This is a genomic window from Nitrospira japonica (assembly GCF_900169565.1).
Classification (GTDB): Bacteria; Nitrospirota; Nitrospiria; order Nitrospirales; family Nitrospiraceae; genus Nitrospira_C; species Nitrospira_C japonica_A.
Window position 1 is genome coordinate 230,686 of the sequence record NZ_LT828648.1, and the last position, 115,343, is coordinate 346,028.

Annotated in this window: 100 protein-coding genes, 1 tRNA gene and 1 pseudogene (2 of these 102 only partly in view); 23 read left to right on the forward strand and 79 right to left on the reverse strand. The window is 58.8% G+C overall.

Annotated features, from left to right (window positions below; translation table 11 throughout):
- The 33 genes and pseudogenes from NSJP_RS01075 to NSJP_RS01235 all read right to left on the reverse strand — a co-directional run.
- Positions 1-317: the 5' end (the start) of an MraY family glycosyltransferase gene (locus tag NSJP_RS01075; protein WP_080885097.1), read on the reverse strand. It extends 727 nt beyond the left edge of the window; the window shows 317 of its 1,044 coding nt (coding positions 1-317); the start codon lies at positions 315-317; the stop codon falls past the left edge of the window.
- Between the two features lie 36 nt (positions 318-353).
- Positions 354-1,469 (reverse strand): glycosyltransferase, encoded by a 1,116-nt coding sequence (locus NSJP_RS01080; protein ID WP_080885098.1) that lies wholly within the window; start codon positions 1,467-1,469, stop codon positions 354-356.
- Positions 1,459-2,826 (reverse strand): glycosyltransferase, encoded by a 1,368-nt coding sequence (locus tag NSJP_RS01085; protein ID WP_080885099.1) that lies wholly within the window; start codon positions 2,824-2,826, stop codon positions 1,459-1,461. The genes NSJP_RS01080 and NSJP_RS01085 overlap by 11 nt, the downstream gene beginning before the upstream one ends.
- Positions 2,827-2,844: 18 nt before the next feature.
- Positions 2,845-3,756, reverse strand: a complete 912-nt coding sequence (locus tag NSJP_RS01090; RefSeq protein WP_172834069.1) for a glycosyltransferase family 2 protein — start codon at positions 3,754-3,756, stop codon at positions 2,845-2,847.
- A 4-nt stretch (positions 3,757-3,760) separates the two neighbouring features.
- A complete protein-coding gene (locus NSJP_RS01095) occupies positions 3,761-4,588 on the reverse strand; it encodes an FkbM family methyltransferase (protein WP_172834070.1) in 828 nt (275 codons plus the stop codon).
- Positions 4,589-4,599: 11 nt separating this feature from the next.
- Positions 4,600-5,487 (reverse strand): class I SAM-dependent methyltransferase, encoded by an 888-nt coding sequence (locus NSJP_RS01100; RefSeq protein WP_080885102.1) that lies wholly within the window; start codon positions 5,485-5,487, stop codon positions 4,600-4,602.
- Between the two features lie 18 nt (positions 5,488-5,505).
- A complete protein-coding gene (locus NSJP_RS01105) occupies positions 5,506-6,186 on the reverse strand; it encodes a methyltransferase domain-containing protein (RefSeq protein WP_080885103.1) in 681 nt (226 codons plus the stop codon).
- 1 nt (position 6,187) lies between these two features.
- Entirely contained in the window at positions 6,188-7,156 is a 969-nt protein-coding gene (locus NSJP_RS01110; protein WP_080885104.1) for a glycosyltransferase, read from the reverse strand.
- Positions 7,157-7,213: 57 nt separating this feature from the next.
- Complete coding sequence (locus tag NSJP_RS01115) at positions 7,214-7,912, reverse strand: class I SAM-dependent methyltransferase (protein WP_080885105.1); 699 nt, start codon at positions 7,910-7,912, stop codon at positions 7,214-7,216.
- Positions 7,913-7,968: 56 nt separating this feature from the next.
- Positions 7,969-9,945: an asparagine synthase (glutamine-hydrolyzing) gene (gene asnB / locus NSJP_RS01120; protein ID WP_080885106.1), complete on the reverse strand. Its 1,977-nt coding sequence runs from the start codon at positions 9,943-9,945 to the stop codon at positions 7,969-7,971.
- Between the two features lie 22 nt (positions 9,946-9,967).
- Positions 9,968-10,912: a glycosyltransferase family 2 protein gene (locus tag NSJP_RS01125; protein ID WP_080885107.1), complete on the reverse strand. Its 945-nt coding sequence runs from the start codon at positions 10,910-10,912 to the stop codon at positions 9,968-9,970.
- Positions 10,913-11,105: 193 nt separating this feature from the next.
- Positions 11,106-12,065, reverse strand: coding sequence for a glycosyltransferase family 2 protein (locus NSJP_RS01130; RefSeq protein ID WP_080885108.1), 960 nt, complete (start codon positions 12,063-12,065; stop codon positions 11,106-11,108).
- Positions 12,062-13,147 (reverse strand): glycosyltransferase family 2 protein, encoded by a 1,086-nt coding sequence (locus NSJP_RS01135; protein WP_080885109.1) that lies wholly within the window; start codon positions 13,145-13,147, stop codon positions 12,062-12,064. The genes NSJP_RS01130 and NSJP_RS01135 overlap by 4 nt, the downstream gene beginning before the upstream one ends.
- Positions 13,137-13,895 carry a class I SAM-dependent methyltransferase gene (locus tag NSJP_RS01140; protein ID WP_080885110.1) on the reverse strand — a complete coding sequence of 253 codons (759 nt, stop codon included), beginning with the start codon at positions 13,893-13,895 and terminating at the stop codon, positions 13,137-13,139. Before NSJP_RS01140 ends, NSJP_RS01135 begins: the two co-directional genes overlap by 11 nt.
- Before the next feature lie 25 nt (positions 13,896-13,920).
- Complete coding sequence (locus NSJP_RS01145; RefSeq protein ID WP_172834071.1) at positions 13,921-15,054, reverse strand: glycosyltransferase family 4 protein; 1,134 nt, start codon at positions 15,052-15,054, stop codon at positions 13,921-13,923.
- 1 nt (position 15,055) lies between these two features.
- Positions 15,056-15,742, reverse strand: coding sequence for a methyltransferase domain-containing protein (locus NSJP_RS01150; protein WP_080885112.1), 687 nt, complete (start codon positions 15,740-15,742; stop codon positions 15,056-15,058).
- Complete coding sequence (locus NSJP_RS01155; protein WP_080885113.1) at positions 15,739-16,557, reverse strand: class I SAM-dependent methyltransferase; 819 nt, start codon at positions 16,555-16,557, stop codon at positions 15,739-15,741. The genes NSJP_RS01150 and NSJP_RS01155 overlap by 4 nt, the downstream gene beginning before the upstream one ends.
- Before the next feature lie 48 nt (positions 16,558-16,605).
- Positions 16,606-18,627 (reverse strand): glycosyltransferase, encoded by a 2,022-nt coding sequence (locus tag NSJP_RS01160; RefSeq protein ID WP_172834072.1) that lies wholly within the window; start codon positions 18,625-18,627, stop codon positions 16,606-16,608.
- Positions 18,624-19,385 (reverse strand): class I SAM-dependent methyltransferase, encoded by a 762-nt coding sequence (locus tag NSJP_RS01165; RefSeq protein ID WP_155969743.1) that lies wholly within the window; start codon positions 19,383-19,385, stop codon positions 18,624-18,626. Before NSJP_RS01165 ends, NSJP_RS01160 begins: the two co-directional genes overlap by 4 nt.
- Positions 19,386-19,467: 82 nt before the next feature.
- A complete protein-coding gene (locus tag NSJP_RS01170; RefSeq protein WP_231989459.1) occupies positions 19,468-20,190 on the reverse strand; it encodes a TylF/MycF/NovP-related O-methyltransferase in 723 nt (240 codons plus the stop codon).
- A gap of 115 nt (positions 20,191-20,305) precedes the next feature.
- Entirely contained in the window at positions 20,306-21,583 is a 1,278-nt protein-coding gene (locus tag NSJP_RS01175) for an ABC transporter ATP-binding protein (protein ID WP_172834075.1), read from the reverse strand.
- On the reverse strand, positions 21,583-22,395 hold the full coding sequence (locus NSJP_RS01180) for an ABC transporter permease (RefSeq protein WP_080885118.1): 813 nt from the start codon (positions 22,393-22,395) through the stop codon (positions 21,583-21,585). The genes NSJP_RS01175 and NSJP_RS01180 overlap by 1 nt, the downstream gene beginning before the upstream one ends.
- A gap of 122 nt (positions 22,396-22,517) precedes the next feature.
- Complete coding sequence (locus tag NSJP_RS01185; protein WP_080885119.1) at positions 22,518-23,678, reverse strand: glycosyltransferase family protein; 1,161 nt, start codon at positions 23,676-23,678, stop codon at positions 22,518-22,520.
- A 32-nt stretch (positions 23,679-23,710) separates the two neighbouring features.
- Positions 23,711-24,475: an ABC transporter permease gene (locus NSJP_RS01190; protein WP_080885120.1), complete on the reverse strand. Its 765-nt coding sequence runs from the start codon at positions 24,473-24,475 to the stop codon at positions 23,711-23,713.
- Between the two features lies 1 nt (position 24,476).
- Complete coding sequence (locus NSJP_RS01195; RefSeq protein WP_080885121.1) at positions 24,477-25,409, reverse strand: ABC transporter ATP-binding protein; 933 nt, start codon at positions 25,407-25,409, stop codon at positions 24,477-24,479.
- 99 nt (positions 25,410-25,508) lie between these two features.
- A complete protein-coding gene (locus NSJP_RS01200) occupies positions 25,509-26,393 on the reverse strand; it encodes a hypothetical protein (protein ID WP_080885122.1) in 885 nt (294 codons plus the stop codon).
- A gap of 7 nt (positions 26,394-26,400) precedes the next feature.
- Positions 26,401-28,461, reverse strand: a complete 2,061-nt coding sequence (locus NSJP_RS01205) for an O-antigen ligase family protein (protein WP_080885123.1) — start codon at positions 28,459-28,461, stop codon at positions 26,401-26,403.
- A gap of 563 nt (positions 28,462-29,024) precedes the next feature.
- Positions 29,025-29,175 (reverse strand): annotated as a pseudogene (locus NSJP_RS19955) (type IV pilin protein); the annotation flags it as partial.
- A gap of 430 nt (positions 29,176-29,605) precedes the next feature.
- Entirely contained in the window at positions 29,606-31,240 is a 1,635-nt protein-coding gene (locus NSJP_RS01215) for a tetratricopeptide repeat protein (protein ID WP_172834076.1), read from the reverse strand.
- Positions 31,241-31,517: 277 nt separating this feature from the next.
- The gene (dnaB, locus tag NSJP_RS01220) at positions 31,518-32,873 is read right to left on the reverse strand and encodes a replicative DNA helicase (protein ID WP_080885125.1); all 1,356 of its coding nucleotides are present in this window, start codon (positions 32,871-32,873) and stop codon (positions 31,518-31,520) included.
- Positions 32,870-34,198, reverse strand: coding sequence for an ATP phosphoribosyltransferase regulatory subunit (hisZ, locus tag NSJP_RS01225; RefSeq protein ID WP_172834077.1), 1,329 nt, complete (start codon positions 34,196-34,198; stop codon positions 32,870-32,872). The genes dnaB and hisZ overlap by 4 nt, the downstream gene beginning before the upstream one ends.
- Before the next feature lie 105 nt (positions 34,199-34,303).
- Entirely contained in the window at positions 34,304-35,887 is a 1,584-nt protein-coding gene (gene serA, locus NSJP_RS01230) for a phosphoglycerate dehydrogenase (RefSeq protein WP_080885127.1), read from the reverse strand.
- 9 nt (positions 35,888-35,896) lie between these two features.
- Positions 35,897-37,039 (reverse strand): pyridoxal-phosphate-dependent aminotransferase family protein, encoded by a 1,143-nt coding sequence (locus tag NSJP_RS01235; RefSeq protein ID WP_080885128.1) that lies wholly within the window; start codon positions 37,037-37,039, stop codon positions 35,897-35,899.
- 318 nt (positions 37,040-37,357) lie between these two features.
- Between NSJP_RS01235 and NSJP_RS01240 the strand changes: the two genes are divergently transcribed.
- Complete coding sequence (locus tag NSJP_RS01240; protein ID WP_080885129.1) at positions 37,358-38,707, forward strand: lytic transglycosylase domain-containing protein; 1,350 nt, start codon at positions 37,358-37,360, stop codon at positions 38,705-38,707.
- Between the two features lie 86 nt (positions 38,708-38,793).
- Here NSJP_RS01240 and NSJP_RS01245 read toward each other — a convergent pair whose 3' ends face one another.
- A complete protein-coding gene (locus tag NSJP_RS01245) occupies positions 38,794-39,600 on the reverse strand; it encodes a tetratricopeptide repeat protein (protein ID WP_080885130.1) in 807 nt (268 codons plus the stop codon).
- Positions 39,601-39,750: 150 nt separating this feature from the next.
- Here NSJP_RS01245 and bioF point away from each other — a divergent pair, with 150 nt between their 5' ends.
- The 3 genes from bioF to NSJP_RS01260 all read left to right on the forward strand — a co-directional run bounded on the left by bioF (position 39,751) and on the right by NSJP_RS01260 (position 43,306).
- Positions 39,751-40,911 carry an 8-amino-7-oxononanoate synthase gene (gene bioF, locus NSJP_RS01250; protein WP_080888475.1) on the forward strand — a complete coding sequence of 387 codons (1,161 nt, stop codon included), beginning with the start codon at positions 39,751-39,753 and terminating at the stop codon, positions 40,909-40,911.
- A 126-nt stretch (positions 40,912-41,037) separates the two neighbouring features.
- Positions 41,038-42,096, forward strand: a complete 1,059-nt coding sequence (locus NSJP_RS01255; RefSeq protein ID WP_080885131.1) for a type IV pilus twitching motility protein PilT — start codon at positions 41,038-41,040, stop codon at positions 42,094-42,096.
- A gap of 31 nt (positions 42,097-42,127) precedes the next feature.
- Positions 42,128-43,306 (forward strand): PilT/PilU family type 4a pilus ATPase, encoded by a 1,179-nt coding sequence (locus NSJP_RS01260; RefSeq protein WP_080885132.1) that lies wholly within the window; start codon positions 42,128-42,130, stop codon positions 43,304-43,306.
- 19 nt (positions 43,307-43,325) lie between these two features.
- On the opposite strand, the gene NSJP_RS01265 is transcribed toward NSJP_RS01260, so the two are convergent.
- Together NSJP_RS01265 and NSJP_RS01270 are read right to left on the reverse strand one after the other, a co-directional pair.
- Positions 43,326-43,817 carry a c-type cytochrome gene (locus NSJP_RS01265; protein WP_080885133.1) on the reverse strand — a complete coding sequence of 164 codons (492 nt, stop codon included), beginning with the start codon at positions 43,815-43,817 and terminating at the stop codon, positions 43,326-43,328.
- Between the two features lie 108 nt (positions 43,818-43,925).
- Positions 43,926-44,780: a formylglycine-generating enzyme family protein gene (locus NSJP_RS01270; protein ID WP_080885134.1), complete on the reverse strand. Its 855-nt coding sequence runs from the start codon at positions 44,778-44,780 to the stop codon at positions 43,926-43,928.
- A gap of 459 nt (positions 44,781-45,239) precedes the next feature.
- Between NSJP_RS01270 and NSJP_RS01275 the strand changes: the two genes are divergently transcribed.
- The 3 genes from NSJP_RS01275 (at position 45,240) to NSJP_RS01285 (ending at position 47,152) form a co-directional block, all read left to right on the forward strand.
- On the forward strand, positions 45,240-46,157 hold the full coding sequence (locus NSJP_RS01275; RefSeq protein ID WP_080885135.1) for a hypothetical protein: 918 nt from the start codon (positions 45,240-45,242) through the stop codon (positions 46,155-46,157).
- Between the two features lie 383 nt (positions 46,158-46,540).
- Positions 46,541-46,813, forward strand: a complete 273-nt coding sequence (locus NSJP_RS01280; protein ID WP_080885136.1) for a hypothetical protein — start codon at positions 46,541-46,543, stop codon at positions 46,811-46,813.
- 63 nt (positions 46,814-46,876) lie between these two features.
- A complete protein-coding gene (locus tag NSJP_RS01285; protein WP_155969747.1) occupies positions 46,877-47,152 on the forward strand; it encodes a hypothetical protein in 276 nt (91 codons plus the stop codon).
- A gap of 1,113 nt (positions 47,153-48,265) precedes the next feature.
- Here NSJP_RS01285 and NSJP_RS01295 read toward each other — a convergent pair.
- The 7 genes from NSJP_RS01295 to NSJP_RS01330 all read right to left on the reverse strand — a co-directional run bounded on the left by NSJP_RS01295 (position 48,266) and on the right by NSJP_RS01330 (position 55,940).
- Complete coding sequence (locus NSJP_RS01295; RefSeq protein WP_080885139.1) at positions 48,266-48,595, reverse strand: hypothetical protein; 330 nt, start codon at positions 48,593-48,595, stop codon at positions 48,266-48,268.
- Between the two features lie 380 nt (positions 48,596-48,975).
- The gene (locus NSJP_RS01300; RefSeq protein WP_080885140.1) at positions 48,976-49,308 is read right to left on the reverse strand and encodes a hypothetical protein; all 333 of its coding nucleotides are present in this window, start codon (positions 49,306-49,308) and stop codon (positions 48,976-48,978) included.
- 94 nt (positions 49,309-49,402) lie between these two features.
- Positions 49,403-49,978 carry a lipid-binding SYLF domain-containing protein gene (locus tag NSJP_RS01305; RefSeq protein ID WP_197685455.1) on the reverse strand — a complete coding sequence of 192 codons (576 nt, stop codon included), beginning with the start codon at positions 49,976-49,978 and terminating at the stop codon, positions 49,403-49,405.
- Between the two features lie 167 nt (positions 49,979-50,145).
- Complete coding sequence (locus NSJP_RS01310; RefSeq protein WP_080885141.1) at positions 50,146-51,270, reverse strand: ABC transporter permease; 1,125 nt, start codon at positions 51,268-51,270, stop codon at positions 50,146-50,148.
- Positions 51,271-51,272: 2 nt separating this feature from the next.
- Positions 51,273-54,053, reverse strand: coding sequence for a ribosome-associated ATPase/putative transporter RbbA (gene rbbA / locus NSJP_RS01315; RefSeq protein WP_080885142.1), 2,781 nt, complete (start codon positions 54,051-54,053; stop codon positions 51,273-51,275).
- Between the two features lie 7 nt (positions 54,054-54,060).
- Entirely contained in the window at positions 54,061-55,116 is a 1,056-nt protein-coding gene (locus NSJP_RS01320) for an HlyD family secretion protein (RefSeq protein ID WP_080885143.1), read from the reverse strand.
- 452 nt (positions 55,117-55,568) lie between these two features.
- Positions 55,569-55,940, reverse strand: coding sequence for a hypothetical protein (locus NSJP_RS01330; RefSeq protein WP_080885145.1), 372 nt, complete (start codon positions 55,938-55,940; stop codon positions 55,569-55,571).
- An 806-nt stretch (positions 55,941-56,746) separates the two neighbouring features.
- Between NSJP_RS01330 and NSJP_RS19095 the strand changes: the two genes are divergently transcribed.
- Complete coding sequence (locus tag NSJP_RS19095) at positions 56,747-56,989, forward strand: hypothetical protein (RefSeq protein WP_155969751.1); 243 nt, start codon at positions 56,747-56,749, stop codon at positions 56,987-56,989.
- A gap of 300 nt (positions 56,990-57,289) precedes the next feature.
- On the opposite strand, the gene NSJP_RS01340 is transcribed toward NSJP_RS19095, so the two are convergent.
- Positions 57,290-58,852 (reverse strand): DUF1254 domain-containing protein, encoded by a 1,563-nt coding sequence (locus NSJP_RS01340; protein WP_407938663.1) that lies wholly within the window; start codon positions 58,850-58,852, stop codon positions 57,290-57,292.
- A 165-nt stretch (positions 58,853-59,017) separates the two neighbouring features.
- On the reverse strand, positions 59,018-59,560 hold the full coding sequence (locus NSJP_RS01345; RefSeq protein WP_080885148.1) for a hypothetical protein: 543 nt from the start codon (positions 59,558-59,560) through the stop codon (positions 59,018-59,020).
- A 137-nt stretch (positions 59,561-59,697) separates the two neighbouring features.
- Between NSJP_RS01345 and NSJP_RS01350 the strand changes: the two genes are divergently transcribed.
- Positions 59,698-60,741 (forward strand): AraC family transcriptional regulator, encoded by a 1,044-nt coding sequence (locus NSJP_RS01350; RefSeq protein ID WP_080885149.1) that lies wholly within the window; start codon positions 59,698-59,700, stop codon positions 60,739-60,741.
- Positions 60,742-61,114: 373 nt separating this feature from the next.
- On the opposite strand, the gene NSJP_RS01355 is transcribed toward NSJP_RS01350, so the two are convergent.
- The 6 genes from NSJP_RS01355 to NSJP_RS19960 all read right to left on the reverse strand — a co-directional run bounded on the left by NSJP_RS01355 (position 61,115) and on the right by NSJP_RS19960 (position 68,426).
- A complete protein-coding gene (locus tag NSJP_RS01355) occupies positions 61,115-63,157 on the reverse strand; it encodes a c-type cytochrome (RefSeq protein WP_155969753.1) in 2,043 nt (680 codons plus the stop codon).
- 613 nt (positions 63,158-63,770) lie between these two features.
- Positions 63,771-63,926: a hypothetical protein gene (locus NSJP_RS19445; protein WP_172834079.1), complete on the reverse strand. Its 156-nt coding sequence runs from the start codon at positions 63,924-63,926 to the stop codon at positions 63,771-63,773.
- Positions 63,927-63,957: 31 nt separating this feature from the next.
- Positions 63,958-64,461, reverse strand: coding sequence for a DUF6538 domain-containing protein (locus NSJP_RS01365; RefSeq protein WP_080885151.1), 504 nt, complete (start codon positions 64,459-64,461; stop codon positions 63,958-63,960).
- Between the two features lie 343 nt (positions 64,462-64,804).
- On the reverse strand, positions 64,805-67,594 hold the full coding sequence (locus NSJP_RS01370; RefSeq protein ID WP_080885152.1) for a DUF7948 domain-containing protein: 2,790 nt from the start codon (positions 67,592-67,594) through the stop codon (positions 64,805-64,807).
- A gap of 151 nt (positions 67,595-67,745) precedes the next feature.
- The gene (locus tag NSJP_RS01375) at positions 67,746-67,937 is read right to left on the reverse strand and encodes a hypothetical protein (RefSeq protein ID WP_155969755.1); all 192 of its coding nucleotides are present in this window, start codon (positions 67,935-67,937) and stop codon (positions 67,746-67,748) included.
- Positions 67,938-68,219: 282 nt separating this feature from the next.
- Positions 68,220-68,426: a response regulator transcription factor gene (locus tag NSJP_RS19960; protein WP_080885154.1), complete on the reverse strand. Its 207-nt coding sequence runs from the start codon at positions 68,424-68,426 to the stop codon at positions 68,220-68,222.
- 447 nt (positions 68,427-68,873) lie between these two features.
- On the opposite strand from NSJP_RS19960, the gene NSJP_RS01385 reads away from it, so the two are divergent.
- A complete protein-coding gene (locus tag NSJP_RS01385) occupies positions 68,874-69,719 on the forward strand; it encodes a response regulator transcription factor (protein ID WP_172834081.1) in 846 nt (281 codons plus the stop codon).
- A 204-nt stretch (positions 69,720-69,923) separates the two neighbouring features.
- On the opposite strand, the gene NSJP_RS01390 is transcribed toward NSJP_RS01385, so the two are convergent.
- Positions 69,924-70,001, reverse strand: a tRNA-Glu gene (locus NSJP_RS01390).
- A gap of 142 nt (positions 70,002-70,143) precedes the next feature.
- Between NSJP_RS01390 and NSJP_RS01395 the strand changes: the two genes are divergently transcribed.
- Positions 70,144-70,635 carry a hypothetical protein gene (locus NSJP_RS01395; protein WP_080885156.1) on the forward strand — a complete coding sequence of 164 codons (492 nt, stop codon included), beginning with the start codon at positions 70,144-70,146 and terminating at the stop codon, positions 70,633-70,635.
- Positions 70,632-71,195, forward strand: a complete 564-nt coding sequence (locus NSJP_RS01400; protein ID WP_080885157.1) for a hypothetical protein — start codon at positions 70,632-70,634, stop codon at positions 71,193-71,195. The genes NSJP_RS01395 and NSJP_RS01400 overlap by 4 nt, the downstream gene beginning before the upstream one ends.
- Before the next feature lie 22 nt (positions 71,196-71,217).
- Here NSJP_RS01400 and NSJP_RS01405 read toward each other — a convergent pair whose 3' ends face one another.
- The 7 genes from NSJP_RS01405 to NSJP_RS01435 all read right to left on the reverse strand — a co-directional run bounded on the left by NSJP_RS01405 (position 71,218) and on the right by NSJP_RS01435 (position 76,308).
- The gene (locus tag NSJP_RS01405) at positions 71,218-71,442 is read right to left on the reverse strand and encodes a hypothetical protein (RefSeq protein WP_080885158.1); all 225 of its coding nucleotides are present in this window, start codon (positions 71,440-71,442) and stop codon (positions 71,218-71,220) included.
- A 34-nt stretch (positions 71,443-71,476) separates the two neighbouring features.
- Positions 71,477-72,184, reverse strand: a complete 708-nt coding sequence (locus tag NSJP_RS01410; RefSeq protein WP_080885159.1) for a MarR family winged helix-turn-helix transcriptional regulator — start codon at positions 72,182-72,184, stop codon at positions 71,477-71,479.
- 103 nt (positions 72,185-72,287) lie between these two features.
- Positions 72,288-72,680, reverse strand: a complete 393-nt coding sequence (locus NSJP_RS01415; protein WP_080885160.1) for a hypothetical protein — start codon at positions 72,678-72,680, stop codon at positions 72,288-72,290.
- 24 nt (positions 72,681-72,704) lie between these two features.
- Positions 72,705-73,349 (reverse strand): ABC-type transport auxiliary lipoprotein family protein, encoded by a 645-nt coding sequence (locus NSJP_RS01420; protein ID WP_080885161.1) that lies wholly within the window; start codon positions 73,347-73,349, stop codon positions 72,705-72,707.
- Positions 73,346-74,359: an MlaD family protein gene (locus NSJP_RS01425; RefSeq protein ID WP_080885162.1), complete on the reverse strand. Its 1,014-nt coding sequence runs from the start codon at positions 74,357-74,359 to the stop codon at positions 73,346-73,348. Before NSJP_RS01425 ends, NSJP_RS01420 begins: the two co-directional genes overlap by 4 nt.
- A 35-nt stretch (positions 74,360-74,394) precedes the next feature.
- Positions 74,395-75,153: an ABC transporter ATP-binding protein gene (locus tag NSJP_RS01430; RefSeq protein ID WP_080885163.1), complete on the reverse strand. Its 759-nt coding sequence runs from the start codon at positions 75,151-75,153 to the stop codon at positions 74,395-74,397.
- 15 nt (positions 75,154-75,168) lie between these two features.
- Positions 75,169-76,308, reverse strand: coding sequence for an ABC transporter permease (locus NSJP_RS01435; RefSeq protein ID WP_407938642.1), 1,140 nt, complete (start codon positions 76,306-76,308; stop codon positions 75,169-75,171).
- Positions 76,309-76,557: 249 nt separating this feature from the next.
- Between NSJP_RS01435 and NSJP_RS01440 the strand changes: the two genes are divergently transcribed.
- Both NSJP_RS01440 and NSJP_RS01445 read left to right on the forward strand, forming a co-directional pair.
- Positions 76,558-78,948 carry a mechanosensitive ion channel domain-containing protein gene (locus tag NSJP_RS01440; RefSeq protein WP_080885165.1) on the forward strand — a complete coding sequence of 797 codons (2,391 nt, stop codon included), beginning with the start codon at positions 76,558-76,560 and terminating at the stop codon, positions 78,946-78,948.
- A 33-nt stretch (positions 78,949-78,981) separates the two neighbouring features.
- Complete coding sequence (locus NSJP_RS01445; protein WP_172834082.1) at positions 78,982-80,001, forward strand: hypothetical protein; 1,020 nt, start codon at positions 78,982-78,984, stop codon at positions 79,999-80,001.
- 160 nt (positions 80,002-80,161) lie between these two features.
- Here NSJP_RS01445 and NSJP_RS01450 read toward each other — a convergent pair whose 3' ends face one another.
- The 11 genes from NSJP_RS01450 to NSJP_RS01500 all read right to left on the reverse strand — a co-directional run bounded on the left by NSJP_RS01450 (position 80,162) and on the right by NSJP_RS01500 (position 92,959).
- Complete coding sequence (locus tag NSJP_RS01450; protein ID WP_080885167.1) at positions 80,162-80,932, reverse strand: molybdopterin-dependent oxidoreductase; 771 nt, start codon at positions 80,930-80,932, stop codon at positions 80,162-80,164.
- Positions 80,922-81,764 (reverse strand): cytochrome b/b6 domain-containing protein, encoded by an 843-nt coding sequence (locus NSJP_RS01455; RefSeq protein ID WP_080885168.1) that lies wholly within the window; start codon positions 81,762-81,764, stop codon positions 80,922-80,924. Before NSJP_RS01455 ends, NSJP_RS01450 begins: the two co-directional genes overlap by 11 nt.
- A gap of 325 nt (positions 81,765-82,089) precedes the next feature.
- Positions 82,090-82,638, reverse strand: coding sequence for a Slp family lipoprotein (locus tag NSJP_RS01460; protein WP_080885169.1), 549 nt, complete (start codon positions 82,636-82,638; stop codon positions 82,090-82,092).
- 59 nt (positions 82,639-82,697) lie between these two features.
- On the reverse strand, positions 82,698-83,246 hold the full coding sequence (locus NSJP_RS01465; RefSeq protein WP_172834083.1) for a hypothetical protein: 549 nt from the start codon (positions 83,244-83,246) through the stop codon (positions 82,698-82,700).
- A gap of 121 nt (positions 83,247-83,367) precedes the next feature.
- On the reverse strand, positions 83,368-86,472 hold the full coding sequence (locus NSJP_RS01470) for a multidrug efflux RND transporter permease subunit (protein WP_080885171.1): 3,105 nt from the start codon (positions 86,470-86,472) through the stop codon (positions 83,368-83,370).
- Positions 86,469-89,585, reverse strand: coding sequence for a multidrug efflux RND transporter permease subunit (locus NSJP_RS01475; protein WP_080885172.1), 3,117 nt, complete (start codon positions 89,583-89,585; stop codon positions 86,469-86,471). Before NSJP_RS01475 ends, NSJP_RS01470 begins: the two co-directional genes overlap by 4 nt.
- A 2-nt stretch (positions 89,586-89,587) precedes the next feature.
- A complete protein-coding gene (locus tag NSJP_RS01480; RefSeq protein WP_080885173.1) occupies positions 89,588-90,805 on the reverse strand; it encodes an MdtA/MuxA family multidrug efflux RND transporter periplasmic adaptor subunit in 1,218 nt (405 codons plus the stop codon).
- A gap of 44 nt (positions 90,806-90,849) precedes the next feature.
- Complete coding sequence (locus tag NSJP_RS01485) at positions 90,850-91,269, reverse strand: hypothetical protein (protein ID WP_080885174.1); 420 nt, start codon at positions 91,267-91,269, stop codon at positions 90,850-90,852.
- 84 nt (positions 91,270-91,353) lie between these two features.
- On the reverse strand, positions 91,354-91,659 hold the full coding sequence (locus NSJP_RS01490; RefSeq protein ID WP_080885175.1) for a hypothetical protein: 306 nt from the start codon (positions 91,657-91,659) through the stop codon (positions 91,354-91,356).
- Positions 91,659-92,327, reverse strand: a complete 669-nt coding sequence (locus tag NSJP_RS01495) for an RNA polymerase sigma factor (RefSeq protein WP_197685457.1) — start codon at positions 92,325-92,327, stop codon at positions 91,659-91,661. The genes NSJP_RS01490 and NSJP_RS01495 overlap by 1 nt, the downstream gene beginning before the upstream one ends.
- Before the next feature lie 32 nt (positions 92,328-92,359).
- Complete coding sequence (locus NSJP_RS01500; protein WP_155969757.1) at positions 92,360-92,959, reverse strand: Spy/CpxP family protein refolding chaperone; 600 nt, start codon at positions 92,957-92,959, stop codon at positions 92,360-92,362.
- 225 nt (positions 92,960-93,184) lie between these two features.
- Here NSJP_RS01500 and NSJP_RS01505 point away from each other — a divergent pair, with 225 nt between their 5' ends.
- From NSJP_RS01505 to NSJP_RS01525, 5 genes are all read left to right on the forward strand, one after another.
- Positions 93,185-94,621 carry an alpha/beta fold hydrolase gene (locus tag NSJP_RS01505; RefSeq protein WP_080885177.1) on the forward strand — a complete coding sequence of 479 codons (1,437 nt, stop codon included), beginning with the start codon at positions 93,185-93,187 and terminating at the stop codon, positions 94,619-94,621.
- 521 nt (positions 94,622-95,142) lie between these two features.
- Positions 95,143-97,068, forward strand: a complete 1,926-nt coding sequence (locus NSJP_RS01510; RefSeq protein WP_080885178.1) for an FAD-dependent oxidoreductase — start codon at positions 95,143-95,145, stop codon at positions 97,066-97,068.
- Between the two features lie 28 nt (positions 97,069-97,096).
- Positions 97,097-97,837 (forward strand): intradiol ring-cleavage dioxygenase, encoded by a 741-nt coding sequence (locus NSJP_RS01515; protein ID WP_080885179.1) that lies wholly within the window; start codon positions 97,097-97,099, stop codon positions 97,835-97,837.
- A gap of 154 nt (positions 97,838-97,991) precedes the next feature.
- A complete protein-coding gene (uraH, locus tag NSJP_RS01520; protein WP_080885180.1) occupies positions 97,992-98,336 on the forward strand; it encodes a hydroxyisourate hydrolase in 345 nt (114 codons plus the stop codon).
- Positions 98,337-98,341: 5 nt separating this feature from the next.
- Positions 98,342-99,622: an NAD(P)/FAD-dependent oxidoreductase gene (locus tag NSJP_RS01525; protein WP_080885181.1), complete on the forward strand. Its 1,281-nt coding sequence runs from the start codon at positions 98,342-98,344 to the stop codon at positions 99,620-99,622.
- Positions 99,623-99,671: 49 nt separating this feature from the next.
- Here the strand turns inward: NSJP_RS01525 and NSJP_RS01530 are convergent, their stop codons facing one another.
- Positions 99,672-100,418: a hypothetical protein gene (locus NSJP_RS01530; protein ID WP_080885182.1), complete on the reverse strand. Its 747-nt coding sequence runs from the start codon at positions 100,416-100,418 to the stop codon at positions 99,672-99,674.
- A 659-nt stretch (positions 100,419-101,077) separates the two neighbouring features.
- Between NSJP_RS01530 and NSJP_RS01535 the strand changes: the two genes are divergently transcribed.
- Both NSJP_RS01535 and NSJP_RS01540 read left to right on the forward strand, forming a co-directional pair.
- Positions 101,078-101,308, forward strand: coding sequence for a hypothetical protein (locus NSJP_RS01535; protein ID WP_080885183.1), 231 nt, complete (start codon positions 101,078-101,080; stop codon positions 101,306-101,308).
- A gap of 255 nt (positions 101,309-101,563) precedes the next feature.
- Positions 101,564-102,055, forward strand: coding sequence for a hypothetical protein (locus NSJP_RS01540; protein ID WP_080885184.1), 492 nt, complete (start codon positions 101,564-101,566; stop codon positions 102,053-102,055).
- Between the two features lie 131 nt (positions 102,056-102,186).
- Here the strand turns inward: NSJP_RS01540 and NSJP_RS01545 are convergent, their stop codons facing one another.
- From NSJP_RS01545 to NSJP_RS01555, 3 genes are all read right to left on the reverse strand, one after another.
- Positions 102,187-104,421: a glycosyltransferase family 2 protein gene (locus NSJP_RS01545; RefSeq protein WP_172834084.1), complete on the reverse strand. Its 2,235-nt coding sequence runs from the start codon at positions 104,419-104,421 to the stop codon at positions 102,187-102,189.
- Between the two features lie 263 nt (positions 104,422-104,684).
- Positions 104,685-105,890: a HEAT repeat domain-containing protein gene (locus tag NSJP_RS01550; RefSeq protein ID WP_080885186.1), complete on the reverse strand. Its 1,206-nt coding sequence runs from the start codon at positions 105,888-105,890 to the stop codon at positions 104,685-104,687.
- 39 nt (positions 105,891-105,929) lie between these two features.
- A complete protein-coding gene (locus tag NSJP_RS01555) occupies positions 105,930-106,700 on the reverse strand; it encodes a hypothetical protein (RefSeq protein WP_080885187.1) in 771 nt (256 codons plus the stop codon).
- A gap of 56 nt (positions 106,701-106,756) precedes the next feature.
- Here NSJP_RS01555 and NSJP_RS01560 point away from each other — a divergent pair, with 56 nt between their 5' ends.
- Positions 106,757-108,166 carry a tetratricopeptide repeat protein gene (locus NSJP_RS01560; protein WP_172834085.1) on the forward strand — a complete coding sequence of 470 codons (1,410 nt, stop codon included), beginning with the start codon at positions 106,757-106,759 and terminating at the stop codon, positions 108,164-108,166.
- A 10-nt stretch (positions 108,167-108,176) separates the two neighbouring features.
- Here NSJP_RS01560 and NSJP_RS01565 read toward each other — a convergent pair whose 3' ends face one another.
- The 5 genes from NSJP_RS01565 to NSJP_RS01585 all read right to left on the reverse strand — a co-directional run bounded on the left by NSJP_RS01565 (position 108,177) and on the right by NSJP_RS01585 (position 114,365).
- A complete protein-coding gene (locus tag NSJP_RS01565) occupies positions 108,177-109,025 on the reverse strand; it encodes a D-alanyl-D-alanine carboxypeptidase family protein (RefSeq protein WP_197685458.1) in 849 nt (282 codons plus the stop codon).
- A gap of 12 nt (positions 109,026-109,037) precedes the next feature.
- A complete protein-coding gene (locus tag NSJP_RS01570; RefSeq protein ID WP_155969761.1) occupies positions 109,038-109,835 on the reverse strand; it encodes a hypothetical protein in 798 nt (265 codons plus the stop codon).
- 173 nt (positions 109,836-110,008) lie between these two features.
- A complete protein-coding gene (locus NSJP_RS01575; protein WP_080885190.1) occupies positions 110,009-112,687 on the reverse strand; it encodes an MGH1-like glycoside hydrolase domain-containing protein in 2,679 nt (892 codons plus the stop codon).
- A gap of 172 nt (positions 112,688-112,859) precedes the next feature.
- On the reverse strand, positions 112,860-113,936 hold the full coding sequence (locus tag NSJP_RS01580) for a cytochrome-c peroxidase (RefSeq protein ID WP_080885191.1): 1,077 nt from the start codon (positions 113,934-113,936) through the stop codon (positions 112,860-112,862).
- A 63-nt stretch (positions 113,937-113,999) separates the two neighbouring features.
- Complete coding sequence (locus NSJP_RS01585; RefSeq protein WP_080885192.1) at positions 114,000-114,365, reverse strand: hypothetical protein; 366 nt, start codon at positions 114,363-114,365, stop codon at positions 114,000-114,002.
- Between the two features lie 140 nt (positions 114,366-114,505).
- On the opposite strand from NSJP_RS01585, the gene NSJP_RS01590 reads away from it, so the two are divergent.
- Positions 114,506-115,343, forward strand: partial view of a LysR substrate-binding domain-containing protein gene (locus NSJP_RS01590; protein WP_080885193.1) — the 5' portion only. Its footprint extends 80 nt past the window's final position; only the first 838 of its 918 coding nucleotides appear in the window; its start codon is at positions 114,506-114,508; its stop codon lies off the right edge, out of view.

The following is a 115,343-nucleotide window of genomic DNA, read 5'->3' on the forward strand; positions in this document are numbered from 1 at the left end:
AGCAGCTGTCCGGCGAGTTTTGTCCAGGGGGTGAGCACGCCGAAATCGTCGATGAGCCCGAGCATCACGACGATGGTTCCACCGAGGATGATCCCCAATACGTCATGCCGAAACTCGAAGGTGAATGCCAGGCTCATCAGAAACGCCAGGTAGATGGCAAGCCCGCCGAAATAGGGCACCGGCTCCCGCTGGTGTTTCAGACGGCCGTCCGGCGCGTCGACGATCCCGTATTTCAGCGCCGCAGTCCTCGCGATCGGCACGCCATAGGACGCGAGCAGAAATCCGAGGATCAATGTCAGGATGGACAAGTACGTCACGGCACTCTCATCAATCAGCGGTCGTGTATTTTCAGATCACGCATGGGCCAGGCACGCGTCATACACTTGTTCATGCCGGCGAACGACGGTCGCAATGCCAAAATTGTCCCTGACAAAATCGCGCCCCCGGCTGCCCATGCGACGGGCCGATTCCTGATCCCGCAGCAACGTCGTCATGGCCTCGGCCAATGCGAGGGGAGATCCCGGTTCGACGAGCAATCCTGTCTCGCCCTGCTTCACGAACTCGGGAATGCCGCCGACGGCGGTGGCGATGACCGCCTTTCCTGAAGCCATGGCTTCGAGAATCGCGATGCCGAACCCCTCATAGAGGGACGGCATGACGAAACCATGCAGGAGCGGTAACACTCTGGGAATGTCCCTCCGGCAGCCGGCAAAAACGACCCTCGAAGCGATCCCCAAATGCTCGCTCATGGTTTGCAGCATGTCCCGGGCGGGGCCGTCTCCGACGATCAGGATCTGGCAGAGCGGAGAACCTTCGCGGCGACGCATCTCGGCCAGGGCTTGCAGCAGGATGGACAACCCCTTTTTCGGTTCGACGAGCCGGCAGACGGTTCCCAGAACGGGCAAGTCCTGGCTGAGTCCCAGTTCTTGCCTCGTGGCGGCGTCGCTCGGATTGAACTGCTGGGGATCGAGCCCGAACGGAATGATCGTATAGCGGGCGGGCCTCGCACAGACCTGTGACGATACGGAGCGTCGAACCGCTTCGCTGCAACAGACAATGGTATGGGACCACCCGAATGTGAGGCGATCCAACGCCCGGATCAACCATCCCTCGCTCACCACTTCATCGTGATAGGACGAGATGACGGGAACCGCCTTCATGGCACGGCCGAGCAGCCTCGCCGCCATATTTGCCCAAAAAAGAAAGGCCTGAATCACGTCGGGCCGTTCCCTCCTGACAAGTTTCCAGAGTCGAAACAAAACCAGCGCGTCGAGTTTTCCCGTTCCATTGAGCGACACCACCCGCACTCCCCTGGCGCGCAATTCGTCCGCCAGGCATCCGGCGGTCTTGAGGCAACAGACCGTCACGTCGTAGCGAGACCGATCGATCCTCGACGCCAATTCCAGAATATGGGTTTCCGTGCCTCCGACTCCCAGGCCGATCGCCAGAAGCATCAACCTAGCAGGCATGGGCCAATTCCTTCTTTGTCTGATTGCGGGCCGCCATCTCCCCGTACCACCCGAGATATGCGTCGACCTGCCTGTCCAATCCGAAGAGGCGCGAGGCCCGTTCCGCGGCTGCTCTCCCGATGGCCGCGCGCAGCGACTCCGTCGAGAGCAGGCGGTACACGTGCGCCGCCATCGAGTCGGCGTCGCCTGCGGGCACGAGAAAGCCGGAACGTCCTTCCTCGACCTGTTCAGGAATGCCGTCGACCGCCGTGGCCACGACCGGAATCCCGCAACTCAAGGCTTCCAGGATCGTATTGGGGAAGGTGTCCGACTTTGCCGCGTGCACATAGACATCCGCAGCTTGATAGAAACGGGCGGTGACGGCTCGCTGGGTCTGAAACGGCACACACCGGATTTCTCCGTTGTCGAAGACGTGCGTCTCATCCGCTTCTCCCAATACCAGCAGCAAGACCTTCCGGGTCCGGAATCGGGCAGCGACCCGGATCGCACAGGCCTCCACCGTCTTGTAATCCTTGAAGATGTTCTGCTTGGCGGCATTGGCGACGAACAACAGAATGGCCGCATCTTGAGGCAATCCCAGCGACGCTCTCGCCTCGTCCTTCCGGCCGGGACAAAACACGGCGGAATCGACCCCGTTCGGAATGACCCGGCCCTCGATGACGGCCGGAGCCAGCATGGACTGTTCCACCTGACGCATCAGCCACCGGGACGGCGTCGCGATGTAAAGACGGGAGTCGTCGTAAATGGACTGCTTCATCCGCCAGTTGTGCGCCGTCCCGTCTCGGGCCAGCGCGGGATAAATGGAAAGATCCGGACATCGCCCACATCCCGTTTTCCAACGGTCACAGCCCAGCGTATAGGCGCAATGGCCGCTGAGCAGCCACGTGTCGTGCAACGTCAACATCGTCGGCACCCGACGGCTCAGCCATGGAAGCATCCGCAAATCGAAATATCCTCCCCGTGTCAGCCATCCCCCGTGAAGATTGTGACAGTGGACGACGTCAGGTTGGTTCTCCATCTGTTGAAAGAGCCGCCAGGTTTCGGGAAAATTGAAGTTCTCTCTCCCCAATCGTGACTGAACCCAGGCGGGAGGATAGGCTGCGTACAATTCCAACCATCGACGCAGCCGCCAGGCACCACGGATCCGTCCCTCGTACGGGGCCAATCGTCGGCTCAAGCGCACCGGCCACCGCCGTTCATCCAGGGGGAACGTCGTGACATCGGAATCACCAGTCCGTTTGTCTCCGACCGCCATCCGGGAGAGATGGCCGCGGCGCCGATACGCCGAAAACAGCTCCCAGGCGACGGCTTCGGCTCCGCCCCCCTTGTCATACGTACTTATCTGGAGAATTTTCATCGAGTCAGAATAGCATGCTCATATGACAAAGCCCGAGATGATTCGCCATTCTGAAACGCCGTCCCATGTGATGACGTTGGTGGGAAATGTAAGCTTTACGCGATGCGACGCCGCCAGCATCATGTCCGGAATCGGCAGGAGCGCGCCATGACGCGCGACTTTCCAGAGCATGCCGCGCACAAGCGCTTCGATTCCCCCGCAAGGCTTCCCTCCGTACTGGCGAAGGACCTGTTCGGCTTCCGCCAGATACTGCTCGGCCTGGAGGACGGACTTCTGATTACCATGGGCACGAAATCCTCCCAGCGGCGCCAGCACACCGTACAGGTCGGCATGCGTATAGAACCTTGCCCAGAGTTCGAAGTCGGACGCCAAGCCCAGCGAGGTTTCGATCCGCCCTCCTGCCCGCTCCCAGAGCGATCTCCTCCAGAACGTCGATTCTTGCTGAATCCATCGCCGCCCATAGGACCCCTTGCTGGGGCAATTACCGCCTCTGAGGAACGACCCGCGATTGAATCCTCCGGTGAAACTCACGGCTACGGCCTGCCCTCGGTCGTTCCAACTCAAGGGCTGCAGGGTGCTGATCCATTCCACTTCCGGGTAGCGCAGAAAAATGTCCCTCACAATGGAGAAAGACCAGGGAGTGAACTTGTCGTCGCTGTTGAGCCACGCCATGATCTCGCCTGTGGTTCTGGCGAATCCTTTATTGATGGCGTCATATTGCCCCTTGTCGGGCTCGCTCACCCAATACGCCAGGCGGTCCTGATACCGGCGGATGATGTCTGGGCTGCCGTCCGATGATCCGCCGTCGATGATGACGTATTCGAGGTTGCCGTCATCCTGAGTCAGGACGGACCGGACCGCGTCTTCCAGAAACGGCGCCTGATTGTAGGACGGCGTGACGATGGAGATGGTCAACGGACAAGGATTCACGGCATCACTCGACCGACAAGAGCCGTATGAGGTGCGATCGGAATCGAACGTTCTGGTCGTGCCGTTGGTCCGGCGTCGCATAATAGTGATGCCGCCGAAACGCTCCGTTCTCCTTCACGAACGAGATATCGACCTGGGAGAGGGCGTGGTCCAGTGGTCGATACTGGAGGTTGAGAATGTCGTATGGGACAAATCCCCTGGTCTTCATGAATTCGACGATGTCGCAGAACACCGGTCCCCGCTCAAAAAACTGAAAGAGCGAAACCTCCAGCAGCACCAGATCGGTTCTCTGAAGAACGCGCTCGGCTCCCGCCAACACATCGAGTTCCGCTCCCTGGACGTCGATCTTGAGCACGTACGGGGGTTCGGCGTGGCGTTCCCGGACCAATGCATCGACGGTCACCGAGGGAACCTTACGAGGGATACCGTTGACTTCACTGCCTTCTTCTGTTTCCCGATAGAGGGAGGAACCCACGAGATCGGGATGGATGTTGACCATTACCCCGTCCCGATGATCGGTCGCGGCCGCAAGCTCATAGGTCGCCCCGGGGATGTCTTTGACCACCTTGTCCAGGGATGGGAGATACTCTTCGAGCGGCTCGACCAGCAGGTATCGGGCATCGGGAAATACGCCCCGGCAAGTCCGTGTAAATGATCCGACCGCTGCCCCGACGTCGATCACGGTCTTCGGATCCAGGCCGGCTTCTCGGGCCTGTGTCAGACTTCCTTCGAGGGAAGGACGTTCGCTGCCGGGTTCACCCGCCGCAACCGGTTGGATCCGGCGGATCTCAATTCCAAATGCTCTAGCGGTACGTTGAATGAGTTTCTTCACACCCGCTCTCATTAGGATCTCACCGCTTCCATGAATAGTGAATCCGGCTTTCGAACGCGCCCGTCCAGCACGTCAAGACCAAAGGTTGCGAAGGCCGGAATACGGCTTTCGAAAGCGGTGCGCGTATGAATCTGTTGAAACCCGGCCTGTTCGAGCAACCGCCGAAGCGAAAATCGGTCGTACATCCACCGATGAATTTCTCCGGACTGACGGAAAAGACCTTCCTGCATCGCTTGCCTTCCCCGCGCGCCGGCCAAGGCTCCGCACCACTGGGCAGCCACATCCTGGAAGCTGTGCCCTGTACGCTGGAAGATTCGCTTCAGCGGGGCGACCGCCGCGCACAATGCACGCTGCAATCCGGCATGAGGGGGACCGGCTACATTCCGATCGTCCGATGGACGAGGATTATCCACGGTCTTGGACTGGCACAGGTATTCTTTCGCTCCGGGACCGATTCTGGACAACACATAGTCCGCATTGCCTCCCGCTTGTGATCTCAGGTATCGTTCCATTTCACCGCCCGATTCCGTGCGAACCAGTTGATCCAGCATCTCCAACGTGATCCATTCATAGCGCCGGGCCGCTGTTTCATCTCCGCTCGCCGCCTGGGTCAACAGGCTGAGATATTCCTTGGTCATGGCTTCGAGATCGGGAACCGCCAGTCGGATGATTCCACCGGGCTTGAGCACCCGTCCGGCTTCTACCATAAGGGCGCGAGCCTGCGTCCGTGACAGGTGTTCCAGAAAATGGGACGAGTAACAGGCGTCCACTTCGGCGTCGGCGAATGGGAGGCCGAGTAACGCGTCCCATCGCTTGACCTGTCCATGCGACGGACGGACGTCCAGATTGATCCAGGCCGGGTGCCAGGTTGAACCGCAGCCGATGTTGACCAGCACCATGACGCGCGTTCGCTTGAATTAGGGATTTCGCAGTACGATTATCGGGTCGCGGCCGAGAAGTCCCACGTCGCCCTGAAGCACTTCCCACCCCGCTTCCCCGGCTATGCGGCACATGGTCGCCTGATCATTCCTCGGCCACCAGATTTCCCGATCGGGTTTGTTTCGAAACTCAGTCGGCACTCCGCCCCTCTCCCACCCGAAGTGGTCGAGTTTGGACCAATCCCCATATTGATGCGCCGCGATGCCTCCGGTTTTCATCTTTGCTCGGGCGGATCGCAGGATGTCACCGATGGATTCGATTTCATTATGGCAGAGCACGCCAAAGGACCAAAAAAAATCGAAATATCGGTCAGGAAGGCCGGCAAACGTATTGTCCTGTACGCGATGGCACACCAGGCGGCCAGCCGATAGATCGGGATGCAGCCATGGGCTGACGTCCTGGAAATCAACGGTATGGAGCTCGCCGTTTGGAATGTGTCGTAAGATTGCCCTGGACCATGATCCCCGGCCCGGCCCCAATTCGAGCACTTTGGAGTCGGCAAACAGGCGCGGCCGCACCACCCGGGTGAACACCCTGCGATAGGACCCTCCGCACTTCCGCTCCTCGCCCCACCGACGGCGTCCGGGAATCCAGGATAAAACGTCTCCGCTGTCGTACCCGTAATGAAACTCTGCTCTGAGCCAATCAAGGGTGGGCATGCTACACAACCTCCCGCCGGCCAATGGACCGGGAAACCCGTTCGGCCAACGAACGACAAGTATGGACCATGCGCCTCATCCATGGAGTCGCCCGTTGTGCAGCGGCGGCGTTTCCGTTTCTCATCGTCCGAAAGAACTTCGATATCATCTCGATCGCTTCACCGGACTCGCCGACCGGCTCGCGAAAAGCCCAGCGATCCTTGTCGCTCAGGCGCACGTCAAATGTCGTCGAGGGATGACAGTGCATGCCGCTACCGTCCATCCCGATGTTCTGCACCAGCGACTCGGTCGGATACAGGCAGAGCCCTCCCTGGAGAAACATACTGGCGTACCAACGTACCCCCCACACGTCGAGTTTGCCTGCCGCATGCTGCTGCAACATTGCATAGTAGGGATAGCTGTCCTCCACATCGAACTGCCGGCGTCGCTCGCTGGAGGCGAGCCGTTCCAACAGCGCAGCCGGATCCGAGCAGAAGCAGTTCCACGCCCGCTCCCAGGTCGCCCAGCCCCAGCTGCTGGCGACTCGGCAGAAAAACGTCTCGCCCAGGCACGAAACGTTCGGCATCGGCAGCACGTATCCCGAAACCTGCATGACGGTGCGGTCATTTTCATACCGTTCCAGCGCCTGATTCATGTAACTGATAAATCCACGGGCCACGACGAGATCGTCCTCCAGAATGATCACTCGACCGTGGGCACGGCATAGCTCGGTGACACCGGTGATGATCGAGCGCGCCAAACCAAAATTCTGCGTCCGGTTCACGATCCTGACGTCGGCAAAACCGACGGCGGCTTGCACGATCTCTCGAACCCGTCTCACCGCGCCTGCGTCGCCGGCCGTTTTGGGACCATCGCTGTAGACAATCAGAGTGCTCCGATCGGCCCAGTCGCAGCGAGACAGGGCTGCCAGCGTGCGCTGAAGATGCTCGGACCGGTTGTAGGCGAATACTGCAATGGGAGCGAGTTGCATCCCCCCTCCGCGGCGCCGCGAACTCGCGGCCTATGAATCGCTGAGCCGGTTCTGTCGCTATTTCGGATGCCGTGCGGAAAAGTACGCGGTGCGGCGCACGCCCGCCTTCAATTCGGGATACACGGTCACTTCCACATGAACATCGAAAAAGTATCGTCCGATTAGAGATTTCACTTCATCCGCCGTCTCAAACTCGTGCTGATGCTCCCAATTGTTCTTTCCCGCTTGATCCTTGGCGACCAGCGGCGTGGAGCCCACGAGCGTTCCCTGCTCCCCGACGGCGGCCTTCAGTCGATTCAGCAACAGAGTGCATTCCTCTTCGCTGAGATGCTCGATTCCCTCGAACCAAGCGACCACATCATAGGACGCTCCCGGCAGCCCGTCCTTGACGGCATCCTTTTGCCAATAGGTGATCTTGGGGTGCGCATGAATCGCGCGCGCATGGGCAATGGCTCGAGATTCCTTGTCGACGGCGTCGATTCGTCCGGCGATCGTGGCATAGAGATTCCGCGCATAGAATCCATCCCCGCAAAAGAGGTCGAGCACCGTACAGCCTTCGAACATATACCGACGAGCGAAGAAGCCCCGCTCGAGCCAAAACAAATTGTTCGGCCACTGATAGTACAAATCGATTCGATGATCGAACCAGGATGGGATGGAAGTACCCCGCAAGTAGGAAGACTCGAGCCGCTGCTTGTAATGCCATCGGTTGAGCGATAGCCCGAAGTCGGCAAGCCATGAGGGAATCGTGATCATGTTCGACCATCCATTTCGCGCTTACATTCTTGGTATGAGCCGGCCGTCGAAGACATTCAGGTTGTCGCGGAGGCGAATCTCTCGTAGGAAACCGCCCGGCCCGTATCGGCAAGGCACGACATCTGTCTGCACCAGGTTTCGAGTACCAGGGCTTTGAACGACAAGGGAGTTCCGGCTTCGGCCGGAAACGGACCCAGGGCCAGCGACTTGGCCGCTGGAGGAGTCAGAATACCTTCCTTGACGAGGTATCCATCGTTCAGCCAGTCGCCATAGACGGCAAAAATGGCCTGATGCCACTGCCGCCTGGGAGGCTCGAATCCCCGCTTCGGCCTATCGAGCACCCACGGGGGTATGAATCCCTTCACGGCCTCTCTGAGCCATGCTTTGGGTGCTAACGCTGAATCGGGACAGTTCTTTCGCAAACCGATGACGGTTTCCACCAGCTGATGATCCATCAAGGGCAATCGGAGTTCGACTGAGGAGGCCATACTCAATCGATCACCCTGAGTGATGCCGTTTCCCAAGAGATATGTTTCGCAGGCGAGACGAGTCATGAGAACGTCCAACTGCGGCCAGGGCTGCGAACACGTAAACGGAGAATAGGGAGAGGAAGGTTCCAGCCGGTCCATAAAGTCCTGCCCGTAGACGTGCGGAAGGTCCGTCCGTGCCGACTGAAAATCAGGCGTCAGATCGTAAAACACGAGATGCTCGGCCGGACTCATCCGATCGCGCTTGTAGTTTTTCCATCCCCTGCCGCAGCGATTCGCGAGAGTTCGGAGCCACCAGGCAACGGCGCGAGGCGTCAGTCTCGGCCATTCGAACGTGTCATCCCAATAGTGAAGCACCCCGACCGAGCCATCCAGCCGCAACGCGGCCTTACGCTGCGAATGCTTCACGGCGTTGCGAAGCCATGGGTAGCCCCAAAACAGTTCATCTCCGCCCTGCCCTTGCAACATTACTTTGATTCCGTGGTCGGCCGCACATCGCATGACCGCGTAATACCCATAGCCGGAGATGTCGGCGATCGGTTCGTCGCGCCAATAGTTCAGTTTGTCGAACGACTCCACCATGGCATCCTGATGAATCTCGATATCGTAGAACGGAATACCCAGATGGTCCGCAAAGGCCTTCGCATCGGTCCGTTCGTCGTGGGGCGGACGGCCCGGATATCCCACGCTGAAGGCGTGCACTACACCGGAATAGTATTTGGCCGCCAACGACGCCACGAGACTTGAATCCAGACCACCGCTCAACGCGATGCCGACCGGCACATCGGAGCGCGTCATCACCCCGCCGAGGTCTTCCAATGCGTTCCGGATGACGTCCGGAGGATTTCCAGCCAGCGCGGGCGCCTCTTCCATTCTCCAGTACCCGGTTTCCTCCACCCTCCAGGGATGATGCGAGACTTCAAGCGTATGCCCCGCAGGCAGCCGGCGAACGCCACGGACCACAGTCAAGGGATCAGGCACGTATTGATAATGAAAAAACAGGTCGACCGATCCAGGGTCCAGCTCGAACGGAACCATGCCAGAACGAAGGAGCGCTTTCAGCTCCGACGCGAAGACCAATCCTTCCGGGGCTTCGAACAGGTATAGCGGCTTTTCTCCCATACGGTCCCGGCCGAGCAGGAGACGGCCCGTTTTTCTGTCCCACAAGGCAAATGCGAACATTCCTCGAAGATAATCCACGCAGCGTCGCCCATGTTCCTCATACAAATGGAGGATCGTTTCGCAGTCGCTTCCCGAACGGAACCGATGGCCACGCCTCTCGAGAGACGACCGCAATTCGATGAAATTGTAGATCTCGCCGTTTGCGACCAGAACCAAGGACCGGTCTTCGTTGTACAGAGGCTGCCAGCCGCCCCCGACATCGATCACGCTCAACCGCCGCATGGCTAGTGCCGTAGAGCCGTCGTGAAACAGGCCTTCCCCGTCCGGTCCCCGGTGCGTGAGTTCCTCGTTCATCCGCTTCACACAGGATACGGTTTCGGGCGTGAGCGGTTCTCTTCCGATGATTCCGGCAATCCCGCACATGGAAGCCTCGTTTAGACTCCGTTCAACTGCTTCTTCGTCGCAAACCCTGGGCACACCATAAGAACGGAAACGCCACCCATTCCATCCACGTCTTAAGGACAATCATGCGCAGTTGCCGCAGGACCAGCAGCCTCTTAGCACGCGACCGCCATTGGACCGGAGCGCAGTGATGGATAAATCTCCAATGGTTCCTGATGTTTTCGGCTGATCGTTCAGAGAACAGCAACTCCCAGGCCTCTCGGACCTTCAAGCGAGACGACTTCAGAACAATCCCGGTTTCGGCGACCTTGGCCAAGACCACCGCCTCGTAACTGACCCCAAGGCGGAATCCGTGCCGCCGAAGTCGGCAGAAAAATTCGCAGTCGGCGATATAGTGGGGAAATACTTCTGCATTAACGTTCCCCGCTTGGAGAATCATCGTCATCGGCACCAGGGTACCACGGCCCGATAGAAGGTCAATTTGATCGTAGAAAACCTCCCCGGCGCCTACCGTCGTTTTAACAGGAAACGTATAGCTCTCCCAATCAATTGATTCGCCGGCGTCGACGATCCGTGATGGTTCCTCACTGTCGACGATAAGTCCTCCGACTGCCGCCTTGTGCTCCCGTGACACTCTGACCAGCGTTTCCACATAATACGAATCGATCAGCGTATCGTTGTTCATCATGAGCACTACGTCTTCATCCGACGTTCGGTGTTCCAACGCATACTCGATCCCGACGCGCATCGCCCCCGTCCACCACAGCTCCCTGTCTCCTCGTATCAGGACAACGGAGGGATATTCCCGCTTGATGGCGTCCTCTGTTCCATCGCTTGAGCCTCCGTCCGCGACGATGATGACCAGCCTGGAGTAGGATTGTGCCTGCAAGCACCGCAGGCAGTCTCGGGTCAGCGCCAGGCGATTGAATACGGGAATGACCGCGAACACGGTGGGGCGGCTTGATTTCTTCGTAGCAGTCTCGCTCATATCAGGCCAGACGGAAGTTCCCGGCGTTCATGATCGGAGCCGAATTGCATGGTCGACGCTCGGAGACATCGCCTCAGCGGGTTCACGCAGCTGATTCACACAGCTGAGCACATGATGCGTCGCCATGGACTCACCGGGTATCGAGACAGCACTCGTCCACACATGAATGGCATTCGTCCGACAGCCTGTCGCATCACGCTCGACCGCGTCGTGCGGCCATCAGCCCGATGAACTGCTCATGCAGTTGGCCCAATCGATGCACACTGACGAAGCTATGTTCGTAAAGATAATTCTGCAGGAAGCGATATCGACTGCGGTCCCGTCTCAGGACACCACGAACCACGTCGAGACAGAGGGCTCTGATCGTCCGAACGGCTTCCTTGAGCACGTCCGTCACAGTCGCAAGGTCACGCACCCCTTCGTGGATGAGCCGATGCCAAGCGTGCCCCATGACGAACATCTGATGCAGCTTCCACCGAAGCGTCATCTTTTTCCTTGATACGAGGTGGTGCACATACAACTCAGGCTCATAGCGAATGGCCAGCCCCGCACGATGTTCACGGGCATGTCGCTGAAATCGCACTTCCTCGCCGTAGCCCAAATCATTCCCCGCCATGCCGAAGCGAGGGTTGAAACCGCCAAGTCCCTGAAGCAACCGGCGGTTGATGAACATATTGGCCCCGTCCAAATACTCTTGATCCGTAAGTGCACGGCTGACATCGCCTTGGACATGACTTCCATACTCGTCTCGAAACCACTTCGGCTTTTCCGTGTCATAAAAGGCGAAGTACGGCCCGCCGAAGATGAGAGCCTTTTCCTTTTCAATCACTCGGACGGCCGTTGCAAGCCAGCCAGCCGTGACTTTGCAGTCGTCGTCCAGATAGGCGACGTACTCGCCGCGAGCCTCCTCATATCCGCGATTTCTCGCGAACGAAAGTCCTTGCTTCGACTCGAACACATAGCGCACCGTCGCCGGCCCATGCTGCCACTGCCCCACCACCTGTGCAGTGTCATCGGTCGAATTATTGTCGACGACCAGGATCTCATAGCGACTGCCTTCAAGCGTTTGGGCGCAGACCGTTTGCAACGCGCCGGCCAATAATCCCGCTCGGTTGTATGTGCAAATGACGACGGTAATGAGAGGATCGGTCATAGGCGGCGCCTGGTGTCGCGCTCATTTATCGCGGGTCTGACCACGGGCCGGAGTAGGCTCTTCATACGCTTCCAATATCCCCTCCCCATGAACTTCATCACGAACGGCCCATCCAGCTGCAGGAGCGTGCCGGCTAGTCCGGCTCGCCAGAGTTCGATCGGAGAAGAACCGGTTAGCGAAGACAACACTCGCTCCACCACGCTGCGGCATATCTCTGCCATGTCGCCGGACCGGGAGGAATGTACACGAACAAAAGCGGATAATATCCGTAGATACAGCGCGCACACATGACGATCAGACGCAACGAGACGATCAGGCCACCGGTTGTACCACTGGCGCAGTGTCCGGAGGTTTTCGCGGTTGATCAATTCGTCACCAAGCAACTCATCAATCGCTTGTGCGGCAATGTTGTCGGCACTGTCTTGTTGAGCCGCCCGTGAAGTGGCTTCGATGTTCCTGTCATGAGATCGATAGGCGACCAGGGGAACCTCGAGATTTTCCGCCTTCGCGGATCTGAGCAGTACGGTCCACAACGCATAGTCCTGGCTGTACCGATACCCTTCGTCATACCGGGGCTCGTGTTCACCGAAGGCCGATCGCCGCCACATAACCGAACTGTGGCAGAAGGCGTTGTGGAACAACATGTGCCATCGAATCGCCGTATCGCTCGTGGGCCACACGTAATCGCCGAGAGCACGCCCTTCTGCATCAATCACCCGGCAAGCGGTCCCGACCAGTCCGACCTGTGGGCGGCTCTCCATAAGTTTCACTTGGGATTCCAGCCGACGGCGCATCGACACATCGTCGGCATCCTGTCTGGCGACATACTCTCCTTGAACGATGGATAGGGCTCGATTCAGCGATTTGGTCAAGCCGAGATTGTGCTCGTTCTTCAACAGCTTAATCCTTCGGTCGCGCTCCGCGTGATTGTTCAGGATCAAAGCAGTGTCGTCGGTGGATCCATCGTCCACGATAATAAATTCATAATCACGCCATGTCTGATTGAGCACTCCTCTCAGCGCCTCTTCGAGGTACTGCTCCCCTTGGTAGACCGACATGACAACGCTGACCTTAGGCGGCATCGGGTGTTACCTCAGCCCAAATCTCCCCCCATCGGACTTCCTGATGCGTAATCCGGCAACCGGCCTGCCGCATCTCTTCATCAAATGACTCGAGGGTATATTCCGTTTCATGCGTATCATCCAGCCTCCACTCGACCCCCAATTCTCGTTTGAGCGGGACCTGCCAATCGCGCTCGAACAACGGAATGCGGATCAGGAACCTCGAAGGACGCACGCGGGCCGAGACACCGCGAAGGAACTCCGGACGGGATGACAGATGCTCGAGAATATTAGACAGCACCACCACGTCGAAGGACTGCTCGCCGAACGATGCCAGACCGTCCTGCACTCGATACTCGACTCTTGGATGTGAATGCTGCCGCCTCGCGGCGTCGATATTTCCCGAGACCAGATCGATGCCGAGAACCCTCGCTCCAGCCCGTTCCGCGATGTCGAACGCGACGGCTCCGATTCCACAGCCGATGTCCAGCACCCGCTCGTGGGCCCGAATTCTCCTGACAAAGAAATCGTGATACTTCGTGTGGCGATGCTTGGTATGAACGCCTCCTCCATACCTGACGGCCGTCTTCCCGAGAATGGGATACAGCGCGGCTTGCATCCGAAATAGAAACCGCAGGGATTCATCGGCCGGCAAAGTCGCCGCCCGTTCGATTGCGAGCCCTGTGATCAGCCGCTCGAGGGCCGGAGTATCGAGACGTTTCAGGAGAGCAGCCGCCACTCTGGTCAGACCGTGTATTTGCGGTATCATTGGAATGTATCTTCCCGATCCAGACTCAAGCCGCGGCGGACAGCTCCCCGAGCAACTCCAACTCCATCTCGACGATCCTGTCCAACGAGCAGGAGTGGACGACGTACTCCCGTGCGCTGTTGCCCATTCTGCATTGCAGAGAACGATCGCCGAGCACCGACTCGATCGCCGATCGTATTTCCACGGGAGATGTGCCGCAGAGAAATCCGTTGGACCGGTGTTGGATTACTTCACGAATTCCGGGGACGTCGGTTCCAATGACAGGACTTCCGCATGCCATAGCCTCCAGCAGGGCTTTGGGATGTCCTTCGATAAGCGAGGGCATGATGAACGCCGCCGCGGTGGTCAGGAGCGCCGGCAGGCGGTGGTTAGGTATGTTGCCCAACAATCGGACCGGAAGATTCTCCCGTTCGATCTCCCGACGCAACCGCTCGCCCAATGAACCGTTCCCGATAATTAGCAGTTCCACAGACAATCCCCGGACGGCTTCAATCAGCGCCAGCGGATTCTTTTCTTCGTCAAGCCGCCCGACATACATCAAGCGATTCGCCACCCGCCCACCGTTTGCCTCGGGGATAAAGATCGTCGTGTCCACGTAGTTGGGAATCACGCGAACCAGGTCAGGACTGATCTGGTACCGTTTGAGAATCGTTTCTCGAATGGCAGGGGTGGTCACGACCACACGGTCCGCGCCAGCAAAGATCGTCCGTTCGAGATCCCGAGCCCGGCGAGCTTGGGATGAATGATCCCCGTATATGCGCGCGGCATTGTTCGATGGCAGATAGCCGCAGCGGGCTATGAACGGCTTCCCATACCGCCGTGCGGCAAGTTGAGCGACATCGGCTCCCTGAATCTGGTTACTCTTGACGATGACGTTCCGCTTCTTACGCCAGGGCGGCACCCACGACATCAACCTGCCGTACCACCGCTTCGGCACGGCCCATTTGTTGTACACGATGCGAATGCCCTGGACAGAGGCGCCCAGACTGTTTTCCGATTCCCCACCGTAGGTGACAAAGGCCACTCCTTGGAGATGCGGTCGCATCGACTGATAGAGCGAGACTTCCCGTTCAAGCAGACCCGCATCCTTCCAAGCCTGAAGGGAGACTCCGCGCGTAAAGTACAGGACGAGGTTTGCGTCGATGTGAGCCTGTGGCATGCTATTTTCTTTCGAGAACGACCCAGAGCGTGCCGGCATAGAGGTTCTTGACCGCAAGGTCGGGCCTCATGAGGATCCTTCGCGCCCATGTCTTGACCATACCCCTCCAGCCGCTCCCCTCGTTCGCCGTGCCTTCATAGTCCTCTTGCACAATACGCATGCCGTTCTTCTCCGCCCGATATCGAACGAACCGCTCCGCCTCCTCGGGACAAAAAAACCACTTATGACGGTCCGGCGGAGGCTCAACGGGCAACCCATAAAACTTCATCGGTTGGTCTGGTCGATAGTCACCCCGTCGCAGCATGTTGTAGAAATCCACCCACGCGTTGGGGAGGGACACGATGACGTATTTCTGACTGACACGGCATACCTCGTCGAAGACGGCATGGATGTTATCGACATGCTCCAGCACATCCAGGCAGAGCACGGATGTAAACGACCGGTCGGGAAAGGGCAGCGGCGATCTTTCGAGATCAACGACGCGGTCTACTCGTCCCCCGAGGCCAATGCCGCAATAGTGAGTTTCTGATGGCAGATGCTCCCGGAGATGACAGGCATCGGCGCCCACATCAAGGATGCGTCCTGCGAGAATGTCCCGGTACTTGAGCCATACATACTTGGCCTTCGTCTGACGATCCGTATAGACGTATCCCGTGTCGAACTTTCTGTCGATCGACGAAGTCATCATGCCTTTATCCGACGATCAGACGAAGCGCCTGGCTTCCTGAGCACCATGCCGTTCTGTCCGCCGTAGCGTGCTATTCCGTCAGGTACCCTCCGGCGGGACACCAAGGTATGGAGCACGGAAAAGCCCATCGCGATGGCAAGGTCACTTGCGTGCGACAGGGACACCTTCAAGTTTGTGCCGTTCACTCTGGCTGGCAGCTCCTCAAACCCTCGTCCCAATCGAAAGCGTTCGGTGAACCGATCAGCCAGGTAGAGCCATCTGGATGACCGGTTGAAGGACCATCCGTATTTTCGTCCGAAGTAGAGCACTGCAACCCCTTCCGGCCTGAGAACCCGGTACGTCTCCTCGAGGTAACGTTTAAAAACACTGAACTTCTCAACGTGCTGCAACACGATGAAGGAATACACACAATCGATTGCATTCGATGGTACCGGCAATGTGGTTCCATCCGTTTTGAATAACAGACTGTTGCACACCCCTCGCTCTCTCAGCGCCTCAACGACCTGAGCATTGTGATTGTGGATGTCGGTTCCGATGACTTGTCGAAAAGAGCGGCTCGCGGCGGCCAAGAGCCTCCCTCCACCGTGTCCTATCTCCAATGCGACTTTGTCCTCTGGATTCGCCATATACGGAGCCATGGGCAATGCGATATGGAACATGAAATCCCAATGTCCCCTGATAAAAGACGATTCCTTATCTTTTCCATTGTCGAACCATCCGAAGAAATAGTCGTCGCCTTGTCCGGCTGCGTTCGCAATCTCTTCCCGAAACCCTACGACATGCCCACGCCGCTCGATGTCTTTTCCAATTCCCATGTCTGCCAGTTCGGGTATGCCGGAGTGAAAGGTTTCGTTTCGCTGACGCTAACCCGCGGCTTCCTTCAGAAGCGTGAGATACTTGTCCGCCACCTCGTCCATGGTCGGCACCACGATGAGTCGCTGAAACACTTCGTAATTGGATGCCATCACATCCAATTGCGAAATAATCTCCTCAGGTTCGCTGAACGGCAATCCGCCGGATCCCACCAGCTCGGGATGCCCGCCGTCATTCCGGTACAGGACCGGCAGGCCACAGGCGAGGGCCTCGATCACGGCGTTCGAACAGGGGTCGTTCTGGCTGGCGGTCAGATAGACGTCATGCTGCCGAAGCAGGGCCCCGAGCTGTTCGGAAGGAACCGCGGGCAGGCTCCGAATCCGTTCAAACGGCTCCGACGCATTACCCACGAACGTGAAGTCGAACCGGTCCCAATCCAGGTGACGTTCGAGCCATTTATAGACCGGCCCACCCTTGCGGGCATTGTTCGACCAGCTGGTGGCGATCAGACGGATCTTCCGCGAACCGTCGAACGGCACGCGGCCACGCCGGTGAAAGATGTCCGGATCGACCGTATTTTGGATGATCACGGGTTTGACGGGTTTGTAGCTCATCTCGGCGATGCGCTGATACGTCCATGTGGACTGCAGCACCGTCGAAGAGGCAAACCGGGCATTTAGGTCGAAACAGAGTTCGTCCTTCTCACGGTCGAATCCTCTGATTAAATGAATGGGGCCGTCGATCCGATGCACCGCTCGAAGCGGTCGCCGCCGGCTGAACTCCAGGAATTGTTCCACATCGAAATGGACGGAGTTCAGCAAATAGACATCGATGTCGTCTCGAAGCTGATTCTCCACCACGCAGACGCCGCGTCGACGCAGCGCCTTGCGTAGGGCCAACATGAATTGATTGCCTCCTCCGTACGGCGGTGCAAAGAACCGATGCCAGAGACAGACCTTCAATGTATGTCCCCTCCAGGCTTTCAAGACGCGCCGAATGACCCCTGCCGGTGGCCGTGGCGGCGGCGCGGCATCTCCGCTCGTCCATTTCGGCTTCCGGGCCATGGCGCCCTTCCCAATTCTGTCGTAAATGTCGCGAAACAGCGCGGCTACCGCTTCGGGTCGGTGGCGCGTCAGCACGTTGCGGTAATGTGTATCGACCGTACCGGATAGATAATTGGTCTGAATGTCTCGCCGAATCATTCCGACCGCCTCAACGGGAGTCCGGTACAGGCATGACGGATCGAGCAGATCGGGAGCCAAACCGACAGGAGTGCTGATCACCTTTCGACGCGCCGCGGCTGCCTCCATCAATGTTCGCGGCCCTCCTTCTGATCGGCTCGACACAACGCAGAGATCCAACAGGTTGTACAACTGATTCAAGACCTGCTGCGGAAGCATATTGGTCTGATAGTCGTCCTCCTCCATCAGCTGGCCGACGAAGGTGTAGGGCACGCCCCACTCGGCAAATCGTTTTCTCACCCAATGACGTCGCGGTCCCGCAAGCACTGCGTGCACGGCGTGTCCTTCGCGATGGAGTCCCCTGACGATCTCGCAGAAGATGTCCGGGCCTTTCGTTCTTTTGGGAATACTGAGGTCGAATCCGGCCGAATCGCGATGGAAATTTCCGAGGAGATAACGGTCGGTCGGCAGACGCCATGTCCGTCCCAATTCACCGAGCACCGTGTCTCCGGCGGAGATCGGATGAAACTTCGCAACGTCCGTGGTATAGGGGACGACGATATGGGGGAGCCCCACTGCTCGGCACTGGCGCGCCGCCTCGGCCGTCTGCGCGATCCAACAATCGACCAGGCCGACGACATGTCTGTGCTGAGGCAGGGTGAGGTATCGAAACGGCTCGCCTGACATATGGCAGACGACGAAAGCCCGAACTGCGATAGCTTCGGGAACCCGAAGCAACGATTCCCACCAGACCGAATGGATCACCTCACAATGATCCAGGTCGCTGAATTCGACGATATCGGACAGGGCTTGCCGAGTGAGCCTGAGATCCTCATCGAGCGCCCAACCGGTCCCGTCCCCGCCGGTCATGTGAACTTTTGGCCTGTTCATGGCTTTACCGCTCGAATGCCGAATCCCGTCGTATAACGGCTGACATATTGTTCGCTGGCCACAGGGATCAGCTGTTCCCGCTCCAGAGCCCATTTCTTCGCCCGGCGAATGACCATCGTCGCAACCCTGTCGGACAAGGCCGAATGCAGACGTCCTGTTCTCCTGCATTCGCAGAGCCATCCACGCATCATGTCGACGATCACGCTCCAGAAGAGCCCCTGCTTCTCGATCACGACATCTCGAAACCCGATGCGATCCAGATTCTCTTTCCAATATTGGTCCGTATACCGGCCGTAATCATGTGGGTCTGCATGGATGTGGAACAGAAACGGGACGGACATCAGCAGCACACCATGCGGGCGCAACGTCCTATGTACTTCTCTCAGGACCGGCAAGGGCTCCGGAACATGCTCAAGCAACTCCGAGCAAATAATGGCATCGAAACTCTCAGTCAAGAAGGGGAGACGCGACGCATCGGTCTGCACGTCGGGACGTCGTGACACCGATATGTTCGCAGAGCGCACGGAGAGGCCGTAGCGATCGATGTCGAACCGGCCACGCCTCGGAGGTCGGTGCCCGCCCAAATCCAAGACTGTGCTCCCTTTCGATATCACCGCGACATGACGGGAGAAAAATTCATCGACAAATTCTCGGCGAAGGGATCGGTTCATTGACCCATCAGACTGGAGTATCGCCGCTCTTTTCGAGATCACATGAGGCGAGGGAAGCGCATAGGCTGACACCGTTTCGGTCTTCATGGAGTCGTGCAACCCTCGGACAGCCGTTTCGAGCCTGATCACACGAGCATCGGCCGGATGTTCCTCGGGCTTGTCCTCGCAATCAGGGAACGATCACGTATCGGCCCGCTGCGTCGATATGGTTCAAGAATACGGGACGAGCCAAGGTCGAGAGAAACTCGTCCACAGCTTTTCGACAGCCCGGCCATTTTCCATAGTCATCGATTACCACGATTCCTCCGGAACTCACCTTGGCATATAATGATTCAAGGCATATCTTCGTCGACTCGTACCAGTCTCCATCTATGCGCAGCAACGCAATGGTACCCACTGTTTCAGGCACCGTTCGTAGCGTGTCCTGGAACCAACCCACGTGATAGTGAGTCAATTCAGAAGGGTAGCCAACGATTTCTCCGAGCAATCTCTGATTGTCTTCGAGCGGGCCTACACATTTCCCAATGCCGTTTAAGGAGCCGGAGGCGCGGTCCGCGGCATAGCGCACGGCCATATCACCGTCCTTTTCGCTCTGTGGTTCCGGCAATCCCTGAAAGGAATCGAACAAGTGAAGCGGTCGGGAGACGTCGCCGGCGCAGCGATGCGCCAGAACCATCATGCCGCACGCGCCTCCCTTCCACGTCCCGCACTCAACCATGGCTCCCGGCACCGACGCTGTGTCGAGATACCGAATCTGCTGCCAGAGCGTGATCAGGCGCCGATATGACAACATCGTATAGGGCCGAACGACCTCGAGTGCGCCGCGTGCTGCTTCCTCATCATCGTAATTCTCAAGGGGATGGTCATTGGCTGACCCCGCCGCGCGCGTCACACGCACGTCCCCGGCCGCACTCGACGGCGGAGATCCTCCAATCCATCGATTGAATGTTGTAACCACTCGACCAATCACGAAACCATCTCCGTGCGAGTTCACTATTGCAGCCATCTTATGGCCGACTGTCTCCAATTACCGTGGTCCACTCGCGGCATTCGTGTGATTCAGTCGGTAACAGTCTCGTCAGGCTCCATCGGGCAGCAACCCTTACAATTCCTCTAGCGCGTCCGTGGCACGTGACGGAAAACCCCGTAACACCCGTCACCCGCTCCAGAGTCTCATAGGACGTTTTCTCCCGTAAGGAGAAATTGACTTCGTACGCGCCCTTGGCCAGCGCGTTGTCCGGATACCACACCCGCAACCGAAAGCATCCTTCTGATCGGGAAGCCATGAGTCCATCCTCGTCCGAAACATTCCAGACGCACACCACTCCAGCAGCGTTGAGAATCCCCACGGAAAACACGGGCTGTTCCAGCGTCCTATGTACCGTGCACTCTATTTCCACTCCGAACGGAACCCCAGCCTCCACCTCCGTCACGGTTGAGTCGTTCGCGTCAAATACCCGAGCCGCGAATAAGGTGAACTCGTTGGTTGAAATCCGGCGGCTCCGGCGTAGAATTCCTTCCGCCTCGGAATGGAAAACGAGTTGCTCGTACGCGCGAAGGCCGTCGTGCACCGAGCCTTCGGCGATGATACGGCCTTCGTGCAAAACGATTCCCTTCAGGGCGACCAACTGCAGCATGTCCAAGCTATGCGTGACGAGCAGAATCGCAGCCCCCTCATCCCGCATTGTCTTGATACGGGCGAGTCCCTTATTCTGGAATCTAAGATCACCGACCGAGAAAGTCTCGTCGATCAGCAGAACGTCGCTCCGGATGCTCGTGGCCACGCCAAAACCCAGGCGCGCCAGCATGCCGCTCGAATAGGTACGAACCGGCCGATCAAACCATCGTTCCAGTTCGATAAACTCCTCAATTACCGGCAGCGCTTCATTCATTTCTCCACGAGACAGTCCCATGATCGCCCCAAGAAGATAAACGTTCTCGCGTCCCGTGAGTTCGGGATGGATACCGGCGTTCAATTCGATCATCGAAAACACTCGGCCGCGCACTTCGACTCTTCCCCGGGTCGGCGGAGTGACGCCAGCCAGGATCTTGAGCAACGTGCTCTTCCCTGCCCCGTTGCGGCCGATAATTCCAAGAGTTTCGCCGCGCTTCACTTCGAAGGAGACGTCGCGAAGCGCCCAAGGCCCTTCCTCCTGCTCGGGCCTTTCATGATCCGGCCTATCGCCCGTCAACCGCTTGACGAAGCGGTGGAACGCGGGTGCTATCGGCAGGCCATACCGCTTCCACAGGCCTTCCACTCGAATAGAGGCGTCGTGTTTCATCATCACATTACGTCCGCGAAATACTGTGCCATGTAGCGAAACAGGGGCCATGAGCATGCGAGGAGGACTATGGTGCCGACCAACGCCAAGCCCAACAACGTCAGATCGGGGGCCGTGTTCTTGATCAAGACGCTGCGAAATCCTTCAATGAGACCCACCATGGGATTCATGAGATACACGGCCTTCCACCGCTCGGGCACCTGGCTGAGGGGATACATAATCGGTGAAACCAGCAGCCACACCTGCATCAGCAAGGGAACGGCAAACAGGGCGTCGTGCGCGTAGGTTCCGATAGCCGCAACCAACATTCCGACGGCCAATGCACAGAGCACCGTCAGTCCAATCAGCACCGGTAACCATACGATCGACCACCCGAGAGGGAAATGGTGCCAAGTCAAAAGTGCCCCGAGCAGCACGAAAGACACGCCGAAGTCGAACAACGCAATGAGAACCATGGAAACCGGAAACACTTCATAAGGCATGGCTATTTTCTTGACGATGCCAGCATTGGCGGACACGCAGGAACCGCAGCGGTTCACGATTGAAGAGAATAACGACCACAAGACCATCGCGCTGTAGGCAAAAACGACGTAAGGGGCGTCGGGACTCGGAATAGCCAAGATGCTTTGCATGAACCAAAATACCCCTGTATAGAACAATGGAGGGAGCACGGCCCACGTAATGCCTAGCAGCGATCGACGATATCGGCCCTTGATGTCTCGAAGGGCCAATGCCCCCGTGAGATAGATCAATTGTCGGAGATTGCCGTTCCCCGGCTCAGAACGGACATATACTCCGTCAGTCATGATGTTCATGAGTCTGCCACTGAACCAGGAAATTCCCCGTCACCGTGCGTCCCCGGGTGGATAGGCTACTTGTCCCGCCCGAGCACAGCACTCGAGTGGGACGAGCGAGCCCATGGTGTCCATCCAACTCATCAACACGGGAGCAGCCCGCGCTGTTGAACCCGATGGAACAGTCGGTCAAACCGATGCCGCCATGTATGGGAACTCATGGCTCGTCGATGACCGGCTTCCCGAATTCGTTCCGCCGCGGCGATGTTGCTGGAGTAATACGAGAGTTTGTCGATCAGTTCTTCAGGCTCCGACCATGTTTCAATTTCCTCTCCAGGCTTGAAGTACTCGGCATGATCCGGTGCCTCTTGAACCAAATAGAATCCGCCGGCCATTGGCACTTCGAAATCTCTCAGGCGGCACTGGAGATTCCTTGACGGCACAACCGCATCGTTTCCATGCCAACCGGTGTCGGAGAATCCGAGATTGATCTTGCTGGACCGGAAGATTGCCGGCAGCGCCTCGTCCGTGCACGGAGGCCGAAACTCAGGCCCAGGCAGCTCATCGAACGCGACACTCCTTGACCACTTGCGCCTGAGCGCTCCTGTCAGACTCTGAGCGCCTTCTGCTTTCCATCGAGGCACCGCGTAAAACCAAAGGTCGTGCACGACCTTGTACGCGTCCCAATCGAATCGATACGGGCTCACGCTGCTGCCGTTCCACCCGCGCCCATACACCGTCGGCTTAAACCCGTGTCGGACACAATCGGCAAGTAACGCCCGCCGAAACGGATTAAAACTTCCGACGAAGGAAATGCCGTGCTCGTAGCCCCTGGACGAAGCATGCTCGAGGCAGAACTCTGGATTTGCCGCCATGGGCATCCACTCGATATTGGAGTTGTAGAACGCAAGATGCTCGGCATTCGTCTTCTGCGCCACGGCCAAGACGTGGAAGTACGGCGCCGTTCTTATGATGCGGTACCATTGGAATGCCATGTCGACGTGGTAATTCACCATCGGCACGTTGAGTTCGGCGAGTCGCCTGGCCGTCTCCACGAGCAGAAAGTCGTCATACACCATAAAAAACATGAGATCGAGACGGCCGTCCTTCTTGAGAGCCAAGGCCAAGCGAATCAGACGCTCGTTGAGTTCCTCCCTGGTCGTCCGCCAGGCCTTCGACCCCAGATTTCCCATGCCTCCCGGATAGTGCATGACATGCAATTCGTCACAGTAGTATCGGCGCAGCGTGGACAGAATATTGACCTCCATCCATGATTCCGGAGGCAGGACAGCAAGTAGGCGCATGAGTGGCGCGTTACCTCGAGACAAGACTTCTGCTAAAAATCACGCCGCCGGAAGAACAGGCACGCTGCCGCCAGCAGGAGTCCGCTGTACAAGAGTCCGTAACTGGTCGCCAGCGCTTGATAAGTCATGGATACGGCGACGCCGCTGGAGGCCTGGCCCTTGATGTTCAACCACTCTAGGTTAGGGCAGACATAATAAATCGCGGTCATGATCCCTTCGGTGATCGGATTCTGGCTTTTCGCCGCTATGGCCTTCATATCGTTCGTGAGATGACCGATGACATACACGCCCAAGGTCATAGTGGCACTGAGAATGGACGATGTAAAAGTGGAGAAGAAGATGGCCACTGCAACAATCAGCAGGGACTCGACCACCATGAGTTGAACGGACTGAAACAGAGACTCAGAGATCGGAGCATTGCTCACCCACACGGTGATCAAGAACATCCCGAACATGAGCCCCATGTTCATGGCGATCACCACCGCCAACCCCAAATATTTCCCGATGAGAAACTGCGACCGGGTAATCGGCCGAGCCAGGATCGTATAAATGGTTCTTCGTTCGATCTCCTTGGCCACCAATCCGATCCCGACGAATATGGCAATGATCACGCCCACGATATTGATGGACGCGAGGCCGATGTCCTTCACGATTCTTGCTTGCTCGCCAATCGTCAAGGTTGCCAGAAGCACCGAGGCGCCGATGAGAAGCAGCGCGAACAAGACGAGGTTGTACAGAATCTTGTCGCGAAGAGTTTCTCTGAAGGTATTCCCTGCTACCGCCAGTATGTAGTGCATGCTAGCATCCCTGATTGGTTCGCTCGATAAAAAGGGTTTCCAAGTTGCCTTTGTGCGGAACGGCGGAGAGCAGTCGTCCGCCGGCCTGGCGAATGGCCGTCAGGACTTCGTCAAGTTGCTCGAGCCGTGGAAGCATAATGAGGCAGCGGTCTCCCCGTTGCAGAATGCGTGTGGCTACCCGCCTGATCAGCGGAATGTCCTCGCCGATGATTCCGTCGGATACGATCTCAACAGACTGCTGAGCCTGTTCGTTCACAAGTTCCTCGACCTTTCCGAGGGCGAGCACTTTTCCTTTTGACAGGATACATACACGGTCACACACCATTTCGACGTCAGAAATGATGTGCGTGCTGAAGAATACCGTCTTCCCACGATCCCGAAGACTCAGGATAATGTCCCGAACTTCCTTCCGCCCAACCGGATCCAAACCGGACATTGGCTCATCGAGGATCACCAATTCCGGGTCGTGGATGAGGGCCTGGGCAAGTCCGATCCTTTGCAGCATGCCCTTGGAAAATTTGCGGAGCTGCCGATGCTGCGCATCAAGAAGACCGACCCGCTCCAACAGAGATGGGACGGCTCCGGCAAGTCTTCCTTTGTCCATCCCGCCAAGCCGTCCGTAGAATGAAAGAAATTCTTCAGCTGTCAGGTAGTCGTAGAAATAAGGCGATTCGGGAAGATAGCCGATGCGATGGTGCACCATAACATCGTCTCCCGGCATCCCGAGCAATCGAATGCTCCCGCGAGAAGCCTTCATCAGGCCGAGGAGGATTTTCATCGTAGTCGTTTTGCCCGCACCATTGGGGCCGAGAAAGCCAAAGATTTCCCCTCGGTTGACCGTAAAGCTGACGTTGTCCAGTCCTTGAACCGGTTTCTGCCATGGCCATGAAGGCGTATGCACTTTTGACACTCCGTCAAGAACAATCGCTTCCATTCGCTTACCTCCGACTCCCGAATACGATCAACGTCATCAATCCAACAGCATAGGCCGAACGAATGTCCGGTCTCTGCCCAGGGATCTCGCGCCAGGCCTTTACAGCGAATCCCTTCTCCGCTTCATGGACAACGTCATGCGCTCGCTAATTTCGCTGCTTCGCACCGTGCCGGAATGGGGGTCGTATTCGTATCGTCCACCGTAGGGTTCAATCGGCAGTTTCTCCAATATCCCGCTTGTCGTCAGGTCTTCGAGTCTTGAAGGGAGGCCTCCATGCGACTGTCTGTAGCGGGCGATAGATCCTTCGATGAGTTGAAGGTCCCGTTCAACGGCGACACGTTTGAGGCGCTCACCCAAGAGACTTTTCGTCCCAGGGTCCGACGTCTTCTCGTACAGATCGGACAACAGGTCAATGGCCTGCTGTGGCGCTTTGGCGGAGACAAAGAAATTGGCCGCCAAGCGCCCGAGGTTGCTCGGCGCCCCGGGCAGCTGGGCAGCGAGGGCCATTGCCTCGGCCGCTTTGGCATCTTCGCCAAGCTCAAACGCATAGTTGATGCTCAAGAGAAAGGGGAATTTCCACTCCTCGGGGTTGTGCAACATTCCTTTTTCCAACAGGCGATTACTTTCTTCCGGCAAGACAACCAGGGTGCAGAGGGCGATCCCACCGGCTTCATAAGCCCATGTGAATTTCGGGTCTATCGTCGTCACCACGTCGAGAAGCCGATAAATCCACCGCCCGGCCTCAGGAGACACCTTACGTTCGCCCATTACCTGAATGGCCTGCAGCCACAGAACATCCGCCGTCAACTCGCGGTATCCCAAGGAAGCGGTGCGCAAAAAGTGACCGTCGGGCAGGAATCGTAGCCGTTGGCTCTTCTCTTCGTGCTGGTCCAACCCTCCGATCATGAGATGTACCGATGCCAGGAGCAGGACCAAGCCGCTCATGACGATCCACAGGACTCTCGATCGAATCTGCGGAATCATTTCGTCTTCATCCCTTTAGTGCACGCGCCAAGGGCCGAGCATCCACCTGGATGTATGCCCGTTCCTCTCCTGTCAATGTACGGCCTTCATAAACCTGAAGAATCTCGTTAATGGCTCTGTATTCGGCCTCGGCCTTCGCACGTTCTCCATTCCTGAGCAGAAGTTCTCCTCGAACCACCCTGGCAGGAAGAAAGTTCGGTTCATAGACAAGAGCCCGTTCGAGAAGATCCCGAGCTTCGTCGAAATGGGATTGGGAAACCAGAATTTTCGCCAATTCAAGATACGCTTGCGGCGCAAACGGGTCCTGCCCTATCGCTCGCTCCTGAGATTCGGAGGCAAGGGTCGTCCACTCAACGCGCTCGCGGTCAGAAGCGGACAAGCCCGCCCGACTCACATACAGAAGTCCCAGTCGGAAGGGAAATCGGGCATCAAGCGGATTCAGCACCATGGCCAATCTCTCTTCCTCAATCGCCTCTTCCAACCAGTAAAGCTCACCTGTCAGATGGTGTTGATGGGCCGCAATGCGAGCTATCGTGTCGTGGTACGCACTGGTACCTGGGTCAATGAAGGTTGCAAGACGAATTTGCGTCAATGCCTCGGCTGTTTTCCCATCCCGTAACCATTGTTCGCCGGCCTCATGTGCATACCAACCGGCTGCAGGCTGCACGATGAGGACTCCCAGTAAAGCCGTCAGGCCAAAGACAAGGCCGGTTGAATGGATGCCTCGAGGAAGACGAAGCTCCCATGTCGGTCGGGTTGTGACCGCGTTCCAAGCACTCAGGACCGTTCCACCGGCAATGATCATGAGAATAACGAGGGCCGGTTCATGAAACACGGAATCCACTGCCGCATGAGCGAGAATGGCTATGGTGACCGATGCCAATCCCACGACAAATCCGCAGTGGAGAGAGCTCTTGCAGATCCTCAAGGTATCGCGGACTTTCATACTCCAGACAAAGATTCCGACGATGAAAAGGCTCACCCCGCCCATCCCCAGTTCCACCGCTATCTGTATATATTCGTTATGAGCGGACTCGGCGCGTTTTCCGTACCGAGCAATCTCACGGGATACAGGAAAGCGATATTGGAACGATGTATATTTGTACATTCCCAATCCAAATCCCATGGGGCGATCCAGTATGCGTTCAAGTGAACTCTTCCAGATATCGATACGGCTATAGGCGTACGGATCCTGCGTGGAGACATCCACAAATCGTTGTTTGAGAGGATTTGGAATCGCCATGCTGGCTATCAGTCCGCAGAGAAGAACCGCGATCGCCCGGATCCGGAACCGATAGAGGCCCACAAAGGCCAGCACGGCTCCAAGTGCCAATACCGCCCCTCTCGACTGTGCGACGACAAACCCGCATGAGGCCATGACCAACAGCATCCAGAAGCCTGCCTTCTCCCAACGACGCAGCTCCTTGTGCGGGACGCAGCACAAGACGCCACAGGCAAGTCCCACCATGCATGCTTCATAGGTTCCGAAGAAGTTCGGATTGAAAAATGTTCCCTTCGCTCTGGACTCACCGAGCAGGAAATATTGGCACAGCCCCCAGGCGCTTTCGAGGATCCCCATTCCTGCAATCACAAGGACGAGCGTGCGGATCTCGATGGTGGACCGGATCGTTTGAATCACGGCACCAAATAAGACGGTGTACATGAGGAGCGTCACCAACCACTGCACTCCGACATTTTTGTACGGAGTCCACCAGAGAGTCAGCCCTGCATACCCGACAAATATCAGAACCAGTATGCACAGCACGTTCTGTATGACCACAGCCTCGCCGCCACGCGCCAATCGAAATAGCCATATAGTCAAACACATGAGCAGCGCCAGTCGGATGACCAGAATCGGTATATGTGTTGTGCCGCCATCGAGCAGTGGGGAGAAAATCAGGAGGCCGACAAGAATGGCGCCGCCTGATGCCACAATTCCCAACTTCTCACTGCCTCCAGGCTTTCTGAAGAGAGCGCTGGAGGCGGCAGTCAGGATGTCATCGCGCTCTTGAGCCGGCTTGACGGCGCTCGGACTTTGGCGTTCGGTATCGGCAACGGAGTTCAACATACAAGACAGGCAGACCTGTCACTCAATTGGCATTCTTCTCAGTGGGATGGACCAGTTTGTACGGTAGAGGTGATCCGAAAACCTGTCAACAAATTCATGGGTCTGCGCAGAAAACCGAAGGGGGAGAGAGACGATCTTGTCCCTCTCCCCCCGAAGCAGTGAGAAACGTTCGCGCTGCTTCAAACCGACGTATTACAGAGACACGTCGTTGTTCGGATTCTGCAGATTGCGCACGTCATTGATGAACCAATGATCGCACGCCACGTCACCGTCAATGTTGCCGTTTGCACCGGCGGTAAACCCTGAAGTGTTCGATGCCACAACAAATCCGCCGCTGGCAGGAGGCGCGGTGACGTTGCACGGAGAGGCGGCAGATGAGCTTCCGGGGAAGAAGTTGATGGTCGTTCCAACGCCGGTCGTCGTGTTAACTCCATCCATGTAGAAGAAACGATACCGCGGAGTTCCGGATGGCTGCCAGCCGATTTGAGAAATAGTTGCCGGCGCATAGCTCTGCGGATTCTGCGATTCAGCCTGATAGGCCACCGCCGAGGTGAAGATTGCCCCAAGGCTCACCTTGGCTTCCGACTGCTTCGACTTGGCCTGATACGCGATGAAGTTCGGAATCGCGATCGCCGCCAAGATACCGATGATCGCCACGACGATCATCAACTCAATAAGGGTAAAACCCTTATGACTTTTTAACTGCTTACACATCGCTGCTCCTCCTTGTTGATGGTTCACCGACTCCCCCATGAATGATGGGTTGCTGCATCCAGTCATCCTGTTTGTCATGCTGTCTGCACTCGTCCAAATAGCAGGTTCGATGCCGTGCTGTGGACATCATGGTTCACCGATGAGACCGCTGAATTGTCAATCTGTTACGAGCCAACCTGCCAAATGACACCATCCCACCTTGATCTCTCCCCTTCCGAGATTCGCTATCGCATGCCAATAATTGTCGCGCCAATCCCTTCCTCACAACATCGTTGGTCAGTCACGTAATGAAGGTAATGGGGGGAACCTGCCTCATCGGACAACCCGTTATGGGCACAGCAGGCCAGAGACCATTGACGAATGTGAGTCAATAGCGGCTGGGGGCCTTAAAGTGTAGATGGGAACTAGGAACGGAAGAGATGAACGCTATTTACTGAGAGGGAGCTTGTATCTTCTCTGATACACGCCGCTTAGCCTGTTGGATACGGTCTTCCTGAGTGGGATCTCCCATACCCAACTCGCGAAACCGTTCGATCAGCTTATTGTTGGAAGGATCCAGTTCCAACGCGTGCAACCATGCTTCGCGAGCATCCGCCATTCGGTCCTGTTTGGCATAGATGTCACCAAGATGCTCATAGATCACCGGGTCGTCTCCAACCAGGGCCACCGCTCGCTTTATTTCCGTAAGCGCCTCAGCCAGCAGCCCGGACTTGAAGAAGGCCCACCCGAGGCTGTCCACGTAATAGCCGTTGTCCGGTTTCAAGGCCACGGCCTGCTTGGTCAATGAGACAGCCTGATCGATCTTGACGCCGCGTTCAGCATAGCTGTATCCGAGATAGTTGAGCGCATCTGCGTGGTGGGGATCCAGCTTGATCGCCGTTTCCATGACGTGAACGACGTCATCAAACCGATTGAGCTTGTCGTACGCCGTTCCGAGATTGAAATGCAAGTCTGCGTTCTTGGGATTGTGCCGAATACCCTCTTCGAAGACCTCGGCAGCTTTCTCAAATTGGTCGGTCTGCAAATAGGCCAGACCAAGAACGATATGCGCTTCCGGCTGTTTGGGATTCAACGCCGTGGCTCGACTCAGATGTTCAATGGCTTCAGGAAATTGCTTGAGCCTGTAATACAGCACCCCTAAATGAAGGTGTCCTTCGTAAAAGGTCGGCTCGAGCTGAATATTGAACGTGTACGTCTCGATGGCTCGCTTGGTATCTTTTGACTCTTCGTAGAGATAACCCAGATAGTCCCGTACCTTGAGCTCAGCGGGACGTGTTTTGAGAATTATATTCAGACGGTCGATCGCCTTCGCATACTCCTTCTGCTCGCCATAAATCAGAGCAACTCTCAATTGTGCATCAAGGTCGGATGGATCATCGGCAAGAAGAGCTTCCAACTCGGCCATTGCACCTTTGTAGTCTTTGGCTTCGACGTAGAGGCGTATGAGTTGGTGCCGAATATCACGATTCTGCGGATTTACCCCCTGAAGGTATCGTCTCAGTATTTCTATCGCGCGATCTCGTTCCTGTTTCGATGCATAAATGGATGCCAAGGCCAGATAGGCTGGCTCGAACGAAGGGCTCACCGCAATCGCACGTTCGAAACTTTCGGAAGCCTGTTCGGGCTTCCCGGATTCGAGCAAGGCACGACCGAGATGATAATGGCCGACGGCTGAATCCGGCGAGTTCGCTAACCCCTCTCGGATTGCCGCTTCCGCTTCGGTCGGCCGTTTCAAACCCAGCAGCAACAGACCTTTCGCGAAATAGGGCTCACCGGCCGTCGGATCCTGAGCAATGGCTTTATCGATGATGTCGATCGCGCGATCAGTCTGCCCTGCGCTGGCAAACACCCCTGCCATTTGCGTCAAGACATGACCATCCTGATCCGGGCTTTCCACCACCTCTTGCGCGTAACGAAGCGCGTTGGGCATATCACCCAACGAGAAATACAGTCCGGCCAATCTGGCCTTGACTGAGCTGGAAGACGGGTCCGTGACAAGGACGCTGTGATACTCTCTCAGGGCCCGTTCCGTATCCTGGGCCAACTCGGCCTGGTACCCCAACATGAAGTGATAGGCGGCTGACGCATCAGGCGGATGCGCCAGGGGACCAGCTTTAGGAGATCGTTGGGATACAGTCGAAGTGACCGGCGCTGCTGAGGGCGTTGCGCAGGCGGAGAGCAGGACTGAGGTTAGAACCGGTACGAATAAGGGACATAGCGGCAAGATCCGTTTCACCGACGCCATATTACTCGCAGGGGCAAAGATGACCAGGGGGCCACATGATGGTGGATAAACGCTCGCACAGTACTGGTAAAGATTATACGAAGCGCGGTCGGCTCGGTCAAACGGCTTCTCGATTGTCCAAGCTTTCGAATTTGGCGAAGCGATCGTGAAAGAACAGTTCCTTCTTTCCGATGGGCCCGTTTCGGTGTTTGCTCACCAGAATGTCGGCAATGCCTTTGCGTTCGGAGTTTTGATCGTACACTTCCTCGCGATAGATGAACATGACGACGTCGGCGTCCTGTTCAATGGCTCCGCTCTCTCGAAGGTCGGCCAACATCGGGATCGGAGGCTTTCGCGCTTCGACGGCTCGGCTCAACTGGGAAAGCGCCACGACCGGCACGTTGAGTTCCTTGGCCAGAGCCTTCAATGAACGAGAAATATCCGAAATCTCCTGCTGCCGGGACTCGGCATCACTCCGTCCCTGCATCAATTGAAGGTAGTCGACAACGAGCAATCCTAGCCCCCGCTCGGCCTTGAGCCGCCTGGCCTTGCCTCGCATCTGCTGCACCGTAATGCCCCCGGTATCGTCGATGTAAATCGGCGCCTGCTCCAGCCTGCCCGCCGCTTCAGCCAGCCTCCACCAATCTTCTTTTTGAAGCTTTCCGGTCCGCAGCGCGTGGGAATCGACCCGTGCCTCGGAGCTCAGCATGCGAAGGACAATCTGTGGTTTCGACATTTCGAGGCTGAAGATACCGACCGACGTCCCAGCGTGAAGCGCGGCATGGGCGGCCATGCCCAGAACCAGGCTCGTTTTGCCCATGCTCGGCCGGCCGGCAATCACAACCAGGTCGGAGGGCTGAAGGCCGGCCGTCAAATCGTCAAGATCGTAGAACCCCGTGGGAACGCCGGTCACCTGTTCTTTGCGCTTGGATAACTTGTCGACGAGATCAAGACTCTCCTTGATGATTTGATTGATCGGGCTGAAGGATCGATCCAATTTCCCCTGCGCGATGGCGAAGACCGACCGTTCGGCAAAATCCAAGAGATCGTCGATCTGGGTTGCGCCTTCGTACCCTCGGGTCAATACTTCCGTGGAGGTATGGATGAGTTCCCGCAGCAGCGCTTTGTCGCGAACGATCTTGCTGTGATACCGGATATTCGCCGCACTGGGAACGATTTGAACCAGCTCCGCCAAATACGCCGCCCCGCCGACCGCTTCAAGTTCGCCCTGTGCTTTCAAACGTTCGGTTAGCGTGATCTGATCGATGACCTCTCCGATTTCGGACAGTTCCACCATGGCGTGATAAATCTTCCGGTGAGCTGTCCGATAAAAATCGTTCTCGACGATCAATTCCATCGCCTTGGCCATGGCCTGATTGTCGAGCAACACCGCACCCAGTACGGACTGTTCGGCCTCGACGTTCTGCGGGGGGAGCTTCGGTTGGGAGAGATCGATGTCAGGCGCCGACTTCATGGCGCACCATTGATGTTCGGCGTATTCGGCATATATTGCGTCGCCTTGATGAGGGCGGCAAGGTTCATCTTCTTTACGGACGGACGTCCATTCCGTGCGGGGTTCGTCCGATGTGCGGCTCGTTCGATGACCGTGAACTCGTCGCTACGGTTCTGTCCCGGCATCCCGATGACGACCACGGCCCTGGCCCCTTGTGCCTGGCCTTGTTGAACTGCACTGGTCAGAAGCCGGCGGGGACTCTTATTCACGATCTGCTGCGCGACACGGAACTGCCGTCGGCGTAATTGGGCTGCAACCTCGCTCACGCCGGACATCGCGCGCTGAGGACCTATGACGAGATAGTCGATGCGCGGAACACCTTCCGTCTCTTCCGGAAATGCCACGGCGCGGAATAGCCGGTCCACGTCAAGTGCGAATCCGGTCGAAGGCAGATCGGCTCCGAAACGGCCGATGAGATGATCATATCGCCCGCCTCCCCCTAATTCTGCTCCCACCCCCGGCGCAAAGACATCAAAGACTGCCCCATCATAGTAATCGACTCCTCGGAACTCCCCAAGATCCAGCAGCACCGCATCCTCGTATCCAGCTGAACATAAAAGCTGATAGAGCTCTGCAAGGCGTTCCAATGGCTCAAGCAGAGCCGAGTCTCCGGCCGCCAGGGCCCGACCGCGGGTCAGAACCTCTTTCCGGCCGGTCAATTCCGGGGCTTCACGAATCGCCATGGCGGTGGATCTTGCGATCCGCTCGGCCTTCAGAATCTCTTCGAGACGGGGCAGATCCTTTCGAGCCGCAGCCTGTTCGGCTCGCTTCCGCGCTCGAACGGACAAGCCGGATCTCGCCATCAACCCCTTGATGAACCCAACGTGCCCCAAGGCGATGGTAAACGATCGAAGTCCGATCGACTGCAAACATTCGATCAATATAGTAATGACCTCAGCATCGCCGGTTACATCTTTCAGACCAATCAACTCGGCGCCGATTTGAAAGATCTCCCTCCCACGGCCGGCGTGTTCAGGTTCATATCGAAACACCGAGGTGCGGTAGGCCAGTCTCTGGGGAAATCGTGCTCCGGTCAGACCCATAGCCACTGTTCTGGCCACTTGGGCGGTGGCATCCGGGCGAAGCAGGAGAGTTCGACCGGTGGTACGGTCGATGAATTGGTAACAGGTTTCGAGCAACTCGGTCTCCAAGCCAGGCGCGAGCACATCGAGATATTCGAACGTGGGGAGAATAATTTCATCGTATCCCCAACGCCCGATCTGAGCCAGCAATTGGCCTTCGAGGTGGCGAACCTGTCGAGCCGCGTGAGGAAGAATCGTCGCCATCCCGATCGGGATCAGAGAGCGCTCGCGAGAGGCTGACGCCTGCGCCGAAACACGGCGAGACTTCCGAGAAGCAGACACCATAGATGGCCGAACGGTTAGCGGAGTTTAGGAAAGGTTCGCGACTTTGACCGAGAGAATATGCTGATTCGACTTGATCGCATTCAAGACCGTACCGGGAAACACCTGGTCGGATCCGATGATCAGCAGCGCATTTCCTCCGCGCTTTTCCAGCGCGCACTGCATTCGAACGATGTTGATGCTCTCGTCCCCCAGCACTTTGCCCACCATTCCAATGACACCGGGGCGATCAATATTATGAATCAGTAACATGTTGCCTTCGGGAACCACTTCGACCTTGAATTGATCGATTTCAACCACCCGGGGATCTTTCTTATGATAGAGCGTACCGGCGACTTGATGAGACACTTTTCCAGCCTCGACGCGCACCCTGATCAGGCTGGTAAAGTCTCCGGCATCGGAACTGCGAATCTCTTTGACTTCAATCCCGCGTTCCTTGGCCACGATCGGCGCATTCACATAGTTGACGGGGGCCTCCATGACCGGAGTCAGTAGTCCCTTCAACACGGCAATCGTCAGAGGAGCCACCGACAGCCCGGCGACCTCTCCGCTGTACTCCACGGTCACATGCTCCAGCCCTCCCTCGCACAACTGCGTCTGCAACTTCCCCAGTTGCTCGGCCAGCGATAGATAGGGCTGAAGCCTCGGAAGCAATTCGGGCGAAACCGATGGGATATTCACGGCCCCGCGCGCAATCCCCTTCTTGAAATAATCAGCAATTTGCTCGGCAATCCCGACGGCAACGTTCTCCTGCGCCTCCGTTGTCTGCGCGCCGATATGAGGAGTACAGATAAAGTTATCGAGGGTCAGCAGGGGATTCTCCGCCTTGACCGGTTCTTCTTCGAACACGTCAAATGCGGCCGCCGCAACGTGTTTGTTCTTCAACGCGTCGAACAGATCGCCTTCATGCACGATGCCTCCGCGCGCGCAATTTACGATCATCACCCCGGGCTTCATCGTCGCGATCGTCTGGGCGTTGATGATGCCCTTGGTTTCGGGCGTCAGCGGCGTGTGCACGGAAATAATGTCGGCACGGCGGAATAAATCGTGGAGATCCACCATCTCCACCCCCATTCGCTCGGCCCGATCACTGGCCAGGAAGGGGTCATAGGCGATCACTCGCATCCCGATACCGTGGGCCAATTTTGTCAGATGACTCCCGATTTGCCCGACTCCGACGATTCCCAACACCTTATTGTAGAGCTCAACCCCCATGAACTTGTCTTTCTCCCACTTCCCCCCCTTGGTGGAGGCAGTGGCCTGAGGGATGCGTCGGCTCATGGCGCAAATCATCGAAAGCGTATGTTCGGCGGTCGTGACCGTATTGCCGCCCGGTGTATTCATGACGACGATTCCGCGGCGGGTTGCCGCCGGAGTATCGACATTGTCCAAGCCGGAACCGGCCCGACCAACGACTTTCAGCTTATCGGCCGCGGCAAGCAGCTCTTCCGTCACTTTGGTGCCGGACCGTACGATCAATCCATCGGCGTCCTTAATCTCCTTAAAAAGCTCGTCTTTCGGCATCTTGGACTTCACGACTACCGTAAAGCCCGCTTTCTCGAGGAGCTCGACACCTTGCTTCGAGAGACTGTCGCTGACCAGAATCTTCATAAGTCTGTCCTACTTCGCCATCAAAATTTCTTGAGCCTTCGCAACACCGCTGCCGAGCTTCACAGGATGGCCCAGCCCCTTCAACACCATCTCAGTCGCCGCGACAGCCATAATAACGTCGAATCGATCCATGTAGCCCATATGGGAGAGCCGGAATATCTTTCCCTTCAAATGATCCTGCCCACCGGCCGCGGTGATGCCGTATTGCACCCGGAGGTTCTTATAGATAGCCTGACCATCGACCCCCTCAGGGGCCAAGACGGCGGTCAGTGCGTCACTGGGTGACTCCTTGGGGAGCAACGCCAAACCGGCAGCCTTCATTCCCTCTCTCATCGCCATCGCAAGATTTGCTTGCCGGCCGAAGACCTGTTCCAGTCCCTCGGCTTTGAGCATCTTCAGGACTTCCTGAAGTCCGATGATGAGAGACACTGCGGGCGTATATGCCGTTTGGCTTTTCTGCTGATTCTCCCGCTCTTTCTTCAAATTGAAATAGAACGAGGCATTCTTGGCTTTCTCGGCCAGTCTCCATGCCTTCTCACTCACGCTGACGAACGCGAGGCCCGGCGGTAGCATCAAGGCCTTTTGAGATCCGGTCACCACCACATCGATGCCCCACTCATCGGTCTTGATGTCGAACACGCCCAATGCCGTAATGGCATCTACCACCAGGATCGTATCGGGATGGCCTTTGACGATTTGAGCGAGGGTTTTGATATCGTGAGCGACACCCGTCGAGGTTTCACTGGCCTGCACATAGACGGCTTTGATCCCGGGGTCCTTCTTCAAGGAATCTGCGACAAGCTGGGGATCGATGGCACGTCCCCACTCGACTTTGAGTTCGGTCACCTGCGCGCCATAGGTCTTGCACAGCTTTCCCCACCGCTCTCCGAACTTCCCCCCATTAATGGTCAGCGCCTTGTCTCCGGGAGAAAGAAAGTTGGATACGGAGGCTTCCATCCCTCCGGTTCCCGAGGCGGCCAGCATGAGGACATCGCCGTTTGTCTGGAACAGCCATTTCAGGCCGTCGCGGACTTCGCCGAACAACTTGTCGAATTCAGGTGCCCGGTGATGAATCATCGGCCTCGCCATAGCCAGAAGTACTTCCGGCGGCACAGGCGTGGGTCCCGGAGCCAACAAATACCGCTTGATCATCGACCATTCCTCCTGGAGTGGAATGCAGAAAGTGTCTAACGAAAGAAACCGGACGATACCATTGCATTCGGAAGAGTGTCAAGGTAACGGCTGAGGCAGATGCGAGTGTTTTCGTGCAGTTGGAGCCGGCTGCTTTCCCAAAAGCAATGCCGAGTTCTTACAATTTTTTTTGTTCCTTTTTCTCACGCGTCCCTGGTTCCGCATGGACAGACCGCCTAAAGTTGGGGAGCATCCCTCGTGCGATTTCTTGACAAGTTTTCCGTCCCTCGATACTCTACGTCCACATCCTGGCAACGCAGGGGTCCGGAGCCTGATTCCATGCCCTCTCTTTGTGCCATACAAATCCTGAGTCATAGCCTGATTGGGCTGTCGTTTCTTGCCGCATCGTGGGCGTCCCCGGTGTCGGCTACAACCCATTCCGACGCGTCCGACATCATGAATGCCCCCCTTCCCGCTCTCGACGGTGGAGAAGGTCCGGGAGATGAGGACGAACTCGATCCCAACCTAGTGCCACTGGAAACTGAGACACCCCCAAGCGGGCCTGCCGTGACGGAAGACCCATCTTCCGTTCCACATGCCGAGGAAATCCTTGAAATTGCACCGTTGCCAAATTCATCGGCGTCGAGGTTCGCAGATTCTTTCAATCCGCCGGTCGAGACACCGCAATCCCAAGCTTCGGGAGCCAGCGAACTGACTGTTTATAATGTTCCGATCGTGATGGACCCATCCGTTCAATCGCATATTCGCTATTTCAACACCGCGATTCGCGACCGATTTGAACAGTGGCTCCTCCGCCTTAGTCGCTATCAACCGCTGGTGGAGAATATTTTTGCGGAGTTTCATCTGCCCAGCGACCTGGTATATCTGTCGCTGGTTGAAAGCGGCTTCAATCCCTATGCCTATTCGCGAGCGAAAGCGACAGGGCCCTGGCAGTTCATGAAGGGCACGGCGAAGGTTTACGGCCTTCGTGTGGATTCCTATGTCGATGAGCGGCGCGATCCGATCAAGTCCACGGTAGCCGCCGCTCGCTATTTGCGTGACCTCTACGACATGTTCGGCACCTGGCCTTTGGCGATGGCCGCGTACAATGCCGGTGAAGGCAAGGTGATGCGCGCCCTGCACAAGGCTCAGGCTGAAAGTTTCTCCGACATCTCGAAAACCCGCCTCATTAGGAGAGAAACAAAGGAGTATGTACCCCGGTTCATGGCGGCCACCATCATCGCCCGGGACCCGGTTCGCTATGGATTTCCCCAGAGTTCCACGGAACCGCACCAGTTTGAAGAAGTCATCGTGAATCGGCCGCTGCACTTCCGGGCGATCGCCAACGTTACCGGTGTGCCCTACGAAGAATTGAGACTTTTAAACCCGGAATTGCGCCGGGATGCGACCCCACCGGGTGGTGAGAATTATCACCTAAAAGTTCCCGTCGGCTTCAAAGCGAAAGTCGAGCAATTGCTTGAACGGGTACCCAATCACAAGTTTCCACCGCTTCCGGCAAAGCCTCAGTTTGCCACGGCAAAAACCTCGCTGCGGTACAAGGTCCAGGGCGGAGACACTCTGGAAAAGATTTCCAAGCGCTTCCGTATCCCCCTCAAGACGCTCAAGACCAGAAACAGCCTCACAAGCCCCGTGCTCCGGCCGGGTGATTTCCTGGTCATCAGCCGATAGACCGTACACGGCCGTCAGCTCCTCCTCGACATTCCAACCATGGCATGCGTCGTGGCAGGCCTGCGCGATTTCCAGAATACAGCCGGCTACTTCTTTTTCTTGACTGCGTCTGGCTTGATGGGTTCCGATTGAGGAGCGGGGGGTTTTGTCGATGCGGCTGGCGCAGCCGAAGATGGCTCCGTCTGGTGCTTGGTATCCAGCATCTTGGTACGGACCATCGCCTCATTGGTATAAGGGGATGCCGGGTAGGATTTGATGAGTTCTTGATAGTGTGCGAGAGCGCCTTCCGGTCTCGATTGGGCCTCTTCAAGACGAGCCAGTTCGAATAATGCTTGATCCTTATTCAGGGCTCCGCCGGACTCGACAATGCTCGTAAAGGTCTTTACCGCCTGCTCACGATCGCCTTTCAACAGATACGCATAGGCCAGACGTTGCCGCGCCAGTCCTACAAGAGTCGTCTGTGAACTATACTGCATGATAAACCGCTGATACGTCTCGATGGCTCCGGGCTGATCATTCGCCTGCATCTGGGCATTCCCGAGATGAAAGAGCGCCAGCGGCGCCGACGAGGTCCTGGGATATTCGTCGACCACCTGCCGATACTTTTCGATCGCCCCCTTCAGTGCCGCGTCGGATTTTGCCGGATCGGCGACGGGCCGTGTCATGTAAAGCCGCGTTGCCTCCCGCTCGAGTTCTTGAGCTTTTTGCGATGCCTGACGATCAAACCAAAACACTCCGCCCACGACAAGAACGGCAAGGATGAGGACTCCCAATCCCACCAACAACGGCTTTCGATAGTCCTGCAACCGGATCAGAGCGTGCTCAAGCCCGCTCACGAGATGAGCTTCGTCGACTTCCAGTGTCCTTGTCGGAACCTTAATACGGTAACTCATGGTTGAAGCGGCGGGTGGAGAGAGGTCACTTCCTCCTCGACGTCCCCGCGCCTTATACTAAGGACGTCCCGATCTTGTCAATGAGGCACAGGATCATAGCGCGCTTTCATGCCATTGGCGCGTTGTTCCCGGCGTATCGGACATCCCAATATGTTTGACAAATTGCTCGGCGATCTCGATGCGCAGCACCTGACACGACACCTGACGGAAGTGTCGACCGGGGTCGCTCCCACTGTGACCATCGACGGACGTGAGATTCTGCTATTGGCCTCAAATGACTATCTCGGTCTCGCCGGACATCCCGACATCGTCCATGCGGCAACTGAAGCCACCCGCCGCTACGGAGTCGGTTCCGGGGCATCCCGCCTGGTTTCAGGGACGTTGTCCCCGCACAAAGATATGGAGCGGGCCCTCGCCCGATTCAAAAGAACCGCCTCGGCGCTCGCCTTCGGATCGGGATACCTCGCCAATCTCGGCGCGATCCCTGCGTTGATCGGCCGAGGAGGGCTCATTCTTGCGGATCGACTGTGCCATGCGAGCCTCATCGATGCCTGCCGTCTGAGCGGCGCCGATTTCCGGATCTATCGTCACAATGACCTGGATCATCTCAAGGCATTGCTCTCGCGCAGGAAAGCGGCGCGGCGGACGATGGTTGTGACCGACGGCGTCTTCAGCATGGACGGGGATCTAGCCCCTCTGGCCGAATTGTTCGGCTTGACTCGACAGTATGACGCCGAATTGTATGTGGATGACGCACATGGGACCGGAGTGATGGGACAAACCGGCCGAGGCACGTTGGAGCATTTTCACCTCGAGGAGACCGTTCCCTTTCATATGGGCACGTTGAGCAAGGCCGTGGGCTGTGCGGGCGGCTATATCGCCGGCACGGAAACGCTCATCACCTTTTTGCTCAATACCAGCCGTTCATTCATGTATACGACGGCTCCTCCTCCCGGTATCGCGGCGGCCGTAGTCGCGGCGCTGGACATCATGCAGCGCGAACCAGAACGGAGACAACGGCTGTGGGCCAATCGCGAGCGGCTGTGCGACGGATTGAACCGGCTGGGATTTACGATCGGAGCCAGCGCGAGCCCCATCATTCCCATCATCATCGGTCGGGCGGACCGGGCGCTTACCTTCGCCGAACAACTGTTCTCCAAAGGCGTTTTCGCTCCGGCGATCCGCCCGCCGACCGTTCCCGAATCGACCAGCCGTATACGCGTCACCGTCACGTCGGCGCACACTGCCGAGCAGATCGACCACGCTGTAACTGCATTCCGGCTTGCAGGCGAATCGATCCGACTCATCTGACCGAACATTCACGACTCTCCCCGACGATTTCTAGCGATTTCCTTGATTTCGCAATGGCATATGGCATGATGATTTTCGCATTCTGTCTTCATTGATCGTCATCCTTTCCCATCGAGGAGTTCTTTCATGGATATTTCCAAACTGCTGACGTTCTCGGCCAAAGAGGGGGCTTCCGACTGTCACATCAGCGCCGGCGAGCCTCCGATGATCCGGCTGCACGGCGATCTCAAGAAGTTGGATCATCCTCCTTTGACATCCGAGGAAACTCATGCGCTGATCTACGACATGATGAGCGATGCACAGCGTAAGACATTCGAGGAGAAGCGCGAGTGCGACTTCTCATTTGAATTGGGCGACATCGCACGCTTCCGCGTGAACGTGTTCGTACAGAATCGCGGGCTGGGAGCCGTGTTCCGAAACATTCCGACCGAAATCATTCCGATGGAAAAGTTGGGCATGCCTCCGATTCTCCGTCAGTTATGCGACAAGGAAAAGGGGCTCATTCTTGTCACCGGGCCGACCGGTTCCGGGAAATCCACCACATTGGCGTCGATGGTCGATTACCTCAACAATACGTTCGAAGGTCATATCATCACGATCGAAGACCCCATCGAGTTCGTGCATAAGACAAAGAAATGCCTCGTAAATCAGCGTGAATTGGGAGTGCATACGCTTTCGTTCGCCAACGCGCTCAGATCGGCGCTTCGAGAAGACCCCGACATCGTCCTCGTCGGCGAAATGCGCGACCTGGAGACGATCCAACTGGCGCTCACCGCGGCCGAGACCGGGCACCTGGTATTCGGCACCCTGCACACCTCGAGCGCGCCGAAGACCATCGACCGCATCATCGACGCCTTCCCCCCTGCCCAACAGGCGCAGGTCCGCACACAGCTCTCAGAGGCCCTTGAAGCGGTCATCACGCAAACTCTTCTCAAGAAGAAAGCCGGCGGGCGCGTGGCAGCGCTGGAGATCATGGTCGCCACGACCGCCATCCGCAACCTGATACGCGAAGCCAAACTGCATCAGATTCCGGGCATCATGCAGGCCAGTCAGCGAGACGGCATGCAGACCATGGACATGGCCTTGATCGATCTGGCCGCGCGCGGAGTGGTGACTAAGGGCGAAGCCCAGTCGCGAAGCATGAACCCCAACCTCTTCGGGGGCCCAGCGGTCGGCGCGGCCTGACGGCGGGAACTCGAAACCGGGAGAAACATCAATGGATGTGCGGACGCTGCTCAAGGTAATGGTCGATCAGGAAGCCTCGGATATGTACCTGACCGTCGAGGCACCTCCGACCTATCGAGTTCATGGCTCGACCAAGCCGGCGAACATGCCGCCGTTTACGAACGAGCAACTCGAAGCGCTGGCTCTAGCATTGATGAGAGGTCAGCAGCGAGGCGAATTCGAAGAGAAGATGGAGATGAACCTAGCCCTTTATTACAAGGAGCTCGGCCGGTTCCGGGTCAACATCTTCCGGCAGCGCGGCAACGTCGGACTCGTCTTCCGACACATCAAGGCCGAGATTCAGACCGTGGAACAGCTGAGACTGCCCCAAATCATCAAAGACATCGCCATGACCAAGCGCGGACTCGTCCTGGTGGTGGGCGCAACCGGTTCAGGCAAATCGACCAGCCTCGCAGCCATGATCGACTATCGAAACGAGGTGCATCCGGGCCATATCATCACTGTCGAGGACCCGATCGAATTCGTCCATAGCCACAAGAAATCCTTGATCACCCAGCGCGAAGTGGGATTCGATACGCTCTCCTTCCAAAACGCCTTGAAGAATACCCTCCGCCAAGCCCCGGACGTGATCCTGATCGGAGAAATCCGGGACACGGAAACGATGGAAGCCGCCATCACGTTTGCGGAAACCGGCCACCTTTGCATTGGCACGCTGCACTCCAACAACGCCAACCAGGCGATCGAGCGCATCATGAACTTCTTCCCGGTCGAGCGGCATGCGCAAATCTATCTGCAGCTTTCCCTCAATCTGCGCGCGATCATTTCACAGCGGCTGGTGCCCTCACTCGACGGCAAGAGAGTTCCGGCACTCGAAATCATGATGGATACCCCGCGCATCAAGGATCTGGTCAAGAAGGCTGAAATCGACACGCTCAAGGAAGCCATGGAGCAGGGCATCGAGGAAGGATGCCAGACCTTCGATCACGTGCTGCTTCAGCTGTACAAGGAAGAGAAAATCAGCCTCGAGCAGGCCCTGATCAACGCGGACAGCGCCAACAACCTGCGGTTGAAGATCAAGCTCGAAGGGCTCAAGGGCGACGATGCGATTAACGCCCTCTTGGACAAAGGGCCCAACGCCACCGGGGAAGGCGCGGCCTTCAAACTGCAAGGCAATCCTGCGAGCAACGTGACCCCCATCAGGAAACGCTGAAGCCGGCTGGTTCGAATTTCTATTTCCCGGACACGCCGCTCTCTTCAGTCTGCCGCTCCAGATACGAGACGATTTTCTCCAAGGCGAGCGCGCTTAACTTGGTTCCATACCAGGTGGGCATCGTGGCGGACGGATACCCCGAAACCACAAAGGCGCCGGGGTCCATAATCGACTCCGCGATGTATTCGGCAATCGTCGTGGCCGAGCCGTGATAGGAAGGGTCTTTCAAGCGGGCCTCGCCGGTGCGCCCAAGAATCAGCGGCGGGCCCACCTTGCCATTCGCACCGGTCACTCCGGGAATCGTGTGACAGACGGGACAACCGGCGCGTGTCAAGATGACCTCAACCGGCTCCTCACCGGTGACAAGCGGAACTGTCCCAGGGGACAACGCAGCCTGACCGGAATCTCCTGACGTTGATGGAGCCGGCAACGGGGCGCGAACGAAAAGTGTCCATATCAGCCCCAGCCCAATGACTGCGACGATCAGCGCGCTGACAGTTCGGTCAGACATGCGGGACGGCCCGCCGACAATGATCTTCTGGCAGTGACGAATGACGCAGTGACGTGACGGACAGGCGATCGCCCTCGAGCATCGGATTGAAGAGCGTGAACCGATGCCTCATTTGTCCGCAGCCATGGCGCACCTGAACCCAATGGCGCGATCCTCGAATTCCGGTTCAGCAGAAAACCGTGCGGTAACACGGAGAGCGGGCGGTAAGTCGGCCCATGATCCCCCTCGTATGACGCGCTTTTCTCCCTTCGATGGACCGGTGGGATTTTTTTCAGGGCTTTGCTGATAATATTCACGATCGTACCAGTCCGATACCCATTCCGCTGCGTTACCCGCCATATGAGCCAGACCATAAGGACTCTTGCCGCCAGTCTTGAGGCCGTGGCGAACGCTCATGCCCTCAAGGCCGCTCGTGACAGGAACTAATGTGACGGTTTCATTCACCCACACTCCGCGATTGTAGTTCGCGATGTCGACAAACGGCTGCATGTGGCCCCAAGGATACCGCCGTCCATCGGTACCGCGCGCCGCCTTTTCCCATTCCGCTTCGGTCGGTAACCGCTTGCCCGCCCATTCGCAATACGCTGCTGCATCGGCCCATCTCATTCCGACCGCCGGGCGGTCTCCGACCGTCGTTGCGGCTTCATCGTCCCATGTCGGAGGGGAATCGTGTTTTCCCGACTCGAGAAACTTCCTGTAAAGACTCATGGTCACTTCGTATTGATCGATATAGTAGCCGTCCAACTGAACTTGATGTTCGGGACGTTCGTTGGGCAGCCCGTCCTGACTGCCCATCTTGAACGCGCCGGGCACGATCAGAATCATCGGAGCTCCATCTCTTGCCGCTACCGTCTTGGTCTCGGTCGCCCCTCCGTCTTTTGCCGGCTCAGGCGATGCGGCGAGAGACAACAACCCCACTACGACGAACGCAAGGCAACAACCAACCCTGTATCCATTTTCCATCGCCCCCTCCATACCGCAAGCGCCCTAAGCCCCTTATCACAGCCCCAAGTCTACTGAGGCCGCCTGATAAACACAATTGAGTGCGTATCGCTTTCTCCGCCTACCTTTCATCCAGCGCTCTCGTTTTGTCACCTCTGTAGGCAACCGACTACAACCTATCCTCCTAAAAACACAGCGATTAATCGATCGACACTCTGAATACCTACAGTTTCTACAGGTATGCGCTTTCACACGATGGATTTCACCGCTAATTTGCTGGGTTTTCTGCGGCTCATTTTCACGACGCGAGGCATACACATTGCGTATGCCCGCCATGACAGTTTGAACGGCTACCCTCTGCGATTTCTTCACGGATCACGAGTTCGCCGACATTCCGGCACAGACTCCTGCCTGTGAGAACCGCCTTCTGCGAGACAGTTCGCTGTCCCGTCAGGGAAGACTGCAATAAGGAGCATCGATATGAATTGGTTCAGCGCGATAGCAGGTGTCATTATCTTCTGTGCAGGAACAGCAGAGGCGGCGACGTTGACGTGGAATGCCAATACGGAATCAGACCTCGCAGGATACCGCGTGTATCAATGCGCCGGCCAAACGTGCAGCAAGTCCACGGGGAGTATCCTGACGACATTGGGAAAAGTCACGAGCTTTAATATCGGGACGCCCGTCGTCACGCAATCGTATTTCATCACGGCGTTCGACTCCAAAAACAATGAGTCGGGTAGCAGCAATGTCGTGGTCTATACAGTGTCTGGAGGTTCCACACCTCCGCCTACCACGCCGCCCCCAGTACAGGGCGTCAAGCTGACGGTCGTGGGGAATCCGACTACAGGCCCATGGGGCGTCTCTGGCACGATTTCCGATACGCGAGCGATGACAGTGACGGTACGCCTGGATGGCTCCGTGCATCATACGGAAAACGTGGCGCCATGGAGCTTTCCTGGTGACGACGGCGTTTCAGTTACCACCGGAACATTCGGCAAGGGCTCCCATACGGTGGAGTTTATTTTCTATCTAAAAGGCACGACGACCGAAGTCGGAAGGGCCAGTGTGACCGTACAGGAAGGCAGCACGGGTTCCACACCACCGCCTCCGCCGGTGAACACTGTCGTCTTGACGGTGGTGGGAAATCCGGCCACGGGCCCTTGGGGCGTTGCAGCGGAGATCAACGACCAACGGGCCGTCATGGCCAAGGTGTGGTTCGATGGCGCGTTCCATCACGATGAAAACCTATGGCCCTACTCATTCCCGAGCGACAACGGCGTGACGGCCGACAAGGCCAAGTTCGGCAGAGGCACGCATACGGTGATGTTCATCTTCTATCTCAAGGGCACTACGACCGAAATCGGTCGTGCCAGCGTGACGGTCAACGAGGGATGATCAGGGGAACCCATTCGGCGTCTCGACCATACGGTTGGCATTCATGAACTTCGACGTGTCGCAGGACACGTGCCCCAACAGAACGCGAGATCGCCCCTCATGCGCTCTCGCGCCACAAGGCTGAGGCCTACTCAGGCCTCAGCCTTCCCCCATCTCGCATATCCCATCATCTACCCCGGCTCTCGTCATTCAATGATTCGGCGCACCCATCTCGCGATCTTCACGCGTTCCGACCAGCACAAAATTTGATCTCCGCTATTCGGGTCAGGCCAGAGGGCATGATCGATGAAGTCACGTCGACGACAATGCGCATTGACAGCTTGGATGTTTTGAGAGACAACTACTGTATTACGCCGATCACTCGGGAGAGAAAGAGGTGTGATATGAAATCGTTCATTCTGCTCCTTGTAAGCATCACGAGCGCGTCTTGTATCTCAGCCCCACGGACGGAGTTCACGGGATCGGACGGCAAGCTGATCGCAGCCGTGAGCTGTAATGGATGGTTCCAAACAATGGACGACTGCCGGCAGTATGCCAACGACGTCTGTTCGGCGGGCTATGAACCGATTCAGCTTGCATCAGGAACCGACACCGTCTCCAAACGGGGCGGTCTGGGCGATGTCCCTGCACAGAAGCTGACGATTGCATGCCGGTAATTTCGGTACAACGAGTCGGCCAGCCGATATCGTATCGTCCAGAATATGAAAGAAGAGGTCACCATGAATCGATCAATGATGCTCCTCTCTGCGCTGCTGTTGACCCTCCCAGGCTGCGAATCCCACACCTGGCCGTTGCGATACCCCAATTCGGCGGTGGCCGATGCCAAACAAGGTGAGGACTGCAGGTATCTTGTCTTTGGAATGGGGCACATGCCTGACATGTCAGGGACGAAGGCCATGCGCCTCGGCAGCATTACGATGCTTCGCAGCACCGAATATCAGGTGAATACCTTGCAAGGGGTGGGTCGCGAGTGCATCATCGCGCACGGAGAATAGCAACGGGCGAGGTTGTCCACGACATCGGAAACCTGCCCGGAACAGCCTTGCCGAGATCGCACTGAAAAGCACCTGACCAGTACCGTCACCGACCGCGGATCCTCCCGCTCGCGCCTTCCTGTCGGGTGACCCAATCGTGGTGGTCCCGGTGGTTCCAAGGGGATCTTGCAGCATCGCTATCGCGCCGATCGGCGTTTGACGCAAGAAGAGCGCCATGATACGTTGAAGAGCCCCTTGTACATGTCCCTCCTTCCTTCACTGGTGTGCGGTCCGATTCAGTGATTGTGCCCTGCAGGACCCTGCTCTCAGGGCAATGCCGGTATGCGAACTGTCGGCAGCAGTGGGGCGAGGGCGATTGAGGCGGATCATCCATCATGCGTGAGGATGTCGGACCGGTTCTTGGGAAAAGCGTCTCGTGGGACAAACCTCAACGCTTTGGAAGAGCAACTACATGGAGAAAAAAAAGACCCGTCCATCGTACAAGCCTAAAATCCGGTGGGAGTTGCTGGGTCTACCTTTTCCTGACAGCGGGACGACGACTCCTATCGAAACCATCAGAAAGGGCGTCTCGGTACTCGCTAGCCAAGGATTTCAACCGGGCACCTCGCGCACGGAGCATACGACGAGGGGACGCGGGCACAGCCGGATGGTTGGCGGAAACAACGCACGGCGCCGCCGCCCCGGGAAATAGCGCCTGCATTAACAGACAATCTTCATGGACCACGCGGTCTAGAAACGATTCCTTTTTGCCAAGGAGGACACCATCGGAAGGCCAGGGAAAACAACTGTTGCTAAACGCGATCGCGAAAAGGCTTTGCAGCAACGCCGCAAGGAAAAAGAAGCCAAGCGAGCGGTTCGCAAGGCTGAGAAAGACTCACGTCCTTCCTCGGGAGGGGAAGACGATCCGGATTTGGCGGGACTGCAATGGGGTCCGCAGGATCCTTTGTATTAGCGGCTCGTACGGCGAAGCCTACGTCACGACAACCGGCAATTCACGGGCCCCCATTCGCCTCATCTTGGAGGCGGAGACGTTCCGCGCGCGAAGCGTTGAACGCCCAGTTGCAGCATATCGTCGTTGAGATGCGACAGCGACTAGGCTGCCAGGCGCGTGGCCTATGCAGGACGCACAAAGCGGTCTGCAGTCAGTTCCGTTCGTAACCGTTCAGTCACGATACGGCGATAATCGATATTCTGTTTCTGCATCAGGACGATGCCGTCTGCATCGGTTAGGAGAAACAATGCTTCTTGAGTGACAAGCATCCGCTCCTGATCCCCGACGTTCAGACGGTATTGAGTCCGGCCGTCTGGGTTGCGGGCCGGTCCTACGACCAGTTCGGTCAATCCATCAATCACACCCTCCTGACCTCCCTCACAGAGCCGGACCCTCGTCCCGTCTGGAATCCTCATCCATGATTTGGTTCCATTGATAGGCGTCGTGGACATCGCACATCCTTTCTCCTGAGTGAACGCGAACGACAATAGAGTGAGATCGTACTGGGGACATACAGAACCACCATACTGGCGGCATCGACCGGCGTCAACTTCATACTTCTATTTGATCGAGGCGCCGACACCTATCAGAACCTGGCTGACATCGCTATTCCCTAACGGAATTGAAGACTTTTGCAATCGCGTAGGCCTGGGAAATTTCGCAAAAAGACGTGTACGAGATGGCTGCAGATTGGGCTTTACGATCGCGATGATCCTGCGGTGGGGGGCTGGGGCGTAAGAAATCCTACGCCCCAGAAGTTCCAAACACTGACTGAGATGCAACCTCTTTCATATGCTCACCGTAGGTATTGCCGTCCCCCGGCGAGTGGGATTTAATTTCGCCTGATATCCCTGGCAGCATCGCGCGCATCGTCCTTGGCATCTCGCTTTTCCCGCCGACATTCCGCATTGCTCTTATCGTCTGCTTTCTTGCATTCTTCCTTTGCATCCTTGGCTGCCTCACGACCCTCTTGCCGGGTGTCGCGCGCATCTTGCCGGTCATCCTGCCTGTCATCCCGCTTATCTCTCCGCTGCTCACCGCGGTCGCCGGCATAGGCCGGCGCCGACGTCCATGATAGGCCATCCATCACCACCAGAGAAGACAGAGCAAGCACGGTCGCTGCCAAACCCAATCCCTGCACCCAATCACCATTCCGTCGCGTCATGATCACTCCTTTCGTGAATGCCGCTATAGCTGAAGCAGTGTGTACGTGCATCCTCCACTTCCATGAACACTCAAGACTGATGAGTAAGACAACCCTATTTTTTATCCTGTTTTGTAAATTTCGTGCCTTCTAGCGACAGGTTGTACATTAGCCCCTTCTGGCCCAAAACGAAGGCCACGATCGGCTCTTTCAGGTTGTTCGTATCGATGGTTCCACCGGCTCCCAATGTCACCAGCGAGACCGAGCCGTCGACCCCCGCCTTCCAGCCCTCGCTTTCCCGGAAGCGTTTCAGCGCAACCTCATCCAGGAAAACAAGGTACACGGTCTTGATTTCCCCGCCGAGCTGCAATCCAAATGAACCCTGAAACATGTTGTAATAATCTGTGGTCTTGCCCGCGATTCGAAGCGCGCCTTCTCCATACTCTCCTCCGAATCCAGCTCCTCCCTTCAGGACTCTTGGAAACACCAGCAGGCCCTTGCTGCCATCCAGGAAACTCTTCCCGCCTTTCACTTCCTTCTCGAATTTCCCGATCGCCTCGTCAACGCCGGCATCGATCTCCTTCCCGGAGGCGGCCAAAGCGGAACCACCAAACAACCCCACAAACATGAAGATTGATACGCCGAGCATGGTGACGAACTGTACGCCGCAAGAGACCTGCTTCCGCATCATGAACGCTCCTTCCTCAAAGAGCCGGCACGGTACCGACCCGTTAACTGCTATATGGACGGGATACACGTTACTCGAAGTATTTGTGATACGAAACTGTCAAAACTAACAGTCTCGCCATGCTTCTCTCTCATCATCCGTTGCCTCCGGTCAATCGTCCCTGCCCGTGGCTATTTCGTCACCGCAATCGACTTGCGGAAGAGCACCACGCTGTAGGAAAAGAAGGCCAGGCCGATCGCCGACACCATCGCGAAGTTGCGCCAGACGGCCATGAAGCCGCCACCCCGGTAGATGATCACTTGTGAGAAGCTGACGAAATGCCGTGACGGCAGGAAGTAGGTGATCGCCTGCAGCCATGCGGGCTGGCTTTCCACCGGTGTGGATCCTCCGGACAGCAACTGCAGCACGACGACCATCAGCACGATAAGCAGCGCAAACTGCGCCATCGATCGCGAGATGGTCCCGAGGAATACCCCGAGCGCAGTCGCGAAGAACAGGTAGAGTAGAACGCCCGCGAACCACAGCGGCATCGAGCCCTCAAACGGCACGTCGAGAACCATGCGCACGACGAGAAAAAGCGATAGCGCCGTCGCGATGAGAATGACAAGACCGTTGGCCCAGACCTTCGCCATCGCGATTTCAAACGCGTTGAGCGGCATCACCAGCAGGTGCTCGAGCGTGCCATGTTCGCGCTCGCGGATGACCGCCGCGCCGGTCAGCACGATCGTGAGCAGCGTCAGCTGATTGATGATGCCGACGATGCTGGAGAACCAGGCCGAAAGACCGTTGGGATTGAACAGCTTGCGCATCACGAGGTTCATCGGCTCGCGCACATCGACATCGGCGCGCTTGAGGAAGGTTTCGGTGCGCTGGCTGATGATGTTTTTGATATAGCCGGCTCCGATACCCGCCTGCTGCATGGCGGTCGCGTCGATGTTCAGCTGGATCTCCGGCCGGCGCCCGGCCCGCAGGTCCCGCTCGAACCGAGGCGGAATCACCACGACGAACATGTAGCGCCCTTCGTCCATGGACCGCTCGATCTCACCGGCCTGAATCACCTCCGGATACTGAAACCGGGGCGGATAGAACGCTCCGAACAGCTCCTTCGATAGCGCTGAATTGTCCTCGTCGGCGAAGGCGATCGAGGCGTTGTTGACCTCGTTCGATGTTCCGGTCGCCTGCTGGTAGATCGTCCACGTGAAGGCATAGAGCACGAACACGATCAGTACCTTGTCGCTCAGAACGCTCTTGAGTTCCTTGATGCCGAGCCAGAAGATGTTGACCAACGATCTCATGGCTACTTCTCCTGCTTGTTCAGCGCGAATGTGCTGATGGCCAGGAGTACCGGAATGCAGCCGAGGAGGTAGATCATGTCGGTCAGCATGAGATCGAGTCCGAGTCCCTTCGTATACGCACCCAGGCTTGCATGCATGTAGTAGGTCGTCGGCCAGATCGAGCCCATGACACGCGCGCTACCCTCGAGCGTCGAGACCGGCTGCAGCAGCCCCGCGAATTGGATGGTCGGCTGAATCGTCAGAATCGCCGTGACGAAGACCGCCGCGACCTGCGTGCTCGTAAACGTCGACGTCACCATGCCGATGCCCGTCGTGACGATGACGTACAGCAGCGTGCATAACGTGAGGAACAGGAAACTGCCCTTGACCGGGACGCCGAAGACGAGCCGGGCGAGCGTCACGAGAATGAAGAAGTTGATCATGCCGATCGCCACATAGGGCAACTGTTTGCCAACCAGGTACTCAAGCCGTCCCGTCGGTGTGACATAGAAGTTGATGATCGAGCCGAGCTCTTTCTCACGCACGATGCTCACGGTCATCAGAATCGCCGGAATCAGGATGAGGAGCAACGCCGGCACGCTCGGGACGATCGAGTAGATGCTCTCGAACGTGGGGTTGTACATGTAGCGTTCCTCGAATGTCGGCGAGAACTGGGGCGGACGGGCGGCGAGGCCGTTCGCGGGGTCTGTGATGAGCCTGTTCTGGACGCCTTGCACATATTGCGCAATTGTCTCGCCGCGAAATGGATTTGCGCCGTCTACCTGCGCGAGCACGTCCGGGCTGCTGCCGCGGCGCAAGTCTCGGCTGAAGCTCGGCGGAATTTCGATCACGGTCGAGACCTCGTCGGCTCTCAGGCGCCTCAGGGCCTCGACGTCGGAGTAGACCGGCTCCTCCCACCGGAAGTACCGGGAAATCGCACGGAACTGCTCGATGTAATTCCGGCTGTCCGGGGTCTGGTCCCGATCGAAGGCGGCAAGACGGACACGTTCGACGTCGGTCGTGATGCCGAAGCCGCAGACGAACATCAGAAGCGCCGATCCCAGGAAGGCAAACGCGAGCCGTATCGGATCACGCAGAATCTGAATCGCTTCGTTACGGGAATAGGCGAGCATGCGTCGCAGTGGCAGAGGCAGCACTCCGGTTCCGCGCGCCGAGGCGGAAGGGGACGGCGTGACCGCGGGTGTGTCGCTTACCGTCTTGGTCGAAACCGCGCCCGCGGGCGCCTGCGCGATTGCATCTTCCATGTGACCGATGAAGGCGTCTTCGAGGTTCGCCGCGCCGCGGTCATCGATGAGCTTTTGCGGAGAGTCGCAGGCGAGTACCTTGCCGGCGTGCATCAGCGAGATGCGGTCGCAGCGCATGCCCTCGTTCATGAAGTGCGTCGTGACGAAGATCGTCACCCCCTGGTTGCGCGAGAGATCGACGAGCAGATCCCAGAAGCTGTCGCGCGCGACTGGATCGACGCCGGAGGTGGGCTCGTCGAGAATCAGCAGTTTGGGCTCGTGGAGCACCGCCACTGCCAGTGAGAGTCGTTGACGCAGTCCCATCGGCAGCGAGTCGGCCAGCGCGTCAAGGTGCGGTTCCAATCCAAAACGCTCAACCAGTCCGGCAATGCGGGCTTTGGCCTTGTCGGAAGGCATGTGAAACAGGCGCGCATCCAGCACGAGATTCTCACGGACGGTCAGCTCGCCATAGAGAGAGAACGCCTGTGTCATGTAGCCCAGATTGCGACGGACTTCCATGCTGCCGGCCTCGACGGAATTGCCGAACAGCGTCGCCGTGCCTTCGCTGGGAGGCAGCAGGCCCGTCAACATCTTCATGGTCGTCGACTTGCCGCAGCCGTTCGAGCCGAGAAAGCCGAAGATCTCGCCGCGTTCGATCTTCAGCGTCACGCGATCGACCGCGGTGAAGCTGCCGAACCGCCTCGTCAGACCATGCGACTCGATCGCGATTTCTGGATTGTCGCTCACGGGACGCGGCGGGATGACGAGCTCGGCGTGGCCCCGGCGCTTCTCTTCCGGCAAGAGCCTGATGAAGCACTGTTCCAAATCCGTGGAACCCGTGCGCGCCATGAGGTCTGCCGGCGTGCCCGTCGCGAGGACCTTGCCGGCGTCCATCGCAACGATCCAGTCCCACTGCTGTGCCTCGTCCATGTACGCCGTCGCGATGACGACGCTCATGCTTGGACGACTCTTCCGAATGTCGTCGATGAGCGTCCAGAACTGGCGCCGTGAGAGAGGATCGACGCCTGTCGTCGGCTCATCGAGAATGAGCAGATCCGGTTCGTGGACCAGAGCGGCACACAGCCCTACCTTCTGCTTCATGCCTCCCGAGAGCTTTCCCGCGGGGCGGTCGGGAAAGGGACCCAGTCCCGTCGCATCGAGCAGCTCCTTGACCTTGGCCAGCCGCTCGCTCGGCGAGAGCCCGAAGAGCTGCGCCATGAAGTCGACGTTGTCTCGGACACTCAACTCCAGATAGAGATTCTTGCCGAGGCCCTGCGGCATGTAGGCAATCCGCGGGCAAACGGCACGCCGGTGCCAGACCTTCCGCATATCGCCATTGAGCACGTCGACCTGTCCCTGCTGCAGTTTCTTCGATCCGGCGACGAGCGCCAGAAGCGTCGACTTCCCGACGCCGTCCGGCCCGATGATGCCGACCCTGATCCCGCTCGGAATATCGAGCGAGATCCTGTCGAGCGCAAGCACCTTGCCGTAACGATGCGTGACGTCTCGAATCGAAGCAACCTGTTTGCCGGCCGGCAACGGTTGTGCAGTGACGGTCATAGAAATCCTATTTGGAGGTTGCCGCGGCCTCGGGCGCTGTCGGCGCAGCGGGTTGAGCGCTGCCGGACTTCGGCAAGTTGACCACATCCTTCTGAAGCCAGGCCGGCCAGACGGCTGCGTCACTCAGCTTCACGTAGCCGACGCCTCGGATACCTGTTTTGATACGCTCGATGTACTGTTCGACGAGGTCCGGGGGCACCTGAATCTTGACGCGGAACATCAGTTTTTCGCGCTCGCTCTTGGTCTCGACCTGCTTCGGCGTGAACTGGGCCTCCGGCGAGACGAAGCTAACGTACGCGATCGCCGATCTGGTCGGGTTGTAGTCCACCGTGATGCGCGCCTCCGCACCAACCTTGAGCGCCGCAGCATGTTCTGCCGGGAGGAAAAGTTCCATGTAGACATTGCTCAGGTCCACGATCGTCAGCGCCTTGCCGCCGGGGCCGAGAACCTCGCCCGGCTCGACCAGGCGATACAGCACGCGGCCGGCCGTCGGCGAGACGAGCGTCGCATCCCTGATGCGAGATTCGGTCTTGGCCACACTCGCCTGAGTCACTTCGATCTGCGCCTGGGCCGCTGCTACCCCCGCCTGCGCCGCCGAGAGTGTCGCCGTCGCCGAGTCCAGAGCGGCCTTGCTGACGTCGTATTCGCGCTGTGACACGGCGTCCCCTTCGAGCAACTTGCGATCGCGCCTTTCCTCGATCTGCGCGAGCCGGATCCGGGCTTGTTGCTGGGCAACGGACGACTTGGCGGCTGCGAGCTCGTGTTTCGCGCCGGCCATGCTGGCCTTTTCCTTCGCCAGCTCCGCTTCGAGCGTTACCGTGTCGAGTTGAACCAGCACGTCACCCTGTTTGACGAGATCGCCCTCCTTTACCAGGATCTTCTTGACCCTAAGCGGTTCCTTGGCGGATGCGTCCACCAGCGTGGCCTCGATCCGACCGTTGCCCGACACGATTCCCGGAGGGAGCGCGGACTGCATCGACTTCCAGTGTTGATAGCCCAGCACTCCCCCACCCGCCACGACGATCGCGACGACGATCCACTTCTTGGAAAGTTTGACGGCCATGGTGCTCTACCTCACGTGTTTCACTTTGCTATCGGTTCGAAAGCATTTCTTGGGAAACGTGTGGAAGGATGGACAAGAACCCCAGCAAAAGCAAGTGGGGGAAGAGCGAAGGAATTACCTGGACATTGTGAGGGGTCGAGCCGGTTGGACGTGATTCACGCAGCGGGATTGCCGACGCCGATCAAGCCACCACGCGACGACAGGAAGGAGGACAAAAGACCCAGGCGCCAGCAAGGCCAGGAGGTACGGACAGAGGGCCACGACTCTGCGAAGCTCGAGACCCAGCCGACGCCGCTCCTCGGTCGCCCACCAGGCCCCATTGCGTTGTTTCATCAGCAACCCCAATAAGCCCCATATCCCAGCCATCTCTGTGCGGATACGTTCCCGTTCGCGCTGCAAAGGATCTGTGAAGCCGGTGCAGAATGTCCTCAGCCAGTCATGCCGAATCATGTCTACCGTGCCGCTTTCTGGCGCTCGAGCGCCTGCTGAACGTACAGCTCCAAGTCACACGTGGAGACCTTGACCAAGGAGAGGAGGTCCACCACAAAGTGCCCATCCGCCACCTCCGATACTCGAGACTCCGCGATTCCCGCCGCCTCCTCTGCCCGTGGAAGAAAGATCAACAGCGTCAGTGACATTCCTTCACGTACCGGTTGTGTGCCTGTGAGGTCGAGTCGCCCCAACCCACCGCCTATGAGCACTGCGTCGCCCATGACCAAGGTGCCGCGATCGATCCCGGAATACATCACCCGCAACTCGTCCGCATTCGACAGCCCCGATACGGGGTGTTCCGAGACATTTACCCATACGTTCTCGTTTTCCATCTTTCCTCCTTGTTTCAGATCTGTTCGGCCGTTCCACAATCCATCGATTGCCTGATCCAAGCGTATCGTGGCCTCCCGTCAGTCGATATACCGAAAAGGCATGGAGTCTTCCCCCTCGGATGAGTGGTGATCTTGAGTCGCATTTCGCGCACGTTTTCAGAAAGTAGCCCGAGGAACTGCCCGAACAGGCTTCCGGTCAGGCCCCCTCCTTCGAGATACCCACTCCGAGGCATGTGCAAACTCTCCGCATTCGCTATGCTTCACCTGTCAGGCATTGATCAACCAAGGAGGGTTCAAAGGTGCATACTCAGAGCAACGGACTACGTGAGAGACTGGCAACCCTTTCAAGCAAGGAACTGATGGATGCGTTAATGGCAGCGGACATGCCAATGGGAGGGACGAACGCACAGCGGATTGACCGACTCCTCTCGATTGCTTCCCCGGTGGATGTGTCGCAGTTTCTCCCTTCATGACGGTGGAAATATCCGGTTATTCCTCGAAAGGTTCGACTTGCACTCACCGACATTTCAAGCGTAGGGTTCTGTCTAGCAACCATGAACCCACCACACGATGAAGCACAAAAGAACGCTTCCCACATCGTCGTAGCCTATGGGAGGATCTTGGAGGATAGTCCGACCTCCCTTACGATTCTCTTTCGTCCTGAATCAGACTTGCCGTATCCGAAATCAATAATCAGATCAGCTCTCGAACTACTCTTGCTCACGATAAGGGATGCTGAAACGCGAAAAAGCCTAGAAGCCTGCGATGTCTTACTAAATCGGTTCCTCCCCCAAGACGAGTACTGTGTGGCCTACCAGCAACGAGCAGGATTGGCGCAGGCGGTTGAACGGTTCAAGCCCGGTGTATCGGTCGATATCACCTTCTTGAAACCACTCGTCACCGAAGGAGCGACAAAGGAAGGTGAAGAGCGACTAGCCCAAATTGTTGAACAGTGGAAACGCGAATGTGATCGGACGGTGCTACGACACCAAGAGATCAGAAGGGACGTCGAGCTTGTTCAAAAATCAGGGGAAAAGAGAGGAGAATGAAGCAACGGAGTGGGATCACTTCTTGACTGTTCGGATAATGTATCTTCGTAACCGCCTCCCATCTTCCTGCCGTCAATGCCGTTGAACCCAGAGATGAGTTTCGAGGTACTGCTTCAGCTCTTGGTGGGTCGTGCAAAGGCTTTGGTGTCCCCAACGGGATTCGAGGGCTTTTGCAATGCCTCCCGTCTTTCCTGGAGTATTGTATTTCGAGGTCTTGTGAAGGCAGCCTAAATCCAAAAGCAGTCTATTTGCGCCGTCGAAACTCAATTGGCGAGGGCTGATCCGATAGAGCTGGACAAGTTACTTGACTACCTCGATCTCGCTCGGCTGCCAGCTCTTGTCGAAAAACGATTCCGCCGGAAAGTAGAGACGCAGGATCACGAACCAGCCCTTATCTCGGGTCGTCTGTATCCAATTACCCTCCTTTGCATCGGCCGGCTTTGAGGGACCGAAATAGACTGTCGTTGAGCCGTCTGAATTTGCCACCGCCGCTGGTGACGGGTACGTCTGACTACCCGCGCGCGGTGAGCGCTGTGGAGTTTGTAACATGGAGCGGGTTTGATTGTCATACACGGTGAACGACCAGAATCTACCGGCCGGGATGTCTTTCGGCAATGTCACACGGTATGTCTTGCCGCCATCAAAGGGATTACCGGTGGCATCCGCGAAGGTCATTAGATACTGGGAACCGGCATTGGTTAACCGCATGATCATGCCCGGTGAGTCCATCGTGTAGGCGTAATAGAACGCGGTCCGCGAGTCGAGGGTCCGCGCCCCTGTTGCTGGTAAGGGCATGATCCCGTCCTTCGTGACAAGCGGAGGCGGTGTTTGAAAGTCGAACCCGCCCTGCCACAGCATGTTGGACCACTTCGATCGTGGATAATAGGCCCAACCGGGGTAATCAGCTGCCCGAAAGTTCAGCACCCGCCCGGCCGCGTTACCAACGGCCGCGGCGTCGGTAAGGATTTTCTTCATTCGCGCGTCCGGCTTGAAGGGCTTGCCCTTGACGATGCCGATGGCTGCGAGTTGGCCCGAAAGCTCGACGTTGAAAGATGTTGCCGGCTCCATCTGCACCAGCTCATTGACCATCTCGAAGTAGGACAAGTCGTTTGGAGGAATAGTGTTGAACGATTTCCCACTGGCCTCGACAAACTTCGTTGGCGGGATGGATTGGTTGGCGCGCCCCGGCCTGACTTTACCCTCGAGGATTGCGGCCATGCTCGTGCCGAAGCCTCCGGGGATATACGGATAGATCTTCAGCGACTTCTTGATCGAGGCGACGGCAGGTTTGGGATTGTTGTTGTCCATGAACGCACGCACAGCGTAGAGCACATGCATGGTTTTCGAGTGGCCCACGTGGAACCCGCTCTCCGGAAGCGTCCCGTCATACCCTGGCGGCACAATGAGATACTTGCCTCCTTCGCCGCGATCGGGGCCAGGAAAGCCGATGTCGATGATCCAGCTGAACCACATGTCATTGATCGTGCCGAGCACCGCTGGTGGCGCCTCGATCACCAACGGACCGTTCGTGAGATCGAGAGCCGCAAGCGTGTAAATCGTGTCGGCATTAGCGGTCAGAAAGAGAGAGTTCGAATCCATTAACTCAGAAAAGATGACAACCGTGTTGTCTTCGGCTCCGATGCTCTGGAAACCCTTGCGAAGTGCATATGCCGATGCACCCGAGAAACTATTCATGAACGCGTCAAGTGCTCGCACGTAGTCCAAGTTGTTCTTGACCTTCTCCACGGTGGCATCAGTCGGCGCGCCGTCCCTGAATTCGAGCGCGCCGATGTGGGTCTCGACCCTGTCCGGCGTGGTGACGGACGTGGGAATGTTTTGCGCCTGAGCGGTCGTGAGGGTCATGGTGCCGGCGAGCACGCCCGCGATGAGATGCGGTTTGCGCCTGCGTATCATCACGCAGCTCCTTTCTGTTCTCTCCGTTCGTTAATTAGACGTGCTTCACACTTCGAAACTGTCCAGATTCCCTCTTCCCTCGCAGTTTCGACTTCGGCCGCAGTGTTGAAGTCATCAAAGTGGGCGCGCTGCCCTTCGAATGCCGGCGAACGCATAACAGAGTCCGATCACATAGACGACGATGCTGAGACCCTGCGCTGCAAGCCATGCGTTCTTTCCCGCTTGTACCGGCTGAAAATAGAAATTCGGCCAAAAATAATTACAGATGACAAAGCCTGCAGCGGCGCTCACGAGTGTAGCGATAAGGCCATAGGCGCAGAGCATAGGCGCAGTACTCTCGTGGCTGGAAATAGTCATTGACTCGCCCTGTCTGGTTATTGCCAGATAAACCAATCCAATGGCGATCATGCCGAGGCCCCCAGTCTTGAGCGTCAACTCGGCCAGAATCGCCGGACAGCCCCACCACAACGTCACATTTTCTAGAAAATCTGCCCCAACATTTCCGGTTTGAGCCCCGGCCATGTAGTGTAGGATCGGGACGAAGCCGGTCAGGAATCCAGTGATGAACAGGCCGAGCCCCCAACGAATAAATCTCCAGCTTAGTTCACTGGGGGTAACGGCGGCTTTGCTGCCCATAGCTATCGCCGCGCTTCTCATATGCATTCCCTCCTATCGCGAGAGTAACCACAGGACCGACGTCAGCAAGGGATAGTATTCTTTGCCATGCAAAGGTATCAAGGCGCCCTACGCATTAATTGCCATTTCACGACATTGTTTGTTAGGGTTCGCTCCCTATGAACGGCGGCCATCGGATGTGCGAGTTGGGGAGCTTCGTTCCCTATCTGCTGTCAAAGGGGGAACAGCCAGGAAAAGTACTCAAGAAGGTGGGCTTCCCCACCCATTTACTTCTTGATCCGGATGCATGGGTCCCTCGGGAACTATTTCTTACCCTCGTCAATGCTCTGTCATCCACGACCGGCGATCCACACTGCGGCATCCACGTTGGTGAAATGGAGTCTTTCGTACAGTTTGATGCCTTTGGAACGGCCATTCTCAATGCTCCGACGCTGCGGACAGCGATTAACGTGGCTTGTCGCCGAATCACACTTATTCAGACGGGTACTGAGATTCGCTTGAGCGAATATCGCCGCACAGCACGCCTGAGTTACTCGCTTCTCGGACGGACAGGGGAAAATCCGGCGCAGTACTTCCAAGGCGTCCTTGTGTTTTTTCAAAACATTCTCGCTCTGACCGGCCAACCGGCCGTCGTCGATGTCGCATTCGATCACGTACCGTGCCGAAAATCAGATGAGCTGGAACGGGTGTTTGGACCGCGGTTGGTCTTCCGCGCGGGAGAGAACGCTGTAGTGTTCGATCGCGGGCTCCTCGACTTACCACTGCAATTCAGCAAAACTGCGATTCAGATCCTTCCTGATAGGCCGGTTGAGGAAGAAGTCGTTCGAGCGGTGCTCAGCAACATGTCGGATCAGTTGGTCTACGAAACACCCAGTCTCGAAACTACGGCCGGCGTTTTAGGCCTTCATCCCCGTACGCTCGAACGACGTCTTACTGGATGGGGCATCCCATTTGAATCTCTGCTCGATGACTTCCGCCGAAACCGCAGTCTTCAACTCATCCACGAGGGGACACACACCCTGACCGACATTGCTTTCTTAGTCGGGTACTCAGATGCGGCGCATTTCACACGGGCATTCCGACGATGGACCGGCAGGCCGCCTCGAGACTATGTCAGGGGTCTACGGCTGAGTCGTGAGTTTAGTACGCCTAGACCACCCCAACGACATTCTTCCCATGTTGTCATTGCCGCTGACGGTTAGTTCGACGAAGTAACCGGATCACGACGCCCAATCTAGTGATTCTATGGATGCATGAGGCAACTCATCGCGGCACGCGCCCAGATAAGGAGCATTACCGGTAACGGTAAGGGCAATCAATGTTGCCTGAGAACAGGCGAATAACAGGCTGCGATCGGGCGCCCACGAGTCGGGGGAAAGGTCAGAAAACAGCTGACCCCAAAAACGAAGAAATGTGCTGAGGTACAAACGCGTCGCCCGCGAGGTGTACACCCCCAGCCCGCGGTTACCGAAGTTTCCAAGCCTGGAATACAAACCACGACAGGGAGCGTCACCGGTAACGAAAAGGCGATTCAATGCAGTCTGAGAACCGACAAGAAACAGACCTGGGATGACGCTATTGACAGCCTGGACGATCGCTATCGTTTACCCAAAACGTGTACTTCTCGCAATCGTCGGCTGCCGGAGGACGCGCCGCTGGAATCTGCTTCGACACTGGGGGTAAGGTTCGTAGATAGGCAATGATGGCGCGGAGGTCGACCTCGTCCCAATTCGACGCAAAATCCCAGATCATGCCCTGCCAGTGAAGCGTGCGGCCGTCGGGGGTCACTCCGCTGCGGATGGCACGAGCGATCTCCCGATCGCTCCACGCACCAATTCCGGTCGTGCGGTCCGAGGTGATGTTCCTGGTCCATAAGGTACCAAAGGCTTTCCAGCTAATCTTGAGCCCGCCGTAGCCTTCCGGACGGTGGCAGAATGCGCACGAGGCGACGGTGAAGAGCAGGCGCCCGCGCGTGACCAATGTGGCCTGTTCTGGAGACGGAAGCGCGTTGACGTTGGGAGTTGGAATACGATCCAAAACCTGACGAGCGACCCGTTCAGGGGGCAGGAAACCGACAGCGGGAAGGTGATACACCAACCAGCCGAGCAGGAAGCTTGCAAGAATGACGAAGACGATTCCGGCTCTCTTCCACCCGTGTCCAAGCTCTCGTGGCCCGTCACGCATTTCAGCGAAGCCGAATGCCACGATGCCCAGGATCAGGATGACCCATTGGGTGTTGATGAGAGCGGCTTGTGGCCAACCACGCGCAGCGACGTCTCCAGTTTGTCCGAAGTTGCCTTCAACGAATGTCAGGACGGCTGGTGGAAACGCGGGCCATCGAGGATCCTTAAGTTTCATGCCGAACGTTTCTAAGACGCCGTAATGCAGCGGAGGGGGGATCCGGCTCGTGACTGGCGGCAGTGATTTCAAAAAACTGGCAATCGCGTTGGCATCCTCATCGGGCAAGGCGTGCAGAAAATTCCACGGCATGTCGAGGACATTCAGAATCCGATCTGGGGTATGGCCGTTTCTCAAAGCCTCAATAATTTGCCCGTTGCTCCATGCACCCAGTCCGGTCGTGCGATCGCCGGTCAGGTTCCGGCTGACCAGATGCCCATGTGCACCCACGTCAACCCGCATCCCACCAGCTAAATAAAAGTCATCGCTCCTATAGATGCCAGTCCGGTTGATCTGTGTGTGGCACAGGCCGCACATCTGAGCATGAACCAAGTACGCCCCACGTTTGATCGGATCGGCGGACTGTCCGGGCCCATCGAGAACTCCCCCCGGTTCCCAGGGGGCCGTACGTGCTAGCGAAAGGACATAGTTGACGACGTCCCAACGCTGCGTCGGGCTTAACACGGTTTCAAATGCGGGCATAGGACTCGGCGCCAGTCCTATGGTAATCCGCAACCAAATTTGCTCCGGATTAAGACCTCCACGAAATGTCCACGGCGCGGAGAGGTCGCGCGACATGATCGTATGGCCGTTCGTATCTTTCATCGGAATCAGGCCCCGTCCTTGGGGGCCATGGCAGACGCTACATCCAGCTCCGACAAAGTATGCCTTCCCACGTTCCAGGCTGGCCGCATCGCCTGGGACCTGAGGCGAGATCTGAAGCGGTTGAGGCGGGGTCTTCTGAAAGACCGGAGACAGCGTCTTGATGTGAGCCACGACTTCGCGGATCTCTTGTTCCGTTAACAGATCTCGCCAGTACGGCATGGCACTTGCGGTCAGCCCGTTCGTCACGACGCGAACCAAATCCTCGTCGGTTGGCGGTTGTCCAGGCGGCGTCGACTTGTACTTGAATTGGCCTTGAGTGAAATCGCGTGGGTGGGGAATTAGCGAAGGGGCGGCCGGTCCGTTCCCTCGACCGTCCGGCCCATGACAGACCGCGCATCGCTGGGCGTAGATCCTTGGGCCGGGTGGCGTGTCAGGGGGTAGGCCGGTGCCTGGTGGCCAAACAAGGTCAGCATAGTGAGCCGGATCCGGTTGCCACAACTCAACGGGATCAGCATAACCGATTCGAGCGTACAGCGAACGCGTGACGTCTAGAAGGAGGAGGAGTCCGAGCGTGACCAGTACAACACGTTTCCGCGAAAGCGACATCCAGCCCATGAGCTGAAAACCTCGCAGGAACTTTGTTGCCAATATATTCTGAGCTCGGGAAAGAATCCCTGTCAACTGGAGCGAACAGGATCAGTGTGCGATGCTTCCGAGGATGCTGGCCCCGTGTGGCTAGACCCCAGATCGGAACCTTCAAATGCCGTGTGTGCAGGCCTATCGTCTAGTGCCGAGGTCGGTTCGTGGGCAACCCTCCACATAAAGTGCATGACGTTTCCGTCCTTGTCGGTACGCGTAAATACAGAGGCGCAACTCCTCCGCGAGTTCCTCTGGTGTCGACATCTCTCCACAAATGAAAGTGGTTGGGGATTTATTTGTCCGGACCATCCACAGGTTGTCTATCGACCCCCTTCAATTCGCCAGCCGTTCCCCAACCGATTTCTAGGGCTGTCAGGGTTGAGAGCATTCCCCGGTCCCAAGGGATTGTTGAGCGAATCGGGAGACAGCGGACTCCCATACCGGCCAAGCGGATTATTGATCGAATCCGGATCCAGGGTGTTAGTGCTCAACTTCCCACGGTAATGACCTTCCCGGTCGTACAACCGTGGCGCATCGGTGGCCAAAGGATTGGTCGCCGAATAGGGACTGATCGGGCTTCCATATGGGCTTAGCTCATTTCTGAGACTGGTCGGGCTGAGCGCGCCGTGAGGGCCGACGTCGTTGAAGATGGAGCTTGGATCAGTGGATTGTCGCTCAGATCGCCGAGGTATTCAGCGTGAGCAAGAGGCGCCAGCCAGACGAAGGCCACGACGAGTATCCACATGGGGCACCTCCTGGCGAATGCGGACATGATCCTACGAGGTTGTCGCTATCACCGTCACTACGAGTTGGCTGACCAGTTTTTCCATCGGCCACTTCCGCACGTCAACTAAGCCGGCCATCAGGAGTGCGTCCGCCTCCTTCTCGATCTTGCGGTAGTCGTTGCCAAGTAAGGCTTCGTGAGCCTCATCCGACATGATGTCCGGGCACGCTACATAGTCGTCCCGCTGTTGGTCAGAGATGGGACCAGCCAGTACCCGGCAGTCCTCAGCATAGTCCAACTCCGACTCCAGCCAGTGGGAGACGAGGATGTCCCGTTCTTCGTTGGTCATACGGTCCCCATACTTCTTCAGGGTGACAAAGAGTCGCTTGGTCTGAGCCTCGAACTGCGCGGAGCGTGCGGAGGCCTCGTCCTGATCAGCCGTTCTGAGGCTTCTCCAGACTTCTACACGACCCTTGAAATGCTGTCGAAGCTTTCGAGGAATGTGAACGCGACGATAGAACGTTGGACGGGAGGAATGCCGAAAAACTGTAGACATAGAACCCCCCAAACACCGTAGCTCATGTGGATAAGAGCTACAATTCCGTGAGGGATCTGCGTGCGAATCGTCTCTGCTGGAGCGTATTTTGTGAGCTTTCTGGTGTCCCCAACGGGATTGGAGGGCTTTTGTAACGGTCCTGATCGCTCATGGGGTATCTCTTTCCGGGGGTTTGTGAATGCGGCATGAACTGCGATTTACGACTTTCCAGAATCCAACATCAGACGACCTAACCTCACAAGAAAACTCGTCCTCCGTGGAGTGAGGGCTACCAATATATTGGCAACCCTCACTCCACTGGCATTCGATTTAGCACCTTACTATCTCTTAAGGCCCACTTCCGTCACGGAGCAAACGTTCCAACAAACGCCGCAGGACGGTCTGTGGCATCAAAATAGAGCCGGAGCCCCACCGCATTATTATGACTGCCTCCGGGCCCGGAACACTTGGTAGAGTCGGGGTTGGTTCCGATCCGCGCAGAGACCTTCAGGCTCAGAACATCGGTGGTCCCATTGAAACTCACTGCAGGGAATGCGGGAAAAGCGACACCGACCGCTGTCGCGAGATTCTCATTTCGCGTCACACCGGTAATACAGCGCGTCAGCCCTTCAACCACTAGAGTCGCGTTCTTGTATACCTCGGCGCGCACATCAAATTGAGTGCCTTGATCGTCGCTATTCTTGAGCCCCACCCATACTTGAAGAGCGCTGAGTGTCGTGAGGTTTCCGTTGTTTGGCGTCGGGAGACTGGTAGCCCATGTACCAATTTCTTTCCAAAGATTGCCCCCATTGAACTTAAGACCGGCTGAATCCCGATACTTGGGAGCCGTCGCGGTAGGGGCAGTGGCATTCACAAAGAGGGTTGGCGGATTAGCGTTCGGGCCATTCCCGTGCAAGAAATAGTCGGCTATTTCAGGCGGAACTGCTGTAGCAATCTTGGCTACAAAACCGTCTTCAAGTCCACCGCCATAAGTGGGCTGGAGCGGGGTATGCGTCGTGAAGTCGCTTGCTCGAGTAACACCCGTTACATAGACATTCTCTTGGGAATCTACGGTAATCCCTAACCCACCACTAACGCCTGTGCTCCCTGTGAAAACCGTGAGGCTCAAGAGGTTGCTTCCGTTGGCATCAAGCTTTGCAACAATGACATGGTTGAAGGGAGCGCCTAGTGAGCAGCGGTCAATCTGCAACGGATGCGAGAAGTCAGGGATACGACATGAGTTTGTTGGGCCGGTGAGGTAAATGCGATCCGCCGGATCCAATGCGACGACCGAACCAAAATCGTCACCAACGCCTCCGAATAGAGTGGAGAAAATCAACGCGGTTCCCGTTGAATTGATCTTTGTGACGAAGTAATCGTGAGCGGCGAGCGTTGATTGGAATGGAGTACCGGCCAGCGGGAAAGTCGATGATCCGGTGACGCCTGATACGACAGCATTTTCTGCGCTATCCAATGCCAGTCCTGCCGCTAATTCATCACTGCTGCCACCTAGATAGGTTGAATAGATTAGCTGTGTGCCTGTAGGGTTTAGCTTTGCTACGATTGCATCAACGAGGCCTCCAAACGTCGGCTGAAAAGAAGTAAGCGCAGAGATCGAGCTTCCCGCCGTGCCGGGAAAATCACTCGAGAATGATCGACCAGCAACATGGGCATTTCCTGATGAATCCACACGGACCTTTGCAAGTTCATCTCTATCATTTCCTCCCAAGTATGTGGCATAGACGATTTGTGAGGAAGAGATGTCTAACTTCGCGAGAAAGCCATCCTGCACACCTCCACCATAAATGGACTGAGCAGAGCTGGGTGTAACACCCGGGAGGCTGGTCGAATTCGTATTTCCCGCGAGATGAACAATTGAACCGCTTGCATCGACGGCGATTGACCTCGGGTTCTCTTGACCAGAACTTCCATAGAAAGTCGAATACAATAAAGTTGACGCGTTAGAATCAAATTTTGAGATGAACGCGTCGGCGCTACCGCCGTGAACAGGTTGAAGCGCCCCAGGTGTGATGGGAAATGTTGATCCACTTGTGCTTCCGGTCAACCATACATTTCCTGCGCCATCAAGAGCTACAGCAGGCGTATTGTCACTAAAGGTCCCCCCTAAATAGGTCCAAACAAGCAAAGAGCCGCTTGGACTCACTTTCAGAAGAAACACGTCAAGCGAACCGTTGTAACTCGAGTCATAAGGTATCCCGACGACAGGTAAAGTAAGTGCGCTAAAGGCATGTCCGACGACCCACGCATCACCAGAGGAATCGACGGCAACATCGTGGGCATTGTCAATTCCTAATCCTCCTATGAAAGACGAGTAGATTATTACAGGGTCGATCACAATTGTCATGTTTGTGTCATACGCTGCGAGTTGGATGCCAACCTCGCTCTCTGAACTGGTGGAAATTATGTAGTTCGCCTCTACAAGTGTCTTATGTCCATCCGCTCCTAGCTGGTACACAACCGGTTTCTGCAGCTTTACTTCCCCGAGTGCCGTGGTCAGCAACAGATCTCCGCTCTTGGCCAAGTGAACATTCGAGTTGCCTTTGAACGCCAGCCTAATCTGAGTCGGATCGGCCCCTGGAGATACAATGAAATCGTATTCAAGCCGACCTTGGTTGCCGTAATAGGCGACGTCGATGCCCGGATACACATCCTTGTAATGCACCTGTGCGTAGGTCGGAATCTTTGTGTGCCACTTAGTGGGATCGGGGCCAATGAAGTAGTTGACGATCCCGGGTAGTTGGTCCAATCCTTCGATCGCTGGATTTGGGTTAACTCCCTCTAATGCCATCCGCACGATGCTCTGCTTGATGGGTGCAGACTCCGTCTTCATGCCGAGATCATCTGTATTCGTCAGTGGCTCACGTTGCTGAAGCACCATCACAGATTCGGTTGGGGTGAGGAATAAGGTGTAGCCGTTTCCGCGGGAGATGAATTTTACGGAATCATCCGTCTGACCCTGATTGGCTTCAAAACTCAAAGGTGCCTTCATAAGAGGGGCAATTACTTGCGCGCTATTCAATGGAGGGTTCATTGACGGCGGATGACTAGCCGCTTCGCAGATTAGGGGAGTTATCCAACCGATTACCAGGACTGTCACGACCCCAAGTTGCCTTGCTCCCTGCAAGTTTCTCATGATTGCTCCTTTGGTTATGTGCGATCTCTCATAGATCCGCACGTTCTGCAAGGACTAGCTAACATGGTAGAAAAAAGGCTGACGCACCCGAGTTCGGGGAGGTCAGCCTTCGTGCCGCCAGTTGGGCTTTGCCAACTACGTGTCGATCTGGCTACGCTCTGTGGATTGCCACATGTTGTTGGAACGCCGCTTGCTGATGCGGGTTCAGTTCCTGATTCACCGACATGCCTTGGACTCCACCTTGTGTGAATCGAATAGTCACCGTGCCGGTATAGCCATGCTCAGAAAGCTTACGGAGCGTTTGCTCGGCCCATTGCATCGTCGGCTTCACATCTCCCATCATCCTCCTCCATACGAAGCGGAGTGAAAACTCTTACCCGTCGGAATTAGGCTGTAACTCCAGATCTCCAGGTTGAGCACTGGCTCCACGTATGTCGAATTCAATCTAAGCGTTTCGTGTTTGTCATGGGGAATGACAAAGGGTAACGCGGTTCCTGCAGGATCACGTGCAGGGCCTCAGTCACTGTATTACGCTAAATCGTGCGTATCATGCGAAGGAATGAGGCTCTATTTCTATGCGCCATCCGGCGTAGGTAGAATAATTTATTTGCTGCAGGCTGTATCCTCATAAATGGAGGTGCTTTCCATCCTGATGGATGAAGACGATGGCTTCCGCTCGCGTCTGTACCCCTAGGCATTGATAAATTCGCTGCAAGTGCTTCTGAACTGTCCTCGGACTGATTGACTCCTTTTCGGCAATTTCCTTGTTTGACATGCCGTGAATAAGCCATTTGAGAATCTCTTGTTCCCGCTTGGTTAAATCATTACCCATTGGTCAGGCCATTTATCCCTTACAGGAAACCGACTGTACTCGTAAGAGATACCATGGCTCCATACGTCACCAGGCGTAAATACTTATACCTATACAATGATGATGCATGCCTATTTGCATTTCCTCGTAGGATTCAGGACAATGCGCGGCACGCTGCTCCAGGCATAACCAAGGGAATGCTTGGTGAATAGGCTCACCCACCACTCCACAAGGCAGGCGCTAGAGTTTCTTCGCGAGCTATATGTTCTTCGCTCGTGGGACGCCCTTACCACACATATCGTGGAATCGATTCCGACACTAATCCCGACTGGTATTTGCTCCTACAACGAAATGAGCTCTCGCCGTCGACACGCCACGTACAAGATGTGGCCCGCAAACCGAACGATGATTCCTGATGCTCCGGAGATCTTGGGGCTATATTCTCACCAACATCCTTTAGTAACGCACATGGAGCGCACCAAAGATTTCAGATCTCAAAAAATCACGGACTTTCTTTCTCAGCGACAATTCCGCACAACAGAGCTCTTTAACGAGCTATATCGACCGCTACAGATTCCCTACAACATGGCAGCTGGTCTCGCATTGGACCGCAATTGTCTCGTTGCTCTTGCCCTCAATCGTGATGGAAAAGATTTTACGCCTGACGAGTTGGCTATCCTGGAACTTCTCCGACCACATGTGCGGCAGGCATTTGCAAACGCCAGCACCGTCACCAGCATGCTCGAGGAATTATCAGCACTCAATCGAGCGATGGAGGAGATCGATCGTGCGCTTCTCGCCTTTACGGAGGAAGGACGGATTCAATGGGCTACGAGTCGAACCCGGCGAATGATGAAAGAATACGGATTTCCTTGCCAACGCCCTTCAAAATGGCTACCAAGTCCTCTGCGCGAATGGACAAAAAGCGCACTCGAGAAATTGAATCGTTCGAGCGACTTCCCGTCTGCTCTCCAACCCCTCATCATCGCCAAAGGTGATCGCAGTCTGATCATTCGGTTGGTGCGGGACGGCATCAGATTGCTGCTATTTTTCGATGAGGTTAGCGCAGAGTGCAGCGTGGAAGAACTCGAGTCACTCGGACTAAGTCGTCGTGAGACAGAGATTTTGTCTTGGGTGGTTCAGGGGAAAACCAATCCCGAGATCGGAGCGATTCTGAGCATCAGCTCCCGGACCGTCCAGAAGCACCTAGAACACATTTATAACAGGCTAGGGGTAGAGAACCGACATGCGGCAATTATCACGTCAATGGCAGTGCTGCGGCGAGAACGCGCCGGCTGTATCGCAGGCAGGTGACCTTCTCATGAGCAGAATGTTCGCCACACATTGGCGACTCTACCGTACTAAGAGGCACTATTTACTATTGATAATTTCACAACGGGTGCCTATCCGCTGGGACGAGGACCAAGCTCGAAAATCCCAGAGTAAATACCGTCCAGACAGGTGGTTCTGATTTTGCTGCGGAGAGGAAAAGCTTTTTGCAGACTACGTATTTCTACCTGGTGTCCCCAACGGGATTCGAACCCGTGTTGCCGGCTTGAAAGGCCGGCGTCCTAGGCCAGGCTAGACGATGGGGACCCGAGTGGCAGGCTACCGAGAGACTGGACTCTTATCACACTCTGGGCCGACCTGTCACTAGACGATCGCTCCAGGTCGCGTTTTGCCGTGCATCTGGGGTAGGATGAGCATTCGGCTTGCCGCCTGGATGAAGGAGTATGACATGACCCCTCTCCCGCGACGTACCGCGTGGACCATTGTGCTGGTTCTGCTCAGCAGCTTATGGCTGAGCCACTGCGCACACGACACCTATCAAGAACGCGCCGATCTCATCAAGGACCATACGGAAGCCTTCTACAATCACTTGAAAGCCAACCGGATCGAGGCGGCCATCCGTGAGAACGAACAGATCGAAGCTATGGCCAGCCGGATGGGAGAAACGGTCAGGAAGCAGGCGGCGAAGCAAGGTACGACCCATGTGGAACGCGAATTTGCGCTCATGAAGACCGCCAGTGAGACGGCCGCCACCAACTGGCTTGCCCTGGGCCAGTATTTTGCCATCAAGAAGCAGTACCCGCAGGCCCGCGCCACGTATCAACGCATCATCGACACCTATACCAACCCGACCGACCGACCATATCGGGAACAGGCGGCTCGCGCCCTGGCGGATTTGGACATTCTCAATCCTCCGGCCGCATCTCCCGTAAACCCGTGACCGAGCGGCCGTCCACCCACCGCTCCGGTTTCATCCTGCTCGGTCTCGTCCTACTCTCGTCGCCGGGCTGCCTCCACAACATTCACGTGACCCCCTTGCCTCAGACGGAAGCCCAGACCACGATTCCCGCCTCGGCCCAGGTCGTGGTTCCGTTCCTCGCATTGGAAGGGGCCGATCACATGCCAGGAATCGGATCGCTGGACTGGCCGGTCAAGGATTTCCATGCCGCGGCCATCGATTATTTCGCCAAGCGACGGACGTTCCTTTCCGTCGGCGACGAACCCGCCGCTCTCACACTCACCATCAAGGCTTGGTTGACCATGAGGTCGCGGAGCTCGTACGTGTACAAGCTGCGGTTGGAATCAGATCTCGGTCCGGCTGGCGAACCCCCGACCAGTTCCTATCTCTCGGAGAAAACTGCGATCGGATCGAGCGTCCGTTGGGTCACGGCGTCGGACAGGGACCCCATCCAACGGGCGGTTCAGGAAGCGTTGGATGATTTGGCGCAACAAATCGAGGCGGACGCCAGGCTGCATGAAAGCAAGAAAAGCAAGAATTAGACGGGAATCGTGCTAAGGCGCGTCAGCGGGGTCGCCGGGCTCGGAAAATGAGCCAGGTGGCGGCGCTGCCGATTAGTGCACCGGATACCAACAAGGCGAGCGCGATTACCGGCGTGGCCAGTTGCCATGAGAAGCGTTCGCGGCGGCGAAGCTCGCGGCTCAGGTTGGGAACGTGGGTTTCCGCTCCCAGCCACGTCTCCGGGGACGCGGATTGCCGGGCTTTTGACAGAGAGATCGGGTCGCTCATCTCTTCCCTTGGCAGATGCCTGGTTCGCAAGGAATCAGCTGGTCGCCGTCTGCTCTCCGGCAAAGAGAGCCCAGGCGTCGCGTGCCTGATCGGGAACCGCCGCTTCATACTCTCCGCAATCGAGTCTGAGCGACACGTCGCCGAATGGCGCATTGACGTAAGAACAGTGGTGCGGCCGGTCCGGATCCGGATATCGGTTGGGTTGGAAATATCGGCAGGACACGCACATGCGAGCCACCGAGATTTCCCCTTTGTTCTGCAGCGTCCGAATGACCTTGACGAGAGCCTTCAGCAACGACGCTTGTTCCGCCGCAGGCAGCAAGCCGATTGCCATGGTCAGGTGATCAGGCGCTCCGGCGGTCGGACCACAGGCCCGCAAGCCGCGAGCGGTCAGCTCAACGGTCACGACCCGGCCGTCCTGCATGGTTCGGCGCCGGCGCACCAATCGTTTGCGTTCGAGCGTCGCCACCGCCTCCGACGCAGTCGGGAGTCGCACGACGAGTTCATTGGCAATCGTGGAGACCTGAGCGGTTCGTCCCGGTTTGGAGCGAAGCAGCGTGAGAATCTGCCGCTGCAGCGGACCCAGCCCAGGCCGGCCCTCGCGCCTCCAGCTGCGGCTTTTCATCGCCAGGCCGATTTTTTCAAATCCGGACGCCAACTGCACCACCATCGGTTCGGACGGTGTCGGAGTCGCCTCGGATGAAGGCTGGGCAGCCGGATCGATCATGTGCAATTCAGACATGGGGATTACACCAGCTCACATGCAGTTCGCGGGCAGTCTAGTGTGGAATTGAGGCTTTCGTCAACAGTCTGTCTCGTGCTGCGAATATTCAGATCGTCTCCCCTTACTCACATCCAACCCGATACCCATCCAGAATCGTCCCCTTCTCATCGGCAAAAAAATGCAGTTGGCAATTGAGGTTACTCCCATAGAGGGGAAACAAATTATACTCGTCCGCCTGGCCCGGCATCCGGTCGATGGCGAAATCCCACACCATTTCGGTTCTGCCGTCCGGAAGCTCGTGGGGATGAAGATTCGGCGGTCCCAATTCGAGATACAGCTTCTGCCGATCCCCTCCGATCCATCGATTCACCACGTCGTCCCAGGTCTGATACGGCCCGGATACATCCCGTTTGGCTTTGTCGGCCGCACATCCGGTCTGTAACAGAGTCAGGCATCCCGCCATCATCACTCCGAGCACCAGGGTGTTCCGTTTCAGCATCTTCTTGTCATCCATACGAAGAGCCTGCTCCCAACCGACTCATCGGGAGCGGGGGGAAGGCTCCAATGACACCCCGTCGAGATCCCGATCGAAGTCGATCAACACTTGCCGCGCCGCCTGGGACAGTCCCGCCGCCAACGCATCGGGAGCCCGGCCGGCAAGCGGCACCTCCTGACGGTAGCTGCGACGGAAGAGTACGGTCTCGTCCTTTCGGTCGTCGATCAGCAGCATTATCTCCACCCCGAGCACTGCTTGCGGCGATCCGCCGGACCGGTAGTCGCCATAGAATTCAGTGACGGTCGCATCCAACACATGCGTCGGCTCGACATGATTCATTCCGGTCAACACGAACCGAAACCGGTTCGACTTCGACAACCACCCCTGGACCTGTTGGGTCAGCAGGACACTCGGCGATACCAGCCATTCGTTGTAGAAATCATTGTCGTACTGCAACTCCCCCACCCGATACACCATGGCTCGACCGGCGAACAACGGCGAGACCCGAAACCGGCTGACCCTCAGAACGGCGGACCCGGCCGTGGGAGTCGGTTGGTGATCGGACCCGACGTCCAATGCGAACGACCGCTTCTCCGGATAGCTCTTGTTCAGATTGACGCAGCCGCCGAGCATCAGCGGAACGATCACGGCGCAGAGCACTTTCGTCTTCACGTCCCGAGCGGTCATCGCGGCACCGTCTGGGAGCGCGGCGGCGGTTCACCGAAGAGCACCTGTGACGGGTATTGCTCTATCGTCTTCGTGAGATACCGCAGCTCTTCGGACACGGAGCGCAGGTTCTCAAAGACATCGTCGACCTTTTCTCCCTGGCCGACGAGCAGCGCGTCGACCCGACGTACGCTTCTATTAACCCGCGCCATGAGATCCGGGAGTTGCTCGGTCGCGAGACGGACCGTCTTGGCCGTGTGGCTGAGGTCGTCGGCGGTCCGGTGGAAATCCTCCAGCGTCTTCGCGACATGCGGGCTGTCGAGCACTCGTCGCGCGTCTTGAACCGTGGCACGCAACTCCGTCATGACCAGTTTGGCTTCCGCCCCCAATTGTTCCGCCTGCACGTCCTTTACCAACCGCGTGACCGACAGGATCATGGCGTCCAGATCCTTGGTCACCTTCTCGAACTCGACTTGATCCAGTTTTCTTGCAATCGACCGGAGGTCGGTGCCCAGCTCCGAGATCGTGCTCGGAGCGGACGGAATATACGGTGTCTTCGGCGTCCACGCGATCGCCATGGGAGGATAGCGCTCGGGGTCGAGAAACTCCGACTCGATGTACAGGACCCCGGTGATACCCTGCGACGCCAACCGGAAGCGGAATCCCGCGTCGGCCGCGATCTTCATGATCGTCTTTTCGTCTTCCTCCGGCGAGCGCACCACGACGCTGGGACGGACGGACATCCTCACCACCACGACACCCTTGAATGGAAACTTTCCCTGGGTGTTCATGGGCAGATCGTATTCTTCCCGAGCCAGATGGATGGACTCGACCCGTCCGACCGGAACCCCGTGGATACGCACCGGGGCGCCGACTTCCAGTCCCTGCACCGACTCGATGAAGTACGTCTCCACCATCGTCTTGGCTTCGAACCATTTGCCGGCTCCCAAAAGAATGACGGCAAAAACGGCCAGACTGACCGCGCCGATGACGAACAAGCCGATCTTGAAGTACCGCGCTTTCTGACTCACGCTATCCCGATCGACCTCCGTACCAGGCGCTCAGCCTATACTGCGGCTTCGCGGTTGAAAAACTGCCGCACCCACGGGTTGTCCGAATGATCGCGCAACTCCTGCGGCTTGCCTTCGGCGATGATGCCTTTCGTTCTCTTGTCCAGCATGATGACGCGGTCAGCGATCGTGTCGATGCTGGCAAGCTCGTGCGTCACGACGACAAAGGTGATACGGAGCGCGCGCGCGAGACCGACGATCAGATGATCGAGTTCGGCCGACGTGACGGGGTCCAAGCCGGCCGAGGGTTCGTCCAGAAACAGGATCGGCGGATCCAACGCCATGGCTCGCGCGATGGCGGCCCGCTTTCTCATGCCTCCGCTGATCTCATCCGGCAGCTTGTAGGCCGCCGCTCCCAGGCCGACCAGTTGCAATTTCATCATGGCCACCCGGTCCATCGCCTCGTCCGGCATGTCGGTGTACTCCTCCAGCGGCAAGCGGACGTTTTCGAGAAGACTCATCGATCCGAACAAGGCGCCTTGTTGATACATCACGCCGATCCCGGTCAGGATCTTGAGCCGTTCGGGTCCTTCCGCGCTTGCGATGTCCCGCCCCTCAATGAGGATCGATCCCTGCACCGGGCGGTGCAGCCCGATCATATGCTTCAACAGAGTGCTCTTGCCGCAGCCGGACCCGCCGAGGATCACGAACACTTCTCCCGGATACACGTCAAACGTCAGATCGTCGAGCACGACCACGTCTCCGTAGCCCGCCGTCACATGCGCCACCCGGATGATCGGCCGCCGGCCGGACATACCCATACGCCGTACTCAAACGCCGAGATAGTAGAACACCACGGCAAATACGCCGTCGACGATCGTAATCAGCACGAGTCCGCTCACCACGGCCCTGGTCGTCGATTCTCCTACGGCGCTGGCCCCGCTTCTCGTCTGCAGTCCGCGCAGGCAGCCGATCGCCGCCACGACGATGCCGAACACGAACGCCTTGCTGAGCCCGCCGATCATATCGCTGACGGTCACGGCGGATTCCACTTGAATGACGTAGGTCACGAACGGAAACCCCAGCGACCGCATCACGACCGCTCCCCCGATGAGACCCAAAAATCCCGCCCAGATCGCCAGCAGAGGGGTCATGACGACGGCCGCGAGCACACGCGGCACCACCAGGAAGTCGACCGGCTCCAATCCCATGGTGACCAGGGCGTCGAGTTCCTCGCTGACTTTCATGGTACCCAGTTCGGCGGCGAAGGCGGACCCGGAGCGTCCGGCCAGAATGATCGCGGTCAACAACGGGCCTAGTTCGCGAAGCATCGAGAGACCGATCAAATTGGCGACATAGATATCCGCGCCGAACTCGCGCATCGGGATGGCGGACTGAAAGGCCATGATCAACCCCAGGAGAAAACCCAGCAGCGCCACGATCGGCAATGCATTGACGCCCGCCAGTTCTGCCGTCAGGAACACGTCCCTCCAGCGTACGAGTCCGGGGCGCAGAGCGGCCCGCCCGAGCGCCGCGCACAGTTCGCCCACGAATGCGATCAAGGCCACGACATCGCGGCAGAGCGTGACGGTGGCACGGCCGATCTGTTCGACAGACGACCATCCGGGCGACGCGGACTCGGGGCTCGAACGATCCGAACGGCCGTACAAATCGAGAAGCGATTGAGCCGCGGCATTGAGAGACCGGATCTCATAGGATCCGCGGGATTCCAGTTGGCGCCGCTGGAGTTCCAACAAGAGAGCCGCGCCCGCCCCGTCGCAATAGGTCAACCGGGCGGCATCGACGATGACACGTCTGGGATTTGACCGGCTCAAGGCATCGAGCGCGATTCGCCAGGCCCGTCCGGTGGTATGGGTGTCGAGCGGGCCGTCGATGAACAACACGAGTCCGCCGTCGGCGTCGGAATTCGCCTGAAGGACGACCTGAGCGGTCTCGGCGGAGGCCATCACACGCGCTTCTCCGGCCATGAAGAGAATGTGAATTGTACGGGAGAAAACAATGTGGATTCAACCATCGTCATGAAATTCAAGCAATTTCCCTAAGCATCACCTGGAGATTCTTCCACGGCATCGACCGCACCCGTGCCCGTCAGCATTGACGGCAGGAGGGCAGGCGGCTAGAGTGTCGCCGCCGGGGCGACCGGCCCGACACACCGTTGCCGGAGCTGAATCAGGCACGTCCTGAGGATATGACGTCCGATGCCTTCCCTCCGATGGAACCTTTCTCTGCTCGCCGTGCTGGTCATCGCGTTCCCTGCTTCGCTGTTTGCGGCATTGCCGACCGATCCGCTTGTCGGCCTCACGAACGGAAACGGCAAAACGGCGGCCGGCTCGAAACCCTCCCCTGATCCACAAACGCCTCAGTCCATTCTCGCGGACCTTCACACAAAGCTCTCCGCGGCTGAGAAGGAACTCAAAGAGGCGGAGGCAATCGTCAAACAGGAGAGCGCTCCGTCCGGGGAGACGCTCGAGCGCCGGGCCCTGCTCCAGCGGCTGGTGCGGGCGTACGAGCGCGAGATCGACCACCGCAAGTCGCTTGAACAAGCCGGGGAGCGGCGTCAGGAGGCCGAGCGCCGCGTCACCGAATGGCAGGGATTTCCGACCCCTCCTCCCTATTCGATCCTGATGCTCGACGAACTTCGCGACGCCGCGCGCTCGACCGCGTTGGTCATTGAAGGGCTGCAGGCCAAACTCGCGCTTACCGACGGGTTCTCCGAGCGCGCACAACAAACTCTCGCCGCCTCCGAAAAGGACCTGCGTCAGGCCTCCGAACGGCTGGAGGCCGCCCGGGACCCGGCCGAGAAAGCCCGGCTGAACAAAGCCCGCGACCTTTCACGTCTCCGCAATCGCGCCGCCGCCGCCACGGCGACCATGACCGCCGCGAACAAGAGGCAGATCGAGGAAGAAGCGGCCGAGATGCGCCAGCGGGCTCTCCTGCTCGAACGGCAAATCCAGACAGCCGCCCAGCATGTCGTGTTCGGCGAGCAGGATCTGGCCAAGATCAAGAAGCAGCTCGATGCCGACCAGACGACGCTGGAAAACGAGGTGTCACGGGCGCTCGCGGAGCATCCCTTGCGTCAAGAGGCGATGGCCGCCGCCGCGGCCACGCTGCGTGCAGCGGAAGCCGCGCTCCCGCCGGCCGGCGCGCGCACCGACCAGCGCACCGCGGAGATCAAGGATCTCGCGGACGCCGCGGACCTGACGCGCCTCCAATTCGACAACGTGAATCTCCGCATCGACATGCTGCGGCACCTGCTCGACGTCACGGAACGGGTTCGACGGTTCTGGGAAATCCGGTTCGAGGCGGCGCAGACGACCGATCCGGTTCGTTCGCGGGAGGCCTATGACAAGATCGCGCCCACCCTCCAGACCCTTCAAGCCTCCCGCAATTATCTTCACCGGCAAGTCGATCTGTTGACCGGCCAGATCAGCGACGTGACTGCCCAATTGGAGCAGCCGGCTTCTCCCTCGCATGCCGCCCATTTGCGGGAGAAGGTCGAGGCCTACAGACAACGGGAACAGCTGTACCGCCGGATGCTGCCCCGCATCGATGAATTCGCGCAATTGATCGAGCGTTGGAAGATCGAATTCGCCGAACAGCACCGGGGGCTGCCCATCGCCGCCAGGGTCGAAGACTGGCGGGTCGTGGGAGCCGACATGCTCCACCGCGTCTGGGAGTTCGAGCTGTTCGCGGCGGAGGACACCATCGAAGTGGACGGACAGTCCATCACGGGCCGCCGCAGCGTGACGGTGGGCAAGGCGGTGAGGGCCCTCGCCATCCTGATCGTCGGCTACTGGATCTGCCTCGTCATCGCCCGCCTGGTCGAGCGGTTGGCCGTCAAACGGCTGGGCATCGACCATAACCTGGCCAACATCCTCCGCCAATGGATGATGGTCCTGCTGTTCGCGATTCTGCTTATCGTCAGTCTGATCTACGTCAAAATTCCCCTGACGGTCTTTGCGTTCCTGGGAGGCGCGCTGGCCATCGGCGTGGGCTTCGGCACCCAGACGCTGCTCAAGAACTTCATCAGCGGCATTCTCTTGCTGATCGAGCGGCCGCTCCGATTGGGAGATCTGATCGAGGTCGACGGCGTGCGCGGCCGCGTCACGCACATCGGCTTCCGCTCCTCGACCATCCGCGAGGGTAACGGCATGGAAATGCTCATCCCGAACAGCAACCTTCTGGAGAAAAACCTCAACAATTGGACCTACTCGACCGCCAGGACCCGCTTCACGCTGCGCGTGGGAGTCGCCTACGAATCACCGACCGACCAGGTCCGCGACCTGCTCCTGGAAGAAGCGAACCGGCACGGGCTGGTGCTCAAACATCCGGAGCCGCAGGTCCTGTTTCGTGATTTCGGAGATAACACGCTGCTGTTCGACTTGAGATTCTGGCTCGACATCGCCGCCGACGTGGACTCGGACGTCGTGGCAAGCGATCTGCGCTTCATGATCGCCAAGGACTTCGCCGAAGCCGGCATCGTCTTCGCCTTCCCTCAACGGGACGTCCATCTCAAGACCGTCCAGCCGTTGCCTGTGCAGGTTGTTCACCCCCCGCCAGAGACCGGCACTGCGGGCCTCGAGCGGTAAGGATACGCGTTGCTCGCCGATCGGACGAACAGGGTGGCGGCTGGGGCTCTCATCCGTCTCTCGTTCACATTGGCTTCACTGCTCTCGCTGCACGATCCCGCCTACGGCATTGACTGGGTCCCGACCGATGCGGAGATGGCCAGATACCGCGAGAGCTGGAATCCGCCGACGCACGGCACCACCTTCACATCAAGCGCGGACTTGGCGCGTCAAGGGCAGTGGTACGTCCGTGCCTATGTGCAAGGGCAGATCGGTTCCGGTCAATATGTGAACAGTCCCTCGTCGACCAGCACGGCCACGCCGTTCAGTCCCGACGCCGTCTCACCGGCCGCCATCCTCTACTACGGATTGACCCGCCATGTCAGCGTCGCGATGGGCGTGTCGTGGATCTACTGGCGGTCTGATAAACCCGACTCCGAGGGAAACACGTCGGGAGGAGGCATCGGCTCGACGAGCCTGATCTTCAAGTACCGGCCGATCGTCCAGAATCCGGACTCCTGGCGTCCGTCGATTTCGCTTTATACCAAACTGTCGCTGCCCACGAATCGCTGGTTCGGGACACCGGAGATTCCCGGCGGCTTTACGCCTCTCTCGCGCGTGCCGTCGAGCCGGTTCGAGGCGGCCGCGGTCACGGAAGGGCTGCTGTTCAGAAAAAACGTCGAGCCCTTTCGCATCACCGGGAACGTGTTCTACTCCTACAATTTACCGGGACCGAGCTCGACGGTAGGCATGACGGCCTATGCCGGCGACTTGATCAGCTCCCACCTGGCGCTGGAACACGTCCTCGATCAGCGGACCGGCTTCGGATATCTTCTGGAATTCGCGACGCTCAACCAGCTCACGACAAGGCTGGACGGCCATCCCACCAATACGACACCGGCCAGTTTTTGGCTTCTCGGTGTGCAACCGGGACTTGAGTACACCTTTTCACGCTACGAATCGGGCGCGAAGCTGGTCGGCGCCATCGGCGTCATGTTCACGATCGCGGGACAAAACGACATCCGCGCCGTCTATCCGAACATCAGCTTCAAGTATTTCTTCGATCAAAACTAGCGTCCGCGCGAATACGCATCGACGACGTTCTTACTTCTGAAAGGTGCGATGTCGCGTTGAGCCTCTGAGCGATGTGAGCATGCCGCTGAAGTTTGTCATTCCCGCGGACGCGGGAATCCAGGCGAGTCCTTTTCTCAGCGTTGAGTCCTTCTACCTTAAACTAAATTCCTGCGTACCACTCGTACCCCTGATCCTCCCAATACCCCCCCTTCCCGCCTCCGATCCCGTCGAGCGACGCGACCAGTTCGATCCGTTCCACATACTTCGCGTGCTTATATCCCAATTGACGTTCCAATCGTAAACGGAGCGGCGCGCCGTGGGGCACGTCGAGAGCCTTACCGTTCAGTTCGTACGCCAGGATCGTTTGCGGATGGTACAGATCCTCGACGGCCACACTTTCGTAATACGCGACGCCTTGCTCGTCGATATCCGCGCAATGGAACACGGCATACCGGGCGCCGGGAGTCGGCCGCACCTGCCGCATGAGGTCGCCCAGCGGCACGCCGGTCCACTTGCCGATGGCGCTCCAGCCTTCGACGCAATCATGTCTCGTAATCTGAGTCCGTGCCGGCATCGCCTTCAACGCTCCGATCGAGAAGGAGGCGGGAGCTTGCACCAGCCCGCCGACCGTTACTTCCCAGCGGGCAAACTCATCCCGAACCATCTCTGCATACTTCTGTGTACCAGGATCGATGTTGCCGTTCGCGGGAAAGACGGCGGAAATATCCGCCTCGCGGTATTCCTTGGCCATGGCGCCGACCGGCGTGACCGCCCGCTGTACCAGTTCAGTGAGCGTCTCCGCCCGGCTCAGGAGCTCCGCGAACCAGTCGCTTCTCGTGAGGTTGTCGCAACCGGCCAGCGCGATCACGCTCGTGGCCCCGAGGGTTCCCTTCAAAATCTCTCGTCGCTTCATGCCGTGCTTAGGCGTCATGGGAGGCTCCTTCGCGTTCGACCACGAACCAGCCGGTCGTCATCGAACGAATGTTGTTCATAAACCCCGTGATGACCACCTGGGTGACATGAATCACGATGAAGGCTACAAATGCAAAGCAGGCGACAAAGTGGAGCGTCCGCGCCGCCTGCCTACCGCCCAGACCCGTGACCAGCCACGGGACGGCCGCGTCGATCGTCGGGGACATCGCCAAGCCGGTCAGCACGATCACCGGGGCAAGGCCGAAAATCACGACCAAATAAGCGATTTTCTGCAGGACATTATAGTGTTTCGCTGCGTCTCCTTTCGGATGGCGCAGGACCAGGTGGTCTTTCACGACCCGGCCGATGCTCCCGACATCGCGTGTCGTCGGCAACAAATCCAGTCTGAAGTGGCGTGTGACCACGGAATAGGCCGCGAACAGCAGGCCGTTGAGGACGAACAGCCACGCAAAGAAGAGATGCCACCGCCGTCCCATGGCCAGCCATTGCGGGCCCGGAAGCGTCGCCCATGCGGGAAATGCCCGTCCCCTGCCGTCGGAGTAACCGAGGACACCGGTCGTATCGAACCGGTGTCCCAAGACGGTCGTGACGCCCCGGATCTCGCCGTTGTCCGCCCTCATGGGGCGGATGGACAGCAGCGGCTTGTCACGATCCGATCGGTCGCCCCAATAGAGTGCCGGATGGGCGTTGAAAATTTGCAGGCCGCTCATGATCAGCACAAACAGGCAGACCGCATTGAGCCAGTGACTGATCCGCACCGGAATCGTATGCCGGTAGACGGTTTCGACCCCAGGAGCCGCGGCGCCCTGCGCAGGTGGTGGCTGTTCCATAGATTTCGTCAAGGAATCAGAACCGACATCTCGCCGGCCGATTCTCCATGAATCGACGGTCCATCGTCGCCCCGATAATCACGAGCCGTAAGGATTCGTAGTCTCGGTGTATCTTACAAGAGGGAGGGCGGGTCTGAACAGTTCGAGCTGTGGGGCTTATGATCCGCCGACGAACCGTCGTGCTCAGTCCGATCGGGTACTCAGGATACGATCCGGTTCTGGCATGAAAAGGCACTGGAGGCACTGATTGGGAATGGTTCGGTGAATGCGAAGCATCTTTCCAGGATGCGACGGATCGTAACAGGACGAGTCTGCGCCGGTGGCGCTAGCGGTTGCCCTCGCCGACCACTTCTTCGGGGGTGAACGGGATATAGTTGGCGTCCGTGAAGTTTTCCCACACGCTCTCGCCGCCCGACTTCAACCCCCATCCGCGCGCGTACACCATCATGAGGATCGGTTCTTTTCCCGGCCCCAGCCCGTTCACGCGGCCGACGACCGTCATGTCAGCCCAGTGACGATAGGAAGTGGGAAAGCTCTGATGGTTGCTGACGACGACCCAATACCACCCTGCTTCCGGATCATCCACGCTCGGGGGGAGTTGCGGACGATAGTCCTGATCGAGCGGCCGATTTTTCACGTGCAGCCACAAGTTCCCGTCCTTGGTCTCTTCCTCTAAAATCACGGCGCCCATCACGACGAGCCGGTCTCGATAGACGTCCGGCGCAGCCGACAGCTTGGCCAGCGTGACGTTGGGAGCGGCCGCGCGAATGTATTTTCTGGGGACCGGGCTGCAGCCGAATGCAATACCCGCGACCACGAGCAGCGACAGACAGCCGACCGCACGGCGGATCAAGGTCTTCTGAAATTGTCTCATCCGATTCGATCCCGCCGAAGCGGCCTACCCTCGTCGTCCCTCGAAAGGGCGATCACGGCCTACAGGGCTTTTGCCGCCTGGGCGGCTTTCATGAATTGTTCGACGCATTCCGTGATGCCGCTCTTGATCAGGAGGCCGGTCTTCATCCAGTACTTCGGCTGCTGTTGGCTGGAACGGCAGGAGGACGTGAAGGACGTGCCGTCTTTCGCGGCGACGTAGAAGGTGGCCGCGATCAGGAACAGTTGGTCCTGTTCGCCGACGTAATCCAGATAGAATTGATCGATCTTGCCGGAGACGATTCTCGGTGAAGCCGGTTGCACGTCGTAGCCGGCGAAGGTCAGTTCGCCCCTGAGGGCATTGGTGAAGAAGACGCCGATGTCCTGAGAGAGATACAGAGCTTCGACGTCTTTCGAGCTCGACTCGACTTCCTTCATCCTGACGAGTCCGGTCGGATGGCCTGAATAGGCGAATGGGTCCACCTGGACCTGCCCGTGGCCCTTCAACGAGGTCGTCGGCTGGTAATCGAGGTAGAGAATGCGGGGACAGCCGGCGGTCATGATCGCCGCCGCCAACACGAGGGCCATTTTCCACGGCTGCATTCGAACCATCGACTCTCTACATCCCACCTTGAATCGGCGTGCGACGGGGCCGGAGTGCGCCGAGAGACTACGGGGACGACGCGCGCCTGTCAATAGCTAACATCCTGCCAAAGGATGCTACGGGAGAGGGCTACTGCGGCAGGGTGCCGACTTCGGGGCGTCCTGCCCGGAGACGCGCCACCCGTAACCGCAAGCGGTCGAGGTACAGGTAGATGACGGGGGTGGTATACAGGGTCAGCAGTTGGCTGACGAGCAGGCCGCCGACGATGGCAATGCCGAGCGGACGGCGCAATTCCGACCCCACCCCCGTGCCGAGCGCCAAGGGCAAGGCGCCGAACAGGGCCGCCATCGTGGTCATCATGATGGGACGGAAGCGGAGCAAACAGGCTTCAAAGATGGCCTCTTCGGGCCGCTTGCGCTCTTTCCGTTCCGCGTCCAGCGCAAAATCGATCATCATGATCGCGTTCTTCTTCACGATGCCGATCAGCAACATGATGCCGATCAGGGCGATCATGCTGAGTTCCGTCTTGAACAGCAGCAACGCGAGCAACGCCCCGACGCCGGCCGACGGCAGCGTCGAGAGAATCGTCAGGGGATGGATATAGCTCTCATAGAGGATCCCCAACACGATATACATCGTCAGCAGCGCCGCCAGGATCAGTACCGGTTGATTCTCGACCGATGCTTGGAACGCCTTTGCCGCCCCCTGAAAACTGCCCCGGATGCCGCTCGGCACATCCAACTCGCCGATCGTCTTTTCGATCGCGTCCACGGCTTGCCCCAGCGACACGCCCGGCGCCATGTTGAACGACAGGGTGACGCCGGGAAACTGTCCGTGATGGTTCACGAGGAGCAACGTATTCGTCGGTTCAAACCGCGCAACGGCGCTCAGCGGCACCTGCATCCCCGACTGGGACCGCACGTAGATGTCGTGGAGCGTGGAGGGATTCTGCCAATATTGCGGCGCGACTTCCATCACCACGTGATACTGATTGAGCGGGGTATACAGGATGGACACCTGACGCTGACCGAATGCGTCGTAGAGCGTATCGTCGATCAACTGCGGACTTAGACCGAGCCTGGACGCCGTCGCGCGGTCGAAGATCACGAGAGATTGCAGCCCCTTGTCCTGTTGGTCGCTGTTGACGTCGGTAATTTCCGTGAGCTTGCGCAGTTGCCGTTCCACGCGAGGAGCCCAGGTGTTCAACTCCGCCAGGTCCACGCTCTGCAGCGTGTACTGGTATTGGGCGCTGCTGGCCCGTCCGCCGATCCTGAGATCCTGAATTGCCTGCAGCACCGTCGGCGCTCCCGGCACGACGGCCAGTTTGGGGCGCAGGCGCGCGATCACCTGATCCACACCGATCTTGCGCTCGTCGAGGGGCTTCAATCCGATGAACATTCGTCCCGCATTCGTGTTGCCGCTGACGCCGCCGCCGCTGAATCCCGTCACGGTGTCGACCGCGGGGTCGCTCTTGATGATCTCGACCACCTCGGTCAGCTTTTGGCGCATGGCCTGGAAGGAAATATCCTGGGCCGCCTGGATGTTTCCGAACATGCGGCCCGTGTCTTGTTGGGGGAAAAATCCCTTCGGTACGATCGTATAAAGATAGACGCTCAGCGCCATGGTCGCCAGCGTGAGCACCAGCATGCTGCGGGGATGCCTGAGCACCCAGGTGAGGCTGCCGGCGTACCGGTTGCGCATCCCGTCGAACACGCGCTCGGCGAGCCGGTACAACCTGCCGTGCGACGTCTGGCTTTCCGGACGCAAAATCCTGGCGGCCATCATGGGCGTGGCCGTGAGGGAGACCACCAGGGAGATGAGGATGGCGACCGTGAGCGTGACGGCGAACTCCCGGAACAATCGTCCCATCATGCCGCCCATAAAGAGGATCGGCACGAAAACGGCGACCAATGAGAGCGTCATCGACAGGACCGTAAAGGTGATCTCCCGTGCGCCGCGCATGGCCGCCTGAAAGGGTGGCATCCCCTGCTCGCGATAGCGGCTGATGTTCTCCAGCACGACGATCGCGTCGTCTACCACGAAGCCGGTGGCGATGGTGAGCGCCATCAGCGAGAGGTTGTCGAGACTGTACCCCAGCAGATACATCACGGCGAAGGTACTGATCAGCGACACCGGCACGACCACGCAGGGGATCAGCGTGGCGCGGACGTTGCGAAGAAATACGAAGACGACCAGGATCACCAGCGCCACCGAAATGAGGAGCGTCCGTTCCACGTCGTGCAGGGATGCGCGGATCACCGGCGTGCGGTCGACGACCACCGAGAGGGTCATGCTGCCGGGGATGGAGGCCTGCAGCTGGGGCACCATCGCCTTGATCCGGTCGACGGTTTCGATGATGTTGGCGCCCGGCTGCCGGTTGATGATGATCAGCACCGCCGGAATGCCGTTCGACAACCCGGTCGTCCGCAGATCCTCGACCGAATGCTCCACCGTCGCGACGTCCGACAGCCGGACGGCGCGCCCGGCGCGATAGCTCACGATCAACGGCAGATAATCCTCCACGGCGTGCAGCTGATCGTTCGTCCGGACTTCCCACGAACGCGTCCCGTCCGAGAGCTGGCCTTTCGGCCGGTTCACGTTCGTGCTGCTGAGCATCTGGCGGACGTCGCCCAGGCCGATCCCATATTTGTTCAAGGCCGTGGGATTCAAATCGACCCGCACCGCGGGGAGCGATCCGCCGCCGACGGTGACCTGCCCGACTCCGTCGATCTGCGCGAGTTTCTGCTGCAGGATGCTGGACGCCACGTCGTACATCCGCCCGCGGCTGACGAGATCGGAGGTCAGGGAGAAGATCAGAATCGGCGCGTCGGCGGGATTGATCTTGCGATAGGTGGGCCGGTTTGGAAGATTGGGCGGCAGTTCGCCGCGCGCCGCCATGATCGCCGCCTGCACGTCGCGCGCAGCCCCGTCGATGTCGCGGCTGAGCTCGAACTGCAGCGTGATGCTCGACGACCCCAGCATGCTCGTGGAAGTCATTTCGGTCACGCCCGCGATGCGGGTGAACTGGTGCTCGAGCGGCGCCGCCACCGATGTCGCCATGGTTTCCGGGCTGCCGCCCGGCAGGGTCGCCGACACGTTGATCGTGGGGAACTCGACTTGCGGCAGCGCCGCGACAGGAAGGAACCGGAACGCCACGAGGCCCAGCAGGGTCGCCCCGACGGTCAGCAGGGTCGTGGCGACGGGACGTTCGATGCACGCGGTGGACAGGTTCATGGGATTTCCGGCGTGACGGCCTCCGACCGGGAAAGCCCGGCACGACCGGACCGGACATGCCGCGCCAGCCGGTCGAAGGCCAGGTACACGACCGGCGTGGTGTACAACGTCAGAACTTGGCTCACGACGAGCCCGCCGATGATCGCGATCCCGAGGGGGCGCCGGAGTTCCGAGCCGGCGCCGGACCCGATGGCTAGCGGCAACGCTCCCAATAGGGCGGCCATCGTGGTCATCATGATCGGGCGAAACCGCAACAGGCAGGCCTCGTAGATCGCCGTCGCCGGCGGCTTGCCGTCCTTTCGCTCCGCCTCCAGCGCGAAGTCGATCATCATGATCGCGTTCTTCTTCACGATGCCGATCAGCAGAATGATGCCGATTAGCGCAATGACGCTGAATTCCGTCCGGAACAGCATGAGGGCCAGCAGCGCCCCGACGCCGGCCGACGGCAAGGTCGACAGGATGGTCAGGGGATGGATGTAGCTTTCGTACAGGATGCCGAGCACGATATAGACGGTGATGAGCGCGGCGAGGATCAGCCAGACCTGATTCGACAGGGAGTTCTGAAACGCACGGGCAGTCCCTTGAAAGCTCCCTTTGATGCTCGCCGGCAACCCGATGGCCCTGGCCGTTTCTTCGATGGCGGCGACGGCCTCGCCCAAGGACGTGTTCGGCGCCAGATTGAACGACAAGGTGACGGCCGGAAACTGGCCCTGCCGGCTGATGGCCAAAGGCGTCGTGGTCTCCGAAACCTGGGTGAACACGCTCAGGGGCACCTGGCCGCCGCTCAGTGAACGGATGTCCAGGAATTGGAGCGCCTGCGGACCGCTTTGAAACTCCGGCAGAACTTCCAGCACGACCCGATACTGATTCAACTGCGTGAACATCGTGGACACCTGGCGCTGTCCGAACGCGTCGTAGAGCGTATCGACGATCAACTGCGGCGCGATGCCGAGGCGGGAGGCGGTGCTCCGATCGATGACGATCAGAGAGGCAAGCCCTCCGTCCTGCTGATCGCTGCTCACGTCGCGCAATGCGGGCAGCGTCTGCAACGCCTCAACCAGCGTCGGGGCCCATTCGAACAACTCCTCGGGATCCGCATCCTCCAGCGTGTACTGGTATTGGGTCCGGCTGACCCGGTCCTCGACCGTGAGGTCCTGCACCGGTTGCATGAACAACGCCATCCCTTCGATGCCGGCGGTCTGCGCCTGCAGGCGCCGGATCACGTCCTGCGCCGTGATCCGGCGCTCGGCCGGCGGCTTCAAGTTGATGTGGATGCGGCCGCTGTTGAGCGTCGTGTTGGTGCCGTCCACGCCGATGAAGGACGACAGGGCGGCCACCGCCGGATCCGTCAGAATGACCTTCGTGAGTTCCTGCTGCCGCTCCACCATCGCGGCAAACGACACCGACTGGGCGGCCTCTGAAATACCGAGGATCACCCCGGTGTCCTGAACCGGAAAAAACCCCTTGGGTACGACGATGTATAACAGGATGGTCACGGCGAGCGTTCCGACGGCGACGGCCATGGTGGCGGACTGATGGCTCAACACCCAGCGCAAGCTGCGCCCATAGGCTTCGATGGTCCGGTCAAACAGCTCCTGCGACCGACGATAGAAGACGCCCTGCTCGGATTCGCGCTGGTGGCGGAGCAGCCTGGCGCACATCATCGGCGTCAGCGTGAGGGAGACGACGGCGGAGATGACGATCGTCATGCTCAACGTGACGGCGAACTCCCAAAACAGCCGGCCGACCACGTCCCCCATGAACAGGAGCGGAATGAGCACGGCGATCAGGGAAATGGACAGCGACAGGATCGTGAAGGCGATCTGCTCCGATCCCTTCAACGCCGCCTGGAACGGCGAATCGCCCCGCTCGATGTAGCGGGAAATGTTTTCGATCATGACGATGGCGTCGTCGACGACGAAGCCGGTCGAAATCGTGAGCGCCATCAAGGTCAAGTTATTGAGACTGAAGCCGAGGAGATGCATCGCCCCGAACGTCCCGACGAGCGACAACGGGACTGCGGCCGCCGGGATGACCGTGCCCGAGAGCGTCCGCAAAAACAGGAAAATGACCAGGATGACGAGCACGACGGCCAGCATCAGCTCGAACTGGACATCGCGCACCGAGGCCCGGATCGAGACGGTCCGGTCGGTCAGCACGGTGACTTGAACGGCGGACGGCAGCGCGCTTTGAAGCTGGGGCAGCAGCTTCTTGATGCGGTCCGCCACCTCGATGACGTTTGCGCCAGGTTGACGCTGGATGTTGATGAGAATGGCCGGGGTCTCGTTCAGCCAGGCCGCCTGCTTGGCGTCTTCGACGCCGTCGATGACCTCGGCCACGTCGGACAGGTGGACCGGCGCGTTGTTCCGGTAGGCGACGATCAGAGGACGATACTCGCGGCTCGATAACAACTGGTCGGTCGCGTTGATGATCGAGGCCCGACGCGGCCCGTCGAACGCCCCTTTCGCTTGATTGACGTTGGCCGCGGCGACCGTCAGGCGTAGATCTTCGAGGGTCATGCCGTACGCGGACAGCGCCCTCGGGTTGGCCCGGATTCGCACGGCCGGCCGCTGCCCCCCGCTGATGCTGACCAATCCCACGCCGGACAGTTGCGAGATCTTCTGGGCGAACCGCGTTTCCGCCAGATCCTGAACTTGCGACAACGGCAACGTCGCCGAGGTCATCGCCAGGGTCAGGATCGGCGCGTCGGCCGGGTTCACTTTGCTGTAGATCGGGGGATTCGGCAGATCACGGGGAAGAAACGTGGAGGCCGAATTGATCGCGGCCTGGACCTGCTGCTCGGCGACGTCGAGTTCGAGATCCAACGTGAACTGGAGGGTGATGACGGAACTCCCCCCGGAACTCGTCGAGGTCATCTGATTGAGGCCGGGCATCTGCCCGAACTGGCGCTCGAGCGGCGCCGTCACCGAGGACGCCATCACGTCGGGGCTGGCACCCGGGTAAAACGTCAAAACTTGAATCGTCGGATAATCGATTTGGGGAAGGGCCGACACCGGCAACTGGCGGTACGCGAGAGCGCCTGCCAGCAGGATGGCGACCATGAGCAGGGCGGTGGCCACCGGCCGCAGAATGAAGAGGCGCGACGGATTCACGATTATCGTTCCCGCCGCGGCTTCTCCGGTCCCGGCGGCGGCGAGACGTTGGCCGGCGGCTCGTTCCGGTTGCGCACCTCGACCTTGCTGCCTTCACGAAGCTTTTCCGTGCCGTCCACCACGACCAGTTCCTCGGCGGCCAGACCGGAATCGATCGACGCGTCTTCGCCGTGAGTCGTGCCGAGCGCCACCGTCCGAACCGCGACGGTATGGTCCTCCTTGACCACGTAGACGAACGTACCTTTGGCGCCGCGCTGGACCGCCGCGGACGGCACGAGGGTCACGCCGCGCTTCACGTCCAGCAGGAGCCGCGCGTTGACGAACTGATTGGGAAACAAGGAGCCGTCTTCGTTCGCAAACACCGCCTTGAGGCGCACCGTCCCCGTGTTCGGATCGATCTGATTGTCGACCGTCAGCAGCTTGCCGGAGGCGAGCTGCTTTTTCTGCTCCCGGTCGAACGCATCGACGGCCAGTTGGCGGCCTGCATTGAGCCGCTCCAGAACCGGCGGCAGGCTGTCCTCGGGAATCGTGAAGACCACGGTAATCGGCGTCAGTTGCGTGATCACGAGCAGGCCGCTCGTATCGTTGGCGCGCACCATGTTGCCCGGATCCACCAATCGCAATCCCACGCGCCCGCTGATGGGCGCCGTGATGCGGCTGTAGGCCAGCTGGAGCTTGGCGTTGTCGATCTGGCTTTGATCGGCCTGCACGATCCCCTCCAGCTGGCGCACCATCGCTTCCTGCGTGTCCAACTGCTGCTTCGGGATGTACCCCTGTTTGACCAGGCCCTTGTACCGCTCCAAGTCGAGCTGGGCGTTCTTCAGCTGCGCCCGATCGCGCGCCATCTGCCCTTCGGCCTGGCTCAGCTGCACCTCGAATGGGCGCGGGTCGATTTGCGCGAGCAGATCTCCCTCACGGACGAGCTGGCCTTCCTGAAAAAGCACCCGCATGAGCTGCCCGTCCACGCGGCTTTTGACGTTGACGGTATTCAGCGGCACCACAGAGCCGAGTCCGTTCAGATAGACGCCGATGTCGCCCGTCCGCGCCGGGACGACCAGCACCGGAAACGCCCGCGCGCCGCCCGGCACTTGGCCGGCACGCGACGGTTCTTCGCCGGACTTTGCCAGCAGCGCATAGCCTGCCAGCGCCAGCAGACAGGCCGCGGCCAGCCCAAGCAGCCAGCGCTTCAACATCGCCGCAAATGGAATCGGTTCCGCCATGATCGCCTTTTGTCCGACATCATCCGAGTTCCTCGTCCCGCCCGCTACGGCCTGGGCATGGCCTGTCTCTGCGCCTGGACGTAATTCCGCGACGCGTGCCAGCGCTGCTGCAGTTCCGCATACAGGCGATCCAACCCGGCTTGCTGCTCGGGAGACAGCTTGGGCTTGAGCTCCGCCATTCCCTGGGTCAGGATCCGCTCCACTTCGGCCTGATGTGAAAACCGCAATTCCAAGACGGCCAGATGCGCGCGGCGCACGACGGGTTCGATATCGGTCTGTTGCTGGGTGGTCAGCGACAACTCCTGCGTCAGCCGCTTCATGATCCGCTCCTGCTTGGCCGCCGGTCCTTGGTCGCTTCGGTTCATCCGGTCCGTATTCCCGTACAGCCACATGCCGACGACTCCGGTCAGCGCGCCGGCTGCAAAGAGAACCGCCAGTCCCGCCCACAGTTTCGGTCGCGACATCTTACGCGCTCCTTCGATTCCGCACACCGACCCGACGTTCACCCCATACCCGTGAGACCGGCCGGCCGCGGCGGTGCATGGGAATCAATCTCCGAACAACGGAGTCGTCTCGAACTCCTCGGCCAGTAGCAGCGTACTCTCTCCGGTCGAAGTCCGCGACACGTGGACGGTGAGCATTGAGACGACCAGGACGACCGCTGCCGCGATGGTGGCGACCCGCCAGACGAATTGATCGAGCAGGCCGGAGACAGGGATGTCTGCCGGCCGGCGCAACGTCCGCATGACCCGACGCGCCATCTCGCCCTGACTGGCCGGACGGTTGATCGGAACATGGAACGCTTCCGTCAGCGCCCGCTCCAGCTTCTTCAGTTCATCGTCAGAATATCCCATCAGATACCCCCTCGCGAACTTTTGCTCAGAATGTCGCGGAGTGCCCGCCTCGCCCGAAAGGCTCGAACCTTGACGTTGACCGCACTCCAGTCCAGCAGTTCCGCCGCCTCGCGGATCGAACGACCTTCGAGATGAACGAGCGTGAGCACGGCCCGGTGCTCCGGTGACAAACGTTCCAGAGCCCAATGCAACACCTCGGCCGCTTCCTCTCTCCGCGCATGGTCCTTGAACTCCTCGTTGGACGCGGCGGCGAGCGCCTGCTCGATCCAGCGGTGATGCGAATCGGTCAACTCGCTGACGGGCCGTTCGCCGCGATGCCTCGACCGCCAGAAATCGTAGCAGGTCCGGACCGCGATGCCGGCCAGCCAGTGATCGAAGGAGACCGAGCCTGAAAACTGCCCGAGTCCGAAATAGGCCCTGACGAACACGTCGTGCACCGTCGCATCGACGTCGTCAGCCGGCACCCGCCGGCCGACGATTCGAACGACATGCTGCTGGTGCCGGTTGATCAGTTCCGCAAAGCGATCGGTGTCTCCTTCTCGGATCCGCCGGAGGAGATCGCGATCTTCCGGGGCAGTCTGGGCAACCGTCAACGACTCATCAGCCATCGGCAGGCGGAGTTCCGACCACGACAGCACGGTGGTCGCAGTGAAACAATCGCTCATCATAGCACCATACGGTCCCTTCATGAACGCGAGAGTTACCCCGCAGACGGTCCGTCCACCGGTTCACTCTCCCCGGCCGCCGACGGTCCGGTCCCGCTCTCGATTCCCGAGGTCCGGCCCGGATACTGATCCGCCCCTGCGCCTTGATGGCGGTGGTGACGGGACTGTTCCCACAAGGTTTTCTGTTTGGCCTGTTGCTCAGGCGTCAGCGTGCCGATGAGTTCCCTCGCGGCTCTCACCCCTATGATCCGAACGGTGGCCTGATACGCTTCTCCTTCCTTGATCTTGGCCTCGATCGCCGGCAACTGCGCCTTGTCATCCCACATCATCGAGCGAAGTTCCCGCTCACTGACCATCACGTCGGCCTCCGCCCGTATCCGCGCCTTGTCCGCGTCCAAGGCGATCGTCCGCATTTTCGCGACCTGGTCGTCGGTGAGCCCCAGTTCCTGTTTGTTCTTTAAGAGATGCTTGAGCAAGTGGGACGTGAATCCTCCGTGCCGATGGCCGTCCTGATGGAAAGACATCTGATGACTCTTGCCGGCACACCGGCCTCCTCCGTCGGCCCATGCCGCCGGCAAACCGATCAGCGAACTCCCCAACACCAACCCCAACATCAACGATGTGCGTGGTCTCATAACGTCCTCCTCGTGGTGATGGATATCCTGTGAAACGAGCCGATCAGGCTCCGTCCCCTCCGTTCTCTAGTCGTGGCGGCCTGGCAAAAGGTTACAGATGCCGGAAGTCTCTGAAACAACGGCCCTATTGGACAAGAGGAGCCGGATTGACAGGTCCTGATTTCGAGACGTACCCTGCTTCCCATCTGAGCGCGCTCAGCGCTGAGCGCGTCGCGACCCACTGTGATGACGAGCCGTACCGCCCGAAAAACCATTCTGGTCCTGATCCACGGATTCATCAGCGATCACCGCTGCTGGGATTCTTTGCGCCATCTCCTGGAAACGGACGCCCGGATCGCCGAGCGGTTCGACATCGAATGTTTTGATTACCCGACATCTCTCTTGGGCAAGGGCTCGGAGCATGCCCACCCGAGCCTCCGGCAGGTGGCCGGTCAGCTCAATGAGTTTCTGGCGCAGCCCCGTTTCGCCGGACACCCCCTCGTCCTCGTGGGACACAGCCAGGGCGGCCTGGTGATCCAGGCCTACTTCGTGTTGCTGCTCGAAGCACACCATGCGCGACAACTGTCCCGCATCCGGCAGGCTATCTTCATCGCCACCCCCAACCTGGGATCGGTCTTCCTCGATCGCACCAGACGGTTGACCGACCACGTGCTGAAAGTCTTGGGCGGCTCCTTTCTCCATCCTCAGGAACGTCTGTTGCGGGCGCTGCAGCCCGAGATCATGGAAATTCAAAAACTGCTCCTGGGCAATATCGTGGCGGCCGTCAGCCATTCGGATCAGGCGTGCCCGATCCCGCTCCAGTGTTTCTACGGCTCGGCGGACCGAATCGTTCTGGATGTCTCCGCCCAAAGCTTCTTTGCGCCCGACGTCTGCATGCCCCTGCCGGCGGGACACATGGACATCATTCGTCCGCAAGACACCGAAGACGAACGGTATGCGAAGCTGACCGACGCCATTTTGCATCCGATCGGCCACGTCAACGTCGTCGAGGTGGAACGCTACGACACCACGCTGCGGGTGGAGCCCTATGACGGAACAAAGGGCGTCGAGGTCTCGTACGGATCGAGCCGCCGCTCCGTCTTTACCGACAACCGCGCGGTGCTGTCGCGTCGCATGGCGATTTCCCGGAAGAACCGCTGCCGGAACAGCTGCGACATGTCGTACCTGACCAATGCCGAGGGGTTCATCAAGCCGATTCCCGCCGAGATGCTGGAGCGGCTGGAACGAAAGGACCTCACCAGGTACGAGAGTCAGGGTCGTGAATTCAATTTCGTCTTCGCTCCCAGTCCCGGCGAGACCTACGACGTCACGCTCGAAATCCTCCGCGGGTTCGAAGCGGGAGACCGGCGGGTCCATTTCCATTTGGGCGCCTCCTGCTACCATCAAGTGCTGACTTATCGCCTCGACCTCACCGCCTATGTTCGGGCCGGATACCGCATGACCGGTCGGCCCCGTCTGTACTTCGAGGAGGGCGAGACCCACCGGTGCGATGAAATTTGGGCCTCGCAACCGCTGGAGGCGACCACGTCGGACGACCATGGACTGTGGTATTGGGAACTTCACGACGTACGACACGGGGCCATCGGATTAGCCTGGGATCTGGCACCGGACGCCACCACCGCAGAAGAAACGAGTTCCGCCACGGCCGAATATCACCCCTGAAGCCGGCCACTCAGCCCGACATACGAGCGATCCCGCACAATCCGCACTGTGCGAATAAGCATTGGTTCGTTAGTCTGTCTTATTCATTACACGCAGTACTGGATAGCAGCTCAGAACTTTCGCCGATCTCCCAATAGCTTTGGCGTTAGCTCCACCGGACTGCCTGACCTGGCACGGCGGATCGAGACTTGCAGTCCTATTTCCTCAACGATCCGTTCTAGTTGCAGGTCGTAGGAGGTGGAGCATGAAAGCATTGCTCGGCAAATGCGGAGATCGAGGGCTGGCCTGGGTGATGATCGGCCTCTTCGCCCTCTTCGTATTGGGACTCAATCTGAACAGCTAGTTCCTCCGGAATCCCTCGCTGGTTCTTTCGTTTCCGATATCTCTGCGTCCGTCACACATCGCACCGATTCCTCCTCGCAACCGCCTCTGACTCTGTCGCCCGTTGACAGTCCCAATGCAGGACCGTAGCCTACTCGTCGACGCGATTCTGCGCCCTATCCATAAGGACTGCATGAGAGATGACCGATCGTTCCAGAATCACCCGCCGAGACTTCTTGGACGGGATCCTCCTTGCGCTGGGTTCCACATTGCTGCCGCCAATGGCACTCGGAGACGGCTTTGACCGGTGGCTGACCGACGACGACTACCCGCCGGGACGGACGGGACTGCGGGGCAATCACCCGGGAGCGCTGGAAACGGCCCATGCCCTTGCCTGGACCGGAAAGCGCGACTGGGGGACGGTGACGGAGCCAGACGGCTCCGACTATGACCTGGCCGTCGTCGGCGCGGGAATCAGCGGGCTTGCGGCCGCCTGGTTCTTTCGACAGCAGAATCCCAAGGCCAAGATTCTCCTGCTCGACAATCACGACGATTTCGGCGGACATGCCAAACGGAACGAATTCCTCGTCGATGGACGGACCCGCCTCTCCTACGGAGGATCACAGACGATACAGACCCCGGGCCGATACAGCCGCATCGCCGCCTCCCTCTTGCGGGACCTCGGCGTGAAATTCGATCGGTTCGTCTCGGCCTACGACATGACGTTTTTCCGGCGTCACGCGCTGCGCCCTGTCACCTTTTTCGACGGCAAGACCTACGGCAAGGCTTCGTTGGTTCCGTATACGTTGACGGACTTGAGTTGGGGAGTTCCCGGCATCGTGCGGTCCGCGCTGTCACCCGAACAGGCCGTCGAACGGATGCCGTTGGGATCGCGCGCGAAAGAGCAACTCCTGCGGATTATGACCGGTGGGGACAATGCGTTGGACCGGATCGCCGCGGCAGCCCGTCTCGGCTACGCCGGCAGCACCCCCTACTTTACGTTTCTTCGCGAACAGCATCATGCGGACGATCCGGACGTCTTTCGTCTGCTTCGCAGCCTGCCGGCTGAATATACCGGCCAGGGAGCCGATACGTTATCAACCCTGGAGGCGCTCGCGCTGGAGTTGCCCGGCATCACGCCGCGCGCCGTCTCCAATCTCGCTCCGGAGCCCTCCAGCCGCTTGACTCTGGATGAAACAGAACCCTACATCCATCACTTTCCGGACGGGAACGCCTCGATCGCACGTCTGCTCGTGCGGCAATTGATGCCGCATGTCGCGCCCGGTTCGACGATGGACGACGTAGTGCTGGCTCCGTTTGACTATGGCCGGCTCGACCGTTCTGATTCTCCTGTCAGGCTCCGCTTGAACAGCACGGTCGTCCGCGTGACCCATGACGGTCCTCCGCATCGGGCAGACCGCGTGTCGGTCACCTATGTACACAAGAACCGCGCCTATCGCGTTCGCGCAACGCACTGCGTGTTGGCCTGCTATAACATGATGATCCCGCACTTGGTGCCGGAACTGCCGCAGGAGCAGAAGGATGCGCTCAGGCAAGCCGCGAAAGCCCCTCTGGTCTATACCACCGTCTCGCTCCGAAATTGGCGCGCGATCCGCGAAGTGGGTCTTGGAGCGGCCGAGTGTCCGGGAAGTTTTCACCAGTCGGTACTGCTTGATTACCCGGTTCGGATGGGCGGCTACGGCCTGTCGGATGATCCGGCTCACCCGATGATCGTGACAATGATCCACGTCCCGCTCGCCGACGATTACGGCACGCCGCCCCGCGAACAGTTCCGGCAGGGCCGCTTCAAACTCTTCAGCATGCCGTTCGCGCAATTCGAAACCGCCGTCAAGGACCATCTCAACGACATGTTGGGGCAGGGAGGATTCGACGCGGACCGCGATATTCAGGCCATCACCGTGAACCGGTGGGCTCATGGCTATGCCTACCAGGGCAGCGCGCTCTATGATCCGGAGGTGGCGCCGGAACGGAGCCATCACGTCTTGGGACGGCGACCCATGGGACACATCACGATCGCCAATTCGGATGCCGGCGCCAGGGCCTACGTCGACACGGCCATCGATCAGGCCTGGCGGGCCGTTCAGGAACTGCCGGTGTCGTCGTAATTACCGTGGTATCGAAAGGAGAGCGCCGATGACCGATCACGTCCTCTTGTCCTCTGTCTTCCGACGGCAGTTGTCCCGTCGAGACACGCTCGCGTTACTGGGCAAGAGCGCCGTCTGCCTGGTCACAGCAGGCCTATGGCCCCGTGTCGCGGGAGCAGCCGGCCCCGATCCGCTCTGCGTCGTCCGTCCGACGCAGACCGAAGGTCCGTATTTTGTCGACGAACAATTGAATAGGTCCGATATCCGCTCGGACCCGTCGGGCGGCGCCATCAAAACGGGAACGCCGCTGTCCCTGACGGTCGCGGCCTCGCGCCTCGGCGGCGGCGCCTGTCATCCTCTCGAGGGTGCCCACGTGGATATCTGGCATTGCGACGCGACGGGTCTCTATTCCGACGTGAAGGACCCGCGGTTCAACACCACCGGTCAACAATTTCTCCGCGGCTATCAACTTACCGATGCAAAGGGCGAAGCCAGATTTCTGACCATCTACCCGGGGTGGTACGAGGGACGCACGGTTCACATTCACGTGAAGGTCCGCGCCAATCCTAAAGACCGGCGCGGCTATGAATTCACCTCCCAGATGTATTTCGACGACGCGTTGACGGATCGCGTGTATGCCGCCGCACCCTATGCGGCCAGGGGACCGCGTACGGCGCGCAATCATGACGACTTCATTTTTCGGCGGGGCGGCAACCGACTCATGTTGGACCCGACGCAGACGGCCGACGGATACGCCGCCACGTTTGCGGTGGGCCTGCAGATGCCCTGAGGTACCGCATCGCGTCGGCAGCGGCAATTGACACGGTTGCGACCGTTCCGTAGCATTTGTGTTTGAGACTCACCCGCCGGTCCCGGCTTCGCCGTCGAGGAGCGGGCGTTTCCCTCACGGCCCCTCTACTGGCAGACACAGGACGCATTGACCGATGAGCGCGATCAGCACCCATGTCTTGAATCTCGTGACCGGGCTCCCGGCCCGCAATGTGTCCGTCGTCCTGGAATCTCAGGGGTCGCTGAGGACTTGGAGAAAAATCGGAGACGGGCGCACGGACGCCGACGGCCGCATTGAAGATCTGGTGCCGCCGGGCGTGCGAATTCAGACCGGCTCCTATCGGTTGACGTTCGACGTCGCGTCATACTTTCGTTCGCAGAACGGCGCGAGTTTCTATCCGGAGATCGCGATCGCGTTCGGCATCCAGGATCCCGCGCAGAGCCATCACATTCCACTTCTCATCGGCCCGTTCGGTTACACGACCTATCGCGGGAGCTGAATAGGATGCCGCCCAAACAGGTGGTGATTATCGGAGGCGGGTTCGGCGGCTTGTCGGCCGCCCGCCGGCTCCGACACGAGCAGGTCGTGCTCATCGACCGCACCAACCACCATCTCTTTCAACCGCTGCTCTATCAGGTGGCCATGGCCGCCTTGTCGCCGAGCGACATCGCCTGGCCCTTGCGCACCGTCTTTCGCTCCCAACCCAACGTGCGGGTCGTCATGGACGAGGTGCTGTCGGTCGAGCGGGCCGGCCGTGTCCTACACGTGCGGCATAGCGCGCCGATCCCGTTCGAGGTGCTCATCCTGGCGCCCGGCGCCCGGCACGCCTACTTCGGGCACGATGAATGGGAAGAGTCGGCTCCCGGACTCAAGACGATGACCGACGCCGTGCTGCTGCGTCAGAACATGCTGCTGGCGTTTGAAGAAGCGGAACGACGGGCCGAAGCCGGCTCCCGGGAGCGATTGACCTTCGTGATCATAGGCGGGGGACCGACGGGTGTGGAACTGGCCGGCGCGCTCGCCGAAATCGGACGCAAGGCCATGGGGCCGGATTTCCCCGCCTTGCGGCTCGAGGACCTTTCCATCGTGCTCGTCGAGGGCGGTCCCCGTCTACTTCCGGGATTCAGCCCCGATCTCTCGGCAAAAGCCGCCACGGCATTGACCCGCATGGGCGTGACCGTGCGCCTGGACAGTCCGGTCCGTAAGGTGGACCGCGGCAGCGTGACCATCGGAACGGAGGTCCTGCCCGCCACGAACATCCTGTGGGCCGCCGGCAATCGGGCCTCGCCGTTGCTCGGCACGGTTGGCGTCCCGCTGGACCAGTCGGGTCGAATCAAGGTCGAACCGGATCTGACGATTCCCGGAGATCCGTGGATATTCGCCATCGGCGATGCCGCCCATTGTCCGGGAAAAGATGGAGCGCCGCTGCCGGGACTCGCCCCCGTGGCGATGCAGCAGGGGCGCTATGTGGCCGCCATCATCGCGGGCGGGGTGCCTCCGGAGCAGCGCCGGCCGTTTGTCTATCGGGACCGCGGCATGCTCGCCACCATCGGCCGCGCCAGGGCGGTCGCGCAGATTGGTCCGGTTCACACCTCCGGCGTCTTCGCCTGGCTGCTCTGGTGTCTGGTCCACATTTTCTTTTTGGTCGGATTCCGAAACCGCGTGCGCGTCATGTCGGAGTGGATCTGGTTCTACCTGACGTTCAAACCGGGTGCCCGGGTCCTATTCGAACGGCCACACGGATTCGAACAGGACCCAATCGTCCAGGGCAAGCGACCCTCGTAAACCGGATCCGGGGTGAGGGGAACGGACACGCTAGAGAATGGCGTTCGGCCTAATTGGGTCTGTAGAGATCAGGATGCTCGTGCTCCCGGTCCGAGCGCATGCCCACGCCGACCAGGGACTGAAAAGGAGCCCTCAGGGAGGCGCGTTCTGCCTCGTTGTCACGGGTGCTTCCTAATAGCAGACTCTGTTGGGCGCGAAGCAGGCTCTGCAGCCGCACGACCCGCGCCGCCACACGTGACAATTCCTCCTCTTCGGCTCGAAGCTGCTCGGCAAGCTGGGCGTGCGACCGAGCCAATTCGCGCCGAAACGATTGCTTCGCCTCGGAAGGCTGCAGGAAATGGAAGTCGCCGTAGACATCGAACCGCGCCATAGGAAACCCCGCCACCGGCATGTGCTCCGGACGCTTCTCCTCCCGCCGTTCAAACCGCCGGACGATTAGGCGGGCGGCATCCCGAACCATCCGCCCTCCCCATTGCCCCGCGACCTTCACGCCGTGTCCGCACTGGACCGCCCCGCGCAGGGTCGACTCTTTCAACGTGATCCATCCCCGTCTGACCCGCACTCCGAGTTCCATGCGCTTGAGGCCATCGCGCGAGACCTGCCAGCCGGCTCGACTTTTCCGACCCAGCCAAATCGCAAACGCGTGACATCCGCTTTCGCAGGTCTGCACGGTTTGCCAACACCATTTCCGAAGCGGGGACGGACGCAACGAAGAGGGATACTTGACCTGCAATTCGCCGGGTCTGATTCTGAGTTGCTTGATAGGTTGAGGTCTGGAGCCGACTCGATGATTCATGCGGCACCTCCAACAAGAGTAATAAATCGTCAGCGGAAGAACCAGCCTTGAGCAATGTCGCGACGCCGGCGTGCCTCGCTCGGGCTGTGGAGAAACCGGCCGAACCTGGCAAAACGGCCAATCCTGACGATTTCAGCACACGAGCAGTGAGAGTCGGACGCGAGGCCCGAGCCTCACCGGAGAACGGACATCAACGGGACGGGTGCTTCCGTGGCGGATCGCACCCGTGTCGATAGGCTGGATACATGAGCAGGCCGGAGGAAAATATCTTGCACCCGGCGTCTTGCGGCAACGCTGTCCAACCTCCTGTGTCCATAGACCTATCTCTACCGATCACCGATCAATTAGTCAATGGGGCTAGGGTCTTCCCCGTTCTTTGCACCGCACGGTGGCCCGACAAAGGAAAGTGAGCGACTTCGCTCTTCGAGCACTGTGCAGGACCGAAACATTCCCAGTTTCTATCCCGGTGGCACCCCGACCAGGTCTGCCGAATGCTCGTATTTCCTCGAAAATCTAGATATGCCATTACACCAATCGACATCCGTATTACTGTTTGAGATGGGAACGGGACTTGCTCTGCTAACGAACCCGTGAGTTCTAAAGTTCCCCGTACTCAAGTGACGCTTCGAACGCCTCCCCTCAGCGAGAAGGAGGGGTCCATGCCCGCCGTGCAACAGACAACCGATCAGATCTTGGAGGCTGTAAGAGAACATCCCGACTGTACCCTGGACGAACTGGTGGAACATCTTCCGGCCTTCCACTGGTCGCACATTTTCCTCGAAGTCGATCACTTGAGCCGCACCGGCAGACTTCAACTCATCCGAACCGGATCGGGATTCGTCACCACGCTCCGGATATCGAAACCGCGGCGTGCGGATGAGCGTTCGTGACCGTGAGCGCGAGTCAAGAGATGGAAACCGGTGGAGGCACTGGCGACAGTTGCCCCTGTCGACCGGCTTGATCTCTCCGTTCTTCCTGGGAGAGACCTCCACCCCCATTTCCATCCTCTGCAAGACCCTCCCGACGTTGACCGGCCGCTGCGCCGGCTTCATCATTCGCCAGATCAGGCTTGAGCTTTTTCCCACGAGCAGGTACCATCCCCGCCCATCGGCTTTACTCATTCACGCATGAGGGAGGACAGGGGCATGCGCATTTCAGAACAGAGAGCCATCGTGTTCGCAGCATTCTTGGGGTTGATGGCAGGCGGCTGTGCAAGTGACGGGACCACGGGTTCCGGAAATGGGGCTACGGCCGGCAGCACGCCCAGCTCAGCACCGGCCGCCGCGCCGAGTTCGGCACCTGCGGCTTCCAGCGCCGCCGGGACCGCGCCGAAGTTCGCCACCGCCGAAGCCGCGGCCAAGTCGGTCCAGACCGATACCTTGCGCAATTGTCTGGCGATGATTCCGGCCAATGCCACGCCGGGAGCGAAGCAAGTGGCGGAAGAAAGCTGCAAACGCGACGAACAATTGAGAGCAAACGTCGTGGGCATGGCTTCGACGAAGAGCGGCGACAGGGCCGCGTCCGGAACTCAGGGCGACACATTGGACGCCTGCATGGCGCGCATCCCGAAGGATGCCAGCGCCGGCCAACGGATGTTGGCCGAGCAAAGCTGCCAGCGTGACCAGGCAAACCGCTGAATCCGATTTCCCTCGCTTCGGTGTCCGGGAAGGTTCGTCGCAGGACCTCCCGGGCACCTCCCCCGTTGAGCGCATGTCGGAATCATCCCGGGGTGAATGGACGTCCACGTCCGGGCACGCCGCACGTCTTCCTATCCCACAATGGTGACGATCATGTCGAAGAAGGCGGTCAGACTCCATAACGCCTGGCGGGAGAACGGTCTCGTCCTGCGCATGGGCTGCACCAACGCGACGCACAAGGCCGTGGAAGAGGAAAGCGGCGCGAGCAGACGATCGGAAAACCGGCCGGGCTTGACGTATCGGGCGAGTGTTTCCCGTGCGCTCAGCGCCAGGTCTTGGCAGGCTTCCGTCAAACCGATGAACTGCCCGACTCCGTAACAAAGGAGTGCCAGGTTGGCGAGCGCGAACGAAGCGGAGATCCACCGTCCCTCTGATCCGTGATAGAGCGCGAGGCCCGCGCTCAACAGGATCATCGACAACTGCAAACCCAGATCCAATCCCGATGTCCTCGTGCGTCCGGAAACTTTCGGCGTACGGCGGAACGGAATCTTCGTGCCCGCCGCCATTTGCCGGAGGGAAGTCACGGCGCCCGCGAGGTGGACCGGAATCAACAGCAGATTGAGCGCATAGGCGCGCCCCAGGTCCCGGATCGGACGATACCCGGCCAAGGCCAGGTCCCGTGCATACAAGATGAAGTAGGGAAGCGACGCCAGGGGCATGGCCGGCGTCATCAAGTCCGAGGAGAAAGGAATCGACAGCAGCAGCACCACGCTGAGCGGCGTCAGCGCGAGCGACGTCAAGTAATGCACTTGCAGCAGCGCCTGAGGTACCGTGGCCGGCCGCTTGCGCGTGCGCCATAGAAATTCCAGCAGCTTCGGCAAAATGATCAAGCCGCCGTTGGCCCAGCGCGCCCGCTGAATCACCAACGAGCCGAAGTCCGGCGGGGTCGCGCTGTAGGCCAACCGGTCCGGATAATTGTACAGCGTCCATCCCTTCGCCATCAGGTCGACGGTCGACTCCGTATCTTCGATCACCGTCCGGTCCTGAATGTACCGGCGCACGGTGATGCGTCCGGTTTGTTCGATCTGGCAGATGTCCTCCAACGCGGACTTTCTCAGCAACGCATTGGCGCCCACCCAAAACGTCGCGGCGAATCGTGTGAATCCCTGATGCACGAAATACTGGATATCGGTGGTCGCTCCCGCCGTCCGTTCCAACGCCCCCGGCGCATTCGGAAACGCGCTGTACGGCGTCTGGGCCACGGCCATACGCGCCTGATCCGGCTGCTCCATGATCGAGACCAACGTCCTCGCGTAATTGGGCTTCAGCAGACTGTCGGCATCCAGCGTGATGACGTAGGGCGAATCCGGGATGACGCGACTCCCGATCGTCGTCCGGGTTTCGTCGAGCAACACCCCGTCCGCACGCAGCACGGGCTTGACCCGTTTCCCCATGACGCCCAGATAGCTGTTCAGGTTCATCGCCTTGTTGGGTTCGTGCGAGAGATTGCAATACTGCTTTCGTTCGAAGACGTCGAACTCCACGAGAAAGCGGCCGGAGAGACGTTCGTACACGGCGTCCATTTCGGCCGCGATTTCCTCCGGCACAACGCCCGATCGGTCCCGCCGTCTGCCGAACCATTGCCCGGCGGACCGGCGCATCTCCTCCCCGGGAACCGTCAGCACTTCCCGGACGAACCAGACATCCGTATGCGACTGGATCGGATACTGTTTCGCCTGATCCTCGAACCATTCGGCGGCATGCAGGAACGCATCTGAGAGCCGGACACACTCGGTCCCCCAACAGGATTCCGAAGAGGAGCGGTTTCGGAATTCGCGGCGCGCCCGCGCGATGCACTCAGCCGGCCGGGCCATGCTCGTCTGCAAATCGAACGGGACAGATCGGGCCGACCAGAGCGCCGTCCGGTCTGAATGGGTCTTGGGCGACGGGGGATCATCCAACAGCAGTACGACTCGCTTATTTGGGTAATCCTGCAACGCCGCTGAGAGCAGTGTTTGGCGGACGACGGGAATTTCTTCCTTATAGGAAGGGACGAGAATGGTGAGGGCGGGGGCGATGTTCTCGGAAAAGGCATCAGGAGGCGGATCGGCCGATGCCTCCCCATCGCGGCACCCCCTGGTCAGCCGGCCAAGCCTGGCCAGTTCATAACACAGATTGCCGTAAACCAGATATCCGGCGATTGCAGCAAAGATCACCGCCTCGATCGCGCGTCCGAGTTGCCGTTGCTCGATCGCGGTCCAGGTTACAGTTCCGACCGACCATGCCAGCATGGCCGCCGCGACAACCGTGACCGTCAGGGAAACCTGCGTGAGTCGGAGTTCGAACGCTTGCTGATTCGGTGACATCGGAATTCGAAAAACCTCTGCCCGCCAAAGCAATCGCGGTGCCATTCCAAGCAGCGGCTGCGGGGGATCGGAAGTCCAATCTTTCGCGATGTCGATTCGAGATTGTTCTCATACGTTCGTCTCGGTTGCAGGCCATATCGCCTCAACGTGAGGCTGAATTGCAGAAACCGCGCTGACAAATAGATCGCGCCTCAGCCTGTGGATACCTGTGGATAACTTTCACCTCACTCTTTGGCGCGAGGCCGGAACAATCCGGCCGGACGTCAGAACCCCAATGCTTTTTCGAGGTCGTCCTGTCCTTTCTTGAACTGCTTCTTCTCCGCCGCATCTTTCTTTTTGGTCAGCGCCTCGAGTTCCGCTGCCTTTTTCTTCTGGGCCTCATTCTCGGCCTTGTTCGCCAATTCTTGCTTTTCCTCCGCCAGCGAGGCGACTTGCGCCGTCTTGATGGCATCGTCCGTCGCCGTCATCCAGGAGAACCGGTATCCCGGCTTCCTCAAGGCCTGCTCTTGATACAGGACGACATACCGGGTGGGATAACTGCGCTGCCCGATCTGCCGTTCTTCCAGGACATAGACGGTTGGCGACCCAAAGAGATTGGGCTGATACGAATCCAGAAGAAGCCGGCCGCCCTGCCGTGCTCCGACCGAAGCGATCTTCTGCATGAATTCCGTATAGGCCTGCACATTGGTCGGATCGGGTGGCTTGCTCTGTTCCATCTGCTTGGCCTCCGCCTCCTGCGCGCTGCGCATCGCTTCTTCCTCATCCTGGAACTGAAAGCGATACTTGTCTTTGAACTCTTCGAGCGGGAACGGCCCCTTCTTGGCTTTGCCTTTGAAGAAGCTCGCGGCCTCGTTCATGTTCTTGGCCAAATAGGACAACCGACCGAGCGATTCGTCGCTCCAATCGAACAAGTAGAGACTGTTCGGCGCGACCGGCAAACCGAGCTTCGTGGGATCGGCCGGTCTGTCCGGAACGCGCCCGGTCCTCATGGATATGAGGCGCTGTTTCAACAAGGACAGCGCGGTCCCCTTGCCCCGGCCGATCATCTGCGAGACCGCTTGGCGCACGTCCGGCACCGGATCGTTGGCCAGGGGGGCCAGCACGTCCACGTCGCCGTCTTGCGGTCCGATCATTCCGATCGCATCGGCCGCGGCGATCCGCAATTCCGGCGCGTCGCTCTTGAAGACCGGAAGAATCGACAAAAAATAAACGCGATCCGCCGACGAGCCCAGCGTGTGCAAATCGTCGGTGAGGATGTCGATCGCGTCCTTTCTGAGCTTGTCGCAGGACGCCTCCTTCGAAGACTGGGCACGGCAGTCATCGAGATACTTTTTCACGAGGACGGTCTTGGGTGAGGGAGCCGCGCCGGCCGCCGGTTGAGCCGCCGGCGCGTGTGACGGAGAGAACGACAACAGGATGCACGCGCAGGCGGCGGTACAGACCCATTGGATACTCGACATGCTCGTCATGAATATTCCTCCTGCCTCGAGACGAGGCTCAACACGACGCTAATTGAGGGCGGCTTCGGAATTGCCGTACATGCGGAGACGCTGTTCCGCCTGGTTGAGCCGCTCGCGTTGCGCGTAGGCCTGTTCCAATATCATCTTGGTGCTCTTGTCCAGTTTGGTGAGGCATTTCAATTTGAGGTCCGACAGTTTCTTTTCGAGAAACGTCTTGTGGGCCCGGTACGCTTCGACTTCCGATTCGGCGCGCAATCTGAGCAACCGCGAGCTCATGCCGGCCTCCAGGATCTGGGGAAAGCTTAGATAAAAGTCCCTGTGCGCTTGTTCGTGCACGTGCTCCGCATCGATGATGTCGTCGCAGTTGCTCTTCTTGAAGTCCTCGTCGAGAACGGTCTCCCCCTCTTTGCTCAGACCGGCCACCTTTTTCAGGGTCTTCTTTTCCTGCGCGGGTCCCTGCTTGATCAGATCCCGCCATTGCGACGCCGGCGCGCCGGTCAACTGGACGAATTTCTGGTTCAGATCGTCATTGGATTGCGGCAGATTGACGTCCCGGTGGAGTCCGCGGGCCCAGGCGAAGATTTCCTTCCAGATCTCTTCCGACTTCGTCGTCCTGTCCAGCTGGGCCTGGAGCTTATCCAGGTCGTTACACGTGCAGGGTCCCTCGGCATGCGCGGTCCCGCCAAAATCGGCCGGCAGCAGAGATAGGCCGGCCAGGCACAAGGCAAACGAGCCGGCTGCCGCTCGATGCGTCCAGGCACGGCGGACGGATTGGAGCCGACCGTGGCGGGTCGCCCCTTCGTTTCGTGGCAATGACATGTGTGGGTCTCCTTTCTCTATACTCCGGCGCTGCAAGAGAGTACCTTGGTTCAACCGTGAACGGCGCCATCGCTGCATCCAATCGCCAGATCATTTGTTTGATGATCCTGACCGCCGTGGTGTACGCGAACGCCTTCTCCGGATCCTTCCAGTTCGACGATTTTTCCGCCATATCGGAGAATCCGCATCTGGGCAGCTGGCGCACGTTTGTCGGCCATCTCGACCATATGGTGCGGCCGGTGCTGTACGCCACGTTCCTCGCGGATCGCACCCTCTTCGGCGGGAACGAAACCGGCTACCATATCCTGAATTGGCTGCTCCATCTTGGCTGCGGGATTCTTATGTATCTGGTGCTCACTCACGGCGTTACGGAGCAGGAACGGCACGTCCCCTTTTGGACTGCGGCGTTTTTCCTGGTCCATCCGCTTCAGACCGAAACCGTGACCTATATTTCCGGACGCGCCACCGGCCTGATGGCCTTCTTCTATCTGTCGGCCTTCGCGCTCTACCTCAAGGCGACGGAACCTCGGGTGGACGGGCCGACGCAGCGGCTTTATCTCATCGCCGCGCTTGTCCTGTTCGCCTTGGCTCTCGGCTCGAAGGAGACGGCGGTGACCTTTCCACTCGCGTTGCTGCTCTGGGATATGACGATACGAAGGCTGACCGGCGCTGCGCTTCGCCGATCGTTCATGTTCCGCCATGCGCCGTTCTGGCTCTTACTTCTTGCCGTCGCCGCCGCGTGGATCTTTTGGCATCCCCGCTATCTCGCGCTCGCGCGGTTTAGTCTGGAGATCCGCCCTCTGACGGAGAATCTGCTGAGCGAAGTCCATGCGCTCTCCTACTCGTTACGCCTGCTGTTCTCCCCCTGGGAACAGAACTTCGATCATGATCTTCCCGTTTTCCACTCGGTGTTCCAATGGCCGCTGCCGCTCGATCTCGTCATCCTGGGCGGTTTGGCTGCCGCCGCGCTATTGACCCTCCGGCGCGTCCCGTTGTTCTCCTTCGGCATCGGCTGGTTCTTCCTGCAGTTGATCCCCACGAGCATCATCCCGCGCAACGACCTCTTGAGCGAACGGAATCTCTACCTGGCGTCGATCGGACTCTTGCTTGCGATCGTGATTTCAGCTTCCCATCTGGCTCGTCGGCCCGTCGGAGTACCGCCACTGCCGAAGATTGCACGGATCGGCACCGCGGCTCTTGCGTGGCTGCTGATCTCGACGCTGGCGCTGATGACCATCCAGCGGAACGGACTGTATCGCGGTCCTGTGCTGCTCTGGTCCGACGCGATCGAGAAATCTCCCCGCAAGGCCAGACCGCACAACAACCTCGGCCACGCCTACGCTCTGCGAGGCGACTGGGACAATGCCATCGAAGAGTTCCGGACCGCGGCCAGGCTCGATCCCGACTACGCTCTTGCTCAAGAAAACCTTCGAGCCGCCTACCTTCATCACATCGGCCGTCGGTAGAACCCGCCGTTCAGTTGCTCGACTGCTGCAAGACGGCATGGCCGTAGCGGAGCAGCCTGGTCGCCTGTTCCCAGCGGTCCGTGACGTTCATGCCCACGAGCAGCAGGCGATGGCCGTCCTTAAACATACTGGCGATGAGGCAGCGCCCGGCTTTGCTCGTGTAGCCCGTCTTGACGCCGTTCACGTCCGGATCGAGCAACAGTTCGTTGGTGCTGTGAAGCGATACCTGCCGTTTGCCGTCGACGCTGGAGATCTCGCGCACGACCGTCCGGACCATCATCGAAAACTCGGGCGCCTGCAGGGCCTTCCCGGTCAAGGCCGCCAGATCCGCCGCGGTGGAGAAATGGCCCGGCGCATCGAAGCCGCAGGCATTGACGAAATGCGTATCGGCCAATCCCAATGCACGGGCCCGTTCGTTCATCATCATCACGAACCGGTCGGCGTCTCCCCCCACGTGCCAGGCGACCGCTTCGCAGGCGTCGTTCGCGCTCGTCACCAACATGGCGGTGAGCAAATCGCGCAGTAAAAATTGTTCACCCGCATGAAGCTTGAGAGAGGATCGATGCACGAGAGCGCGCCCGTCGACCTGCACGACCTGGTCGGGAGACGCAGTTTCCAACGCCACCAATGCCGTCATGATTTTCGTCAGGCTGGCAGGCGGGAGCCGCCGTGCCGCGTCCTTTTCGAAAAGTACACGACCGGACCCGAGTTCGACCAGGTAGAGGGCCGATGCGTGAACAGCCGGACGGTCCGGCGGCCCGGCTCGCGCGTCCTGTTCGAAGGCGGCACAGGGCCATGCTGCACCGGCCGTCATCACCAGTGCCGCCGATAGCGACCCGACGAGAAATCGCCACTCCATGCCGTCGAACGACTATCGGCCGAACAGACCCTTCATGAAGTTGCCGGCCTTATCCGCGGCGGACTCCTCGGAGGGCGCTTCCGGTTCCGGCGCCGGCGGAGCCTCCTGCGGCATGGCCTGTGGCCTGCCTTGGCCCCGCCCCATGTTCGGCGGCGGCGTCCCGCTCACGTCGGGCCTGCCCATCGGCTGTCCCATCCCCTGGCGTCCCATGCCCATCATGCCGCTCATGTCGAATTTCGTAAATCCCTCAGGGATCTCGAAGAGTCCCGGGTCCTGGGCTCCGATTTTCAGATTGCTGAGCTCCGTCAGCATCCGCTTCTTCTCGTTGCCTTCCTTATAGAGCAGGTCCTGCTTGACGTTGATGCCCTCCCGTGTCCGCCAGGAAAAGCCCCCGAACTTCTTTCCGTCCGTGCTCGTCGCGATGGTCTTGTACTTCGTGACTTTGACACCGTTCAAGGTTTCCTCGCCCATCGCCGTGTCTTCATAACTCCATTGGGACGGATCGCCGCCCCTGGACTGCCCGCCGCCGATGGGATGCTCCATGTACATCTTCTGCGACGGCATGACTTGCCACACCACTTTGGTGTCATACCGGTAGATCTGAACCGCCCCTTCGCCGCCGCCGGTCAACAGCTCCTTGCGCTCCTTGGTCGGCGTCACGAAGACACGTTGCTGGATCGTGCCTTCCTCGTTTTGGACCGTCTCATCGGCCGAATACTCCGCCTGGGGCCGTCCCATCGGAGCCGCATAGGCAGGCCACACAGCCGCCAGATTCACCAGCGCGATCACCAGTGCCATGACGTATGACATGTCGAATCCCTCCTGAAGTTGGTCGCGGACGCCTGCGTGCGGTTTGCCGCCAAGCTGGAAACGGAAAGAATGAGCGCAGAAGAGAAGGCACATGAAGTGGCCAGAGGGTACCCCCTCAGGCGAACGAAGTAAAGCCTCCCGTTGGTGTCGGGCGGGGGCCCTCCCCTTCCGGCTTATTCCCCGCTCTGTTGGATCAACTTGGCCACCAGACTCGTCCATCCGCACTGATGGCTGGCTCCGATGCCGGCCCCGTTGTCTCCGTGGAAGTATTCGTAAAACAGCAGGTGGTCGTGCCAATCCGAATCCCGTTGGAACAGGGTGGTGCCGCCGAACACGGGCCGCAGACCGTCCCGATCGCGGAGAAAGATGTGGGTCAGGCGGCGCGAGAGTTCGCACGCGATCTGCCAGAGCGTCATCGGACGGCCCGAGCCCGTCGGGTATTCCACTTTGAACTCGTCTCCGAGGAAGTAATGGAACTTCTGCAGGGACTCGATCAGCAGATAGTTCACCGGGAACCAGACCGGCCCCCGCCAGTTGGAATTGCCGCCGAATATGCCGGTGCTGGATTCCGCCGGTTCATAATCGACCCGATGGTCGTGCCCCATGATCGACAGGACATAGGGATGGTCCTCGTGGTACCGGGACAGGGCGCGGATGCCGTAGGGCGACAGGAATTCCCGCTCGTCGAGCAGGTACCGCAGCACGGACTGCAGCCGCTTACGATGCACGATGGAGAGGAAGCGGCGCACGCCCCCGTCGTAGGTCTTCGTCTCCACGTGCTGCGCAAAGTCCGGCCGATTCTCCATGAACCATTGCATGCGATGCTTGAAGCGGGGCAGTCGGTCGACCAACTCGGAGTCCAACGTCTCCACGGCGAACAGGGGAATGAGGCCCACCATCGAACGCACCTTCAAATGACGCGTCTCGCCGTCCGGCAGATGCAGAACGTCGTAGAAAAATCCGTCCTCCCGGTCCCACAGCTCGATCTTCGCCCCGCCGATATTGTTCATCGCCCGGCAGATGTATACGAAATGCTCGAAGAATTTGCTGGCGACGTCCTCGTAGGCCACGTTCTCGCGCGCGAGTTCCAGCGCGATGCTCATCATATTCAGGCAGTACATCCCCATCCAGCTGGTCGCATCGGACTGTTCCAGACGTCCGCCGGTCGGCAGCGGGGCGCTGCGGTCGAAGACGCCGATGTTGTCGAGTCCCAGGAATCCGCCCTGGAAGATGTTCTTGCCGTCCACGTCCTTGCGGTTCACCCACCAGGTGAAATTGAGCAGCAGCTTGTGAAAGATCCGTTCCAGAAAACGCCGGTCTCCGACCCCCGTGCGTTTTTTTTCGATCTTATAGACGCGCCAGCAGGCCCAGGCATGCACCGGGGGATTGACGTCGGCGAAGGACCATTCGTACGCCGGAATTTGTCCGTTCGGGTGCATGTACCACTCGCGCAACAGCAGCACCAACTGCTCTTTGGCGAAGGTCGGGTCCACGAGCGCGAGCGGAATGCAGTGAAAGGCCAAGTCCCAGGCCGCGTACCACGGATACTCCCACTTATCGGGCATCGAGACGACGTCCGCGTTGTACAGATGCGTCCAGTCCGCATTGCGGCCCCGCAGCCGTTGACGCGGAGGCTCCGCCTCCATGGCATCGCCCTTGAGCCAGCGGCTGACGTCGTAGTGATAGAACTGCTTCGTCCAGAGCAATCCGGCAAACGCCTGACGCTGCACGCGTCGCGCATCCTCGGACAATCCGGCCGGAGCCAGCGCGCCATAGTACTCGTCCGCCTCGCGGATCCGCCGGTGGAACACCTCCTCGAAATCCGCCCCCGTCCCGCCGCCGATTCCATCGTGATTCACAAAGCGCAGTCTGATCGTCTTGGTCGAGCCGGCCGGCAGAACCAGCGCGTAGTGCGCCGCCGCCTTGGTCCCGACCTGATCCGGGTTCACGGCCTGTTTCTCGCCCCGCACGACATACTCGTGAAAGGCATCCTTGGCGTACCGCGGCCCGTCGGCATCCCCGAAGATACGCAGGGCGTTGGTTTCGTTTTCGGTGAACAGGAGCGCAGGCTGCCCATCGCACAGCAGGCGGCGCATTCCATAGTATTCATGCGTGGTTTCAATGACGCTGGCACCCTCCTTCGGCTCGCCTTGGACCAGGCGCGGCCGGCGCATGTCCGCCCCCCAGGACCAGATGTTGCGGCACCACAGCGTGGGCAACAGGGTCAATTCAGCCTGATCAGGCCCACGATTGACGACCTGTATGCGGATGCAGAGATCTTCCGGCGTCGCCTTCGCGTACTCGACGAACACGTCGAAATAGCGACGCTCATCGAAGATGCCGGTATCGACCAACTCGAATTCCCGGTCCCGGCGGCCGCGCTTTCGATTTTCCTCCACGAGCCGTTCGTAGGGAAACGCAGATTGCGGGTACTTGTAGAGAAACTTCATGTAGGAATGCGTCGGCGTCGAATCGAGGTAGAAATAACATTCCTTCACGTCCTCGCCGTGATTGCCTTCATGCCCGCTCAGACCGAACAACCGTTCCTTGAGAATCGAATCGCGGCCGTTCCAGAGGGCGAGGGCGAAGCAGAGGTACTGGTGCCGGTCACAGATGCCCGCGAGGCCGTCCTCGTTCCAGCGATAGGCGCGGGATCTCGCATGGTCGTGCGGAAAGTATTCCCAGGGAGTGCCGGCGGCACTGTAGTCTTCGCGGACGGTTCCCCACGCCCGTTCGCTCAAGTAGGGTCCCCATCGTTTCCAATGGGCCGAACGGCGCGCGTCTTCGACGAGACGCTGCTGCTCGGCGAGTTGCGGGGAGGGCGACGGCGAAGAGGTGCGTGAACGCGCCATAGGATTCCTGCCGAAGGTCGCCGGATCGGGAACCGGCGGCCTGCCGCAGGCTAACAGGGTGGCTGGAAGAAAACTAGCCCTGCGGGCTGACCCGCAGGGCGAGGAGACGCCGAGGCCTCTTCATGAAACCATCGCACGAAGAGACCTCGACAGAATGGAGGGAACGCGGCGGTCACCGAGGAAACACCTTCGGTGCCTTGACATGTTGCCATCCTTCTCCGTTGAGCGATCGGAGAAAGACCACGACGTCTTTCTTTTCCTGGTCGGTCAATTCGAGCGGAATGATCGTGTTGTCCCGGTGGGGGTTCTCGATCCCCCCCTGATTGTAAAATTCGACGACCTCTTCCAATGTCTTGAACCGCCCGTCATGCATGTACGGAGCGGTGCGGGCGATCTCACGCAACGTCGGCGTCTTGAACGCGCCGATATCTTCCGGATTCTTGGTGACCATATAACGGCCCAAATCCACGGTATTGTTGTCCCATCCGATCCCGAGGTTATGGAACTTCTCGTCGGAGAAGTTGAAATTCGAGTGACAACGGACGCAGCGGGCCTTGCCCCTGAACAGCTCGAGGCCGCGCTTGGCTTCCTCGGAAATGGCGCCCTCCTCTCCTCCATAGTCGAACCGGTCCGCCGGACTGTTGCCGGACAGTATGGTGCGCTGGAAACTGGCGATCGCCTTCGCCACCCCGTCCATGGTCACGTCGGTTCCGAACACGTCCTTGAACATCTTGCGGTAGCCGGCGAGCTTCTTCATTTTGACGAGCATATCGTCGTAGTTTGCAAACCCATGCTCGACGGGGTTGGTAAACGGCCCGATGGATTGCTCCTCGAGCGTCGCGGCGCGTCCATCCCAGAACTGCGCCTCGGCAAACACGCGATTGAACGCGGCCGGAGCGCTCCTGCCGCCCTTGAGGTTGAACACGCCCGTCGATACCGGCTTCCCATCGGTGAACCCCTTGCCGGGCAAGTGGCAGCTCACGCACGCGACGGTGTTATTCTTGGAGAGGCGATTGTCAAAAAATAATGTGCGGCCGAGTTCAACCTTGGCGGCCGTCAACGGATTGTCTTTCGGGACATAGCTGTTAGGATCTTCCAGCCCGAGCAGTTGGGGAAGTTTGACCACTTCGGCGGATTTGGCGGCGTCCTTGGCCGTCTCCGCCTGTCCAATCATCGCCCACGTGAAGATCGAGAGACTGGCTCCGACTGCCACGGCCATGCCCACTTTGACCAACGATCTCTGCTTCATCGCACGATCCTTTCTTTCTTGAGCGACGGACGCGGGGTCGGCCCCCGCCCCGCGTCCGTCGGATTATTGCATCTGTCCATGCGGTACCTGGCGGCGGTAATCGATCGCCAGCTGATCCGCCTGCTCGGCCGCAGCCCAGAGTTGACGGGCTTGAGTCCGGCGCCGACTCGCCTCTTGATCGCCCACGCCCAATTGGGACTCGTACCACCGGGCTTCCCATTCGGCACGCGCGGCGAGCGCACGAAGGTCCGAGGCCTGCCTCTGATATTGCGCCGTCAGCTCACGAGCTTGATCCTGCGAAACAAACCGCGGGCCGGCCGGCTGCCCCGACGCAGCGGACGTATCGGTCATCTCGGCAGCGCAGCCGGAAAGGAGCATGACCGCGGCCAATAACCCGGCCTGAGCCGTATGTGTGGCTTGTGTTTTCATCGTTTCCACCCCTCTCTACCCGAGATCGTGTTCGGCGGTTTTGTCGCTCGGGCACCCATACGATACGCACCTCCATATGATTAGTCCAATTGATTGTTGATTCGATGATGATTTATATTATTTATTGACTGGATCCTACGATGACGCTGACCGAGCTGAAATATCTGGTGGCAGTTGCGCAGGAGCGCCACTTCGGGAGGGCGGCCGAACGGTGCCATATCAGTCAGCCGGCGCTGAGTCTGGCCATCCGAAAGCTGGAGGAAGAGCTCGGGACTTCGGTGCTGGAGCGGCGCAAGAACCAGATCACGTTGACGGCGCTGGGCGAGAAAGTCGTACAACAGGCTCAGCGGGTCTTGGAGGCGGCGGAACAGATCCCGCTCATCGTCGCGCAGGGCAAGGACCAGCTCGTAGGGGTCTTCAAACTGGGGGTCATTGCGACGGTCGGGCCGTACATTCTTCCCGACCTGATTCCCCTGCTCCACAGGCGCGCGCCTTCGATGCCCCTGGAGATCGAGGAAAACCTTACCGTCAATTTGAACCAGATGCTGCAACATGGGCAGCTCGACGCCATCATCGTGGCGCTGCCTCATGAAGAGACGGGGATACTCACACAACCTCTTTATGAAGAACCATTCAAAGTCGTGATCCCCGTGACCCATCCTTGGGCCAAGAAGAAACGCATTGAGACCGACGACCTCGGCACGGAAAAGGTGATCCTTCCGCACGCCGGACATTGTTTTCGACGGCAGCTTTTGGACCATTGCCCGGAAATCAGCCGGTCCGACCGAGAGGGCATCCAGGGCAATTCCCTCGAAACGATCAGACAGATGGTGGCTTCAGGTTTGGGCATCACGGTGCTACCGTGCAGCGCCTTGTCTCCCAAACATCACCACAAACGGCTGCTCGCCATTCCCTTCACCGATCCGGTGCCGGAACGGCAGATCGGATTGGCTTGGCGGAAGGGTTTTGCCAGGCCGG

Coding starts and splice junctions, on each gene's coding strand:
- NSJP_RS01080 (WP_080885098.1), bottom strand. CDS start 1,469: ATGCCTGCTAGGTTGATGCTTCTGGCGATCGGCCTGGGAGTCGGAGGC.
- NSJP_RS01085 (WP_080885099.1), bottom strand. CDS start 2,826: ATGAAAATTCTCCAGATAAGTACGTATGACAAGGGGGGCGGAGCCGAA.
- NSJP_RS01100 (WP_080885102.1), bottom strand. CDS start 5,487: ATGGTGCTGGTCAACATCGGCTGCGGTTCAACCTGGCACCCGGCCTGG.
- NSJP_RS01105 (WP_080885103.1), bottom strand. CDS start 6,186: ATGCCCACCCTTGATTGGCTCAGAGCAGAGTTTCATTACGGGTACGAC.
- NSJP_RS01110 (WP_080885104.1), bottom strand. CDS start 7,156: ATGCAACTCGCTCCCATTGCAGTATTCGCCTACAACCGGTCCGAGCAT.
- NSJP_RS01115 (WP_080885105.1), bottom strand. CDS start 7,912: ATGATCACGATTCCCTCATGGCTTGCCGACTTCGGGCTATCGCTCAAC.
- asnB (WP_080885106.1), bottom strand. CDS start 9,945: ATGTGCGGGATTGCCGGAATCATCGGAAGAGAACCGCTCACGCCCGAA.
- NSJP_RS01125 (WP_080885107.1), bottom strand. CDS start 10,912: ATGAGCGAGACTGCTACGAAGAAATCAAGCCGCCCCACCGTGTTCGCG.
- NSJP_RS01130 (WP_080885108.1), bottom strand. CDS start 12,065: ATGACCGATCCTCTCATTACCGTCGTCATTTGCACATACAACCGAGCG.
- NSJP_RS01135 (WP_080885109.1), bottom strand. CDS start 13,147: ATGCCGCCTAAGGTCAGCGTTGTCATGTCGGTCTACCAAGGGGAGCAG.
- NSJP_RS01140 (WP_080885110.1), bottom strand. CDS start 13,895: ATGATACCGCAAATACACGGTCTGACCAGAGTGGCGGCTGCTCTCCTG.
- NSJP_RS01145 (WP_172834071.1), bottom strand. CDS start 15,054: ATGCCACAGGCTCACATCGACGCAAACCTCGTCCTGTACTTTACGCGC.
- NSJP_RS01150 (WP_080885112.1), bottom strand. CDS start 15,742: ATGATGACTTCGTCGATCGACAGAAAGTTCGACACGGGATACGTCTAT.
- NSJP_RS01155 (WP_080885113.1), bottom strand. CDS start 16,557: ATGGGAATTGGAAAAGACATCGAGCGGCGTGGGCATGTCGTAGGGTTT.
- NSJP_RS01160 (WP_172834072.1), bottom strand. CDS start 18,627: ATGAACAGGCCAAAAGTTCACATGACCGGCGGGGACGGGACCGGTTGG.
- NSJP_RS01165 (WP_155969743.1), bottom strand. CDS start 19,385: ATGAAGACCGAAACGGTGTCAGCCTATGCGCTTCCCTCGCCTCATGTG.
- NSJP_RS01175 (WP_172834075.1), bottom strand. CDS start 21,583: ATGATGAAACACGACGCCTCTATTCGAGTGGAAGGCCTGTGGAAGCGG.
- NSJP_RS01180 (WP_080885118.1), bottom strand. CDS start 22,395: ATGAACATCATGACTGACGGAGTATATGTCCGTTCTGAGCCGGGGAAC.
- NSJP_RS01185 (WP_080885119.1), bottom strand. CDS start 23,678: ATGCGCCTACTTGCTGTCCTGCCTCCGGAATCATGGATGGAGGTCAAT.
- NSJP_RS01190 (WP_080885120.1), bottom strand. CDS start 24,475: ATGCACTACATACTGGCGGTAGCAGGGAATACCTTCAGAGAAACTCTT.
- NSJP_RS01195 (WP_080885121.1), bottom strand. CDS start 25,409: ATGGAAGCGATTGTTCTTGACGGAGTGTCAAAAGTGCATACGCCTTCA.
- NSJP_RS01200 (WP_080885122.1), bottom strand. CDS start 26,393: ATGATTCCGCAGATTCGATCGAGAGTCCTGTGGATCGTCATGAGCGGC.
- NSJP_RS01205 (WP_080885123.1), bottom strand. CDS start 28,461: ATGTTGAACTCCGTTGCCGATACCGAACGCCAAAGTCCGAGCGCCGTC.
- NSJP_RS01215 (WP_172834076.1), bottom strand. CDS start 31,240: ATGTTGGGGTACCAGGCCGAGTTGGCCCAGGATACGGAACGGGCCCTG.
- dnaB (WP_080885125.1), bottom strand. CDS start 32,873: ATGAAGTCGGCGCCTGACATCGATCTCTCCCAACCGAAGCTCCCCCCG.
- hisZ (WP_172834077.1), bottom strand. CDS start 34,198: ATGGCGACGATTCTTCCTCACGCGGCTCGACAGGTTCGCCACCTCGAA.
- serA (WP_080885127.1), bottom strand. CDS start 35,887: ATGAAGATTCTGGTCAGCGACAGTCTCTCGAAGCAAGGTGTCGAGCTC.
- NSJP_RS01235 (WP_080885128.1), bottom strand. CDS start 37,039: ATGATCAAGCGGTATTTGTTGGCTCCGGGACCCACGCCTGTGCCGCCG.
- NSJP_RS01240 (WP_080885129.1), top strand. CDS start 37,358: ATGCCCTCTCTTTGTGCCATACAAATCCTGAGTCATAGCCTGATTGGG.
- NSJP_RS01245 (WP_080885130.1), bottom strand. CDS start 39,600: ATGAGTTACCGTATTAAGGTTCCGACAAGGACACTGGAAGTCGACGAA.
- bioF (WP_080888475.1), top strand. CDS start 39,751: ATGTTTGACAAATTGCTCGGCGATCTCGATGCGCAGCACCTGACACGA.
- NSJP_RS01255 (WP_080885131.1), top strand. CDS start 41,038: ATGGATATTTCCAAACTGCTGACGTTCTCGGCCAAAGAGGGGGCTTCC.
- NSJP_RS01260 (WP_080885132.1), top strand. CDS start 42,128: ATGGATGTGCGGACGCTGCTCAAGGTAATGGTCGATCAGGAAGCCTCG.
- NSJP_RS01265 (WP_080885133.1), bottom strand. CDS start 43,817: ATGTCTGACCGAACTGTCAGCGCGCTGATCGTCGCAGTCATTGGGCTG.
- NSJP_RS01270 (WP_080885134.1), bottom strand. CDS start 44,780: ATGGAAAATGGATACAGGGTTGGTTGTTGCCTTGCGTTCGTCGTAGTG.
- NSJP_RS01275 (WP_080885135.1), top strand. CDS start 45,240: ATGAATTGGTTCAGCGCGATAGCAGGTGTCATTATCTTCTGTGCAGGA.
- NSJP_RS01280 (WP_080885136.1), top strand. CDS start 46,541: ATGAAATCGTTCATTCTGCTCCTTGTAAGCATCACGAGCGCGTCTTGT.
- NSJP_RS01285 (WP_155969747.1), top strand. CDS start 46,877: ATGAATCGATCAATGATGCTCCTCTCTGCGCTGCTGTTGACCCTCCCA.
- NSJP_RS01295 (WP_080885139.1), bottom strand. CDS start 48,595: ATGTCCACGACGCCTATCAATGGAACCAAATCATGGATGAGGATTCCA.
- NSJP_RS01300 (WP_080885140.1), bottom strand. CDS start 49,308: ATGACGCGACGGAATGGTGATTGGGTGCAGGGATTGGGTTTGGCAGCG.
- NSJP_RS01305 (WP_197685455.1), bottom strand. CDS start 49,978: ATGATGCGGAAGCAGGTCTCTTGCGGCGTACAGTTCGTCACCATGCTC.
- NSJP_RS01310 (WP_080885141.1), bottom strand. CDS start 51,270: ATGAGATCGTTGGTCAACATCTTCTGGCTCGGCATCAAGGAACTCAAG.
- rbbA (WP_080885142.1), bottom strand. CDS start 54,053: ATGACCGTCACTGCACAACCGTTGCCGGCCGGCAAACAGGTTGCTTCG.
- NSJP_RS01320 (WP_080885143.1), bottom strand. CDS start 55,116: ATGGCCGTCAAACTTTCCAAGAAGTGGATCGTCGTCGCGATCGTCGTG.
- NSJP_RS01330 (WP_080885145.1), bottom strand. CDS start 55,940: ATGGAAAACGAGAACGTATGGGTAAATGTCTCGGAACACCCCGTATCG.
- NSJP_RS01340 (WP_407938663.1), bottom strand. CDS start 58,852: ATGACCCTCACGACCGCTCAGGCGCAAAACATTCCCACGTCCGTCACC.
- NSJP_RS01345 (WP_080885148.1), bottom strand. CDS start 59,560: ATGAGAAGCGCGGCGATAGCTATGGGCAGCAAAGCCGCCGTTACCCCC.
- NSJP_RS01350 (WP_080885149.1), top strand. CDS start 59,698: ATGAACGGCGGCCATCGGATGTGCGAGTTGGGGAGCTTCGTTCCCTAT.
- NSJP_RS01355 (WP_155969753.1), bottom strand. CDS start 63,157: ATGGGCTGGATGTCGCTTTCGCGGAAACGTGTTGTACTGGTCACGCTC.
- NSJP_RS19445 (WP_172834079.1), bottom strand. CDS start 63,926: ATGTGGATACTCGTCGTGGCCTTCGTCTGGCTGGCGCCTCTTGCTCAC.
- NSJP_RS01365 (WP_080885151.1), bottom strand. CDS start 64,461: ATGTCTACAGTTTTTCGGCATTCCTCCCGTCCAACGTTCTATCGTCGC.
- NSJP_RS01370 (WP_080885152.1), bottom strand. CDS start 67,594: ATGAGAAACTTGCAGGGAGCAAGGCAACTTGGGGTCGTGACAGTCCTG.
- NSJP_RS01375 (WP_155969755.1), bottom strand. CDS start 67,937: ATGATGGGAGATGTGAAGCCGACGATGCAATGGGCCGAGCAAACGCTC.
- NSJP_RS19960 (WP_080885154.1), bottom strand. CDS start 68,426: ATGGGTAATGATTTAACCAAGCGGGAACAAGAGATTCTCAAATGGCTT.
- NSJP_RS01385 (WP_172834081.1), top strand. CDS start 68,874: ATGGAGCGCACCAAAGATTTCAGATCTCAAAAAATCACGGACTTTCTT.
- NSJP_RS01395 (WP_080885156.1), top strand. CDS start 70,144: ATGACCCCTCTCCCGCGACGTACCGCGTGGACCATTGTGCTGGTTCTG.
- NSJP_RS01405 (WP_080885158.1), bottom strand. CDS start 71,442: ATGAGCGACCCGATCTCTCTGTCAAAAGCCCGGCAATCCGCGTCCCCG.
- NSJP_RS01410 (WP_080885159.1), bottom strand. CDS start 72,184: ATGTCTGAATTGCACATGATCGATCCGGCTGCCCAGCCTTCATCCGAG.
- NSJP_RS01415 (WP_080885160.1), bottom strand. CDS start 72,680: ATGGATGACAAGAAGATGCTGAAACGGAACACCCTGGTGCTCGGAGTG.
- NSJP_RS01420 (WP_080885161.1), bottom strand. CDS start 73,349: ATGACCGCTCGGGACGTGAAGACGAAAGTGCTCTGCGCCGTGATCGTT.
- NSJP_RS01430 (WP_080885163.1), bottom strand. CDS start 75,153: ATGTCCGGCCGGCGGCCGATCATCCGGGTGGCGCATGTGACGGCGGGC.
- NSJP_RS01440 (WP_080885165.1), top strand. CDS start 76,558: ATGCCTTCCCTCCGATGGAACCTTTCTCTGCTCGCCGTGCTGGTCATC.
- NSJP_RS01450 (WP_080885167.1), bottom strand. CDS start 80,932: ATGACGCCTAAGCACGGCATGAAGCGACGAGAGATTTTGAAGGGAACC.
- NSJP_RS01455 (WP_080885168.1), bottom strand. CDS start 81,764: ATGGAACAGCCACCACCTGCGCAGGGCGCCGCGGCTCCTGGGGTCGAA.
- NSJP_RS01460 (WP_080885169.1), bottom strand. CDS start 82,638: ATGAGACAATTTCAGAAGACCTTGATCCGCCGTGCGGTCGGCTGTCTG.
- NSJP_RS01465 (WP_172834083.1), bottom strand. CDS start 83,246: ATGGTTCGAATGCAGCCGTGGAAAATGGCCCTCGTGTTGGCGGCGGCG.
- NSJP_RS01470 (WP_080885171.1), bottom strand. CDS start 86,472: ATGAACCTGTCCACCGCGTGCATCGAACGTCCCGTCGCCACGACCCTG.
- NSJP_RS01480 (WP_080885173.1), bottom strand. CDS start 90,805: ATGGCGGAACCGATTCCATTTGCGGCGATGTTGAAGCGCTGGCTGCTT.
- NSJP_RS01485 (WP_080885174.1), bottom strand. CDS start 91,269: ATGTCGCGACCGAAACTGTGGGCGGGACTGGCGGTTCTCTTTGCAGCC.
- NSJP_RS01490 (WP_080885175.1), bottom strand. CDS start 91,659: ATGGGATATTCTGACGATGAACTGAAGAAGCTGGAGCGGGCGCTGACG.
- NSJP_RS01495 (WP_197685457.1), bottom strand. CDS start 92,327: ATGATGAGCGATTGTTTCACTGCGACCACCGTGCTGTCGTGGTCGGAA.
- NSJP_RS01500 (WP_155969757.1), bottom strand. CDS start 92,959: ATGAGACCACGCACATCGTTGATGTTGGGGTTGGTGTTGGGGAGTTCG.
- NSJP_RS01505 (WP_080885177.1), top strand. CDS start 93,185: ATGACGAGCCGTACCGCCCGAAAAACCATTCTGGTCCTGATCCACGGA.
- NSJP_RS01510 (WP_080885178.1), top strand. CDS start 95,143: ATGACCGATCGTTCCAGAATCACCCGCCGAGACTTCTTGGACGGGATC.
- NSJP_RS01515 (WP_080885179.1), top strand. CDS start 97,097: ATGACCGATCACGTCCTCTTGTCCTCTGTCTTCCGACGGCAGTTGTCC.
- uraH (WP_080885180.1), top strand. CDS start 97,992: ATGAGCGCGATCAGCACCCATGTCTTGAATCTCGTGACCGGGCTCCCG.
- NSJP_RS01525 (WP_080885181.1), top strand. CDS start 98,342: ATGCCGCCCAAACAGGTGGTGATTATCGGAGGCGGGTTCGGCGGCTTG.
- NSJP_RS01530 (WP_080885182.1), bottom strand. CDS start 100,418: ATGAATCATCGAGTCGGCTCCAGACCTCAACCTATCAAGCAACTCAGA.
- NSJP_RS01535 (WP_080885183.1), top strand. CDS start 101,078: ATGCCCGCCGTGCAACAGACAACCGATCAGATCTTGGAGGCTGTAAGA.
- NSJP_RS01540 (WP_080885184.1), top strand. CDS start 101,564: ATGCGCATTTCAGAACAGAGAGCCATCGTGTTCGCAGCATTCTTGGGG.
- NSJP_RS01545 (WP_172834084.1), bottom strand. CDS start 104,421: ATGTCACCGAATCAGCAAGCGTTCGAACTCCGACTCACGCAGGTTTCC.
- NSJP_RS01550 (WP_080885186.1), bottom strand. CDS start 105,890: ATGACGAGCATGTCGAGTATCCAATGGGTCTGTACCGCCGCCTGCGCG.
- NSJP_RS01555 (WP_080885187.1), bottom strand. CDS start 106,700: ATGTCATTGCCACGAAACGAAGGGGCGACCCGCCACGGTCGGCTCCAA.
- NSJP_RS01565 (WP_197685458.1), bottom strand. CDS start 109,025: ATGGAGTGGCGATTTCTCGTCGGGTCGCTATCGGCGGCACTGGTGATG.
- NSJP_RS01570 (WP_155969761.1), bottom strand. CDS start 109,835: ATGTCATACGTCATGGCACTGGTGATCGCGCTGGTGAATCTGGCGGCT.
- NSJP_RS01575 (WP_080885190.1), bottom strand. CDS start 112,687: ATGGCGCGTTCACGCACCTCTTCGCCGTCGCCCTCCCCGCAACTCGCC.
- NSJP_RS01580 (WP_080885191.1), bottom strand. CDS start 113,936: ATGAAGCAGAGATCGTTGGTCAAAGTGGGCATGGCCGTGGCAGTCGGA.
- NSJP_RS01585 (WP_080885192.1), bottom strand. CDS start 114,365: ATGAAAACACAAGCCACACATACGGCTCAGGCCGGGTTATTGGCCGCG.